This is a genomic window from Ectopseudomonas chengduensis (genome assembly GCF_900102635.1).
Lineage (GTDB): Bacteria > Pseudomonadota > Gammaproteobacteria > Pseudomonadales > Pseudomonadaceae > Aquipseudomonas > Aquipseudomonas chengduensis.
Genome location: NZ_FMZQ01000003.1, coordinates 1 through 115,343, shown reverse-complemented (window position 1 = coordinate 115,343; position 115,343 = coordinate 1). Strand labels below are relative to the sequence as shown.

At 63.1% G+C, this 115,343-nt stretch carries 101 protein-coding genes, 6 tRNA genes, 2 other RNA genes and 2 pseudogenes (1 of these 111 running past the window's edge); 46 read left to right on the top strand and 65 right to left on the bottom strand.

Going from position 1 to position 115,343, the window contains the following annotated elements; genetic code table 11:
- The 3 genes from recR to dnaX all read right to left on the bottom strand — a co-directional run.
- On the bottom strand, positions 1-261 hold the beginning of the coding sequence (gene recR / locus BLS08_RS07200) for a recombination mediator RecR (RefSeq protein ID WP_055985088.1). The gene continues 339 nt to the left of window position 1, outside the view; only the first 261 of its 600 coding nucleotides appear in the window; the start codon lies at positions 259-261; its stop codon lies off the left edge, out of view.
- A gap of 211 nt (positions 262-472) precedes the next feature.
- Positions 473-799, bottom strand: a complete 327-nt coding sequence (locus BLS08_RS07195) for a YbaB/EbfC family nucleoid-associated protein (protein WP_003460931.1) — start codon at positions 797-799, stop codon at positions 473-475.
- 48 nt (positions 800-847) lie between these two features.
- Positions 848-2,923: a DNA polymerase III subunit gamma/tau gene (dnaX, locus tag BLS08_RS07190; protein ID WP_055985092.1), complete on the bottom strand. Its 2,076-nt coding sequence runs from the start codon at positions 2,921-2,923 to the stop codon at positions 848-850.
- Positions 2,924-3,387: 464 nt separating this feature from the next.
- On the opposite strand from dnaX, the gene BLS08_RS07185 reads away from it, so the two are divergent.
- Both BLS08_RS07185 and BLS08_RS07180 read left to right on the top strand, forming a co-directional pair.
- Positions 3,388-3,609: a hypothetical protein gene (locus BLS08_RS07185; RefSeq protein ID WP_055985095.1), complete on the top strand. Its 222-nt coding sequence runs from the start codon at positions 3,388-3,390 to the stop codon at positions 3,607-3,609.
- Between the two features lie 53 nt (positions 3,610-3,662).
- Positions 3,663-3,950, top strand: coding sequence for a DUF3509 domain-containing protein (locus BLS08_RS07180; RefSeq protein ID WP_021489876.1), 288 nt, complete (start codon positions 3,663-3,665; stop codon positions 3,948-3,950).
- A gap of 126 nt (positions 3,951-4,076) precedes the next feature.
- Here BLS08_RS07180 and ffs (BLS08_RS07175) read toward each other — a convergent pair.
- Positions 4,077-4,173: signal recognition particle sRNA small type (gene ffs, locus BLS08_RS07175), an RNA gene on the bottom strand.
- Positions 4,174-4,415: 242 nt separating this feature from the next.
- Here ffs (BLS08_RS07175) and BLS08_RS07170 point away from each other — a divergent pair.
- Positions 4,416-4,865, top strand: coding sequence for a GNAT family N-acetyltransferase (locus BLS08_RS07170; RefSeq protein WP_055985099.1), 450 nt, complete (start codon positions 4,416-4,418; stop codon positions 4,863-4,865).
- Between the two features lie 104 nt (positions 4,866-4,969).
- Here BLS08_RS07170 and BLS08_RS07165 read toward each other — a convergent pair whose 3' ends face one another.
- On the bottom strand, positions 4,970-5,803 hold the full coding sequence (locus tag BLS08_RS07165) for a DUF5677 domain-containing protein (protein ID WP_055985102.1): 834 nt from the start codon (positions 5,801-5,803) through the stop codon (positions 4,970-4,972).
- 337 nt (positions 5,804-6,140) lie between these two features.
- Between BLS08_RS07165 and BLS08_RS07160 the strand changes: the two genes are divergently transcribed.
- The 5 genes from BLS08_RS07160 to BLS08_RS07140 all read left to right on the top strand — a co-directional run bounded on the left by BLS08_RS07160 (position 6,141) and on the right by BLS08_RS07140 (position 9,848).
- Positions 6,141-6,719 (top strand): recombinase family protein, encoded by a 579-nt coding sequence (locus BLS08_RS07160; protein WP_055985180.1) that lies wholly within the window; start codon positions 6,141-6,143, stop codon positions 6,717-6,719.
- Between the two features lie 380 nt (positions 6,720-7,099).
- Positions 7,100-7,384, top strand: a complete 285-nt coding sequence (locus BLS08_RS07155) for a hypothetical protein (RefSeq protein WP_055985105.1) — start codon at positions 7,100-7,102, stop codon at positions 7,382-7,384.
- Positions 7,381-8,100 (top strand): hypothetical protein, encoded by a 720-nt coding sequence (locus tag BLS08_RS07150; RefSeq protein ID WP_055985108.1) that lies wholly within the window; start codon positions 7,381-7,383, stop codon positions 8,098-8,100. The genes BLS08_RS07155 and BLS08_RS07150 overlap by 4 nt, the downstream gene beginning before the upstream one ends.
- Before the next feature lie 392 nt (positions 8,101-8,492).
- Positions 8,493-8,996, top strand: coding sequence for a ribonuclease H family protein (locus tag BLS08_RS07145; RefSeq protein ID WP_055985112.1), 504 nt, complete (start codon positions 8,493-8,495; stop codon positions 8,994-8,996).
- 132 nt (positions 8,997-9,128) lie between these two features.
- Entirely contained in the window at positions 9,129-9,848 is a 720-nt protein-coding gene (locus BLS08_RS07140; RefSeq protein ID WP_055985115.1) for a hypothetical protein, read from the top strand.
- Here BLS08_RS07140 and BLS08_RS07135 read toward each other — a convergent pair.
- The 3 genes from BLS08_RS07135 to BLS08_RS07125 all read right to left on the bottom strand — a co-directional run bounded on the left by BLS08_RS07135 (position 9,825) and on the right by BLS08_RS07125 (position 13,130).
- Positions 9,825-11,153: a tyrosine-type recombinase/integrase gene (locus BLS08_RS07135; protein ID WP_394327940.1), complete on the bottom strand. Its 1,329-nt coding sequence runs from the start codon at positions 11,151-11,153 to the stop codon at positions 9,825-9,827. The two genes, BLS08_RS07140 and BLS08_RS07135, sit on opposite strands and share 24 nt — an antisense overlap.
- A 141-nt stretch (positions 11,154-11,294) precedes the next feature.
- Positions 11,295-11,391, bottom strand: an RNA gene (gene ffs, locus BLS08_RS07130) — signal recognition particle sRNA small type.
- Between the two features lie 104 nt (positions 11,392-11,495).
- On the bottom strand, positions 11,496-13,130 hold the full coding sequence (locus BLS08_RS07125) for a methyl-accepting chemotaxis protein (protein WP_021489887.1): 1,635 nt from the start codon (positions 13,128-13,130) through the stop codon (positions 11,496-11,498).
- Positions 13,131-13,326: 196 nt separating this feature from the next.
- On the opposite strand from BLS08_RS07125, the gene BLS08_RS07120 reads away from it, so the two are divergent.
- Both BLS08_RS07120 and BLS08_RS07115 read left to right on the top strand, forming a co-directional pair.
- Complete coding sequence (locus BLS08_RS07120; RefSeq protein WP_055985122.1) at positions 13,327-14,919, top strand: esterase/lipase family protein; 1,593 nt, start codon at positions 13,327-13,329, stop codon at positions 14,917-14,919.
- A 137-nt stretch (positions 14,920-15,056) separates the two neighbouring features.
- Positions 15,057-15,335: an HU family DNA-binding protein gene (locus BLS08_RS07115; protein ID WP_017677253.1), complete on the top strand. Its 279-nt coding sequence runs from the start codon at positions 15,057-15,059 to the stop codon at positions 15,333-15,335.
- A gap of 43 nt (positions 15,336-15,378) precedes the next feature.
- Here the strand turns inward: BLS08_RS07115 and BLS08_RS07110 are convergent, their stop codons facing one another.
- The 7 genes from BLS08_RS07110 to arcD form a co-directional block, all read right to left on the bottom strand.
- On the bottom strand, positions 15,379-15,672 hold the full coding sequence (locus BLS08_RS07110; RefSeq protein WP_055985125.1) for a copper-binding protein: 294 nt from the start codon (positions 15,670-15,672) through the stop codon (positions 15,379-15,381).
- Positions 15,673-15,691: 19 nt separating this feature from the next.
- The gene (locus BLS08_RS07105) at positions 15,692-16,186 is read right to left on the bottom strand and encodes a cupredoxin domain-containing protein (RefSeq protein WP_055985128.1); all 495 of its coding nucleotides are present in this window, start codon (positions 16,184-16,186) and stop codon (positions 15,692-15,694) included.
- Between the two features lie 51 nt (positions 16,187-16,237).
- The gene (locus BLS08_RS07100; RefSeq protein ID WP_055985131.1) at positions 16,238-17,650 is read right to left on the bottom strand and encodes a multicopper oxidase family protein; all 1,413 of its coding nucleotides are present in this window, start codon (positions 17,648-17,650) and stop codon (positions 16,238-16,240) included.
- 16 nt (positions 17,651-17,666) lie between these two features.
- On the bottom strand, positions 17,667-19,067 hold the full coding sequence (locus tag BLS08_RS07095) for a TolC family protein (RefSeq protein ID WP_055985134.1): 1,401 nt from the start codon (positions 19,065-19,067) through the stop codon (positions 17,667-17,669).
- Positions 19,054-19,353, bottom strand: coding sequence for a hypothetical protein (locus tag BLS08_RS07090; RefSeq protein WP_017677258.1), 300 nt, complete (start codon positions 19,351-19,353; stop codon positions 19,054-19,056). Before BLS08_RS07090 ends, BLS08_RS07095 begins: the two co-directional genes overlap by 14 nt.
- 74 nt (positions 19,354-19,427) lie before the next feature.
- The gene (locus tag BLS08_RS07085) at positions 19,428-19,832 is read right to left on the bottom strand and encodes a hypothetical protein (protein WP_017677259.1); all 405 of its coding nucleotides are present in this window, start codon (positions 19,830-19,832) and stop codon (positions 19,428-19,430) included.
- Positions 19,833-19,901: 69 nt separating this feature from the next.
- Positions 19,902-21,329 (bottom strand): arginine-ornithine antiporter, encoded by a 1,428-nt coding sequence (gene arcD, locus BLS08_RS07080; RefSeq protein ID WP_017677260.1) that lies wholly within the window; start codon positions 21,327-21,329, stop codon positions 19,902-19,904.
- 163 nt (positions 21,330-21,492) lie between these two features.
- Here arcD and BLS08_RS07075 point away from each other — a divergent pair, with 163 nt between their 5' ends.
- The 9 genes from BLS08_RS07075 (at position 21,493) to BLS08_RS07035 (ending at position 32,675) form a co-directional block, all read left to right on the top strand.
- Positions 21,493-22,470: an alpha/beta hydrolase gene (locus BLS08_RS07075; RefSeq protein WP_055985137.1), complete on the top strand. Its 978-nt coding sequence runs from the start codon at positions 21,493-21,495 to the stop codon at positions 22,468-22,470.
- Between the two features lie 138 nt (positions 22,471-22,608).
- The gene (locus tag BLS08_RS07070) at positions 22,609-23,295 is read left to right on the top strand and encodes a hydrolase (RefSeq protein ID WP_021489897.1); all 687 of its coding nucleotides are present in this window, start codon (positions 22,609-22,611) and stop codon (positions 23,293-23,295) included.
- A 97-nt stretch (positions 23,296-23,392) separates the two neighbouring features.
- Positions 23,393-23,971: a putative antibiotic biosynthesis monooxygenase gene (locus BLS08_RS07065; RefSeq protein WP_021489898.1), complete on the top strand. Its 579-nt coding sequence runs from the start codon at positions 23,393-23,395 to the stop codon at positions 23,969-23,971.
- Entirely contained in the window at positions 23,968-25,950 is a 1,983-nt protein-coding gene (locus tag BLS08_RS07060; RefSeq protein ID WP_090336316.1) for an amidohydrolase, read from the top strand. Before BLS08_RS07065 ends, BLS08_RS07060 begins: the two co-directional genes overlap by 4 nt.
- 1 nt (position 25,951) lies before the next feature.
- Positions 25,952-27,556, top strand: coding sequence for an MFS transporter (locus BLS08_RS07055; RefSeq protein ID WP_055985143.1), 1,605 nt, complete (start codon positions 25,952-25,954; stop codon positions 27,554-27,556).
- Between the two features lie 44 nt (positions 27,557-27,600).
- Complete coding sequence (locus tag BLS08_RS07050) at positions 27,601-28,338, top strand: alpha/beta fold hydrolase (protein WP_055985145.1); 738 nt, start codon at positions 27,601-27,603, stop codon at positions 28,336-28,338.
- Between the two features lie 31 nt (positions 28,339-28,369).
- A complete protein-coding gene (locus BLS08_RS07045; protein ID WP_055985147.1) occupies positions 28,370-31,381 on the top strand; it encodes a sensor histidine kinase in 3,012 nt (1,003 codons plus the stop codon).
- Complete coding sequence (locus BLS08_RS07040; RefSeq protein ID WP_017677268.1) at positions 31,378-32,019, top strand: response regulator; 642 nt, start codon at positions 31,378-31,380, stop codon at positions 32,017-32,019. The genes BLS08_RS07045 and BLS08_RS07040 overlap by 4 nt, the downstream gene beginning before the upstream one ends.
- An 86-nt stretch (positions 32,020-32,105) precedes the next feature.
- Positions 32,106-32,675: an AraC family transcriptional regulator gene (locus tag BLS08_RS07035; RefSeq protein WP_017677269.1), complete on the top strand. Its 570-nt coding sequence runs from the start codon at positions 32,106-32,108 to the stop codon at positions 32,673-32,675.
- On the opposite strand, the gene BLS08_RS07030 is transcribed toward BLS08_RS07035, so the two are convergent.
- Entirely contained in the window at positions 32,676-33,278 is a 603-nt protein-coding gene (locus tag BLS08_RS07030; RefSeq protein ID WP_017677270.1) for a glutathione S-transferase family protein, read from the bottom strand.
- Positions 33,279-33,385: 107 nt separating this feature from the next.
- Positions 33,386-34,543, bottom strand: coding sequence for an aminotransferase-like domain-containing protein (locus BLS08_RS07025; protein ID WP_017677271.1), 1,158 nt, complete (start codon positions 34,541-34,543; stop codon positions 33,386-33,388).
- Between the two features lie 83 nt (positions 34,544-34,626).
- On the opposite strand from BLS08_RS07025, the gene BLS08_RS07020 reads away from it, so the two are divergent.
- From BLS08_RS07020 to BLS08_RS07005, 4 genes are all read left to right on the top strand, one after another.
- Positions 34,627-35,148: a MarR family winged helix-turn-helix transcriptional regulator gene (locus BLS08_RS07020; protein ID WP_017677272.1), complete on the top strand. Its 522-nt coding sequence runs from the start codon at positions 34,627-34,629 to the stop codon at positions 35,146-35,148.
- A gap of 211 nt (positions 35,149-35,359) precedes the next feature.
- Complete coding sequence (locus BLS08_RS07015; protein WP_017677273.1) at positions 35,360-35,884, top strand: RNA polymerase sigma factor; 525 nt, start codon at positions 35,360-35,362, stop codon at positions 35,882-35,884.
- Entirely contained in the window at positions 35,881-36,840 is a 960-nt protein-coding gene (locus BLS08_RS07010) for a FecR domain-containing protein (protein WP_017677274.1), read from the top strand. Before BLS08_RS07015 ends, BLS08_RS07010 begins: the two co-directional genes overlap by 4 nt.
- Positions 36,841-36,920: 80 nt before the next feature.
- On the top strand, positions 36,921-39,329 hold the full coding sequence (locus BLS08_RS07005) for a TonB-dependent siderophore receptor (RefSeq protein ID WP_017677275.1): 2,409 nt from the start codon (positions 36,921-36,923) through the stop codon (positions 39,327-39,329).
- Positions 39,330-39,533: 204 nt separating this feature from the next.
- Here BLS08_RS07005 and BLS08_RS07000 read toward each other — a convergent pair whose 3' ends face one another.
- Positions 39,534-40,181: a hypothetical protein gene (locus BLS08_RS07000; protein WP_017677276.1), complete on the bottom strand. Its 648-nt coding sequence runs from the start codon at positions 40,179-40,181 to the stop codon at positions 39,534-39,536.
- Positions 40,182-40,324: 143 nt separating this feature from the next.
- Here BLS08_RS07000 and BLS08_RS06995 point away from each other — a divergent pair, with 143 nt between their 5' ends.
- Together BLS08_RS06995 and BLS08_RS06990 are read left to right on the top strand one after the other, a co-directional pair.
- Entirely contained in the window at positions 40,325-40,936 is a 612-nt protein-coding gene (locus tag BLS08_RS06995; protein WP_017677277.1) for a LysE family translocator, read from the top strand.
- Positions 40,936-42,126, top strand: a complete 1,191-nt coding sequence (locus tag BLS08_RS06990) for a benzoate/H(+) symporter BenE family transporter (protein ID WP_017677278.1) — start codon at positions 40,936-40,938, stop codon at positions 42,124-42,126. Before BLS08_RS06995 ends, BLS08_RS06990 begins: the two co-directional genes overlap by 1 nt.
- A gap of 87 nt (positions 42,127-42,213) precedes the next feature.
- On the opposite strand, the gene BLS08_RS06985 is transcribed toward BLS08_RS06990, so the two are convergent.
- The 5 genes from BLS08_RS06985 to BLS08_RS06965 form a co-directional block, all read right to left on the bottom strand.
- Positions 42,214-43,110 (bottom strand): bile acid:sodium symporter family protein, encoded by an 897-nt coding sequence (locus BLS08_RS06985; RefSeq protein WP_017677279.1) that lies wholly within the window; start codon positions 43,108-43,110, stop codon positions 42,214-42,216.
- Positions 43,111-43,222: 112 nt separating this feature from the next.
- Positions 43,223-43,984 (bottom strand): SDR family oxidoreductase, encoded by a 762-nt coding sequence (locus tag BLS08_RS06980; RefSeq protein WP_017677280.1) that lies wholly within the window; start codon positions 43,982-43,984, stop codon positions 43,223-43,225.
- Positions 43,985-44,202: 218 nt separating this feature from the next.
- A complete protein-coding gene (gene pyrF, locus BLS08_RS06975) occupies positions 44,203-44,904 on the bottom strand; it encodes an orotidine-5'-phosphate decarboxylase (RefSeq protein WP_017677281.1) in 702 nt (233 codons plus the stop codon).
- Positions 44,905-45,145: 241 nt separating this feature from the next.
- On the bottom strand, positions 45,146-46,063 hold the full coding sequence (locus BLS08_RS06970; protein WP_086005923.1) for a response regulator: 918 nt from the start codon (positions 46,061-46,063) through the stop codon (positions 45,146-45,148).
- Positions 46,060-47,334: a sensor histidine kinase gene (locus tag BLS08_RS06965; protein WP_169886830.1), complete on the bottom strand. Its 1,275-nt coding sequence runs from the start codon at positions 47,332-47,334 to the stop codon at positions 46,060-46,062. Before BLS08_RS06965 ends, BLS08_RS06970 begins: the two co-directional genes overlap by 4 nt.
- A gap of 261 nt (positions 47,335-47,595) precedes the next feature.
- Here BLS08_RS06965 and BLS08_RS06960 point away from each other — a divergent pair, with 261 nt between their 5' ends.
- The 4 genes from BLS08_RS06960 to BLS08_RS06945 all read left to right on the top strand — a co-directional run bounded on the left by BLS08_RS06960 (position 47,596) and on the right by BLS08_RS06945 (position 50,825).
- Positions 47,596-48,990: an ethanolamine ammonia-lyase subunit EutB gene (locus tag BLS08_RS06960; RefSeq protein ID WP_017677284.1), complete on the top strand. Its 1,395-nt coding sequence runs from the start codon at positions 47,596-47,598 to the stop codon at positions 48,988-48,990.
- Positions 48,990-49,754: an ethanolamine ammonia-lyase subunit EutC gene (gene eutC, locus BLS08_RS06955; RefSeq protein WP_017677285.1), complete on the top strand. Its 765-nt coding sequence runs from the start codon at positions 48,990-48,992 to the stop codon at positions 49,752-49,754. Before BLS08_RS06960 ends, eutC begins: the two co-directional genes overlap by 1 nt.
- A 56-nt stretch (positions 49,755-49,810) precedes the next feature.
- On the top strand, positions 49,811-49,984 hold the full coding sequence (locus BLS08_RS06950) for a DUF2897 family protein (protein WP_003461005.1): 174 nt from the start codon (positions 49,811-49,813) through the stop codon (positions 49,982-49,984).
- 82 nt (positions 49,985-50,066) lie between these two features.
- Positions 50,067-50,825, top strand: coding sequence for a CPBP family intramembrane glutamic endopeptidase (locus BLS08_RS06945; RefSeq protein ID WP_090336314.1), 759 nt, complete (start codon positions 50,067-50,069; stop codon positions 50,823-50,825).
- On the opposite strand, the gene BLS08_RS06940 is transcribed toward BLS08_RS06945, so the two are convergent.
- From BLS08_RS06940 to BLS08_RS06930, 3 genes are all read right to left on the bottom strand, one after another.
- A complete protein-coding gene (locus BLS08_RS06940) occupies positions 50,776-51,594 on the bottom strand; it encodes a substrate-binding periplasmic protein (RefSeq protein ID WP_169886829.1) in 819 nt (272 codons plus the stop codon). The two genes, BLS08_RS06945 and BLS08_RS06940, sit on opposite strands and share 50 nt — an antisense overlap.
- Before the next feature lie 76 nt (positions 51,595-51,670).
- Complete coding sequence (locus BLS08_RS06935) at positions 51,671-52,480, bottom strand: substrate-binding periplasmic protein (RefSeq protein WP_231976578.1); 810 nt, start codon at positions 52,478-52,480, stop codon at positions 51,671-51,673.
- Between the two features lie 71 nt (positions 52,481-52,551).
- Complete coding sequence (locus tag BLS08_RS06930) at positions 52,552-53,148, bottom strand: TetR/AcrR family transcriptional regulator (RefSeq protein WP_017677289.1); 597 nt, start codon at positions 53,146-53,148, stop codon at positions 52,552-52,554.
- A gap of 248 nt (positions 53,149-53,396) precedes the next feature.
- Here BLS08_RS06930 and BLS08_RS06925 point away from each other — a divergent pair, with 248 nt between their 5' ends.
- From BLS08_RS06925 to BLS08_RS06890, 8 genes are all read left to right on the top strand, one after another.
- On the top strand, positions 53,397-55,217 hold the full coding sequence (locus tag BLS08_RS06925) for an acyclic terpene utilization AtuA family protein (RefSeq protein ID WP_017677290.1): 1,821 nt from the start codon (positions 53,397-53,399) through the stop codon (positions 55,215-55,217).
- Positions 55,218-55,259: 42 nt separating this feature from the next.
- The gene (locus BLS08_RS06920) at positions 55,260-56,129 is read left to right on the top strand and encodes an SDR family oxidoreductase (protein WP_017677291.1); all 870 of its coding nucleotides are present in this window, start codon (positions 55,260-55,262) and stop codon (positions 56,127-56,129) included.
- 4 nt (positions 56,130-56,133) lie between these two features.
- Positions 56,134-57,750, top strand: coding sequence for a geranyl-CoA carboxylase subunit beta (gene atuC, locus BLS08_RS06915; RefSeq protein WP_017677292.1), 1,617 nt, complete (start codon positions 56,134-56,136; stop codon positions 57,748-57,750).
- Between the two features lie 81 nt (positions 57,751-57,831).
- The gene (gene atuD, locus BLS08_RS06910; protein ID WP_090336313.1) at positions 57,832-58,992 is read left to right on the top strand and encodes a citronellyl-CoA dehydrogenase; all 1,161 of its coding nucleotides are present in this window, start codon (positions 57,832-57,834) and stop codon (positions 58,990-58,992) included.
- Between the two features lie 72 nt (positions 58,993-59,064).
- The gene (gene atuE / locus BLS08_RS06905; RefSeq protein WP_090336311.1) at positions 59,065-59,862 is read left to right on the top strand and encodes an isohexenylglutaconyl-CoA hydratase; all 798 of its coding nucleotides are present in this window, start codon (positions 59,065-59,067) and stop codon (positions 59,860-59,862) included.
- An 85-nt stretch (positions 59,863-59,947) separates the two neighbouring features.
- Complete coding sequence (locus tag BLS08_RS06900) at positions 59,948-61,936, top strand: acetyl/propionyl/methylcrotonyl-CoA carboxylase subunit alpha (protein WP_090336309.1); 1,989 nt, start codon at positions 59,948-59,950, stop codon at positions 61,934-61,936.
- 91 nt (positions 61,937-62,027) lie between these two features.
- The gene (locus tag BLS08_RS06895) at positions 62,028-62,852 is read left to right on the top strand and encodes an SDR family oxidoreductase (protein WP_090336308.1); all 825 of its coding nucleotides are present in this window, start codon (positions 62,028-62,030) and stop codon (positions 62,850-62,852) included.
- Between the two features lie 244 nt (positions 62,853-63,096).
- Positions 63,097-64,923, top strand: coding sequence for a long-chain-acyl-CoA synthetase (locus BLS08_RS06890; RefSeq protein ID WP_090336306.1), 1,827 nt, complete (start codon positions 63,097-63,099; stop codon positions 64,921-64,923).
- Positions 64,924-64,965: 42 nt separating this feature from the next.
- Here the strand turns inward: BLS08_RS06890 and BLS08_RS06885 are convergent, their stop codons facing one another.
- From BLS08_RS06885 to BLS08_RS06850, 8 genes are all read right to left on the bottom strand, one after another.
- Entirely contained in the window at positions 64,966-65,460 is a 495-nt protein-coding gene (locus BLS08_RS06885; RefSeq protein WP_090336305.1) for a hypothetical protein, read from the bottom strand.
- 90 nt (positions 65,461-65,550) lie between these two features.
- Complete coding sequence (locus BLS08_RS06880; RefSeq protein ID WP_090336303.1) at positions 65,551-66,228, bottom strand: hypothetical protein; 678 nt, start codon at positions 66,226-66,228, stop codon at positions 65,551-65,553.
- Positions 66,225-66,797, bottom strand: a complete 573-nt coding sequence (locus BLS08_RS06875; RefSeq protein ID WP_090336302.1) for an RNA polymerase sigma factor — start codon at positions 66,795-66,797, stop codon at positions 66,225-66,227. Before BLS08_RS06875 ends, BLS08_RS06880 begins: the two co-directional genes overlap by 4 nt.
- On the bottom strand, positions 66,794-68,494 hold the full coding sequence (locus BLS08_RS06870) for a vWA domain-containing protein (protein ID WP_090336300.1): 1,701 nt from the start codon (positions 68,492-68,494) through the stop codon (positions 66,794-66,796). The genes BLS08_RS06875 and BLS08_RS06870 overlap by 4 nt, the downstream gene beginning before the upstream one ends.
- Before the next feature lie 86 nt (positions 68,495-68,580).
- Positions 68,581-70,026: an aminotransferase-like domain-containing protein gene (locus BLS08_RS06865; RefSeq protein ID WP_017677305.1), complete on the bottom strand. Its 1,446-nt coding sequence runs from the start codon at positions 70,024-70,026 to the stop codon at positions 68,581-68,583.
- Between the two features lie 177 nt (positions 70,027-70,203).
- Positions 70,204-71,016: an OmpA family protein gene (locus tag BLS08_RS06860; RefSeq protein WP_017677306.1), complete on the bottom strand. Its 813-nt coding sequence runs from the start codon at positions 71,014-71,016 to the stop codon at positions 70,204-70,206.
- Complete coding sequence (locus tag BLS08_RS06855; RefSeq protein ID WP_017677307.1) at positions 71,016-71,366, bottom strand: DUF4398 domain-containing protein; 351 nt, start codon at positions 71,364-71,366, stop codon at positions 71,016-71,018. Before BLS08_RS06855 ends, BLS08_RS06860 begins: the two co-directional genes overlap by 1 nt.
- A gap of 9 nt (positions 71,367-71,375) precedes the next feature.
- On the bottom strand, positions 71,376-72,209 hold the full coding sequence (locus BLS08_RS06850) for a substrate-binding periplasmic protein (protein WP_017677308.1): 834 nt from the start codon (positions 72,207-72,209) through the stop codon (positions 71,376-71,378).
- Between the two features lie 271 nt (positions 72,210-72,480).
- Here BLS08_RS06850 and BLS08_RS06845 point away from each other — a divergent pair, with 271 nt between their 5' ends.
- Complete coding sequence (locus BLS08_RS06845) at positions 72,481-73,407, top strand: alpha/beta fold hydrolase (protein ID WP_017677309.1); 927 nt, start codon at positions 72,481-72,483, stop codon at positions 73,405-73,407.
- 69 nt (positions 73,408-73,476) lie between these two features.
- On the opposite strand, the gene BLS08_RS06840 is transcribed toward BLS08_RS06845, so the two are convergent.
- The gene (locus BLS08_RS06840; RefSeq protein ID WP_017677310.1) at positions 73,477-74,406 is read right to left on the bottom strand and encodes an electron transfer flavoprotein subunit alpha/FixB family protein; all 930 of its coding nucleotides are present in this window, start codon (positions 74,404-74,406) and stop codon (positions 73,477-73,479) included.
- Positions 74,407-75,156 (bottom strand): electron transfer flavoprotein subunit beta/FixA family protein, encoded by a 750-nt coding sequence (locus BLS08_RS06835; protein WP_012018936.1) that lies wholly within the window; start codon positions 75,154-75,156, stop codon positions 74,407-74,409. It abuts the gene before it with no gap.
- Positions 75,157-75,480: 324 nt separating this feature from the next.
- Here BLS08_RS06835 and BLS08_RS06830 point away from each other — a divergent pair, with 324 nt between their 5' ends.
- A complete protein-coding gene (locus tag BLS08_RS06830; RefSeq protein ID WP_090336298.1) occupies positions 75,481-77,145 on the top strand; it encodes an electron transfer flavoprotein-ubiquinone oxidoreductase in 1,665 nt (554 codons plus the stop codon).
- A 126-nt stretch (positions 77,146-77,271) separates the two neighbouring features.
- Here the strand turns inward: BLS08_RS06830 and BLS08_RS06825 are convergent, their stop codons facing one another.
- From BLS08_RS06825 to leuC, 15 genes are all read right to left on the bottom strand, one after another.
- Positions 77,272-78,048: an SDR family oxidoreductase gene (locus BLS08_RS06825; protein ID WP_090336296.1), complete on the bottom strand. Its 777-nt coding sequence runs from the start codon at positions 78,046-78,048 to the stop codon at positions 77,272-77,274.
- Between the two features lie 2 nt (positions 78,049-78,050).
- Entirely contained in the window at positions 78,051-79,262 is a 1,212-nt protein-coding gene (locus BLS08_RS06820; RefSeq protein ID WP_003461127.1) for an O-succinylhomoserine sulfhydrylase, read from the bottom strand.
- Between the two features lie 141 nt (positions 79,263-79,403).
- The gene (purF, locus tag BLS08_RS06815) at positions 79,404-80,912 is read right to left on the bottom strand and encodes an amidophosphoribosyltransferase (protein WP_003461126.1); all 1,509 of its coding nucleotides are present in this window, start codon (positions 80,910-80,912) and stop codon (positions 79,404-79,406) included.
- A gap of 75 nt (positions 80,913-80,987) precedes the next feature.
- Complete coding sequence (locus BLS08_RS06810) at positions 80,988-81,509, bottom strand: CvpA family protein (protein ID WP_003461125.1); 522 nt, start codon at positions 81,507-81,509, stop codon at positions 80,988-80,990.
- Between the two features lie 86 nt (positions 81,510-81,595).
- Complete coding sequence (locus tag BLS08_RS06805) at positions 81,596-82,213, bottom strand: SPOR domain-containing protein (protein ID WP_021489933.1); 618 nt, start codon at positions 82,211-82,213, stop codon at positions 81,596-81,598.
- 14 nt (positions 82,214-82,227) lie between these two features.
- A complete protein-coding gene (gene folC / locus BLS08_RS06800; RefSeq protein ID WP_090336294.1) occupies positions 82,228-83,505 on the bottom strand; it encodes a bifunctional tetrahydrofolate synthase/dihydrofolate synthase in 1,278 nt (425 codons plus the stop codon).
- Positions 83,502-84,386 (bottom strand): acetyl-CoA carboxylase, carboxyltransferase subunit beta, encoded by an 885-nt coding sequence (gene accD, locus BLS08_RS06795; RefSeq protein ID WP_021489935.1) that lies wholly within the window; start codon positions 84,384-84,386, stop codon positions 83,502-83,504. Before accD ends, folC begins: the two co-directional genes overlap by 4 nt.
- A gap of 138 nt (positions 84,387-84,524) precedes the next feature.
- Positions 84,525-85,178, bottom strand: a complete 654-nt coding sequence (locus tag BLS08_RS06790) for a phosphoribosylanthranilate isomerase (RefSeq protein WP_090336293.1) — start codon at positions 85,176-85,178, stop codon at positions 84,525-84,527.
- A 24-nt stretch (positions 85,179-85,202) separates the two neighbouring features.
- Complete coding sequence (truA, locus tag BLS08_RS06785; protein ID WP_090336291.1) at positions 85,203-86,066, bottom strand: tRNA pseudouridine(38-40) synthase TruA; 864 nt, start codon at positions 86,064-86,066, stop codon at positions 85,203-85,205.
- A gap of 7 nt (positions 86,067-86,073) precedes the next feature.
- Entirely contained in the window at positions 86,074-88,896 is a 2,823-nt protein-coding gene (locus BLS08_RS06780) for a motility hub landmark protein FimV (RefSeq protein WP_090336290.1), read from the bottom strand.
- Positions 88,897-89,050: 154 nt separating this feature from the next.
- On the bottom strand, positions 89,051-90,061 hold the full coding sequence (locus BLS08_RS06775) for an aspartate-semialdehyde dehydrogenase (protein WP_090336289.1): 1,011 nt from the start codon (positions 90,059-90,061) through the stop codon (positions 89,051-89,053).
- A gap of 136 nt (positions 90,062-90,197) precedes the next feature.
- Positions 90,198-91,310, bottom strand: coding sequence for an aspartate-semialdehyde dehydrogenase (asd, locus tag BLS08_RS06770; RefSeq protein WP_003461106.1), 1,113 nt, complete (start codon positions 91,308-91,310; stop codon positions 90,198-90,200).
- Positions 91,311-91,366: 56 nt separating this feature from the next.
- On the bottom strand, positions 91,367-92,449 hold the full coding sequence (leuB, locus tag BLS08_RS06765) for a 3-isopropylmalate dehydrogenase (RefSeq protein WP_074914547.1): 1,083 nt from the start codon (positions 92,447-92,449) through the stop codon (positions 91,367-91,369).
- A 102-nt stretch (positions 92,450-92,551) separates the two neighbouring features.
- Positions 92,552-93,199, bottom strand: a complete 648-nt coding sequence (leuD, locus tag BLS08_RS06760) for a 3-isopropylmalate dehydratase small subunit (RefSeq protein ID WP_045733081.1) — start codon at positions 93,197-93,199, stop codon at positions 92,552-92,554.
- A gap of 11 nt (positions 93,200-93,210) precedes the next feature.
- Positions 93,211-94,638, bottom strand: a complete 1,428-nt coding sequence (gene leuC, locus BLS08_RS06755) for a 3-isopropylmalate dehydratase large subunit (RefSeq protein WP_090336287.1) — start codon at positions 94,636-94,638, stop codon at positions 93,211-93,213.
- Positions 94,639-94,861: 223 nt separating this feature from the next.
- Between leuC and BLS08_RS06750 the strand changes: the two genes are divergently transcribed.
- Positions 94,862-95,743, top strand: a complete 882-nt coding sequence (locus BLS08_RS06750) for a LysR family transcriptional regulator (RefSeq protein WP_003461102.1) — start codon at positions 94,862-94,864, stop codon at positions 95,741-95,743.
- Between the two features lie 102 nt (positions 95,744-95,845).
- Positions 95,846-99,133 carry a sensor domain-containing protein gene (locus BLS08_RS06745; protein ID WP_090336286.1) on the top strand — a complete coding sequence of 1,096 codons (3,288 nt, stop codon included), beginning with the start codon at positions 95,846-95,848 and terminating at the stop codon, positions 99,131-99,133.
- A 100-nt stretch (positions 99,134-99,233) separates the two neighbouring features.
- On the opposite strand, the gene BLS08_RS06740 is transcribed toward BLS08_RS06745, so the two are convergent.
- Positions 99,234-99,683, bottom strand: coding sequence for an Hsp20 family protein (locus BLS08_RS06740; RefSeq protein WP_021489943.1), 450 nt, complete (start codon positions 99,681-99,683; stop codon positions 99,234-99,236).
- Between the two features lie 245 nt (positions 99,684-99,928).
- On the bottom strand, positions 99,929-100,876 hold the full coding sequence (locus BLS08_RS06735) for a tRNA dihydrouridine synthase (RefSeq protein ID WP_090336284.1): 948 nt from the start codon (positions 100,874-100,876) through the stop codon (positions 99,929-99,931).
- A gap of 95 nt (positions 100,877-100,971) precedes the next feature.
- Between BLS08_RS06735 and BLS08_RS06730 the strand changes: the two genes are divergently transcribed.
- The gene (locus BLS08_RS06730) at positions 100,972-101,367 is read left to right on the top strand and encodes a hypothetical protein (RefSeq protein WP_090336282.1); all 396 of its coding nucleotides are present in this window, start codon (positions 100,972-100,974) and stop codon (positions 101,365-101,367) included.
- Between the two features lie 6 nt (positions 101,368-101,373).
- Here the strand turns inward: BLS08_RS06730 and BLS08_RS06725 are convergent, their stop codons facing one another.
- Positions 101,374-101,823, bottom strand: coding sequence for an acyl-CoA thioesterase (locus BLS08_RS06725; RefSeq protein ID WP_017677327.1), 450 nt, complete (start codon positions 101,821-101,823; stop codon positions 101,374-101,376).
- A 203-nt stretch (positions 101,824-102,026) separates the two neighbouring features.
- Between BLS08_RS06725 and BLS08_RS06720 the strand changes: the two genes are divergently transcribed.
- Positions 102,027-103,889, top strand: a complete 1,863-nt coding sequence (locus BLS08_RS06720) for a sensor domain-containing diguanylate cyclase (RefSeq protein WP_244155367.1) — start codon at positions 102,027-102,029, stop codon at positions 103,887-103,889.
- On the opposite strand, the gene BLS08_RS06715 is transcribed toward BLS08_RS06720, so the two are convergent.
- From BLS08_RS06715 to BLS08_RS06670, 10 genes and pseudogenes are all read right to left on the bottom strand, one after another.
- Positions 103,859-104,698, bottom strand: a complete 840-nt coding sequence (locus BLS08_RS06715; protein ID WP_090336278.1) for an alpha/beta hydrolase family protein — start codon at positions 104,696-104,698, stop codon at positions 103,859-103,861. The two genes, BLS08_RS06720 and BLS08_RS06715, sit on opposite strands and share 31 nt — an antisense overlap.
- A gap of 23 nt (positions 104,699-104,721) precedes the next feature.
- Positions 104,722-105,288 (bottom strand): TetR/AcrR family transcriptional regulator, encoded by a 567-nt coding sequence (locus tag BLS08_RS06710; RefSeq protein WP_090336276.1) that lies wholly within the window; start codon positions 105,286-105,288, stop codon positions 104,722-104,724.
- 186 nt (positions 105,289-105,474) lie between these two features.
- Positions 105,475-105,544 (bottom strand) — tRNA-Glu (locus BLS08_RS06705).
- A gap of 46 nt (positions 105,545-105,590) precedes the next feature.
- Positions 105,591-105,666, bottom strand: a tRNA-Ala gene (locus BLS08_RS06700).
- A 47-nt stretch (positions 105,667-105,713) separates the two neighbouring features.
- Positions 105,714-105,789 (bottom strand) — tRNA-Glu (locus BLS08_RS06695).
- Positions 105,790-105,837: 48 nt separating this feature from the next.
- Positions 105,838-105,913: transfer RNA gene (locus BLS08_RS06690), tRNA-Ala, on the bottom strand.
- Positions 105,914-105,962: 49 nt separating this feature from the next.
- Positions 105,963-106,038: transfer RNA gene (locus BLS08_RS06685), tRNA-Glu, on the bottom strand.
- A gap of 60 nt (positions 106,039-106,098) precedes the next feature.
- Positions 106,099-106,174: transfer RNA gene (locus BLS08_RS06680), tRNA-Ala, on the bottom strand.
- A 193-nt stretch (positions 106,175-106,367) separates the two neighbouring features.
- The gene (gene gltX, locus BLS08_RS06675; RefSeq protein ID WP_074859226.1) at positions 106,368-107,849 is read right to left on the bottom strand and encodes a glutamate--tRNA ligase; all 1,482 of its coding nucleotides are present in this window, start codon (positions 107,847-107,849) and stop codon (positions 106,368-106,370) included.
- A 33-nt stretch (positions 107,850-107,882) separates the two neighbouring features.
- A pseudogene (locus tag BLS08_RS06670) lies at positions 107,883-108,292 on the bottom strand (LysR substrate-binding domain-containing protein); the annotation flags it as partial.
- A gap of 2 nt (positions 108,293-108,294) precedes the next feature.
- Between BLS08_RS06670 and BLS08_RS06665 the strand changes: the two are divergent.
- Positions 108,295-109,206: pseudogene (locus BLS08_RS06665) on the top strand (HlyD family secretion protein); the annotation flags it as partial.
- Positions 109,196-110,749: an MDR family MFS transporter gene (locus BLS08_RS06660; RefSeq protein ID WP_090336274.1), complete on the top strand. Its 1,554-nt coding sequence runs from the start codon at positions 109,196-109,198 to the stop codon at positions 110,747-110,749. The pseudogene BLS08_RS06665 and the gene BLS08_RS06660, both read left to right, overlap by 11 nt.
- Before the next feature lie 745 nt (positions 110,750-111,494).
- On the opposite strand, the gene uvrB is transcribed toward BLS08_RS06660, so the two are convergent.
- Positions 111,495-113,510 (bottom strand): excinuclease ABC subunit UvrB, encoded by a 2,016-nt coding sequence (gene uvrB / locus BLS08_RS06655; RefSeq protein ID WP_090336273.1) that lies wholly within the window; start codon positions 113,508-113,510, stop codon positions 111,495-111,497.
- 244 nt (positions 113,511-113,754) lie between these two features.
- On the opposite strand from uvrB, the gene BLS08_RS06650 reads away from it, so the two are divergent.
- Positions 113,755-114,951 (top strand): amino acid aminotransferase, encoded by a 1,197-nt coding sequence (locus BLS08_RS06650; RefSeq protein ID WP_090336271.1) that lies wholly within the window; start codon positions 113,755-113,757, stop codon positions 114,949-114,951.
- Positions 114,952-115,343 lie beyond the last annotated feature (392 nt).

Here is a 115,343-nt window from a genome sequence, read left to right as displayed (position 1 = left end):
ACCTTCCACCACACACAGCAGGCTGTCGTCGCGGCGCTCGTCCAGACACAGCTGGCAGATTTCGTCCTCGCTCAGGCTGCGGCAGCGCTTGCAGTGCCCCACACCCTCCATCGCCGCATTCAACGCCTGAGCCAGACGCTGACCGCCACTGCGATCACGTTCGAGCAACTGCAAGGCCATGCGCTGCGCGGTCTTCTGGCCCACTCCGGGCAGGATGCGCAGGGAGTCGATCAACTGGCGAATCAGGGGGCTGAAGCTCATGGAAGTCCTGCAAAAGTTGGCGGGCAATGATCTGGTGGGCTAAAGCCCACCCTACGAACGGGTGCGTTTTTGCACAGCATTATCACGGGGCGACCGGACGGTATGCAGTACAAGGCGCGAAAGGCCCCGAGCACCGGAGTTTACGTCTGTAAATGAGGATGCTCGGGGCCTTTCGCAACGCAGTAATGCGTGCCGGCTGGGCGTCACATGCTCAGAAGGGCATTTTGAAGCCGGGGGGGAGCTGCATCCCTGCAGTCATGCCGGACATCTTCTCCTGGCTGTTCTGCTCGACCTTACGCACCGCGTCGTTGACGGCAGCGGCGATCAGGTCTTCCAGCACTTCCTTGTCTTCCTGCATCAGGCTGTCATCCAGGGTGATGCGCTTGACGTCGTGACGACCGGTCATCACCACGCTGACCAGGCCGGCGCCGGACTGGCCGGTGACTTCAGCGTTGGCCAGTTCTTCCTGCATCTTCTGCATTTTTTCCTGCATTTGCTGAGCCTGCTTCATCAGGCCTGCCATGCCACCTTTCATCATGTCGGTATCCTCGGTGTTCGGGGTTAAACAAGTCGTTGAAACGACCGGTTAGCTGGGAATATCGATAGGTTCGATGCTGTCGTCGCGCACCTTGGCCGCGAACTGCTGAATCATCTGCTGCACCAGCGGGTCGCCATGGATCGACGCCTCGGCGCTGCGCTGGCGGTCGGCACGGCGCCGGGCGGCGGCCTGCGCCGGGGTTTCCTGCTCAGGCTTGCACAGCTCGATACGCAGTTTGATGCTGCGCCCCTGTTGCTGGTTCAGCGCGTCATTGAGGCGACGCTGCTGAGTCGGATTGAACAGTGCACTGTGCGCCGGGTCCAGGTGCAGCAGCCAGTCATCGCCATTGGCTTCGATCAGGGTGCAGTTGGCGGCGATGCTGCCAGTCATGCCACCCAGGCCAAGCTGCGGGAACAGTGACAGCCACTCTGCCGCCAGACCGGTTGCGGGTTTAGCCGCAGGCAACGGCTCTTCAACCACGGGCGCCGCGGTTTCGGCTTGGCCGAAATCGTAGTCCAGGGTTTCGGCGTCCATTTCCACATAGTCGTAGTCGCCGAGCGGTGGCTCATCTTCACCACCATCTGCATCGGCTACCGGTGGCGCGACCTCACTCGGCGCGGGCACTTCGACCGATGCAACTTGCGCAACTACTGGCTCTGCGGTTTTCACCTCTGGCTCTGCTGGCGCAACAGGCTGAACGGGCTCAGCCACGGGCTCGGCAGCCTTGGCAGTTGCCCACGGCACATCAACCACAGGAGCAGCGGGCTCGGGATCGACGGGCAGATTAGCGGCCGGCGCTACAGGCACTTCAACAGGCTGAACCGGCTCACTCACGACAGGCGTGACACTCGGGGCCGGCACAACAGGGCTAGGCTCGACCACCGCCGTAACAACGGGAGTCTGTGCGACGGGAGCGATAACAGGAGCAGAAACCACAGGAGCCGGCATAGCGGTGCCGGCCACTGGGTTTTGTTGGGAATCAGCAGTGGCCTGGCTGATCCCCAAGGGCTTTAGCGTGACCTTGGGCGCGTCGTCGGCTCCCGCCGGGCGGAAGGCCAACATGCGCAGCAGCACCATCTCGAAGCCGCCGCGCGGTTCAGGTGCCAGGGGCAAGTCACGACGCCCGATCAAACCCATCTGATAGTAGAACTGCACGTCTTCGGCCGGCAGCGCCTGGGCCAGTTGCAGCACGCGTTCGCGGTCGCCCTGGCCATTGTCCACGGCCTCCGGCAGCGCCTGGGCTATCGCCACGCGGTGCAGGACGTTGAGCATTTCCGACAGCACGCCATTCCAGTCCGGCCCCTGCTCGGCCAGATGACGCACCGCTTCGATCAGTGCCCGCGCATCACCTTCGATCAGCGCATGCAGCACGCCATAGACCTGACCGTGATCGAGCGTGCCGAGCATGGCACGCACGTCAGCCGCCAGTACCTTGCCTTCGCCGAAAGCGATGGCCTGGTCGGTCAAGCTCATGGCGTCGCGCATCGAGCCATCGGCAGCGCGGCCAAGCAGCCACAGGGCATCGTCCTCGAACGGCACGTTCTCGGCGGTCAATACGTGGGTCAGGTGCTCGACCACTCGCTCCGGCGGCATGTTCTTCAGCGAGAACTGCAGGCAGCGCGACAGCACGGTAACCGGCAGCTTCTGTGGGTCGGTGGTGGCGAGGAGGAATTTGACGTGGGGCGGCGGCTCCTCCAGGGTCTTCAACAGGGCGTTGAAGGAGCTGGTGGAAAGCATGTGCACTTCGTCGATCAGGTAGACCTTGAAGCGACCCCGACTTGGCGAGTACTGCACGTTGTCGAGCAGCTCACGGGTGTCTTCGACCTTGGTGCGGCTGGCGGCGTCCACTTCGATCAGGTCGACGAAACGCCCCTCATCGATTTCCCGACAGACCGAACAGGTGCCGCAAGGGGTGGAACTGATGCCGGTTTCGCAGTTCAGGCACTTGGCGATGATCCGCGCAATAGTGGTCTTGCCCACACCACGGGTGCCGGTGAACAGGTAGGCATGGTGCAGGCGCTGACTGTCCAGGGCGTTGATCAGAGCCTTGAGCACATGCGTCTGGCCGACCATTTCGCGGAACGAGCGCGGACGCCATTTACGTGCAAGAACCTGATAACTCATGGAAAACCGTCATATGAGGAAAGCAAAAGTGGGCTAATCCTAGCGGAGCAACCGGCAAATTGCATCCGCCACCCGCTTGTGTGGAGCAGCATCGCCCTGACTTGAGAAATAACACTGGTCATTTCTTGCACAAAGCATTAGTATTCGCGCCGTTCGTACCACGCTGCAAGTCATTAAGGCCTTTGCGCCCCCTCGCTGGTTTCCCGGTTCAACGTCTAGCGCATCTCTGCGCTGCCGCCCTCCAAGATCCCATCTGCTGACTGATCAGGCCGACTCGCCGTTTATCGGCGCAGTTCCTCTGCCTGCCTCCGACGTACCGACCACGCCGAAGAACCGTAACAATGGAACTTTATCGTGCTAATCAAGCTCCGATCGGTTGACATGCTATGGCCGTTTTTCGGCCAACCACATGGAGCTACACCACGCGCAACGAAGCGCACATGCTTTAAGGAATACTTAGAAAAATGAATGCTCAATATCAAATTCAGAAAGCCATCAGCACCCTGACTCACGCCTTTGCACCGTTCGATTGCCGCATTCAGGCAACGCGCAAGGGCAGCTTCAGTTTTACCCTGGTCGACAAGACCGGTATCGCCCAGTACAGCCAGCGTCTCTACCCAGGCCAGTACAGCGACGAATCGCTGCAACAGGTGATCGAGCGTACCCGCCAGTCGCTCACTGCCTGAACTAAGTCGTCATCCTGAGGTCGAAGGTGACCAACCTCAGGATGGAGTAGGACATGGAACTCACCAACCAACAGCTCGTCGATCACCTGTTCAATCCGTTGCGTGCCAGCTTCAGCTCACCGCGCCCGGACGGCAGCATCATCCTCGCCCTGCTCGACGAGAGCGACATCACTGTCTACAGCCGCGTCCTGGCCAAGCCACAGATCAACGACCAGAATGCCTTCGCCCAAAGCCTGGAAGAAATCCGCCTGGAACTGGCCGTACGCGCCGGCAATATCCCAGCCGATCTGCGCAAGACGCTCAAGGAACAGGACAGCGTGTTGAATTACCGCATCGCCTGAGCCTGCAAACAGCCGAAAGCCCGCGCCCAAAGCGCGGGCTTTTTATTGCGCACAGCAAAAAACCGCCAGATAGACGCTGAAGATATTGAGATAGAAGGATGCAAGGGCTTGGAAACTGGAGGTGGACCCTACCAGCCACACCCCGGCACACAATGTTCCCGCTGTGGCTGCTCCCTTCCGGGCCTGACCAGGTTGACGGGTAATCGTTGCGAGGGGACCGGCAGGGCCACCATAACGCTGCCAAAAGCCCGTTCTAGAGCCTTCATGAGTCAGCGCCACCTCTGAAGCGGTCTTCACCAGACCACGCAGAAAAATGGAAATCGAGGCCATTGTAGGCGACTGCCTGGGTCAGCCTACAAGGCGCTTTGTATCACCTGTTTGCCCCCCTTTTGTACCACTTGCGGGACAGGATCGGGCTTCGCTTGATACAACAGCCATCACGCCAATCGATACCGGAACCGCCCCATGCCCAACGATGAAGAGATGCTGAAAGCCGCCAATGAGAGAACCCGTGCTTTCGCCGCGTTGTTGACGGAGTACCTACAGGTTCAGTTCGGGTACAAACGACCAGGAGTACGCCTTGGAATCTCCCGCTGCAGCGTGGATGCACGGACAGCCAAGTACGACCTCTACTTCCGGGTCACGCCCCCTTCCATGCACGGATGGAACAGCGACACGCTGGTGGTGTCGAGGATTGGCTTCACGAACCAGCGGCAAGGCCACGGCAGAGCACTAATGCAGTTTCTCGTCGAGGTTGCCGACGAAGTCCCCTACACCCACATCGGCGTAGAGCAGGCGAACCCTGACGCCACGGCCTTCGGGGCCCGGTTCGGCTTCGTGCGATACGGAGAAGGGAAAAATCTATTGGCGCCTGTCAGCACCGTCATGAGCAACCTGCGCCACGGCCGGCGGTGAACCGAACCGCCGAGACACCCGTGAAAACCTCAAGCCCCACGCCCTTTGGGCTCTAGCTGCGTGTGAGGGCGGGGATTGTACGACAGCTTCGTCCGAAGGGGAGTCTATTGAGGATCTACTCCTTCGATGGCCATTAGCTTGTTGAAGATGTCTTGCTCGGCCGCCACAGCGACTTCCATGCTTTGATAGGTGAAAAACGTGGAGAGGTAGCCCGCCGCCGCGTGTGCCACGGCAACGAGTATGTCCTCGACCTGGTGAACGGTAGCTTTTTGAAACTCTTCAACTGAAGCAGGTGCCCTGGCAGAGTAGAAGTAACTGACCCCGAACGGGGAGCCGTGGATGACTTCGGAGGATACGGAGTAGATCAATGCGTAAGCGGCAAGAAGCCGACTGCCGGCTTTTCTGCCCGCAGCTTGGCCCACGCGATTGATTCGGCTGGGAAGAGACAGTTTCGTCCAGGTATCTTGACCCTTCCCTGTGAACTCCTCGAACTCTGCTGGCGTGGAGCCCGCAGGCAAGCCACTGGAGGAAAGCTTCAGACTGAAGAGCCCTTCGCCAACGTTTCGGTTGTGCTGCTTCCAGTACCCGAACTTCACGTATCGAAGTGCCCGCTCAGACGTGGCGTTGTCCTGAGAGACCAGGAAGGCTGCGTTGATGAACGACTCCACTGCGCTTCTTGCAATCGGATACAGGTCTCTTACTGGAATGCCGCGCCAGTCAAGGCAACGCAGGATCGTACTCACCGACTGTCCCGCGCACATTGCTATCGGCTGCGACGCGCTGACGACGGAGGGTTCCAAAGAGCAATGCAACTGCGTTCCTGCCATTTCAGCAGGCCCCTGCGTAGCTACGAACAGGGCTACTCGTAGCAGTTCAAGTTGCTCTTGGAGTAATTCGACCAGTGCGGGGTTTGGGCATGTTGCGTTCTCCGTGTGCATCTGCACTCCGTGTGGCGGCAAGTTGAAAAGAAAAAATTTGTTCGGCCTTGAATATAAAGTGGTTTACAGACTTCCCCCCCTGGGGGCTGGTCTATCTATGCAATTGACGGTCAAAGCGTCGTTCAAGTCTACCTTCTAGAGTCGGCGTCAGGACGTTGCTGTCCGGCGCGAAGGCGGTATGAGGATGGCTCAGGAAGTACACCTTATGACCCAAGCCCGGCGACCTCACGACGACACGGCGGAATGAGCCCTGCAGATTGGCTCAATTGTGTTGACTTTCAATGAGCCACAAGGCAGATTGAGAGCCTACCTTATGAGCCAGTCGGAGCCCAGCACCATGACCACCATCCTCGCCTATACCCGCGTCAGTAGCGACGGCCAGTCAGTCGAGGCTCAGCGCCACGCCATCGGGCAACGCTACAAGGTCAGCGACGATGGATGGTTCACCGACGAGGCCACCAGCGGCACCACCAAGGCGCTGGAGCGGACAGGATTCAAGGCGTTGTTCACCTTCGCCAGGAAGGGCGACACCGTCATCGTCGCAGCCATCGACCGCCTGGGGCGCAACACCATCGACGTCCTGGAGACAGTCGAGGCACTGAAGGCCAAGGGCGTCACCGTCGTATCCATGCGTGAAGGCTTCGACCTATCAATGCCCACTGGCAAGCTCATGCTCACCCTACTGGCCGGGGTCGCCGAGCTGGAGCGGGAGAACATCAAGGCCAGGCAAATGGCGGGGATCGAGAAGGCCAGGCAGGACGGTCGCAAGCTGGGCGCCCCCAAGCAGCACGACGACGCGGCTATCGCCTCCTGGAGGAAGGAGAACGGCGCCAGCATACAGGCCACTGCCGACCACTGGGGCGTCTCTACGGCCACCGTGAAGCGGGCCTGTAGGGCACACCCGGTCGAGGCCTGAGCGCCACTCCAGCAGCAAGCCAGGCGGCTCTAGGAGCAGGCCACGACGAGCGCCTGGCCAATGACCACCGTCGACCTGGGCCACCCTCACGGTGCTCGTGCAGGCCTTTTACGGCCCCCCCATTGGACAACCAGCCACAGCCCCTGCAGCCCCTCCTGGCCATTTACGGCCACCCCAATGAACAACCAGCGCAAAGGCCTGCAGTAAGTCGATTTTGATTTACGGCCATACATAGTAAACCTGGGCGCATCGCTCCTCACTCCAACGGCTGGAGAGCGCCCTCCACTACACCTCCCATCAACGACGACCACAACACACCCTGCCCGGAGCCCTCCAGGCGGGGCGCTTGCGTTCGCTCTATCACTAAGGACTTCGATCCAATGAACACCACCCCCAAGCTGGTGCGGTTGAACCTGCACCTGCGCCCTGACCACATCGACCGACTGACCACCCTGGCCTGCGCCTTGGGCAAGAAGAAGTGCCGCGACACACGCCTGGCTGAAGCCATGGAGCTGGCCCTTACAGCGGGCTTGTCCTGGGAGGATGACGACCTCCTGGACTTGGCCCGGAGCGACCGTGAGGAGCCTCGCTGGCTCGCCCTCGGTCCCATCGTCAGACGGCCCAATGCCACGTCCATCCTGGAGACCGGGAGGCGAGCACAATGAGGCCGACCGATAGCCAGAAGCAGCAGGTCATCCAGCTACTGCAGACCAAAGCCTCCGAACGCGCCATTGAGGAGCAGACCAAACTCTCCCGACGCCAGATACGCAAGATCAAGCAAGAAGTGAAGGAGACCAAGGATGACAATCCACTGGTTCTTGAGCATCAGGTAACAATGACACGCGCCGCTGCCATTGCCGAGTTGGTGAAGTTGAGCACACGACCAGGCGGGGTACGTCGCTCTGAGATGTGGCCGGTCTTGCGTGAATTGTATGGTCTTCGCCTGGACCGCGATAGGCGGACGTGGATGCTCGACATGACGGACTCCCAGTATCAGTACCTGAAGAAGCAGGTCACGAAAGCAGCCTCTGCCAAAGGCAAAGAAGCGTTGTTCATTCCCGAGTGGCTTCCTCGACAGGCCCCCGTTGCTGCCAACGATACGCTGGTCAGCATGGCCGGATACCTCCACGACCGAGCCCAGGAGTATGTCTCCGAGTTCATGTCCCTCTTCCCGAGTGCATCCAGGAAACACGCTTTCACGGAGCTGGTCAGCCTTGCGTTCAAGCAAGCGTCCCCCGAACCTGTCGAGATCAAGTGCCAACGGCACGCTGAGACTGCTGAACTACTTCAAGGACGACTCGGCCATATGGCCCAACGACCAGCAGCAAACGATGCCCCAACCGTCAAGCCCGACGCCGAACTTGATCGGCTATGCCTCTGACCTCAGACAGTAGCCATACCCCAGAAAGATGCTTGCAGGGCAGTCGCGCATCAACTGTCTGAACAAGGAAAGCCTGACCATTAACAATGAAGTGAGGATGGACTAAGGACTACCCACCTCTGTCCGTCCTCCTTGGTCTTTTTCCTTGGTCGGCCTCTTCGGAAAGCCGACAGCAGCTGCGCTACTACCGCCCTCCACGACCACCCCTGACATAACGCTCCCAAGGCTGCATTGAAAGATGCATCCCAAATGGACCAGTGAACCACCTATATCTCTGTCGGGAATTGGTCCGCTCCAACCTGCTCGTCCTATCCCCCACCAGTCGCCAGGCGCCCTCCGCTGAGGATGCCGGGAAGGTTGCACCCAAAATTCACCATCGAGGAACACACCACATGACCGCACGTACCTACACCGCCTTCACCGACGGCTCCTGTATCAACAACGGCAGCCTCATCGCCAGGGCTGGCTGGGGAGTCCTTGTCCGCAACCCTGAAGGCGCCACCATGGAAGCCGCAGGCCCACTGGGCGACGGCCACCATCCGACCAACCAACGCGCTGAACTGACCGCTGCAATCGAGGCCCTGAAGATCATCAAGAAGCCTGCAGTGGTCGACCTCTACACCGACAGCAAGTACGTAGTCCTCGGCATCAACGAATGGCTGCCAGGCTGGAAATCCAGGGGCTGGAGGAAGTCTGATAAGAAGCCCGTCGAGAATACCGACCTATGGCAGGTCATCGATACCCTGCTCGGCCAGTGCAACGTCACCGCCCACTGGGTCAAGGGGCACAGCGGCCACGCCGAGAATGAACATGTCGACGCCCTGGCGGCCAAGGCTGCACAGTTCCAGAAGTCGCACCGGAAGCTGATTCCGGCTGAAGAAACATCCATGGTCTAACCCGCTATCACGCCCTGCAGAGCCATCCCCAGGAAGGTTCGCACGGGCGTGCCTTCCCCCCTGCTGTTTTCTGGTCGACCTGACCAAGCGCGGCCTAGAAGCCCTCGAACAAATCCATACCTGAGTACCTACATGTCCACCGACAAGAAGAAACGCACCATCCTGAAAGCCCGCACCCCGCGTGGCGTCTTCCGCTTCCCCGCCCTCGACAAGCCCGACTACGGCACCGAAGCCTTCCCGAACCCGGATGGCCAATACAAGGTCGGCGTCATCCTGAGCGAGGAGGCTGCACAGCCCCTACTGAAGACCCTGGCACCGCTCCTGGATCAAGCCATCGCTGAAGGTCAAGAAGGCTTCGCCGGCTTGAAGGTCGAGCAGCGCAAGAAGCTGAAAGAGCTGAAGGTCAATGACCTGTTCAGCGTCGAGTACGACAAGGAAACCGAGGAGCCGACCGGCAACCTGATCTTCAACTTCAAGATGAAGGCTAGTGGCACCTCCGTGGACAGCGGTATGACATATACGCGGAAGCGCCGACCGGCCCTCTTCGACGCGAAGGGCAAACTGCTGACAGGCAAGTTGCCGGAGATTTGTGACGGCACTGTAGGTATCGTTGCCTTTGAGGCTTTGCCGTACTTCATCTCTGCTATCGGTATGGCCGGCTTAATTCTCCACTTGGAGGCTGTCCAGATCATCGAACTGCAGAGCGACCATAGGCACACGGCAGCGGATTATGGCTTCGACGAAGAAGAAGGCTGGAGTGTCCCGGAACAGGCCCGACCACCGGCCGCCGTCATCAGTATCGCAATCAATTGCCGACAATGCCTGGCTTCACAAGGCAGTCAAGCCGACTAGCTCCACCACGGGCACCAGCACCTCCGGCCTGAAGTCTTTCCCGTAACGACCGAACGTTATCCCGCCTGTCTGATGCCCCAGTACACCGCCGACCAGCGCCTCAGAAACCCCCTTCTGCTTCAAGTGGTCTGCGAATGTATGGCGGAAGCTATGGAAGTCCTTCTTCCCCTCAAAGCCCAGCTGCGCCCTGACCCGAGCGAACCACTTGGAAGGGGCAGCACTGTAGCCATGCTTCTTGTGAAGGGTCAGCTCCGGGAATAGCCGCGCATGCCCATCTACACGCAGGCTGGCGACATACTCGATGAACCCAAGGGCCTTCAGGCGAGAGTGAATCGGGACCAAACGCTCAGAGCCATCGTTCTTGAGCTTCTGGTCCGGCCGACCCTTTCGTATGTGAATACAGTCCACACCATTAACGACCACGATATCGTCCAGGTACAGCTGACACAGTTCATTCAGCCGTGCGCCCGTATAGAGCCCCAACAGGGGTAGCCAATACTGATTCGGCTTAGGCCCATTTGCAGGCGCGTACCTGCTCCTGTCGAACAAGGCCTTCAGGTCGGCCTCAGTGAACGCCGAACGCTCCTGGTTCACCTTCCCCCTGCGCTTGATGCCAAGCCTGTAGAACGGGTTCTTATCGCAGTAACCCTCCCGGATGGCATAGGCGAAGAACGTCGTCAGGTTCTTCACGTAGTTGTTGAAAGTGGTCTGACTGATGGTGGTCTTGGCCTCGGTAATGGCCTGTTCCAGGGACGTGACGGACAGCTGGTGTATCCGTGGCGGCAGCTTCAACGCGGTCTCCCGGAACTGCTGTGTCTCCTTGCGGGTGATGAAGTTTATAGGGTGGTCTCCGATGACGCGGACAAACAGGGAAGCCATTGCCCGCTTGTCGTCCAGGGTCTTGGTAGAGACACCTTCCCGAGCTTGCTGACGTAGGTATTCGTCAACGACTTTGGAGAACAATGGGGCCAGCGGCGGCTCGTCACGAATGGGGACCGTATTGGCCTTCTGCGGCCCCCTGCTCGGCTGCGCCCTAGGATTAGCTATCACGGCCTCGAAGGTACTAACCAACTGCTGCTGGCGCAGCCAGGAGGCCCAGCTAGCGACGCGCTTCCCACCCGCCTCCCAGGCACCGATCAGGAGGTCCAACGATGGCCGACGCCCCTGGAATGCCTCAGTGAACAGTCGCTGGGCCTGCAGCAGAAGCTCACGCCCACGGATCAACGCCTCCCTACGGCAGCGCGTCTGGAGCGACCTGCGTATCTCCCGTTGAGGGAACAAAGGGCGAATGACTTCAGGCACCACGATACGGAAATAGAAGACCGAATGGCGCGACAGGAGGAGGTAAGACGGGACAGTAGACACGGATGTATCACTCCTTGTACCACTGCGTGGAATGGAGTGAAAAACCCTTCAGAATCAATGACTTATGTCACTGGAGGTGGACCCCACCAGCCACACCCCGGCACACAATGTTCCCGCTGTGGCTGCTCCCTTCCGGGCCTGACCAGGTTAACGGGTAATCGTTGCGAGGGGACCGGCAGGGCCACCATAACGCTGCTCGCCATTGCGACGAGCCGCGCCATTGTAACGGCTAAACGTAAACTTACAACTGCTTCAAACACTTAGATACGCGAGACACTGACGTCACACCCGGAAACGTCCCACCAACTGGGCCAGCCCGTGGGACAGCTCGGACAGGTGTTGGCTGGCACGCGTGCTCTGTTCGGAGGTCTGCGCCGCTTCGTTGGAGAGGTCGCGAATGTCGCTGATATTGCGCGCGATTTCCTCGGTAACGCTGCTCTGTTCCTCGCAGGCGGTGGCGATCTGCGCAGCCATGTCGTTGATGCGCTGCACCGAATCACCGGTCACGCTCAAAGCCTGGTCCACACCGGCAGCCTGCTCCACGCTCTGCCGCGCCCGTGCGCTGCCTGAATGCGTGGCCTTGACCGCATTCTGCACACCAGCCTGCAGACGCTCGATCATCTGCTGGATGTCCTTGGTCGACTCCTGGGTACGCGCTGCCAGCGCTCGCACCTCATCGGCGACCACGGCAAAACCGCGGCCCTGCTCCCCTGCCCGCGCCGCCTCGATGGCCGCGTTGAGCGCCAGCAGGTTGGTCTGTTCGGCGATGCCCTTGATCACCGCCAGTACCGCGCCGATGTTGGCGGTTTCCTGCTCCAGGGTCTGGATGGTGTCGGATGCGCTCTCCACTTCCTGGGCCAGTTGGCGGATCGAATGAATGGTCGCACCGACCACCTGGGCGCCTTCTCGCGACTGGACCTCGGCATGGCGCGCGGCATCGGCAGCATTCTGCGCATTGCGCGCCACCTCATGCACGGCCACGCTCATTTCTGTGGCCGCAGTGCTGACCTGATCGACCGCCGCGTGCTCGCTGCTTATCAATCGATCATTGGCGGCCGCCATGCCTGCGAGACTCTGTGCCGAGTCGGCCACCTCACCAGTGACCCTGCCGACTTCCTTGATCAACGGCTGCAGTTTGTCGAGAAAGCGGTTGAAGGCGTGGCTGAGCTTGCCCAGTTCGTCCCTGGAGAGCACGTCCAGGCGCACCCGCAGGTCGCCGTCACCGTCAGCGATCTGTTCGATGCGATAAAGCAGGTTATGCAGCGGACGGGTCACCAACAGCGGGAAGCCCACCACCAGGACCAGGCACACCAGCAGGCCGATGGCGATGATCAGTCCCTGCTGCCAGACCAGCGCTTCGCCGCGTGCAATGGCATCGGTGCCAACGGCATTGGCGGCGTTGTCTTCCAATTCACCGAGCTTGTCGATGGCAGTGCGCGCCTCTTCGAACTGCGCCTCGCTGTCGCCAAAGCTAAGCCGACTGGCGCCTTCCGGATCACTGGAGGCCAGCTCCAGCACTCGCTGCGAGGTGGCCTTCCAGCGCTCGAAGCCACGATCGAACTCGGCCACCAGCGCCAGCGCCTCGCTGCCGGGCTGCATGTCGGCGAACTTGTGCACACGGTCGTAGGCCTGCTGCAGGTTCTCGGCGTGAGTTTTCTTGAGCGCGGCGACGTGATCCTCGGCACCCTCATCAAGCAGGCTACGCTCAGCGACGAAGGCCTGATAAAGATCGCGGTCGGCGTTGAGCAGCAGGCTGATGGCCGGCAGATGGCGATTGGTCAGCGTGGTACTGGATTCGGCGACCTGAGTGATACCGCGCACACCCAAGGTTCCCATCGCTACCAGCAAGGCGGCCAGCAACAGAATGGGCAGGGCAATCTTCCAGCGGAACCCCAGATCGGCAAATGCGCGCAACATGATGGCACTCCAGCATTAGGCAAGTATCAGTAGCTTAGTCGAGCCTTGCCAAGTCGCCGTCTGGCGGTGCAAAAATCCGGAAAACCTCTGGCGCTGAACTAACCTTCTCCACTATTACCCGCGCCACTCGTCGCATCCCGCAGTTCGGCCATGATGAGCATTCCCGAGGCACGCGCACGCCACCTCAGGAGCAACCATGGCCAATTCGCATAGCCCCTTCCATCCGATCATCTACGTGCGTGGCTACGCCATGACCCCGGGGGAGATCGACCAGACCAGCGCCGACCCGTTCTGCGGTTTCAACCTCGGTTCTACCGTCTACCGCGCGGTAGCGGAAAAGACCCGCCAGCCACGCAAATTCGTCTTCGAGTCGCCAGTGATCCGCCTGGCCACGGAATTCGACTATCAGGACGTATACGAAGACGGCTACGACATTCTCGACCCGGAATGGGCCGCCAATACCGACAATCGCCTGGGCAGCCGTTCGATCATCATCTATCGCTACTACGACGAGGCCTCACGGCTGCTGGGCATCGGCAGCACACCGAGCCTGGAGGTATTCGCCAGCAAGCTTGGCGAGCTGATACTCAAGGTGCGCGAGCTGATCTGCGCCAACCCCAAGAACGGCATTAGCAAGACCGACTTTCGCTGCTATCTGGTGGCCCATTCGATGGGTGGCCTGGTCTGCCGTGGCCTGCTGCAAAATCCCAAGCTGGATCCGGACGGCGCGGCTCAGCTGGTGGACAAGGTGTTCACCTACGCTACCCCGCACAACGGCATCGACCTGCTCGGCATCAACCCGCCGAGCTGGCTGAACCTGAGCGATATCAGCAATTTCAACCGCCAGCGCCTGGCGACCTTTCTGGATCTGGAAGCTGCCTACAAGCTCACCGAGCGCGTCGACTGGCTACCCGAGGCACGCTTTGCATCCAAACGATTCTTCTGCATGGTTGGCACCAACCGCATGGACTACGAAGCTGGCCTGGGCCTGTCGCGTACCTTCGCCGGCCATGGCAGCGACGGCCTGGTGCGCATCGACAACGCGACCCTCTGCGGCCTGGACGCTAGCGGCAAACCGACAGCGCCCTGCGCCAAGGCCTTTACCTATCGAGCGCATTCCGGCTACTTCGGCATCGTCAACAGCGAGGAGGCTTACCAGAATCTCACGCGCTTTCTGTTCGGCGATGTACGTGTGGACATCTGGGCTGAAGTCGACGCCATCACCCTGCCCAAGGAGCTGCGCAAGTCTGAGAGCCAGGGGCAAACGGTCAATGCCCTGTACCAGTTCGAAGTGCTCGCCGCCCCCCGTGGCAAGCTCTGGTACCTGAGCCGGCGTACTGCCGAAGAGGATTCGGTGGCCTGTCTCGCCCACCAGCACTGGCTCAAGGCACCGCAGGAGAACGGCAAGCTATTCCTTGGCAGCCTGTTTCTGGCTGATCGGGCGCGCGTGAACAGTAGGCGCAAGGGGCTGGCCTATACCTTGACCTTTAACGTGCGAGTGCCGGACTACGAGGTGGAGCGCAAGCTATGGGTCAACCAGCATTTCGAGGGCAGCTACCTGTTCCGCAACAGCCTGGTGCTGGAAATAACCCCGCCTGGCGCCGACAGCGGCTGGCAGGTGAGCCACGCCTGGCAGAACCAGGGGGTGCACAGCGCCGACCATAAACTCGATGGCAACCTCCAGAACGATGGAAGCCTGGAGATCGAGGTGCCGTTCGACAGCGCCAGCGAACCCGGCATCAGCGGCAGGCTGCGTTTTTTGCTAGCACGCTGGAACCACCAGGACTGATGCGACACTAAGCCCTATCGGCAGTGCCCGTTGCGGCACTGCCGAATCATGTCTTTTATGTTAGCGTTCCCACGTTTTCGACTGCGCAGATCCATATCGGCAGCATCGAACCTCTCACCTGCAAACGGAGTTACATCATGGCAATCACCAAAGACCAACTGATCAGCGACCTGGCCGAGGCCGTATCCCTGCCCAAAGCCACTGTCCGTACCCTGATCGATCAGCTGGGCGAAATTGTCGGCGACGCACTGGAAAACGACGGTGAGATCACCCTGCCAGGCATCGGCAAGCTGAAAGTGAGCGAGCGCCCGGCACGCACCGGCCGTAACCCGCAGACCGGCAAAGCCATCGAAATCGCTGCCAAGAAAGTGGTCAAGCTGGTACCTGCCAAGGCCCTGACTGACGGCCTGAACTGAGTGTTCGCCAGCCCAGGCGCAATGCCTGGGCCGGCTCTCCTGGCTACTCCACTACCTGCAGTTCGGTAACGATGTAACGGCTACCCTGCTGCTGCACTTGAAACTTCACCTTCTCTCCTGCTGAAACCCCTTCCAGTAGTTCCGGCTTCTCGACCTCGAAGACCATGGTCATCGGCGGCATGCCGATACTGGCGATGGGGCCGTGGCGCAGGGTGATCTTCTGCGCAGCGGCGTCCACCTTGCGCACCTCGCCCTGGCTCAGCGGCGCGGGGTCGGCGGCCTGCAACGGCAGACTGAACAGGGCGGCCAGCGCCGCGATCATCAGTTGCTTCTTCATGCGTGTTTCCTCTCGTAGGTCAGTCGGCCAGCACCTGGATGGTACCGACCATGCCGGCCTGGTAGTGGCCGGCGATCAGGCAGGCGAAATCGAATTCGCCGGCGCGGTTGAAGGTCCAGATCATCTCGCCGCTCTGCCCCGGCGCAACGTGAGCCATATAGGGCTCGTCGTGCTGCATACCGGGAAAACGCAGCATTGCCTCGGCATGTTCATCCAGGGTTTCGCGGGTACCGATGACGAACTCGTGGAGGATCTTGCCGTCGTTGTAATGGACGAAACGAATGGTCTCGCCCTGCCGGACCTGCAGCCGATCCGGAGTGAAACGCATCTGATCAGTCATGCGGATCTCGATGGTGCGGTCGACTTCGCTGGCATCGCCGGCGATACCCCAAGGCTTTTGCTCCTTGATCGTTGCGGCGGCCTGATGCCCCTCGTGCATTTCGCTGTGGGCCAGCGCTGCCGGGCTGCCGAGCAGCCCGATCAGGGTCAGAACCAGTAACTGTGCTGTTTTCATCGGTGAATCCTCGCTTGCTGTGGGGACCGGGCCGCGTAGCGGCCCGCCCCGTTAATGCCCGGCATGACCGCCGGGCTTGCGTACCTGCACTTCCACCGGCGCCTCGAGCGGCTGCTTGAGTGGCATCGACTGGCCACCGCCATCGTGCGAGCGGCTCGGGCTGGCCAGTGCGCCTTTCCACTCATGGGCCACCGTGCCGGCTGGGTGCTTGAACCAGCCCGGGTCGCGGTAGTCGCCGGCGGCCTGCTCCTTGCGCACCTTGAGCATGGTGAACATGCCGCCCATCTCCACCGAGCCGAACGGGCCGTCGCCGGTCATCATCGGCACGGTGTTGTCCGGCAGCGGCATCTGCATCTCCGCCATGTCAGCCATGCCGCGCTCGCCCATCACCATGTAGTCCGGCACCAGTTTGGCGATCTTGCGGGTCATGTCGCGGTGATCGACGCCGACCAGGGTCGGCACGTCGTGGCCCATGGCGTTCATGGTGTGGTGGCTCTTGTGGCAGTGCAGCGCCCAATCGCCCTCCTCGTCGGCGATGAACTCGAGCTGGCGCATCTGCCCCACCGCCACATCGGCGGTCACCTCCGGCCAGCGCGAGCCGACCGGGGTCGGCCCGCCGTCGGTGCCGGTGACCTCGAACTCGTGACCGTGCAGGTGGATCGGGTGGTTGGTCATGGTCAGGTTGCCGACACGCAGGCGCACGCGCTCGCCCTGGCGCGCCACCAGCGGGTCGATGCCGGGGAACACGCGGCTGTTGAAGGTCCACAGGTTGAAATCGAGCATCTGCATGATCTTCGGCGTGTAGGCGCCCGGCTCGATGTCGTAGGCGCTGAGCAGGAAGCAGTAGTCGCGATCCACCTCGCTGATCAGCGGATGATGCTCCTTGGGGTGAGTGACCCAGAACCCCATCATGCCCATGGCCATCTGCACCATCTCGTCGGCGTGCGGGTGGTACATGAAGGTGCCGGGGCGGCGGGCGACGAACTCGTAGACGAAGGTCTTGCCCACCGGAATCGCCGGCTGGGTCAGGCCCGCGACGCCGTCCATGCCGTTGGGCAGACGCTGGCCGTGCCAGTGGATGCTGGTGTGCTCGGGCAGCTTGTTGGTGACGAAGATGCGCACCCGGTCGCCCTCCACCACCTCGATGGTCGGTCCCGGCGACTGGCCGTTGTAGCCCCACAGGTGGGCCTTATAGCCGGGCGCCAGCTCGCGTACCACCGGCTCGGCGACCAGGTGGAACTCCTTGACGCCGTTGTTCATGCGCCACGGCAGGGTCCAGCCGTTGAGGGTGACCACCGGGTTGTAGGGCCGCCCGCTGTTCGGCTGCAGCGGCGGTTGGGTGTCGGCGCTGGCCTGCAGCACCGGTTCGGGCAGGGCCGCCATGGCCACCCGGCTGACCGCCGAAGTGGCCACCGCAGCGCCGATGGCGCCGGCCCCGAGAAAGAAATCGCGTCGTGAAACCATCTGGGAAATTCCTTGTTCAGTGGCCGGCGGCGGCCGGCTCGGCAGCAGCGGCAGGCGCCACGCCGAGCGAGGGATTGGGGGCGCCCAACAGGGCCATGTCGAGGTCGGCGCGCGCCAGCCAGAAGGCGCGCTGCGCCTGCAGGTAGCCATCCACCGCCTGCACCTGGCGGCGCGCATCGGCGAGCAGGTCGAAGGTGCTGATGAACATGCCGTTGTAGCGCAGCAGGTTTTCCTCGGCGATGCGCTGACGTAGCGGCAGCACCTCGGTACGGTAGTGCTGCGCCAGCTCGAAGGCGTTGCGGTAGGCGTGATAGGCCTCGCGTACCTGCGAGCGTGCGTTGATCGCCGTCTCGGCGGCACGGTTGAGCGCCTGGCGATACTGTGCCTCGGCCCGCGCCACCTTGGCACCGCTCCAGTCGAACAGCGGCAGCTCGACGCTGATCTCGTAGCCGCGCTGGGTCGGTTCCTCGTTTGAGCGGTTGTTGACCACGCCCAGCTCCAGCACGTTGATGAAACGCGTGGTGCGGGTCAGGCCGAGGTTCTGCGCCAGGCGCTCGGCATCCAGGCGCACGGCCTGGATGTCCTGGCGCTGGTTCATGGCCAGGCGCTCCACGTCCGGCAACTCGTCCGCGGTTTTCGGCAACGCCGGCAGGCGTTCGGGCAGGCGGTAGTCGAGCTGCTCGCCCCACAGGCCGAGCAGACGGGTCAGCTGCTCGCGGCTACGTACTCGCGCCTGTTCGGCCTGCAACAGGCCGATGCCGGCTTCGGCGTAGAAGTTCTGCTGCTCGGCCTGCTGCAGCTTGCTGAAGTTGCCCACTGCGGCCATGCGCCGGGCCAGATCGGCGCCGGCTTCGGCGGCGTCCAGCACCTGCCGTGCGTAGACCAGGCTCTCCTCGGCGGCGACCGCCTGGTACCAGGCCTTGCGCGTCTCGCTGGCCAGGTCGAACACCGCCAGGCTGGTCTGCCGCTGCAGCTGCTCGAAGCGCCGACCTTCCAGGCGCGAGGTCAGCGGCAGGGCGATCAGCCGCGCCAGATTCAGGTGCAGGCCGCGCTCGTATTCGACCTCGCTGCCCTTTTCCAGACGACCGTAGGAGAAGCCGGGGTTGGGCAGGCGCCCGGCCTGCACGCGCTCGGCCTCGCCGATGCCCAGCTCGTCGAAGGACGCCTGCAGGCCGCGGTTGTTGAGCAGCGCCAGCTGCACCGCGGCATCCAGGCTCAGGGGTTCGGCCAGCAACTCGGCGACGCGTGCCTCGATCTGCCCGCGCCCGGCCTCGTCGCGCGCCCACAGCAGTTGCTTGTCCAGCTGGCGCTCGGCGCTTTGCTGCACCGGGTCGAAGCCACCGTCCTGGCTGAAGCCGGCGCAGCCGGTCAGCAGCAGCGCGGCGCAGAGCAGTACGGCGGGTTTAATGGTGGTCATGGCCACCTCCCTCGACGGGCTCGGCGCCCTGCTCGGCCGGCTGCTCCCAGCCTTCCATGCTGTAGGTGCGCCAGCCGCCGATACGGCCGACCAGGTCATTGGCCGCGCGCCAGTCCTGCAACGGCTCGTCGGCCTGGGCACGGTAGTCTTGCAGAGGGGAACGGTAATCCTGCGCCGGCACGGCGGCGTTGGCGTCCAGCGGGTCGGGCTGGGCCGCCATCAAGATGCCGGGCAGCGTCAGGGCAGCGATGCCCAGCAGCCTTCCGGCAAGGGAATGCAAAGTCATGATGTGTTCTCGCGTACGGCGGCCAGGCGGCCGCGTGAGCTACAGGCGCCGCAGGACGGCGCTACCTAAGGGGCTCAGGCGAGAGAAAGACGCGGGGGGCGTTCGGGCGTGTCGGCCACGCCGACGATAAGGCGGTCGGGCCAGGCTGTAGCCGGCTCGACGGTTTGCAGGGCAGAGTCGTTCAGAAACGGCTGGCTGGGCGCGGCGACACCGACGCAGAAGGCGCACAGGGTGCAGAGGCTGCCATCGCTGGGAGCATTGCTGCTGGCCACCGGGGCGGCGTCCTGATGCGCGCCATGTGCGCTGTCGGCCGCCATGTCGTGGTGCATGCCGTGCTCGACCTGCTGAGTCGAGCTCATCTGCAGAGCGCCGCTGCGATGCACCTGCTCGCACAACTGCATGCCGAGCGCCGCCATGGCCTGTGCCGGCAGGGCCAGCATCAGTATCCAGATCAGGGCGGTACGCAGGGATTTGCGCATAGGGGTCGCGAGGCCAGAGTCAGAGGGCGATGAGGCGGATTATCCGCGCGCTGACCGCTTTGTCCAGCGCTACAAGCTCAGATGCCCGGCATACAGGCCATAGCCGGCCAGCACGGCGGTCAGCAATACGGCGGCGAAGATCGGCCATTCGTAGCGGGTGAACAGCACCTGCCCCTGCTCGCGCTTGGCCTGGCGAAACAGCAGCGCCCCCGGCGCGTAGAGCAGCGCCGACAGCAGCAGGTACTTGACCCCGCCGGCATACAGCAGCCAGATCGCGTAGCCCACCGCCAGCAGGCCGATGGCCAGATCCTTGCGGCGCAGCCCGGCCTGGTCTTCATAGGTTTCGCCGCGCAGCGCCAGCAGCAGCGCATAGACCGCCGACCACAGGTAGGGCACCAGAATCATCGACGACGCGAGGTAGATGAGCGACAGGTAGGTGCCTTGGGAAAACAGGGTGATCAGCAGGAACAGCTGGATCATGCCGTTGGTCAGCCACAGCGCGTTGACCGGCACCTGATTGGCGTTCTCCCGGCGCAGGAAGGCCGGCATGGTGCCGTCCTTGGCGGAGACGAAGAGGATTTCGGCGCACAGCAGCGCCCACGACAGCAGCGCACCAAGCAGCGACACCGCCAGGCCGATGCTGATCAGCACCGCCCCCCAACGCCCCACCACATGCTCCAGCACTCCGGCCATGGACGGGTTCTGCAGCGCCGCCAGCTCGGGCTGGCTCATCACCCCCAGCGACAGCAGGTTGACCAGCATCAGCAGCACCAGCACGCCGAGAAAGCCGATCACCGTGGCCTTGCCCACATCGCGGCGGCGCTCGGCACGCGACGAGTACACGCTCGCCCCTTCGATACCGATGAACACGAACACGGTGACCAGCATCATGTTGCGCACCTGCTCCAGCACACCGCCGAACTGCGGGTTGCTGCGGCCCCAGATGTCACGGGTGAAGATGTCGCGGTCGAAGGCCAGGCCGACGATGGCGATGAACAGCAGGATCGGCACCAGCTTGGCCACGGTGGTGATCAGGTTGATCAGCGCCGCCTCCTTGATGCCGCGCAGCACCAGGGCGTGCACGCACCAGAGCAACCCCGAGGCGCAGGCGATGGCCAGCGGCGTATTGCCCTGGCCGAAGACCGGGAAGAAATAACCCAGGGTCGAGAACAGCAGGACGAAGTAGCCGACATTGCCCAGCCAGGCGCTGATCCAGTAACCCCAGGCCGAGGAAAAACCCATGTAGTCGCCGAGGCCCGCCTTGGCGTAGACGTACACCCCGCCATCGAGCTGCGGCTTGCGGTTGGCCAGGCCCTGGAACACGAAGGCCAGCGCCAGCATGCCCACCGCGGTAATGCCCCAGCCGATCAGTACCGCGCCGACATCGGCCCGCGCGGCGATGTTCTGCGGTAGCGAGAAGATCCCGCCACCGACCATCGAGCCCACCACCAGCGCGGTCAGCGACCCCAGGCCCAGCTTGCGACTTTCCCCTGTCATGCCCACCTCGTGCGGACGCCAGCGACTCCGCTCTCACTCTAGCAGCCCGGCAGCAGCCTGATGCCAAAACGGCAGGCCGGTACAAGCCGGATCGACCGCAAGGGCAGAAGATGCCCGACGCAGTAGCGCTACAGTTCCTTCAGCCATCATGAGGTGAATCGCCATGCAGCCTTCCCCCAACCTGGACGCCGGCAGTCCCGGCGTCGAACGCAACACGCAATCCTTTCTCGAAGCCTTGGCCGCCGGTGGCGGCACGCCCCTGGAACGGCTATCGCCTGCGGAAGCCCGCGCTGTGCTGGTGGGCGCGCAAGCCTCGGTCGAGGTCGATCTATCGGCCGTGGAAACCCGCGAACACAGCATCGAGGCCGCCGGCCAGATGCTGAAGCTGGTGGTGGTGCGTCCGGCAGGCAGCCAGGGCAACCTGCCGGGCTTCATGTTCTTCCACGGTGGCGGCTGGGTGCTGGGCGACTATCCGACCCACGCACGGCTGATCCGCGACCTGGTGGTGCATTCCGGCGCCGCGGCGGTCTACGTCGACTACACCCCCTCGCCCGAAGCGAAATACCCGACTGCGATTAACCAGGCCTATGCCGCCACGAAGTGGGTGGCTGACAACGGTAGCCAGATCGGTGTCGACGGCTCGCGCCTAGCCGTGGCCGGCAACAGTGTCGGCGGCAATATGGCCGCCGTGGTCGCCATCAAGGCGAAAGAGGCTGGTACGCCGAAGCTGCGTTTTCAGTTGCTGCTGTGGCCGGTGACCGACGCCAGCTTCAACAACGCCTCCTACAACCAGTTCGCCGAGGGACATTTTCTCACCCGCGGCATGATGGAGTGGTTCTGGGACAACTACACCACCGACCCCAAGCAGCGTAACGAGATCCACGCCTCGCCGCTGCGCGCCAGCCTGGAACAGCTGCAAGGCCTGCCACCGGCCATGGTGCAGAGCGCCGAGATGGACGTGCTGCGCGACGAAGGCGAAGCCTACGCCCGCCGCCTGGGCGCCGCCGGCGTCGTGGTCAGCGCGGTGCGCTACAACGGCATGATCCACGACTACGGCCTGCTCAACGTGATCGCCGAGGTGCCTGCGGTACGCACTGCCATGCAGCAGGCTGGCGCGGCGTTGCGCGAACACCTGGCCTGAGCGCCACAGCCCGATACCAGAATCGCAGTTACATCCAATCCAGGTGGCGGCCGCTCTGCAATAGTCCTTTCGCCTACCCGACGGCAACGACCGACGGGATGCGTGCATCGTCCACCGCCCCACCAACAGGTAACCGCTATGAGCAATCCAAAAACCGAAGTCCTGACCCCGCACAACAGCCAGTTGATCTTCATCGACCAACAGCCGCAAATGGCCTTCGGCGTGCAGAGCATCGATCGGCAAACCCTGAAGAACAACACCGTGGGCCTGGCCAAGGCGGCCAAGATCTTCAACGTGCCGACCATCATCACCACGGTCGAGACCGAGAGCTTCTCCGGCCACACCTACCCCGAACTGCTCGCCGTATTCCCCGACGCGCCGCTGCTCGAGCGCACCTCGATGAACTCCTGGGACGACCAGAAAGTCCGTGACGCGCTGAAGAAGAACGGCCGCAACAAGGTCATCGTTTCCGGCCTGTGGACCGAGGTGTGCAATACCACCTTCGCCCTTTCCGCCATGCACGACGCCGGCTACGAGATCTACATGGTCGCCGACGCCTCCGGCGGCACCTCGCAGGCCGCCCACGACTACTCCATGCAGCGCATGATCCAGGCCGGTGTGGTGCCGGTGACCTGGCAACAGGTGCTGCTGGAGTGGCAACGCGACTGGAAGAATCGCGACACCTACGACGCCGTCATGGCCTTGGTCAAGGAGCACTCCGGCGCCTACGGCATGGGCGTGGACTACGCCTACACCATGGTCCACAAGGCGCCTGAGCGTGTCGAGCACGGCCCGACCCTGGCCCCTGTAGCGGCGCCCATCTGATCTCATGACGGCGGAAACGCCCTCGACTCGACCAGCAGCGCGCATCGGTGCGCGCCGCTGGATCGACAAGACCAAGGCCTCGAGCAGAGTCTCCAGCATGAGCGAGACGCAAGCGGAAACCGTCACCCTGGTGGTGCGCCATCAGGTTCGCCCCAGCCACGTGCCACATTACGAGGCCTGGTTACGGCGCATCATCGCCACCGCCAGCCAATGCCCCGGCCACCTCGGCGTGGACGTGGTACGCAGCCGCCAGCCCTGCGTGGCGCAATTCACCTGCGTGCTGCGTTTCGCCAGCCTGCAGCAGCTGCAGGGCTGGATCGAGTCGGAGCAAAGGCGCCAGCTGATCGCTGAGGTCGAACCGCTGCTGCGCGCAGGTGACCAGTTGGAGATCGCCCAGGGCAAGGAATTCTGGTTCATGCCGGAAAGCGCGCAGGCGCCGCCGCCCCGCTGGAAACAGGCCTGCGTCACCTTTCTGGTGATCCTGCCGCTGAGCCTGCTGGTGCCGCTGCTCTGGCAACCGCTGTTCCACCATATTCCCTGGCTCGGCGCTTACCTGCCGAGCAACGTCGTGATCACCCTGAGCATCGTCCTGCTCGTGGTGTACCTGTTCATGCCCATGGCCACGCGGCTGTTCGACGCCTGGCTGAACCCAACCGTAGATGAGGATCGATCATGAGCCAGGACCCCTCCGACCCGAAACGCCGCCACTTTCTCGCCACCAGCAGCGTCCTTGGCGCGGCCGGGGCATTGTGGTCAGCCCTGCCCTTTGCGGCCATGGCCAGCGACTCATCCACCAGTTCATCGGGAGGCAACATGAGTGCCGATCTCATTCTCTACAACGGCCGCCTGCACACGGTCGACCGCGAAAAACCCCAGGCCAGCGCCGTGGCCATCAAGGACGGGCGCTTCGTCGCCGTCGGCAGTGACGCTGAGGCCATGGCCCTGCGCGGCGATGCCACGCGCGTGATCGACCTGCAAAAGCGCACGGTGATTCCCGGCCTCAACGACTCGCACCTGCACCTGATTCGTGGCGGCCTCAACTACAACCTGGAGCTGCGCTGGGAAGGCGTGCCGTCGCTGGCCGATGCCCTGCGCATGCTCAAGGACCAGGCTGACCGCACGCCGACGCCGCAATGGGTGCGCGTGGTCGGCGGCTGGACCGAATTCCAGTTCGCCGAGAAACGCCTGCCGACCCTGGATGAACTGAACAAGGCGGCGCCGGACACCCCGGTGTTCGTCCTGCACCTCTATGACCGCGCCCTGCTCAACCGCGCGGCATTGCGCGCCGTGGGCTACGACAAGAACACACCGAACCCGCCCGGCGGCGAGATCCAGCGCGATGCCAGCGGCGAGCCCACCGGCATGCTGATCGCACGGCCCAATGCGCTGATTCTCTACGCCACCCTGGCCAAGGGTCCGAAGCTGCCGCTGGAGTATCAGGTCAACTCCACCCGCCAGTTCATGCGTGAGCTCAATCGCCTAGGCGTGACCAGCGCCATCGACGCCGGCGGCGGTTACCAGAACTACCCCGACGACTACCAGGTGATCCAGGAGCTGGCCGACAAGGATCAGCTCACCGTGCGCATCGCCTACAACCTGTTCACCCAGAAGCCCAAGGAAGAGCTGACCGATTTCAAGAACTGGACCAGCAGCGTGAAGCTGCACCAGGGCGATGATTTCCTCCGCCACAACGGCGCCGGTGAAATGCTGGTGTTCTCCGCTGCCGACTTCGAGGATTTTGTCGAGCCGCGCCCGGATCTGGCGCCGAGCATGGAAGCCGATCTGGAGCCGGTGGTGCGTCATCTGGTCGAGCAACGCTGGCCGTTCCGCCTGCACGCCACCTACGACGAATCCATCTCGCGCATGCTCGACGTGTTCGAGAAGGTCGACCGCGACATGCCGTTCAACGGCCTGCCCTGGCTGTTCGACCATGCCGAGACCATCAGCCCGCGCAATATCGAGCGGGTACGCGCACTCGGTGGCGGCATCGCCATCCAGCACCGCATGGCCTTCCAGGGCGAATACTTCATCGACCGCTACGGCGCCAAAGCCGCAGAAGCTACTCCACCGATTCAGCGCATGCTGGCCGAAGGCGTGCCAGTCGGCGGCGGCACCGACGCCACTCGCGTGGCCAGCTACAACCCCTGGACCGCGCTGTACTGGCTGGTCAGCGGCAAGACGGTCGGTGGCACCACACTCAACCCACAGGGCTTGTCACGCGCCACCGCGCTGCAACTGTTCACCCACGGCAGCGCCTGGTTCTCCAGCGAACAGGGCAAGAAGGGCCAGATCAAGGTGGGGCAGCTGGCCGATCTGGTGGCCTTGAGCGCGGACTTCTTCAGCATCGAGGAAGAGCAGATCAAGTGGCTGGAGTCGGTGCTGACCATCGTCGGCGGCAAGGTGGTGCATGGCACCGGCGAGTTCGACAAGCTCGCCCCGCCGACGCTGCCGGTACTGCCGGACTGGTCGCCGGTGGCCCTGGTGCCTGGGCACTGGAAGCCGTCAGCGGCGCCCATGGCCGCCAGCATCCACCAGTGCATCGGCGCCTGCTCGGTGCATGCCCACCAGCATGACCGCGCACGCCGCAGCAGCATCCCGGTGAGCGATCATCAGGGCTTCTGGGGCGCCTTCGGCTGCTCGTGCTTTGCCTTCTGACATGGCCAGCGATAAACCTTCGCCCTGGGGCGCACTCAAGCACAGCACCTTCCGCTGGCTGTGGCTGGCCAGCATCGCCTCGAACATCGGCACCTGGATGCACGAGGTGGGTGCCGGCTGGCTGATGACCAGCCTGTCGACCAATCCCATGCACGTGGCGCTGGTACAGGTCGCCGGCTCCGCGCCGATGTTCCTTTTGGCGCTGCCGGCCGGGGCCATGGCCGACATCATCGACAAGCGTCGCTACCTGCTTGGCGTGCAGTTGTGGATGGCGGCAGTGGCGACGCTGCTGGCCACCCTGACACTGCTCGGGCTGACCACGGTCTGGCTGCTGCTGGGCATGACCCTGGCCATGGGCGTCGGTACCGCCTTGATGATGCCGGCCTGGTCGGCGCTGACGCCAGAGCTGGTAAGCAAGCGCGACCTGCCCTCGGCCATAGCCCTGTCCAGCCTCGGCATCAATGTCGCCCGCGCACTCGGCCCGGCAATCGCCGGGGTACTGGTCAGCTTGAGCGGTCCCTGGGCGACCTTCGCCCTCAATGCCCTGTCGTTCTTCGCGGTGATGGCGGTGCTGCTGACCTGGAAGCGCGAGCGCCAGGTCGCCAGCTTCCCGGCCGAGCGCCTGCTGGGCGCCATGCGCGCCGGCTGGCGCTATAGCCGCGCATCGAAACCACTGCAGGCGGTACTGGTACGCGCCGCGGCGTTCTTCGTCGGCGCCAGCGCCGGCATGTCGCTGCTGCCGTTGATCGTGCGCGGCGAGCTACAGGGCAGCGCTAGCGACTTTGGCCTGCTGCTGGGTAGCGTTGGTATCGGCGCAGTACTTGGCGCCATGCTGCTGCCCAAACTGCGTGAGCGCACAAGCGCCAACAAACTGGTGGCCATTGCCAGCGTGCTCTACGCACTGGTGCTGCTGGCCCTGGCCTGGGTGCGTGACTTCGCCGTGCTGCTACCGGTGATGCTGCTCAGCGGCGCGGCTTGGATCGCCGTACTGTCGAGCCTGCAGGTCAGCGCGCAGACCTCGGTGCCGGATTGGGTGAGAGCCCGCGCGCTGTCGGTGTATATCCTGGTGTTCTTCGGCAGCATGGCCGCTGGCGGTGCGCTCTGGGGTTATGTCGCCAGCCAGGCATCGATTTCGGTCGCACTGTTGGCCGCGGCTGGTTGCCTGGCGCTGGGCTTGCTGCTGACGCTGCATTTCCCACTGCCGGTAACCGAAAGCGAAGATCTCGCCCCGTCGCTGCACTGGCCTGCGCCGATCCTGGCTGACGAAGCCGATCTGGAACGCGGCCCGGTGATGGTCACGCTGCAGTACGACATCGCGCCGGAGCATGCACCTGACTTCCGCCAGGCGATGGCCGAGGTCGCCCGCATGCGCAGACGCAACGGCGCGTTCTCCTGGGGGCTGGTACAGAACAGCGAGAATCCACGGCACTGGCAGGAGTTCTTCTTTGATGAGTCCTGGCTCGAACACCTGCGTCACCACGGTCGGGTAACGCGCGCCGAGCAACGCATCGAGGCTGCTGCCAGGCATTTCCAGAACCCGGACGTGCCCGTGCATATCGAACATTTTCTAATGCCAGCCAAGGATGTGCTCCATGCCACCCCCTGAGGACGGCAACTGCCCGAACCAGGGCGTGACAGGTTGAGTGCAACATGCCTCGTCACGCCCTGTTCATTCACGGCACCTGGCTCACACCAGCGATCTGGGAGCCATTTCAGAGACGCTTCAGCGCCTGCGGTTATCGCTGCACGGCGCCACCTTGGCCGGTTGCCAAAGGTGGTCGACAACCCGGCATCAGCGCCCTCCTCACCCACTACGAAACACTGGTACGCAACCTGGAGCAGCCGCCGTTACTGATTGGCCATGACCTCGGTGGTCTGCTGGTGCAATTGCTGCTCGACCGCGGCCTGGGCCAGGCCGGCATCGCCATCGACCCACTGCCACCGCGCGCCGGTTTGCTGGGCTTGTATAGCACCTGGCCATGGCTGTTGCCCTGGGTGGGTTGGCGTAACCTTCTTTACATGACACCGCAGTATTTCGCGCGCAATATGGCGCAAACGCTGACACCTGCAGAGCAAAGCGCCGCCTATGCGCGCCACATCGTTCCGGCGCCTGGCCGGGTGTTCGTCGAGGCTGCGCTGGGCATCGGTAGCACCGTCGATTTCACCAACGGCGAACGTGCACCTCTGCTGCTGCTGGCTGCAGGCAATTCCCACACCGTTCGCGCCAACGTAGTGACCGCCCTCTATCGTCGCCACCGAGGCTCTTCAGCCATCACCAGCTTCAAGCAGTTCCCCGGCTACAGCCACTGGCTGATCGCCGAACCCGGTTGGGAAAGAATTGCCGACTACAGCATCGAATGGGTTCAGAACCAAGTTGGACGTTTTTAAATCACACACCCCACAAGCTCGCCTCGGCGTCATGGCAAGCCTGTTTTGCCTGGTGCTTTTCAGCGCTGCCGCGCTGGCCGACAGAAGCGCCCTGGAGCAGCAACTGGAACATCGGCGCTGGACGCTCAACGACGACAGCCCTAGCCAGATCGGCGCTTTGGCCGAAACCCGGGACGGCTACCTGTGGCTGGGCACTCACGACTCTCTGTATCGCTTCGATGGTTTCGACTTCACCCGATATCGCACACCCGCTGGTCATGAACTTGGCATCGTCTCCAGCCTGCTGGCCAGCGACGCCGGGCTTTGGGTCGGCCTGCGCAACGGCGGTGTTCACCTGATCGCATCGGTGGAAGAACAACCCAGCAGCTTCGATCTGGCCCGCGGCGTAATCTACGCCCTGGCACAGACAGCAGACGGCAGCGTCTGGGCTGCAGCCAACGACGGCCTGATGCGTTTCGACGGCAAGCGCTGGCAGCAACTGGGCATCGCGGACGGTTTTGTCGGCGAGAATGCCTACAGTGTCTTCGTCGACAGCAGTGACCGTCTCTGGGTGGCCGATGAACAACGCCTTTATGTGCTGCCGCCTGGCGCCCAGACGCTGCACGACACCGGCATTCGCAGCCAACGTACTCGCCAGATCGCGCAAGCCGCTGACGGTGCACTGTGGTTGATCGAGCGCGACCGCGAGAGCCTGCTGCGGGTAAAGATCGATCAGCCGCAACTGCAGGCGACCCACATAGCCCTTGGCGAAAGAGCCAACGCCATGCTGTTCGACCAACATGGCTGCCTCTGGCTGAGCACCGCTGGCGGCGGTTTGCTGCATGTGGCCAATCCCAACGAGCATGGCAGCGGCAGCTTCGATGATATCGAGCGACTTTCTTCACGTGATGGTCTGAGCTCCAACTTCGCCTGGCCGCTGCTGGAAGACAGCGAGGACAGCCTGTGGATCGGCACGCAGAACGGGCTTGATCGGCTGCGCGAACGCCCTCTACGTCCTTCAGGCCTTCCGCCCGAGGCGCACAACCTGGCGATTGCAGCCGATGACACCGGCAATCTCTGGGCCGCCAGCAGCAACCTGCCGCTCATGCGCCTGGATGCACAGGGTTTGCACGAGCTGCCGTTGCGTACACCGATCAGCGCGATCAGCAAAGATCCTGGAGGCTCTGTCTGGCTGGCCGGCTCCGAGGGTATCTGGCGCATCACTGGCGAGCAGTTGGAAAAAGTCTCCGCCCTGCCGGTCGAGCGTGATCTGGATTCCTCGGTGCGCACCCTGCTGATCGATGATCAGGGCGCGCTCTGGCTCTCGCTCAACCGTCAGGGCCTCTACGTGCTGCGCGATGGCAACTGGCAACTGCTTCCTGCCCCCAGCGCGGACCCGGCACAACTGATGCCGGTGAGCTCTGCCCTCACCCCTGATGGCAGACGCTGGTTCGGCTATCGCAACAACCTGATCGTCAGCCATGACGATCAGGGTGAGCGCCACTGGGGCAGCGCCGATGGGCTGGATATTGGCCATGTTACGGCGATGGCCCATTCGCAGGACCACAGCTGGTTCGGTGGCCAACGCGGCCTGGCGCGCTTCGATGGCAAGCGTTTCCAGCATCTGCCGCTGAGCGAGAGTGGGCTGTTCGACAATCTCTACGCGATCATCCCGGTTACCGGCCCTCGGGGCGAAGATCTCTGGCTGCAAGGCAAAGGTGGCGTCTTTCAGTTACCGGCCGAAGAGATCGCAAAGGCGCTGAACAATCCCAAGCACCATATCCATTACCGTACCTACGACCTGCAAGGCGGGCTCGCCAACGACCCGCACCAGGTGCTCGCTCTGCCAACAGCCGTGCGCAGCAGCGATGGTCGCCTGTGGTTCGTCACCCGCAACGGCGTGGCCGGCTTGAGTCCGGATCGGGAGATTCATAGCTACAAGCCGCCCAAGGTGCGTATCGACTCGTTACTGGCTGACGGTGCGACCATCTCCTTGCGAACGCCACCAACCCTGCCCGCAGACAGCAAACGCCTGGTCATCCAATACGGTGCCCTGAGCCTGTCCGCACCAGAGGGCCTGCATTTTCTCTACCGTCTCGATGGATTCGACAGCGAATGGCATTCCGCCGGACGTCAGCGCGAGGCGACCTATACCGGCCTGCACGCCGGCGACTATCGCTTTCGCGTACGCGCACTCAATCAGAATGGCGTGGCCAGCGAGGAGGATGCCGAACTCAGCTTCAGCATCGACCAGGTGTTCTACCGCCATCCGCTGTTCATCCTGAGCATGGCACTGGTCGTGCTGCTGACCCTGCACCTGCTCTATCGCAATAACATGCAGCGCGCAGCCGAACGCCTGCGCACACGTCTGGAAGAACGCCACAACGAGCGTGAGCGCATCGCCCGCGAGTTACACGACACCTTGCTGCAGGGCGTGCAGGGGCTGATGCTCCACGTGCAGGCCGCGGCAGACAGTCTGCCAGCCGACCAGCCGGCGCGAGGCAAGCTGGAGAATGCCCTGGATCGTGCCGATCAGGTGATCGCCGAAGGTCGTGAGCGGGTACGCAACCTGCGCCACGCACAGGAGGCGTTGAACGACTTGCCAAAGACGCTGCACGAACTCGATCAATTGCACGAACATACCGATACCGAGTATCGGGTCGAGATTGCAGGCACACCCTGCGCCCTCCATCCGGTGGTACATGACGAGATCAGCCAACTCGCCCGCGAGGCGGTCAGCAATGCCTTCCGTCATGCCAGGGCTCGTCATGTTCGCGTGCAGCTGGATTACCATCCCCGGCAGTTTTCACTGCACGTTAGCGACGATGGCCGCGGCCTGCTGGCCGAATACCTGCTGGGCGCAGAGCCGGTCGATCACTGGGGCCTGAAAGGCATGTACGAACGCGCCGCCAAGATTGGCGGCACGCTTAATATCGACAGCGCCCCCGGCCACGGCTGCCATGTCAGGCTGACCCTGGCCGGACCATTGGCCTATCGCCAGTCGCCCCCTCGTGCGCGGCGCTGGCTAAACTGGAAACGATTGATCAGGAGCTCGCAGTCATGACCGCTGCCAACCCCATCCGTGTGCTGGTCGCCGACGACCACCCTCTGCTGCGCGAGGGCATCGCTGCAGTGCTCGCCGGGCAGGCGGATATCGATCTGGTCGGCGAAGCCAGCGATGGTCGTGAAGCACTGGAATGTTTTCGTCAGCTACGCCCCGACGTCACCCTGATGGACCTGCAGATGCCCCATATGAACGGCATCGACAGCATCCTGGCGATTCGCGGCGAATGCCCGGATGCACGCATCGCCATCCTTACTACCTATCGCGGTGACGTGCGTGCGCTGCATGCGATCCAGGCTGGCGCGCAGGCCTATCTGCTGAAAAGCACGCTGCGCAAGGAGCTGGTGGAGACCATTCGCAGTCTGGCCGCCGGCAAACGCCATATTCCGCCCGAGATCGCCGCCGACCTGGCCCAGCACATCGGCCAGCAGTGCCTCAGTCCACGCGAAGTGGAGGTTCTGCAGGCAGCAGCTCTGGGTTATTCAAATCGCGATATTGCGCTGCAACTGCGTATCACCGAAGACACGGTCAAAGGCCATATGCGCCTGATCATGGACAAGCTCGGCGCCAACAATCGCACCCACGCCGTGGCCATCGCCGTGCAACGCGGCGTGCTGGAGATCGGCACCCCACTTTAGTGTTGTCACCCTTCCCCTCCTTGTGAGCTGTGCGCCGCCGACTGCGCCGCGCATGCTTTACAACCAATAAGACAAGGAGGCTGGCAATGGGCTCGTTCGGCGAACTTCAGGCAATTACGCCCTGCTTGCACCAGGCCAGGCCAGACCCGCAGCTACTGGACCGTATCGCTGCCTTGCTCGCGGAGGCGGAAACGCAGTTGCTGGTGGACACGCAAAACGCCTACCTGCAGGTCGAGCAGGCCATGACGCTGCTACGCCAGGTCAACGCCAACAAGCAGTGCGGCATTGGTCATTGCGCGAACGGTCTGACACGCTGGCAGACGCGACGCCTGGATCAGTACATCAGCGACAACCTGGCCGCTGCCATTCGTACCTGCGATCTGGCCGCCCAACTCAAACTGAGCAGCAGCCATTTTTCCCATGTGTTCAAACAGACCTTCGGCATCACACCACTGGCCTACGTGGCACGCAAACGCATCGAAGCAGCCAGGGAGATGATGCTGGCCACCGACCAGCCATTGACGCAGATCGCCCACGCCCACGGCTTCTGCGATCAGTCGCATTTCACCCGCACCTTTCGCCGCGAGACCGGATTGAGCCCCTTGGTATGGCGGCAGCGCTGCGCCTCACGGACGCAGGCCATCTCCGAACCGTGATCAGCCGAGCATAGTCACGTGGCGTGGGTGACTGGCGACGCGATCGAGCCAGGCGCGAACCGCCGGGAAGGCTTCGAGGCTGAAGCCGCCCTCGTGAGCCACGTGCGTGTAGGCATACAGGGCAATATCGGCGATGGAGTAATGCTCGCCGACCAGATAGGGCGTACGTTCGAGCTGCTTCTCCATGACCTTCAGGGCCTTGTAGCCGAGCTTCAGGCAGCGCGCGTGCTCCTCGCGGCGTTCCTCGGGCATGCCCTGATAGAGCTGGATGAAACGCGCCACCGCAACGTAGGGCTCGTGGCTGTACTGCTCGAAGAACTGCCACTGCAGCACCTGGGTACGCAAGCGCGGCTCGGTCGGTAGGAACTCGCTGCCATCGGCGAGGAAATTGAGGATGGCGTTGGACTCCCACAGACAGGTGCCGTCTTCCAGCTCCAGCACCGGGATCTTGCCGTTGGGGTTCTTGGCCAGGAAGGCTTCGCTCTGTGTCTCGCCCTTGAGGATATCGATGGGAATCCACTGGTACTCCTTGCCCAGCAGATGCAGCATCAGCTTGACCTTGTAGCAGTTGCCCGAGCGGTAGTCGCCGTAGACCTTAAACATCGCGTTGCCCTCCCCGTGTTTCCTTCTTTTACCTGTAGGAGCCGGCTTGCCGGCGATCCGTCTTAGCAAGTGCATCGCCAGCAAGCTGGCTCCTACACTACAAGTCTCTACTTCGCCTGTGCCTCTTGAATTACCGTCGCCAACCGGCGCAGCCCCTCGCTCAGGCGCTCTGGCGCCACGTGGCTGAAGTTCAGTCGCAGGCGGCCTGGGTTGGCGTCCGGATCGATGAAGAACGGCTCGCCCGGCATGAAGGCGACGTTCTGCGCCAGCGCCGCGTCGAGCAGCGTGCGGGTGTCGAGCGGCTGCTTCAGGGTCAGCCAGAAGAACAGGCCACCCTGAGGGATCTGCCAGTCAGCCAGATCGCCGAAGTGCTCCAGCAGCGCAGTCTGCATGGCGTCGCGACGAATGCGGTAGAAGTCGCGCAGCTCGGCCAGGTGGCCGCGGTACTGCTCGCTGCCCAACCACTGCAGCGCCTGCCACTGACCGATGCGGTTGGTGTGCAGGTCAGCCGACTGCTTCAGGCGCAGCAGGTGCGGATACAGGTCCTTGGTGGCGATCAGGTAGCCCACACGCAGGCCCGGCAGTAGCGTCTTGGACACGGTGCCGGTGTAGATCCAGCTGGCCTTCTTGAGGCGGCTGACGATGGGGGTGGCGCTACCGGCATCGAACACCAGCTCGCGGTAAGGCTCGTCCTCGATCAGGGTCACGCCGAACTCGTCGAGCAGGGCCGCCACGGCTTCACGTTTGGCTTCGCTGTAACGGGTGCCAGACGGATTCTGGAAGGTCGGGATCAGGTAGGCGAAAGCCGGCTTGTGGTTTTCCAGACGCTGACGCAGAGCCGCCAGCTCGGGGCCGTCGGCCTCCTGCGGTACGCTGATGCAGTCGGCGCCGAACAGTTGAAAGGCCTGCAGGGCAGCCAGGTAAGTCGGCGCTTCGAGCAGCACTTCGGTGCCCGGATCGATGAACAGCTTGGACGCCAGGTCCAAGGTCTGCTGCGAGCCGCTAACGATCAGCACCTGGCTGGCATCGCAGGGTACGCCCAGGGCACGCGCCTCGGCAGCGATGGCCTCGCGCAGCGCCGGCTCACCTTCGCTCATGCCGTACTGGCCCATGCTCGCCGGCATCTCGGCCCAGTCCACCTTCGGCAGCATCGGCTCGGCCGGCAGGCCACCGGCAAAGGACATCACTTCTGGACGCTGCGCCGCGGCAAGAATTTCACGGATCAGGGAGCTTTTCAGGCGGGCGATGCGTTCGGAGAAGGCCATGGGATGTCCTGGGGTGCAAAAGTCGTTGGAATTAAGTCAAACTGCTTGACCGAAACTACGCCGCCGACCAGAGATACGTCAATATGACTGACCTAAAAAATTTCTCCGAGAAGTTTTTGACGTCACCCGCCGAGGGCACGCAGGCCGGCCGTCATGGGGCGCAGGTCATCAAGAATTCCGCCGCTCAGCAGGCCGCCATGGAAGCCTTCTTCTTCGGCTACCAGGCCTTCACTGCCAAGCCCGACGAGATGCTCGCCAAGCGCGGCCTGTCACGCGTGCATCACCGCATTCTGTTTTTCATCGCCAAGTACCCGGGCCTGAACATGACTGAGCTGCTGGGTTACCTGGGCGTGAGCAAGCAGGCGCTGAACATGCCGTTGCGCCAGCTGATCGAGATGAATCTGGTGCAGAGCGAGGCTGCCGCGGACGACAAACGCAAGCGTGTGCTCGGCTTCACCGCCGAAGGCGCCAAACTGGAACAGGCCCTGCGCCGCGAACAAGCACGCCTGCTACAGCGCGTGTTCGGCGAGATGAGCGAAGAGACCGTGCAGGGTTGGCTGGAAGTCAATCACGCCCTGGCCCGCAGCCGCCAGGAACGCACCTAAGCATCATCGTCACACTCCCCCGTAGGAGCGAGCTCTGCTCGCGAACCCGCGCCCTTTACGAGCCGCACTCGCTCCTGCATCCGCAATTTTCTTGCCGTCCTGCCCCTGCCCTTCGCGCCACCGGTCATGCCACGCCAACGCGTGATTGCACCCTGACACGACCTCTGCAATCATATGCGAATCATTATCACCTTAACTTAGATCTCGCGAGGTGCGCGTGTCGGTTCAGGATTCCAGCAATCAGCAGCTGGTCGGTCTGCTTTATCGCGATCACCGTGACTGGCTGTTCGGCTGGCTGCGCAAAAGCCTGAACTGCGCGCAGCGCGCCGAAGACCTGAGCCAGGACACCTTCGTCCGCCTGCTCGGTCGCGCCGACCTGCACAGCCCGCGCGAGCCCAGAGCCCTGCTTACCACCATCGCCAAGGGGCTGCTGGTCGACCAGTTTCGCCGCCATGCGCTGGAACGTACCTATCTGGAAGAACTCGCGCTGGCTCCGCAAGCCGTGCAACCCAGCCCGGAAGAACAGACCCTGGCCCTGGAGCAACTGGCCGAGATCGATCACCTGCTCGGTCAGCTGTCGAGCAAGGCACGCGCAGCGTTCCTCTATAACCGTCTGGATGGCCTCGGTCATGCCGAGATCGCCGAGCGCCTTGGCGTGTCCCCGTCGCGCGTGCGTCAATACCTCGCCCAGGGCCTGCGCCAGTGCTACATCGCGCTGTACGGAGCGCCGCAATGAGCCAGGTCTCGGCTCGCGTGCTCGACGAGGCCATCGCCTGGCAGCTGTGCCTGGACTCGGGCGAAGCCAGCGAGCAGCAACGCCACGACTTCACCGACTGGCTGGCCGCGCACCCGGAGCATGGCCTGGTCTGGCGACGCCTCGGCGGCATCGACCAGCAGCTTTCTGCCGCCAGCACGCCGATGGCACGACGCGCCCTGTTGCAGAGCAGCGTCAGCCGTCGCCGCAGCCTGCGCCGCCTTGGCGGTAGCGCCCTGGGTCTGCTGCTGGCCGCGGGCATAACGCTGGTGCTGCTGGCTCAGCAGCGCCCGCTTGGCGATTACCTAGCCGACTACCATACCGCCAGCGGAGAACAACGCGACCTGTTACTCGCCGACCGCAGCCAGGTGCGCCTCAACAGCCGCAGTGCGCTGGATATCGCATTCGACGACAACGAACGACGCCTGCACCTGCGCAGTGGCGAAATCCTGGTTCAGACCGCCAAGGGCGATACCCGCCCCTTCATCGTCGAAACGGAGCAGGGACGACTGCGTGCGTTGGGGACGCGATTCCTGGTCCGACGCGAAGGTACTGCGACCGAACTGATCGTGCTGCAGTCAGCGGTCGCTGCCAGGCCGCTGGCCGGCTCGCAGGAACGCATCATCCACAGCGGCGAACAGGTGCGCATGGACAGCCAGCACCTCAGCGACAGCCACCCAGCGCCCATCGGCGCCGACGCCTGGAGTCGCGGCATGCTGGTGGCGGACAACCTGCCCCTGCAACGCCTGATCGATCAGCTCGGCGAATACCGCAGTGGCTATCTGAGCCTCGACCCGAGCCTGGCCGGGCTGCGTATCAGCGGCAGCTTCCCACTGCACGACAGCGACAAGGCGCTGGCCGCTTTGGCGCTGAGCCTGCCCGTGCGCACCGAGCAATTGGGCCCCTGGTGGACTCGTGTGGTGCCGGCAGAAAAATAATTTTCTCCGCCCCTGTCATTTTTCTTTCCTGCTTCGGCAAAAGGACATTGAGATACATTAACTCTTAGGAGACGTTCGCAATGTCCTTCCGCCCTGCCCCTTTCCGCCACACGCTGTTGGCCCTGACCATCGCCTTTGCCGGCCATGCCGGGCTGGCCCATGCCGAGGTCTACCAACTGCCTTCCGGTCCTCTGGCAGCCACGCTCAACCAGATCGCCAGCCAGGCCGGCGTGACCCTGAGCATCGATCCAGCCCTGACCGAGGGCAAGAACTCGGCACCGGTCAGCGGCGACTACGAAGCCATCGAAGCCCTCAATCAGGCGCTGCGTGGCACCGGCCTGCAGCTGCAAGGCGGCAACGGCGGCGCCTACAGCCTGGCCCCTGCGGCAGAAGCAGCAATGGCACTGCCGGACGTGACCGTGACAGCCAGCGAACAGACCGCCGAGACCGCCTGGGGCCCAACCCGTGGTTATCTGGCCAACCGCACCGCGACCGGCACCAAGACCGACACGCCGCTGCTGGAAACCCCACGCTCGATCTCCGTCGCCACCCGCGAGCAGATGCAGGACCGCAAGGTGCAGAACCTCGATGACGCCGTGCGCTATATGCCGGGTGTCATCGCCAGCAGCTACGGCAGCGACAGCCGCGCCGACTGGATGAAAATCCGCGGTTTCGAACCGATCCAGATGCTCGACGGCCTGCCACTGCCCAAGGGCAGCTACGCCATGCCCAAACTGGAAACCTGGAACCTGGAACGCGTCGCCGTGCTGCGCGGCCCGGCCTCGGCAGTGTATGGCCAGACCCCGCCCGGCGGCCTGGTGGATGCCGTCAGCCGCCGCCCGCAGGCCGAAAGCAGCCATGAAGTGCAGGTGCAGGTTGGTAACTACAACCACAAGCAGATCAGCTTCGACAGCACCGGCAAGATCGACGATGAAGGTCGCTTTCTCTACCGTTTCAGCGGTACCGGCCGTGACAGTGGCACCGTTATCGAGCATATGGACGACCAGCGTTTCAACCTGGCGCCCAGCCTGACCTGGAACATTGCCGACGACAGCAAACTGACCTTCCTCAGCCAGTTCAACCGTGACGATACCGGCGGCACCAGCCAGTTCCTGCCGCTGCAAGGCACCAAGTTGAGCACCCCGGCCGGCAAGGTCGACTACCACAAGAACCTTGGCGACCCTGACTGGGAGTTCTACGACAAGACCTTCTATGCACTGGGCTATGCCTTCGAGCACCGCATCAACGATATCTGGCAGTTCAATCAGAACCTGCGCTACAGCAAGCTTGAGCTGGATAACCAGATCATCACGGCCGGTGGCTGGGCCACCGCCGTCGCTGACGACGGTACGGTTGCGCGTGGTGCCAACGTGTATGACGAAAACATCAGCCACTTCGCCGTGGACAACAACTTCCAGGCCGATTTCAACACCGGTGCAATCGGGCACACCCTGCTGCTGGGCCTCGACTACCTGCGCGTCGAGACCGATTACCGCTGGCTGTACGGTACTGCGCCGAGTAGCAACATCATCCGCCCGATTTATGGCCAGGACTTCAGTGGTATCAGCTACACGGCCTTCCAGGACTACAACCAGAAACGCAGAAACACGGGCCTCTATCTGCAGGACCAGATGGCACTCGACGCCTGGCGCCTGACCCTAGGCGGCCGCTGGGATCGCTTGGACACCGACTCGGTGTTCCACAACGCCAACGATGCCAGGGACAGCCGCCGCGACAGCCAATTCAGCGGCAATGCGGCGCTGAGCTACGTGTTCGATTCCGGTTTCACGCCTTATGTGTCCTATGCCGAATCCTTCCAGGCCGAAGCAGGCGGCAACGGCGGCGCGGCGTTCAAACCCAGCACCGGCAAGCAGTACGAGCTGGGCATCAAGTATCAACCGCCGGGCAGCGACATGCTGTTCACCGCTGCCGTCTATGACCTGACGCGGCAAAACATCGTGACCACCAACATCGCCGGGGCCACCGAGCCGGTGAGCGAGGTAGAGGTACGTGGCCTGGAGCTGGAGGCTACCGGTAACATCACCGAGAACCTCAGCCTGACCGCCTCCTACAGCTACACCAACAGCAAGATGACCGAGGTCGGTGACCCGCGCGACAAGAACCGCGCCCTGCCGCTGATCCCCGAGCATCAGGCATCGATCTGGGCCGACTATGACTGGAACCAGGGTGTGCTGGCGGGTTTCGGCATCGGTTTTGGCGCCCGCTTCGTCGGCTCCACCGACAACATAGCCGTCGGCAGCATGGGCTTCGTCCGTGATCCTTCCGACGGCCACAGCAGCGCCTATACCGTCTACGACGCCGCGGTGCGTTACGACCTCGGCCAGCTCGACGCCAACCTGCGTGGCGCCAGCGTATCGCTCAACGCCAACAACCTGTTCGACAAGGAATACCTGGCCACCTGCGATGGTTTCTACTGCTATGCCGGCGACCCACGCCGGGTCACAGCCAGTCTCGACTACAAATGGTGACCACCCGAAGGGCTAATGCCTGTCAGTCAAACGTAGAAAAATGACTGTGTAGGAGCCAGCTTGCTGGCGATCAAGCGTCTCGGCGAGCACCAGGCTCATAGAGGCAAAGCATCGCCGGCAAGCCGGCTCCTACAGGTCTGTAGCGCTGCCCCCGCGGTGATTTGGCCTTGTGCCCATCAGGCGGCTCTTGCCGTTTGGACGCAGTCAGTCCGCAACCCCCTGCAACTCGGCAGCGCCCTTGAAGAACACCAGCATCAGCGCCACGCCGGCCCCAAGCAACGGCAGCAACGCCACCAGCATCAACAGCACGCTGGCCAGCATCAGCCCACCAACGATATCGAGCCAGGCCATCACTTTCAGCGCCGGATAGGGACTTTGCAGCTTGAGCAACCGTATCCCCAGCCAGGTGGTGCATATGCCCATAAGACCCAACAGCGCCATATAGCCGATGGTCTGCCAGTCCAATCCGGCGAACAATTGGTCACCGAAAAGCATGTCCACTGCCTCCAACAGCAGCGTCACCGCAAGCAGCAACCAGATCGGTACACTGAGGTTGCGCGCGAAAAAGCGGGCTTCGGCAAAGGCTTTGAAGCGCAGCAGCAGGTAGCAGCCGAGTAACGCCAGCGCCAGGCTAAGCCAGCCGGTGTAGGTAAACAGCAGTTCAGCTTCATCCGCCTCCAGCAGGGCTCCGGCAAATGTAAGCCCGACCACCAGCGCGTTGGCTACCACCGAGACCAGCGCCAGCCAGCCCAGCACCTGCAGTTGCCTGGCGCTCCAACCTGGCAACGACTGTACGCCCGCGCTGTCGAGCAACTCCACCTGCGGCGCACTGTAGGGATTGTCTGGTTGCATCGCCTTTATCCTTGCTCGGCAAAAAGCCGAGGCTAACCATCCAGGCAGCGCTTGACCAGACTGTACGGTTCAACCCACCGGTGGCTGTACCGCGACGGCGTGGCGGCCGCGCAATAGGCTTTGCCAGTCACCGGAGAACGACCATGTCCACCGAACTGCTGCTCGCCTTCATCGCCTTCGCCTTCGTCACCTCGGTGACGCCCGGCCCCAACAACATGATGCTACTCGCCTCCGGGGTGAACTTCGGCGTGCGCCGCAGCATTCCACACATGCTCGGCATCAGCCTGGGCTTCATGCTGCTGGTGGCTGCCGTGGGCCTGGGCCTCGGCCAGGTGTTCCAACGCCTGCCGGTGCTGCACGATGTACTGCGCTATGTCGGCGCCGCGTACCTGCTTTATCTGGCCTGGAAGATCGCCCAGTCCGGCGCACCGCAGAGCCGCGAGAATCCAGAGGCCAAGCCGTTCACCTTCATCCAGGCGGCGGCCTTTCAGTGGGTCAACCCCAAGGCATGGATCATGGCCATCGGCGCCATCACCACCTACACGCCGCAGGATGGCTTCTTCAGCAACGTACTGTTGATCGCCGCCCTGTTTGCCCTGGTCAACTGCCCCAGCGTGGGGTTGTGGACCGTCGCCGGCAGTATGCTGCGCAAGTGGCTGGACAACCCGCGCGCGCTACGCGCCTTCAACATCGGCATGGCGCTGCTGCTGGTCGCCTCGCTCTACCCCATCATCGTCGACACTGGAATGTTCTGATGCAAGACGCCGCCCCTACTCGTCTGCGCCCACTGGCGGACACCTCCACCTCGGCCGTGGTCGCTGGCTTCATCGCCATGCTCACCGGCTACACCAGTTCCCTGGTGCTGATGTTCCAGGCTGGCCAGGCTGCCGGCCTCACTGCAGGGCAGATTTCCTCGTGGATCTGGGCGCTGTCGATCGGCATGGCGCTGTGCTGCATTGTGCTCTCGCTGCGTTATCGCGCGCCGGTGATGATCGCCTGGTCCACCCCTGGCGCTGCGCTGCTGATCACCAGCCTGCCGCAGGTCTCCTACGGTGAGGCCATTGGTGCCTACATCCTGGCCTCGGGGCTGATCGTACTGATCGGTCTGACCGGCACCTTCGACCGCCTGATGCGCCGTATACCAGGCTCCATCGCCGCCGCGCTGCTGGCCGGTGTGTTGTTCAAGATCGGCCTGGAAATCTGCGTGGCCGCCGAGCAACAGCCCTTTCTGGTGATCGCCATGCTGCTTGCCTACCTGCTCGGCAAGCGCCTGTGGCCGCGTTACTCGGTGCTCTCTGCGCTGATCGTCGGCAGCGTGCTGGCCGCGGTCTTCGGCCTCCTGGACTTCAGCGATTTCCAGTTGCAACTGGCCACGCCTGAATGGACCACGCCGAGCTTCTCGCTGGCCGCCGCCATCAGCATCGGTATTCCGCTGTTCATCGTCGCCATGGCCTCGCAGAACCTGCCGGGCATGGCCGTTCTACGCGCCAATGGCTATGACGTGCCGGCCTCACCGCTGCTGACCAGCACTGGCCTGGTATCGATCCTGATGGCGCCGTTCGGCAGCCATGGCATTCATATGGCCGCCATCAGCGCCGCCATCTGTGCCGGCCCTGAAGCTCATGAAGACCCGCGCAAGCGCTACACCGCAGCGGTCTGGTGCGGGGTGTTCTACGCCATCGCCGGCATCTTCGGCGCCACCCTGGCTTCGCTGTTCGCGGCGCTGCCGGCGGCGTTGATCCTGTCAATCGCCGCGCTGGCACTGTTCGCCTCGATCATCGGCGGCCTGACCCAAGCCATGAGCGAGCCCAACGAGCGCGAAGCGGCGCTGATCACCTTCCTGGTCACCGCCTCCGGCATGACCCTGGCGGGCGTCGGCTCGGCATTCTGGGGCATAGTCGCTGGCCTACTGACCCTGGCCGTGCTGAACTGGGGCAAGCGCTAACTCCGATGCAATCTGGGCTACGAGCGGTAGGGTGCGCCGTGCGCACCACTGGATAACAGCGTGTTCAAGCGGTGCGCACGGCGCACCCTACTGTTCAGCCACCGTTTCGTGAGCAAGCTCTGCGCCATGCACACGGTTGACCCACAGGCCGAACAACGCCGCCGTGATGAACATGATCAGGCTGTAGATGGCCGCGGGAATGGCCATGGTCGGGTTGTTCAGCAGCGCCGGGCTCAGCGCCAGGGCGATGGCCAGGGTGCCGTTGTGGATGCCGATCTCCATGGCGATGGCGATGGCCTGACGCAGATTGAGCTTGAGCAGCCTGGGCACGCAGTAGCCCACCGCCATGCTCAGCAGGTTGAAGGCCAGCGCCGCGCCGCCCACCGCAGGCGCGTAATCGACGAAGGTGCGCCAGTCCTTGGCCACCGCCAACAGGATGATCAGCAGCAGGAACAACGCCGAGATGATCTTCACCGGCTTCTGCATGCGCTCGGCAAAGCCCGGAAAACGACTGCGCAGCCACATGCCGATGGCCACCGGCCCGAGGACGATTGCGAATACCTGCACCACCTTGGCGAACTGCAGAGGGATGGCCTGATCGGCCGACATGAAGTAGGCCAGCGACAGATTGACGATCAGCGGCATGGTCAGAATCGCGATCACCGAGTTGACCGCGGTGAGGGTGATATTCAACGCCACGTCGCCGTGAGCCAGATGACTGTAGAGATTGGCGGTGGTGCCACCCGGCGAGGCAGCCAACAGCATCAGGCCGACGGCCAGGGCCGGCGCCAGACCGAACAATTTGGCCAGGAAGAAGCACGCCAGCGGCAACAGCAGCAGCTGGCAAGCCAGGCCGATCAACACCGGTTTGGGGAATTTGGCTACGCGGGCGAAATCGGCCAGGCTCAGTGACAGACCAAGCCCGAGCATGATGATGCCCAGCGCAGCGGGAAGGAAAAACGTCAGCAAGGGATCGGCGGTCATTATTGTTATCGCTCCAGTTGAACCTGGCAGGATTGTGCTGAGTCAGGACCACTGCTGACAGTGGCCCTGCGAGCCAACCTTAGCCTGCTTGCAGACTACCGGGCTAGAGCCTTTATATTGCTGTGGCCCCGCCATCCACGGCCAATGCCTGACCAGTGGTGAATGCTGCGTGGTCGCTGCACAGATAGAGCACGGCAGCCGCGATCTCCTCGACCTTGCCGATGCGCCCGACCGGGTGCATGGCGGCGGCGAACTCCGCCTTCTTCGGATCCGCCTCATAGGCGCGGCGGAACATGTCGGTGTCGATCACCGCCGGGCAGACCGCGTTTACCCGCACCTTCTTCTTGGCGTACTCGATCGCCGCCGATTTGGTCAGGCCGATCACCGCATGCTTGGAGGCGGCGTAGATGCTCATCTTCGGCGCGGCACCCAGGCCGGCCACCGAAGCGGTGTTGACGATGGCACCACCGCCCTGGGCCAGCAGCAAGGGGATCTGGTGCTTCATGCACAGCCACACACCCTTGACGTTGACGCCCATGATGGCGTCGAACTCGGCTTCGTTACCGTCGGCCAGCTTGCCCTTCTCGATTTCGATACCGGCGTTGTTGAAGGCATAGTCCAGGCGGCCGTACTGCGCCACGGTCGCATCCATCAGCGCCTTGACTTCGGCATCGCGGGTCACGTCGCAACGCACGAAGCAGGCCTCGCCGCCGGCCGCGCGAATCAGCTCGACGGTGCCCTCGCCACCGGCCACGTCGACATCGGAAACCACCACCTTGAGCCCTTCGGCAGCGAAGGCCTGGGCGGTGGCACGGCCAATACCGGCTGCTGCACCGGTGACCAGGGCGACCTGGCCGGAAAACGTCATGCTCATGTCTGCTTCCTCGCAGCGATTCTTGTTGAATTGGCGAGGAGTCTAGCCAGCAAGCCAGACGGTGAGCAGCACTATCAGGCTCTGGAGTGAAGGGTCATGCAGGGCGCTGATGGCGACTCCACCAGCGCGGCGTCGCGATCAGCGGGTAGCCCGGATGAAATCCGGGACAGATCGGACGGCATACCAGCCCCCCCCGGATTTCATCCGGGCTACAGGGCTCAGGCGCGCAGTTCGGCAACCACCACTGCCAGCGCCTGCGCCGGATCGGCAGCCTGGCTGATCGGGCGGCCGATAACCAGATAATCGGAGCCGGCCTCCAGCGCCTGGCGAGGGGTGAGGATGCGCTTCTGGTCGTCGGCGTTGCTGCCGGCGGGACGAATGCCCGGCGTGACCAGTTGCAGACGCGGCTGCGCGACCTTCAGAGCCTGCGCCTCCTGCGCCGAGCAGACCAGGCCGTCAAGCCCGGCATCGGCAGCCAGGCCGGCCAGGCGCAGTACCTGCTCCTGCGGCGGCACGTCCAGGCCGATGCCGGCCAGGTCCTGCTGTTCCATGCTGGTCAGCACTGTCACGCCGATCAGCAGTGGCTTGGCGCCAGCCAGCTTGTCCAGCTCGTTACGACAGGCCGCCATCATGCGCAGGCCGCCGGAGCAGTGCACGTTGACCATCCACACGCCCAGCTCCGCCGCGGCCTTGACCGCCATCGCCGTGGTGTTGGGGATGTCGTGGAATTTCAGATCGAGAAACAGCTCGAAGCCCTTGGCCTGCAACGCCTCGACCACTTGTGGGCCGCTACGGGTGAACAGCTCCTTGCCGACCTTGACCCGACACAGCGCCGGATCGAGCTGATCGGCCAGCGCCAGAGCAGCATCACGGCTGGGAAAGTCGAGGGCGACGATGATCGGGGTTTGGCAGACAGGCATGGGGTGGGTCTCGAACAGGATGAAAAACGCCGCGCATTGTAGCGCAAAGCATCCGATCACTGGTCGCGGCCGAAGTCCCTGTCCAGGGCAATCGCGCTATGCGTTCGAGGACCCGAGGATGCTGCATCGGTAGGGCGGGTGAAACCCGCCAATAGCCTCTGGCGGGTTTCACCCGCCCTACGAATCTGGCATTGCCCCGTAGGAGCGGCTTCAGCCGCGAAAGCTCAGGGTGGCCAAACGATCAGGCTATCAGCCGCTCACGCAGGCGCCCGAGCATGCCCATCAGGCTGCCCACTTTCTCCTGCTCACGCTCGTCACGCGGCACCTCGGCCAGGCGAGTGACCACCTGCTGTGGTTGAGCACGCCAGATCAGCGCCTGCTCGGCAGCGGCCTTCAAGCCCTTCTCGAACAGACCACGACGAATCGGCTTGGGCAGGTAGCGGAAGATCTGCGCCTCATTGACCAGACGCAGCAGCGCCTGGGTGTCCTGAAAGGGTGTGACCACCAGGCTGAGCAGACGCGGGTGGGCTTGCGCCAGGGTCTTGAGCAACGGCGCGGTGTCTTCGCCGGCCAGCTTGAGGTCACTGACCAGAATGTCCACGTTCTCGTTGTTGAGCATCAACATCGCCTCGGCCAGGTTGCGGGCACGTAGCAGGTTGTGGCCGCCCGCAACGCAGAACTCGCCGACGACACTGAGCGTGTCCGGCTCATCGTCGAGCGACAGCAGCGTCAGCGGCGCGCTCAGCTTCTCACTGGCAACAGCCTGCAAAGGCTGCGCCTGGCGCACCGCAAGCTCTGCCGCCTGACGCAGGGTGAAGGCCATTTCCTGCTGGTCCCAGGGTTTGGTCAAGTAGCGGAAGATGCCGCCGTTGTTCAACGCCTCCACCGCGGCATCCAGATCGGAATAGCCAGTCAGCAGGATGCGCAGGGTATTCGGCGCGATCTCGCGAGCTTCGGCCAGCAGCTGCGCGCCGCTCATCTGCGGCATGCGCTGGTCACTGACCAGCACGTGAATGTGCTCCTCACGCAGGCGCCGCAGGGCGCGCAACGGGTCGCTCTCGGTCAGCACCTCGTAGTGGCGGCGAAACTGCAGGGCGAGACTGCGCAGAATGCGCTCCTCGTCATCGACGAAGAGAATGCGAACGGGTGCGGACATCAGGCGCTCCTTTTAATGGCGACAGTAGCGGGCAGCGGCAGGCTGATCAGAAAACGCGTGCCACGCCCTGGCTCGGAGGCGACGCGAATGCGGCCGCCGTGGTCCTGGACGATCTTGTAGCTGATGGACAACCCGAGGCCGGTGCCTTGGCCGACCGGCTTGGTGGTGAAGAAAGGATCGAAGATCTTCGCCATGACTTCCGGCGGCATGCCACGGCCATTGTCCTGCAGCGAGACATGGATGCCCTCGGCATCGGCCCAGCTGCGAATCTGGATACGCCCGCTGCCATCGATGGCCTGGGCAGCGTTGGTCAACAGGTTGAGCAGCACCTGGTTGATCTGCGAGGGCGCGCAGGCGATACGCGGCAGCTCGCCGAGCTGCTGCACCACTTCGGCCTTGTCCTTGATGTGGTTGCGCGCGATCAGCAGCGCGCTGCGGATGCAGTCATTGAGGTCGACCTCCTCGCTCATGGCACGGTCGAGACGGGCGAAATCCTTCAGGCCCACCACCAACTCGCCAATCTGCTCCAGGCCATACAGGGTGTCGCCATACAGCTGCTGCAGATCCTCGGCCAGCAGCTCCGGCGCTGCCTGCTGGCGAGCCTGTTCGGCGGCCTGCAGGGCCTGGCTCAGGCTCGCCTCGTCACAGTCGGGGTCGTTCAGGCACTGGCCCAGGCGTGCCTGTGCGGCGGCGAGTTCGAACAGTGGCTCACTCAATTCACGCAGCAGTTGCACGTTGTTCTTCACGTAGCCCAGCGGCGTGTTCAACTCGTGGGCGACGCCGGCGACCATCTGCCCGAGCGACGCCATCTTCTCCGACTGCAGCAACTGCGCCTGAGACTCCTTGAGATCCACCAGCGCCTGACGCAGTACGCGGTTGCGCTGGGCGACGCGCGCTTCCATAGCCTTGAGCAGATCCAGCACCGTACCCAGACCGCAGTATTCGCCCTTGGCATCGATCAGGACGAAGTCCTCGGTGATCGGGTATTGCAGCTGGGCGGTGACCTGCTTGGAAGCCTCTTCCAGACTGGCTTCCAGGCTGACGATCAGCGGCGCGTCGTTCATCACCTCGCCAACCGGATGACGACCGCGCAGGTCGCGCCCGAAGCGCTGCATGAAGATGTCCTGCAGGGTGGCGCGACTGACCAGGCCGAGTGGCCGGTTGTTCTCGTCCACCACCGGCAGGGAGAGAAAGGCGCGGTGTTCAGCCGCCAGAAACAGATCGGCGACCTCGTTGATGCTCATCGACGCAGCGAGCGGCTTCACGGCTCGCATCAGCGATTGCAGCGCTCTGGCTTGGGTCACGAACGGCCTCCCCTGCTATCGGAAAGCCGTCATTCAAACAGCGCCAAGTTGCCATCATGTGACAGACATCACGCTGCCGGCGCGCCACCCTGGTGCGCCAGACCCGCCTCCGCACCATTTTCCAGCTCCTGAGATAGCCAGCCTGCTTCTACGGAGCGCCAATCTCGGGCGGCCGGCCCTCTGGCATGAGCACTGCACGGCAAGCACATCCTTTTGCAGCAGGTTGCAGCCATGCCCTATCAAACCACCATCGGCAGCCTGGTCTACCGCTTCGCCGACCTCAAGACGCTGTTGGCCAAGGCCAGCCCGGCGCGCTCCGGCGATTATCTGGCAGGGCTGGCCGCTGCTACCTACGAAGAGCGCATGGCGGCCAAGCTGGCCCTGGCCGAGGTGCCGCTCAAGCGCTTTCTCGACGAGGCACTGATTGCCTACGAGCAGGACGAAGTCACGCGCCTGATCATCGACCGACATGACACCGCCGCCTTCGCCCCGATCAGCCACCTCACGGTCGGCGACCTGCGCGACTGGCTGCTGCTGGAGAAGACCGACAGCGCGCGCCTGGCTGCCGTGGCCGCCGGGCTGACGCCGGAGATGGTTGCAGCCGTGAGCAAGCTAATGCGCAATCAGGACCTGATTCTGGTGGCGCGCAAATGCCAGGTGATCAGCCGCTTTCGCAACACCCTGGGCCTGCCCGGCCACCTTGCTGTGCGCCTGCAGCCCAATCACCCCACCGACGACGTGCGCGGCATCGCCGCCAGCATGCTCGACGGCCTGCTGTATGGCTCCGGCGACGCCACGGTCGGTATCAACCCGGCCAGCGATTCGCTGCCGACGCTGATGCGCCTCTGGCAGATGATGGACGAGGTGCGCCAGCACTTCGAAATCCCCATGCAGAGCTGCGTGCTCACCCACGTCACCACGCAAATCCAGGCCATCGAGGCCGGCGCGCCGATCGACCTGGTGTTCCAGTCCATCGCCGGCACCGAAGCCACCAACGCCGGCTTCGGCGTATCCCTGGCAATCCTGCGTGAAGCCCATGAAGCCGCGCTTTCACTCGGTCGCGGCACCTTAGGGGATAACGTGATGTACTTCGAGACCGGCCAGGGCAGCGCGCTGTCGGCCGGCGGTCATCATGGTGTCGACCAGCAGACCTGCGAGGCTCGCGCCTATGCCGTGGCCCGCGAGTTCCGCCCGCTGCTGGTCAATACCGTGGTCGGTTTCATCGGCCCGGAATACCTCTACGACGGCAAGCAGATCATCCGCGCCGGCCTGGAAGACCACTTCTGCGCCAAGCTGCTCGGTCTGCCGATGGGCTGTGACGTCTGCTACACCAACCACGCCGAAGCCGATCAGGACGACATGGACAGCCTGCTCACCCTGCTCGGCGCAGCCGGCATCAACTTCATCATGGGTATCCCGGGTGCCGACGACATCATGCTCAACTACCAGAGCACTTCGTTCCACGATGCACTGTACCTGCGCAACGTCCTGGGCCTGAAACGCGCACCGGAATTCGATGCCTGGCTGGCGCGCATGGCCATTACCGAGCCTAGCGGCCGCCTGCGCGAAATCGGCCGTGGCCACCACCTGCTCAAGCAACTGCCGCACATATCGGGAGCCGCGTGATGACCAATGATCTGATTCAGCAAAATCCCTGGGACGAACTGCGCGCGCATACCTCGGCACGCATAGCGCTCGGCCGCGTCGGCTGCAGCCTGCCCACCCGCGAGGTGCTCAAATTCGGCCTGGCCCATGCCCAGGCGCGCGATGCGGTGCATCGTCCGCTGGACTTCGGCGAACTCAAGCATCAGTTGCATACGGCAGGCTTTCGTACCCTGAAAGTACGCAGCAACGCCGAGGACCGGCAAACCTACCTGCTGCGTCCAGATCACGGCCGCCACCTGCACGGCGACTGCCGCGTGCAGTTGCAACACGAACTGCCCGCACCGGAAATCGCTATCGTGCTGGCCGATGGCTTGTCGGCCGTCGCCGTGCAGCGCCATGCCCTGCCGCTGTTGCAAGCTTTTCGCGAACGCTTTGACACCGACTGGGCCAACACCCCGGTGGTGCTTGCCGAACAGGGCCGCGTGGCGATTGGCGACGGCATCGGCGAAGCGCTACGTGCACGCCTGGTGATCGTGATGATCGGCGAGCGCCCTGGTCTGACCTCGCCGGACAGCCTCGGCCTGTATCTGACCTACGCGCCGCGGGTGGGCTGCCTGGACAGCGCGCGCAACTGCATCTCCAACGTACGTCCCGAGGGCCTGCCTTACCAGCTGGCGGCACACAAACTCGACTACCTGGCGCGCCAGGCGCTGCGCCTGCAACTGAGTGGCGTGCAGCTCAAGGACGACAGCAACCTGCAGCCGGTGGCGCTACAGGCCGACTGACAAGACCCGGCACGCGGGTTATGGTGATAACTTCATTGCCCCCATGAGGAGTCATCATGCCCTGGTACGTCTGGCTGCTGCTGGTTCTGGTGTTTGGCTCAGTGATCGGTAGCCTGCTGGTGCTGCGCAGCAGTGCCAAGAAAATGCCCCTGAGCGAAGACCAGCTCGAACGCATGCGTAAACGCGCCATCGAGCAGGAAGCCAAGGACGCGCGCGAGCGTCAGCGCTAAACGCCCTCGTCCCGCCAGGTAACGCCAAGACTGCCCGCAACGCAGCCTGCTAGACTGCGCGCCTTCTCAAGGAGGAGGTGCCATGCCCCTGCACTTGCGCTTGCTGCTCCCCGCTCTGACCCTGGCCCTGGGCACCGGCCTGGGTTTCATCCAACCCGTCGGCCTGCTGCTGGGCAGCGCATTCGTCATTGTCCTGCTGGCCGGACAATCGCATCTGCCAAACTGGCTATGGCTACCTCTGATTCTGCTTGGCGCAATCGCCCTGGCGGCGCACCTCATACCCGGTTTCAGCCCTTGGCAGTTGTGGCAGCCACGTCTCATCAGTGCTGATGCGGCGCCCTATGGCCTGCGCCTGTCCTGGGACAAACTGCTGCTGGGTAGCGCCCTGCTCGCCTGGTGGCTGGGGCAGCCACGCAGACCCGTGCTTTCGCTGAAAAATGCCTGGCTGACGTGCATCACCACCCTGCTGCTGGTGCCGCTGCTGGCCATGGCGCTGGGCCTGGTCACCTGGCAACCCAAATGGCCGCAGGGTCTGCTGTTGTGGCTGGCGGTCAATCTCTGCGTGGCGGTGCTGGCGGAGGAATTGCTCTTTCGCGGTCTGCTACAGACCGCTCTGATCAAGCGCCTGGGCATCTGGCCCGGCTTGCTGTTGACGGCCGGCTTGTTCGGCGCGGCCCATCTGCCTTTCAGCGCGCTATTTGCCGTGGTGGCGACCTGCGCTGGCCTCGGTTATGGCCTGGCCTTTCACTACAGCGGCCGCCTGAGCCTGGCCATCGCGCTGCACACAGCGGTCAATCTGCTGCATATTCTGTTGCTGAGCTATCCGTTACGTCTTGCGTGACGGCAATGCGGTAAGGCGAGAAGATGCGTTGCAGCTCGCCCTTCTCCCGCAACTGCTCGAGCAAGGCAGCGAAGCGTTCGGGAGTTATCGGCGCACCGGCGCGAATCATCGCATGATGTCGATAGACCTGATCGATACGCTCGGAGATCAGTAACTGGCGTGCATAATCGCGATTGCGCTCAAGGAAGTCATAGAGATTGGAGCGAGTGACCAATGCGACATCGGCGCGCCCGCGTATCACCATCAGCAGGTTGCTGTCGTGAGAGTGACCGAGGTTGGCGTTGAAGGTGGTGGTCAGGAACTCCGGATCGCTGTTGAACTGGGCAAATCCGTAGTGATAACCGCGATAGAGCGCCAGGCGCTTGCCTTCGAGCTGTTCGAAGTAACTCTGGTCGCGCAGCGCCTCGTTCCTGGCAACGAACAACTCAGCATCTTCCAGCCTCATATCGACAGCTTCAGCGTCGATGTCCTGCCATCCCCATTGCGGATTCTCGAAAATCGCCATGTCGATACGCCCGCGCTGCAGGTCACTGAAACGACGCACGATGGCGGTGGGCAACATGGTGAAGTGGTATTCGCTCTGCTCTCGGTTGAGCGCTTCGAGCAGTTGCGGTAGCAAGCCACTCGAGTCGTGCACGTTGGACTTGATCACATAGGGGGGAAAGTGCGCGCCACCGACCTTGACCACGTCGGCCGCATAGAGAGAATCCGCTAGCAAGAGACACAAGGCACCCAAACATCCATGAATCCAGCACCGCGCATGCCGCATCTCGAGTCCCCAAAAAATTCCTTCTCTTAGTGTGGTGCACACTACTCCAGTCTCTCCTGACCGACCAGATGGATTTTCACTGCACTGACACTTTGTAGCCCAATGTCAGACGATAGCGCCCAAGTAGCTTCGATAATTCTCCACTGGCCTGCAGCCGGTTCAACAACTCGGCAACTTCAGCCGGGCTCAGCGGCCCCTTGGGCCGCAGCAGCACCTGATGGTGATAGAACTGATCCAGCCGATCGGAAACCAGCAACTCGGGCAGCATTTCCGGATGCCGATCCAGAAACAGCTCTAGGTACGAGCGCGTCACCACGGCGATATCGACGCGCCGCGCCAGCAGCATGCGCAGGTTGCTATCGTGGGAATAGGTCAACAGCGCATTGAATGTGCGCGCGAGATAATCAGGGTCGGCATCGAAACTGGCAAAACCATAGTGATAGCCGTTGTAGAGCGCCATGCGCTTGTCGTTGAAATCCTCGAAATAGTCTTGTCCACGCCCCGGCTCCGCCGCGGCGACATAGACTTCCGCATCATCGATATCCAGTCCCAAGGCCAGGTATGAAGTGCCCTGCCACCCCCAGCGACTGGACTCGAAGAACATCAGATCGAAGCGGCCGCTCTCGAGGTCGCGGTAACGGCGGGTCGCCGAGGTCGGCACCAGGACGAAACGGTATTGCTGCTGCGCCGCATTGAGCGCGCGTAACAACTCGGGCACCAAGCCTTGCGGATAAGGTGATTCGGGTTTGTCCAGATATGGCGGGAAGTGATAACCACCGACACGCACCTCCTGCAGGGCAAGGGCAGCAGGCACATGCAACAGCGAAAGACTGCACAACAGGCAAAAGGCTAGTGCGCGCAAACTCGACCTCTCGTCACGGATCACAACGCGGGAACACCCCAGCGCCCGTGTTCGAGCCGAAAACCGGCAGTTGCTCCTATCCTAGCCGAATTCGCTCAGGCTTCCTTACACACCAATGACAACGCCTCTTCAGCCAGCTGATCCAGCGTCATTGGTCCCTGCGAACGGAACCAGGTATTGGTCCAGCTCAGCGCACCGGTGAGAAAACGCCGCTGAATGAACGGGTCGCCCTTGAAGTAACCGGCCTCGCGCGCCTCGCCCAGTACCGCCAGCCAGATCTGCTCGTAGGTATCACGCAAGGCCAGTACCTGCGCCTGGCCCTCCTCCGAAAGGGAACGCCACTCGTACACCAATACCGCCATGGCCTCGCCGGTACCGCCCATGATCGACTGCAACTCGCAGCGGATCAGCGCCAGCAGCCGCTCGCGGGTGTCCTGCGCCTCGGCCAGTGCAGCACGCATCAGGGCGGTGTTGTAGACGATGGTTTCCTCCATCACCGAACGCAGGATCTCTTCCTTGCTCTTGAAGTGGTGAAAGATGCTGCCGGACTGAATACCGATGGCGGCAGCCAGATCGCGCACCGTCGTGCGCTCGTAACCCTTGCTGCGAAACAGGTGCGCAGCCATCTGCAACAGCTTGCCACGGGCACTGTCCGGATCGGTTACCTGGCCGCTGGCGACCAGCTCCTGCATCACGGCCTGGGCTCTGTGTTCGTCCACGCTGACTTCTCCCCTGATTGCCTTGCACGGCGATTGTTCTGATGAATTCTCTATGCTGCCGGCAAGTGCTTGTCTTGCTTGATGAAATGTATGCGGCAGGCGCTGACCAAGCAAGCGCTTGGGCGCATTTTTGGCCGAATTGCCGTCTCTCGCCACTTTTCAACCAAGCGCTTGCTTGGTAATGTCAACTCACCTTCTCAATGTGTGACGGGCCAATTCCAATGAACAAAACCGTACGCATCGGCTGCGCCTCGGCCTTCTGGGGCGACACCTCCACCGCTGCCGCTCAACTGGTTCAGGGTGCCGAACTGGATTACCTGGTGTTCGACTACCTGGCCGAGATCACCATGTCGATCATGGCCGGCGCCCGTATGAAGAAGCCTGACGACGGCTATGCCCGCGATTTCGTCGAGGTGCTCGCGCCGCTGCTGGGCAACATCGCGACGAAGAAGATCCGCGTCATCAGCAACGCCGGCGGGGTCAACCCGATGGCCTGCGCCGCCGCCCTGAGCGCCGCCTGCGAACAGGCCGGCGTACAGCTGAAGATTGCCGTGCTGCATGGCGACAACCTGCAGCCCAAGCTCGGTGAGCTGGTCAAGGCCGGCACCCGCGAGATGTTCACGGGCGCGCCGCTGCCGCCCTTCTGCGTTTCGGTCAACGCCTACCTGGGCGCACCGGGCATCGTCGCCGCGCTGGAACAGGGCGCCGACATCGTCATCACCGGCCGCGTGGTCGACAGCGCCGTGGTCAGCGCCGCCCTGGTGCACGAGTTCGGCTGGTCCTGGAGCGACTACGACAAGCTGGCCCAGGCTGCGCTGGCCGGGCACATCATCGAGTGCGGCGCGCAGTGCACCGGTGGCAACTTCACCGACTGGCGCGACGTGCCGGACTACGAGCACATCGGTTTTCCCATCGTCGAAGTCGAGGACGATGGCCGCTTCGTCGTGACCAAGCCGGAGGGTTCCGGCGGCCTGGTCACGCCTTTTACCGTTGGCGAGCAGATGCTCTACGAGATCGGCGACCCGCGCGCCTATCTGCTGCCGGATGTAGTCTGCGATTTCACCCAGGTCGCGCTGAGCCAGGTCGGCGACCACCGCGTGCAGCTGCAGGGCGCGCGCGGCCTGCCGCCCACCGGGCAATACAAGGTCAGCGCCACCCACCCGGACGGTTTTCGCTGCACCGCCAGCTGCGTGCTCGCCGGTATCGATGCGGTGGCCAAGGCCGAGCGGGTCAGCCAGGCGATCATCAACAAGACCGAAGAGATGTTTGCTGAACGTGGCTGGGGCCGTTACCAGGAGGTCAGCGTCGAGCTGCTGGGTAGCGAGGCCACCTATGGTGCCCACGCTCGTCGCCAGGATAGTCGCGAGCTGGTGGTGAAGATCGCCGTGCGTCATGCCAAGAAGGAGGCGCTGATCCTCTTCTCCCGCGAGATCGCCCAGGCCGCCACTGGCATGGCACCGGGCCTGACCGGCATCGTCGGTGGTCGTCCCACCGTCTACCCGGTGATCCGCCTGCTCAGCTTCCTGGTGGACAAGAGCGCCTGCGCGCTGGAGGTGGAAATCGGCGGCGAGCGCCAGCCGGTCACCCTGCCCCAGGTCGATGCCTTCAACCCCGAGCGACTGCACGCGCCGGCCGCCCTGCCCGTACCGATGGGCGAAGCCGACGCCTCCGTGCCACTGATCCGCCTGGCCGTGGCCCGCTCCGGCGACAAGGGCAATCACAGCAACATCGGCGTGATGGCGAGACAGCCCGAATACCTGGCGTGGATAGCCGCTGCGTTGACACCCGAAGCCGTGGCCAAGTGGATGGCGCATACCCTGGACGCCGAGCAGGGTCGCGTCAGCCGCTGGTACCTGCCGGGCAGCCACAGCCTCAACTTCCTGCTGGAAAACGCGCTTGGCGGTGGTGGCGTCGCCAGCCTGCGCATCGACCCGCAGGGCAAGGCGTTCGCCCAGCAACTGCTGGAATTCCCGGTGCCGGTGCCCAGGGCACTGGCCGAGACCTTGACTGGTGCGCACGGCGCACCCTACACCCGCCCGTAGGGTGCGCTGCGCGCACCGGTATCACTCAGGACAACAAGAACAATGAGCTACGACTCCGTATTCAAACCCGGCCTGTTCGAAGGCCAGACCATCCTGGTCACCGGCGGTGGCAGTGGCATCGGCCGCTGCGTGGCCCACGAGCTGGCCCACCTGGGCGCTCATGTGGTGCTGGTCGGGCGCAAGCAGGAAAAGCTGGAGAAGACCTGCACCGAGATCACCGAGGACGGCGGCAGCGCCAGCTTCCAGGTCTGCGACATCCGTGACGAAGAAGCCGTGAAGGCCATGGTCGGTGCTGTGATTGCGCAGCGCGGACGCATCCATCACCTGGTCAACAACGCTGGCGGCCAGTTCCCCGCGCCGCTGATCGGCATCAACCAGAAAGGCTTCGAGACCGTGGTGCGTACCAACCTGGTCGGCGGCTTTCTGGTGGCCAAGGAAGTCTTCCTGCAGAGCATGAGCAAGCACGGCGGCAGCATCGTCAACATGCTCGCCGACATGTGGGGAGGCATGCCCGGCATGGGCCACTCCGGGGCCGCGCGCGCTGGTATGGAGAACTTCACCAAGACCGCCGCCTACGAGTGGGGCCACGCCGGCGTGCGGGTCAACGCCGTGGCGCCGGGCTGGATCGCCTCCAGCGGCATGGACACCTACCCCGAGTCGATGAAGAACATGATCCGCAATCTCAAGGATCACGTGCCGCTGCAACGCATCGGCAGCGAGTCCGAGGTGGCCGCGGCCATCGTCTTCCTGCTCAGCCCCGGCGCCAACTTCATCAGCGGCAACACCATCCGCATCGATGGCGCCGCCAGCCAGGGCACCCATGCCTGGACGCTGGGCAAGGCGAAAAACAGCGAGCCCTACAACGGTTTCCACCGGGCCTACCTGCCCGATGTACTGAAAGATCAGGAGTAAGGCGATGCCCGTGATCCAATCGGAAATCGATGTGCATGGCGAAGCCTTCGCGCAGAACCGCGAAGCCATGCTGGCAGCCATCGCAACCTTCCGCGACGTCGAGCAGAAGGTGCTCGACAAGGCGCAGGAAGCCAAGGCCAAGTTCGAGAAGCGTGGCCAATTGCTGCCGCGTGAACGCATCAACCTGCTGCTCGACGCCGGCGCACCGTTCCTCGAACTGTCCTCGCTGGCCGGCTACAAGCTGCACGACGACAAGGACGGCAGCCAGGCCGGCGGCGGCATCATCGCCGGCATCGGTTACATCGCTGGCGTGCGTTGCCTGGTGATCGCCAACAACAGCGCGATCAAGGGCGGCACCATCTCCCCCACTGGCCTGAAGAAGTCGCTGCGCCTGCAGCAGATCGCCTTCGAGAACAAGCTGCCGGTGGTGACCCTGGCCGAGAGCGGCGGCGCCAACCTCAACTATGCCGCCGACATCTTCGTCGAAGGTGCACGCGGCTTCGCCAACCAGGCGCGCATGTCCGCCATGGGCCTGCCGCAGATCACCGTGGTGCATGGTTCCAGCACCGCTGGCGGGGCTTACCAGCCCGGCCTGTCGGACTACGTGGTGGTGGTACGCGGCAAGGCCAAGATGTTCCTCGCCGGCCCGCCTCTGCTTAAGGCCGCCACCGGCGAGATCGCCACCGACGAGCAACTCGGCGGCGCCGAGATGCACGCCCAGGTCGCCGGCACCGCCGAGTACCTGGCCGAGAATGACGCCGACGGTGTACGCCTGGCGCGCGAGATCCTTGGCATGCTGCCGTGGAACCAGCAGTTGCCGGCACGCCCGGCGAAAAGCTGGCGCGAACCGCTGTACCCGGCAGAGGAACTGCTCGGCCTGGTGCCGGCCGACGCCAAGAAGCCCTACGACGTACGCGAGATCATCGCGCGCATTGCCGATGGCTCGGAGTTCCTCGACTTCAAGAACGAGTTCGACAGCCAGACCGTATGCGGCCACCTGCAGATCGAAGGCCAGGCCTGCGGTTTCATCGGCAACAACGGCCCGATCACCCCGCAGGGCGCGGCCAAGGCGGCGCAGTTCATCCAGCTGTGCGAGCAGAGCAACACGCCGATCCTGTTCTTCCACAACACCACCGGCTTCATGGTCGGCACGGAGTCCGAGCAGAACGGCGTGATCAAGCACGGCTCGAAGATGATCCAGGCCGTGGCCAACGCCACTGTGCCCAAGCTCACCATCGTCGTCGGCGGCTCCTACGGCGCTGGCAACTACGCCATGTGCGGCCGCGGCCTCGACCCACGCTTTATCTTCGCCTGGCCCAACAGCAAGACCGCCGTGATGGGCGGCGCTCAGGCCGGCAAGGTGCTGCGCATCGTCACCGAGGACAAGCACGCCAAGGAGGGCAAGGAAGCAGATCCAAAGATGCTCGACATGCTGGAAACCGTGACCGCACAGAAGCTCGACAGCCAGTCCACCGCGCTGTATGGCACCGCCAGCCTGTGGGATGACGGCCTGATCGACCCGCGCGACACGCGCAAGCTGCTGGGCTTTTTGCTGGATATCTGCGCCGAAGCCAACCTGCGGCCGTTGAAGAAAAGCAGCTTCGGCGTCGCGAGATTTTAAACGTAGGGCGGGTGAAACCCGCCAAGCATGTGGCGGTTTTCACCCGCCCTACAGACCCATTCGATACGGAGCACAACAACAATGATCTTCACTCAAGAGCACGAAGAACTCCGCCGTACCGTCCGCAACTTCGTCGACAAGGAAATCAATCCGCACGTCGACGCCTGGGAGAAGGAAGGCCGCTTCCCCATCCACGAGATCTTCAAGAAGGCCGGCGAGCTGGGCCTACTGGGCATCTCCAAACCGGAGAAGTTCGGCGGCATGGGCCTGGACTACAGCTACTCGATAGTCGCCGCCGAGGAGTTCGGCACCATCCACTGCGGCGGCATCCCCATGTCCATCGGCGTGCAGACCGACATGTGCACCCCGGCCCTGGCACGCTTCGGCTCCGATGAGCTGCGCGAAGAGTTCCTGCGCCCGGCCATCAGCGGCGAGATGGTCGGCTGCATCGGCGTCTCCGAGGTCGGTGCCGGCTCCGACGTGGCGGGCCTGAAGACCACCGCGCGCAAGGACGGCGACGACTATGTGATCAACGGCAGCAAGATGTGGATCACCAACTCTCCGAGTGCCGACTTTATCTGTCTGTTGGCCAACACCAGCGACGACAAGCCGCACGTCAACAAGTCGCTGATCATGGTGCCAATGAAGACCCTGGGCATCAGCGTCAGCCCGCACCTGGACAAGCTCGGCATGCGCAGCTCCGAGACCGCCCAGGTGTTCTTCGACAACGTGCGTGTACCGCAGCGCTATCGCATCGGCCACGAAGGCGCCGGTTTCATGATGCAGATGCTGCAGTTCCAGGAAGAGCGCCTGTTCGGCGCGGCCAACATGATCAAGGGACTGGAGCACTGCGTCGACACCACCATCGAGTACTGCAAGCAGCGCCACACCTTCGGCCAACCGCTGATCGACAACCAGGTTATCCACTTCCGCATGGCCGAGTTGCAGACCGAGATCGAGTGCCTGCGCGCGCTGGTCTATCAGGCCACCGAGCAGTACGTGAAAGGGCGCGACGTGACCAAGCTGGCGTCGATGGCCAAGCTCAAGGCCGGGCGCCTGGGCCGCGAAGTGTCCGACAGCTGCCTGCAGTACTGGGGCGGTATGGGCTTCATGTGGGACAACCCGGTGTCGCGCGCCTACCGCGACGTGCGCCTGGTCAGCATCGGCGGCGGCGCCGACGAGATCATGCTCGGCATCATCTGCAAGCTGATGGGCATCCTGCCGGGGAAGAAGAAAGGCTGACCCGTAGGGCGGGTGAAACCCGCCACTCACAGCGTTGCGGCGGGTTTCACCCGCCCTACACCGAGGTATGCAATGAACGATCTGCCCTCCTGCGAAACCCTGCTGCTGAACCTCGAAGGTGGCGTGCTGCATGTCACCCTCAACCGCCCGGACAGCCGCAACGCCATGAGCCTGGTCATGGTCGGCGAACTGCGCACCACCCTGGAGGCCGTGCGCCATGATCCGAACGTGCGTGCCCTCGTCCTGCGCGGCGCGGGCGGGCACTTCTGCGCCGGCGGCGACATCAAGGACATGGCCGGCGCCCGTGCCAAAGGTGGGGACGCCTACCGCGAGCTTAACCGCGCCTTCGGCGCACTGCTGGAGGAAGCCCAGGCCGCACCGCAGGTACTGGTGGCGGTGCTGGAAGGCGCCGTGCTCGGCGGCGGCTTCGGCCTTGCCTGTGTGTCCGATGTAGCCATCGCGGCCAGCAGCGCCAAGTTCGGCCTGCCGGAAACCACCCTCGGCATCCTCCCGGCGCAGATCGCCCCCTTCGTGGTGCGCCGCATCGGCCTGACCCAGGCGCGCCGCCTGGCCCTGACCGCCGCCCGCTTCGACGGTGCCGAGGCGCTGCGCCTGGGTCTGGTGCACTACTGCGAGCACGATGACGCCGCCCTGCAGCAACGCCTGGACGAGACCCTGGAGCAGATTCGCCAGTGTGCGCCACAGGCCAACGCCCAGACCAAAGCCCTGCTGCTGGCCAGCGAACGCGAAGCCCTCGGCACGCTGCTCGACCGCGCCGCCGAACAGTTCGCCGCGGCGGTCATCGGCGCCGAGGGCGTCGAAGGCACCACGGCCTTCGTGCAGAAGCGCAAGCCAAAGTGGGCCCAATGAAACCGTAGCCCGGATGCAATCCGGGAGCGCTCGCCAAAATGATTCCCCGGATTGCATCCGGGCTACGCACAGCAGGAGCACAAAGATGCCCGCATTCAACAAGATCCTGATCGCCAACCGTGGCGAGATCGCCTGCCGGGTGATGCGCACCGCCATCGAGCTCGGCTACCGCACCGTGGCGGTGTACTCCGAGGCCGATAGCGATGCCCGCCATGTACAGATCGCCGATGAAGCCGTGTGCATCGGCCCGGCACAGGTCAACCAGTCCTACCTGCGCATCGACGCCATCATCGAGGCCGCGCGCAAGACCGGCGCCGACGCCATCCACCCCGGCTATGGCTTCCTCTCCGAGAACGCCGATTTCGCCCGCGCCTGCGAAGCAGCCGGCATCGTCTTTATCGGCCCGACCGTGGAAGCCATCCACCTGATGGGCAGCAAGCGCCTGTCCAAGATCGCCATGCTCGAAGCCGGCGTGCCCTGCATCCCCGGCTACGAAGGCGCCGCCCAGGATGACGAAACCCTGGCCAGCGAAGCTGAGCGCATCGGCTACCCGCTGATGATCAAGGCCAGCGCCGGTGGCGGCGGCCGTGGCATGCGCCTGGTGCATGAATCATCCGAGCTGCTGGGGCAGATCCGCACCGCCCGTTCCGAGGCGCAGAACGCCTTCGGTTCCGGCGAGCTGATCCTCGAACGCGCGGTGATCCGCCCACGCCATGTGGAGATTCAGGTATTCGGCGACCAGCACGGCACTATCGTCTATCTCGGCGAGCGCGACTGCTCGGTGCAGCGTCGCCACCAGAAGGTGGTCGAGGAAGCGCCCTGCCCGGTCATGACGCCCGAGCTGCGCCGCGCCATGGGCGAGGCAGCGGTGAAGGCAGCGGCTTCGGTCAACTATGTCGGCGCCGGCACCGTGGAATTCCTCCTCGATACCTCCGGCGAATTCTTCTTCCTGGAAATGAACACCCGTCTGCAGGTCGAGCACCCGGTCACCGAGCTGATCACCGGGCAGGATCTGGTGGCCTGGCAGATTCGCGTTGCCGAGGGCCAGCCCCTGCCGCTGCAGCAGGACGAAATCCGCCTCACCGGCCACGCCATGGAAGTGCGCCTGTACGCCGAGGATTCAGCCGCCGGCTTCCTGCCGCAAACCGGCCAGGTGCTGCGCTGGGAGCCCGAGCTGCTGGCCGGCGTACGCATCGATCACGGCCTGGTCGAAGGCCAGGCTGTCCCCCCCTTCTACGACCCGATGCTGGCCAAGGTCATCGCCTACGGCGAAACCCGCGACGAAGCCCGGCGCAAGCTGGTGCGTGCGGTCGAGCAGTGCGTGCTGCTTGGCGTCAACGGCAACCAGCGCTTCCTCGCCAACCTGCTCAAGCATCCCGAGTTCGCCGCCGGCAACGCCACCACCGCCTTCATCGCCGAACACTTCGCGGATGACCCCAGCCTGCACCCGCACACCGCCAGCCTGGCAGAGCTGGCCATGGCCGCCGCCCTGCTCTACCAGGTCTCGGCCGATGCCCGTGCGCATCAACCCGGCCTTGCCGGCTGGCGCAGCGCCGGCAGTGCGCCCTGGCGTTTCGTCCTCAAACAGGGCGAACACAAGCATGCCGTGGAGTTGGACGTACTCGCCAGCGGCACGCAAGCGCACCTTTGCGTGCGTCGGGGTGAAGAACAACTGTCCCTGCGTTTGCTGGCCAGCGACGGTCGCTGGCTGACCCTGGAACTGGACGGCGTGCGCCGCCGCCAGGCCTACCACATCGAAGGCGAACGCCTGTGGCTGTATGGTGAGCATGGCAACCTGGAACTGCTGGATGTCACCCACGAGCCGGCCGGTGGCCAGAACGCCGCCAGCAGCGGCGCGGTGAAGGCACCGATGGATGGCGCCATCGTCGACGTACTGATCGCCGAGGGCGCCAGCGTAAGCAAGGGGCAACTGCTGGTGGTACTGGAAGCGATGAAGATGGAGCACCCGCTCAAGGCTGGCGTCGATGGCATCGTCCGCCGCGTCGGCGTGAGCCAGGGCGACCAGGTGAAGAACCGCCAGTTGCTGGTGGAAATCGAAGCTGCAGAGGCTTGATATATCGCTGTGGGGGGCTTTAGCCGCGAGCGTTGTTCATCGCGGCTAAAGCCCCTTCCACGCCCCCATAACAACAAGAAGGAGCACGCCCATGTCACTTTCCGCCAAGACCCTATTCATCACCGGCGCCAGTCGTGGCATCGGCCGCGAAATCGCCCTCAAGGCCGCCGCCGATGGCGCCAACATCGTCATCGCGGCCAAGAGCGCCGAGCCGCACCCGAAACTCGAAGGCACCATCTTCAGCGTCGCCGCCGAGGTCGAAGCCGCCGGCGGCAAGGCGCTGGCCCTGCAGCTGGACGTGCGCGACGAGCAGGCCGTGGCCGCCGCCATGGCCCAGGCCGCCGAGCATTTCGGCGGCATCGATGCCCTGGTCAACAACGCCGGCGCGATCAAGCTGGTAGGCGTGGAAAAACTCGAACCCAAGCGCTTCGACCTGATGTACCAGATCAACACCCGCGCGGTTATGGTGTGCAGCCAGGCGGCCCTGCCCTATCTGAAGAAGAGCGCCGGCGGACATATCCTCAACCTCTCCCCGCCGCTCAACCTCGACGCCAAGTGGTTTGCCCAGCACGGCCCCTACACCGTCACCAAGTACGGCATGAGCATGCTCACCCTGGGCATGAGCGAGGAGTTCAAGAAATACGGCATCAGCGTCAACTCGCTGTGGCCGAAAACCATGATCGCCACCGCCGCTATCGAGTTCGAACTGGGCAGCCGCGACGCCTTCAAGCGGGCACGCACTACGGCGATCATGGCCGACGCGGCGCATGCGATCCTGAGTAGCGAAGGCCGCAGCCTCACCGGGCGCCTGCTGATCGACGAGGACATCCTGCGCGAACGGGGCGTCAGCGACTTCGAGCAGTACCGCTTCGATCCCGCAGGCGGCAGCCTGGTGCCGGATCTGTTCGTCGATTGAAGCCTCGGATGCGTTGGTTTCGTAGCCCGGATGCAATCCGGGGATCCCGCGCGCGGATTTACCCGGATTGCATCCGGGCTACGCGCGAGCCTCGATCCGTAGGGTGCGCCGCGCGCCCCCTACGAGCGGCAAGGCTATTTGCCGATCTGCCCGCCGCTGAGTGCACCAGAGCCATGGCTGGTGGTCGCTAGGCTGACTAGAGTCAGAACTCGCCCCCAATCCATAACAGCCAAGTGCGAGCCCCATGAGCCAAGCCGATCTGATTTCGCCCTTCCGCTTCCTGGCCCACCTGCCGCAGCACCTGCCACGCGTGCCGCGCATGCTGCGCGGCCTGTACTACGCCGGCATCCGTAACCGCGAGAAGAACCTGTCACTGGCCTGGGCCCTACAGCGCGCTGCCGAGCGCCACCCCGAGCGCCCGGCGCTGATGGATGAAAACCGCCAGCTCAGCTATCGCGCCTTCAATGCCTGGGCCAACCGCCTGGCCTGGGCGCTCAAGGCCGAGGGCGTCGGCCATGGCGACGTGGTCGCGGTAATGCTGGAGAACCGCCTGGAATTGCTGGCGATCCTCGCGGCACTGAGCAAGCTCGGTGCGGTCGGCGCCCTGATCAACACCACCCAGCGCGGCAAGGTACTGGCGCATAGTTTCAACCTGGTAAAGTCCGGCTTCCTGGTCATCGGTGACGAACTGCGCGGCGCCTTCGACGAAATCACGTCGCAGCTGCACAACCAGCAGGCGTGTCGCTACTGGATCGCCGATCAGGATTGCCTGCGTGATCCCGGCCAGGCGCCGGACGGCTGGCTCAACCTCATGCAGATCGCCAGCGGCCAGGCCGAGGACAACCCGCCGGACAGCCAGCGCGTACGCATGACGGACGCCTGCTTCCTGATCTACACCTCCGGCACCACCGGCCTGCCCAAGGCCTCGATCATGAGCCACGGCAAGTGGATCAAGGCCTATGGCGGCTTCGGTCATTCCGGCCTGACGCTGAACGAACGCGACGTGCTCTACCTCACCCTGCCCTGCTACCACAACAACGCCGTCACCGTGTGCTGGAGCGCAGCCCTGGCCGGCGGCGCGGCCATCGCCCTACGCCGCAGGTTCTCCGCCAGTGCCTTCTGGAGCGACGTGCAACGCTACAACGCCACCTGCTTCGGCTACATCGGCGAACTGTGCCGCTATCTGCTCAACCAGCCCGTGCATCCGGCCGAACAGGGCAACAGTCTGCGCTGCATGATCGGCAATGGCCTGCGCCCCTCGATCTGGGCCGAGTTCAAGCAGCGCTTCGGCGTTGAGCAGATCACCGAGTTCTACGCCTCCAGCGAAGGCAATATCGGCTTCACCAACGTCTTCAATTTCGACAATACCGTCGGTTACACACCGGCTACCTACGCCATCGTCCGCTACGACCTGGAGAATGATCGGCCGATCCGCTGTAAGAAGGGCTTTCTGCAAAAGGCCGACAAGGGCGAGGCCGGTCTGCTGATCAGCGAGATCAGCGCCAAATGGCCGTTCGACGGCTACACCGATCCGGCCAAGAGCGAGGCGGCGATCCTGCGCGACGTGTTCAAGAAGGGCGACGCCTGGTTCAACACCGGCGACCTGATGCGCGATATCGGTTGCAAGCACGCGCAGTTCGTCGACCGCCTCGGCGATACCTTCCGCTGGAAAGGCGAGAACGTCTCCACTACCGAAGTGGAAAACGTGCTCGGGGCCTTCCCCGGTGTGGAGGATGCGGTGGTCTACGGCGTGGAGATTCCCGGCACCAATGGCCGCTGCGGCATGGCTGCACTGCGCCTGGCACAAGGCCTTGAGCTGGACGGCGCCGCGCTGGCCGCCCACCTCGACGCGGAGCTGCCGGCTTACGCCGCGCCGCTGTTCGTGCGCCTGCTAGACGAAGTCGAGACCACCGGTACATTCAAGTACAAGAAGACGGATCTGAAGCAGGCCGGCTATGACCCACGCCAGGTCGACGGTCCGCTCTACGTGCGCTTGCCTGGCTCGAACAGCTTTCAGTGGTTGGATGGCGAACTGCATGCAGCCATCGAACAGCGACACTACCGTTTCTGAGCAGAATGAAGCTCGGCCATGGGTAGGGTGCGCCGTCCCCTGCTACTGCTTGAACTCGAACTGCAGCTCAGCGCCTTCGATGGAGTCCCAGTAGTCGTCGACCCGTTCGTTGCTGATCAGCCGACCACTGATCTGGAACGGGCTCTGGACTTCGGGTTTCTCGCCAAACAGCGGCGGCAGCAAGGGAGAGAGACCCTCGCGGGTTTCGCTTTCCAGCGCCTGCTCGAACAGCTCCTGCGGCACGCTCAGATCCAATGCCAGTTTCGATTCAGGCTCCACCGGCTTGGGCGGTGGCGCTACAACAGGCTTGGGCTTGGCGACGACGGGCGGTTTGGCCGCGGGCACGGGCTTGCTTTCGACCACCTTGGCAGGCGGTGCTGGTTCGACAGGCTCTGGCTTGGCGACATCGGCAACGGGCGCAGTTGCAGTGACCACTGCCGGCGCTGGCGCGGGCTGCTGTGCAACGGGTTCCGGCTCACGCTCACAGGCGCTTAGCCAACCCAGGCACAGCAATAGAAGAATGGACTTACGCATCATGGGACAAGGGTAGCTCGATCAGTAACGCGCCCATGCTCCTCCGCCTGGGCGCGCCTGACAAGCCGACTTACACGACTTTTACCTCGTGCCTCATTCACTCGGCGACTCGGTGGCCAGATGAGCGAGCTCAGCCTCGATATCCAGGTGTGGATAGTCGGCCTTTAGCTGCTCCAGCAACCGCTGCGCCTCCTCCTGCTCACCCGCCTTGCGCAGCTCCAGCAGACGCAGCAGCGCCTCGCGTGGTTCGCTCCGGATCACCAGTTCGGCCATGGGCGCCAGCGCAGCGCTACTGGCCAGCGGTGCCTCAGCCATATCGGCAGACGGCGCCTGGCGTGCCATGGCCTGACTTCTCATGCGTTCCTGCGGGGCAGCCATAGGCGCAATCGCCTCCTGCCCTGGCGCACGCTTGGCCGCTATCGGCGCCGGTGCGGCGGGGCTCATGGCCACGCTGGGCGGCACGGCATCGAAAGCATCCGGCGTCTGCTCCAGCGTGCGCCAGGTCAGGCTGACGCCGATCCCGACACAAGCCAGCCCGGCCACCGCCACCGACCAGCGCTGGCGGCCACTGCCGAACAGCCATTGGTGCAGGCGCTGCACCCATCCGGCGTTGTCGCTGTCGATCTGGGCCTGCTGCGTTTCACGGGCAGCCGCACTTGCCGCCGTCAAGATGCGCGCATCCAGCTCGGCCGAGGGTTCGCCGCTGCCATGGGCACGGAAATGCGCCAGCAGCGCCTGCTCGTGATCCAGAGGTTCTCGTTCATCTTTCATGCGGACAACTCCTCGGTGGCCAGCAGCCGGCGCAGCTTCTGCAGGGCATAGCGCAGACGGCTCTTGACCGTCTCGGCCGGCGTGCGGGTCAACTCGGCAATCTCGTTCAGTTCCAGGTCGCCATGGGCGCGCAGCAGGAACACTTCGCGCTGATCTTCCGGCAAATCGGCCAGCGCTGCTTGCAGCCGCTCACTGTCGCGACTCAGGCCCCATTGCTGCTCCGGGCCGGGTTGCGGATCGGCCTGGGCATGCTGGCCTTCATCGTATTCGTCATGCCCGGCCTGATGGCGGCCCGTCTTGCGCCAGTGGTCGATCAGGCGGTTACGGGCGATCTGGTACAGCCAGGTCTTGAACAGCACCGCCTCGCGCTGTTCGCTCTGACTTCGCACCAGGCTCATCCAGGTTTCCTGGAACACTTCTTCGGCCAGGGAGTGATCGCCGCACAGGCCGAGCAGAAAGCGAAACAGGCCCAGCCGATGGCGCTGGTAGAGCGCATTAAAGGCCGCGGCATCGCCTCGGCGGTAACGCCGCAACAAAGCGGCGTCGTCATCCGTGAGAGGTGCGTTCACTGCTGAGCTCGTACAGGGGTGGAGCCGGAAGTGTGCAGGCTCTGGGCGATTTCGGCCAGTTGGATGAACTCGCCACGCAGACCGAAGCGATCCTCGCCCTTGCCCGAGCGCGCCAGCGCGATGCTCTGCGCCAGATCGAAGTCGCCGGTGTAGCGACCGTCCTTGAGCTGCTGAGCGAATGCGGCTACCGCAGCGGCGAAGCGCAGATCCTCGCTGGCGGCGTTCATCGGCTTGGCCTCGGCACGTGCGATAGGCCGCTCCAGCATCCGGCTGGCCGCCTCGCCTGGGGCCTTGTAGCGAATCCGCAACCAGGCCAGCTCGCCACTCTTACTCGCTGGCTGGGCAGTGGCCTGATAACGCAGTGGCTCCAGCCAGCCTTTACCGCCCGCCGGGACGATCTCGTAGAGCGCGGTGACGGTGTGCCCGGCGCCAATATCACCGGCATCGACCTTGTCATTGCTGAAATCCTCGCGCTTGAGCGCACGGTTTTCGTAGCCCAGCAGGCGGTACTCGCTGACCTCGCTCGGGTTGAATTCCAGTTGCAGTTTCACGTCGCTGGCCACGTTGGCCAGGGTCGACGCGAGCTGATCCACCAGCACCTTGCGCGCCTCGCGCAGGTTGTCTATGTAGGCGTAGTTGCCGTTACCGGCGTCGGCCAGTTGCTCCATCAGGCGCTCGTTGTAGTTGTCCACGCCAAAACCCAGGGTGGTCAGCGAGACGCCGCTCTTGCGCTTATCGGCAGCCAGTTGCTTGAGGCTGTCGAAGTCGCTGATGCCGACGTTGAAGTCACCATCGGTGGCCAGCAGGATGCGATTGATGCCGCCTTCGATCAGGTGCTTGCCCGCCTGCTGGTAGGCCAGCTGGATGCCCGACTCCCCTGCCGTCGAACCACCGGCGCTGAGTTGATCGATGGCCGCACGGATCTTCGCCTTGTCGCTGCCGGGCGTGGAATCGAGCACCACCTGGCTGTCACCGGCATAGGTGACCAGCGAGACGCGATCCTGCGGGCGCAACTGCTCGACCAGCAATTTCAGGGTGCCCTGCACCATCGGCAGGCCTTCACGGCGATGCATCGAGCCGGACACATCCACCAGGAATACCAGGTTGGCCGGCGGCAGCTCCTCAACGCTGCGATCCGACGCCTTGATGGCGATGCGCAGCAGGCGCGTTTGCGGATTCCACGGCGTCACCGCCAGTTCAGTGCTGACGCCGAAAGGCGCATCGCCCTGCGGCAACGGGTAGGCGTAGGGAAAGTAGTTGACCAGTTCCTCCAGACGCACGGCGTCCTTCGGTGGCAGTTGCCCGCCATTGAGGAAGCGCCGCACGTTGGCGTAGCTACCGGTATCAACATCGATGCTGAAGGTGGACACCGGCGTCTCGGCGACAGCGAAAACCGGGTTATCGGCGTAGGCCTGATACTGCTCGCGCGATTCGTCACGGTAGCCCGGCGGCAGGACATCGGCGATGGGAGACGGTGCGTGAGCCAGGGTCGCCAGACGCTTGTGGCTAGCCTCGGCACGCATCTCGGCCGCTGCGGGCGCAGCCAGGCGCTCGCGTACGAGCGGTGACGCCGGGGCCGGACTGGCCTGTACTTCCGGCTCCGGGCTGGAGGCGCTGCAAGCGGCGAGCAGCAGCAAGGCGCTGGCCGAAAAACCGACGGCGAACGGACGAACGAGCAACAAGGAACAAGCAGACATGGTGCACCTCCTGAGCAATGGCACGAGACCTTCGCTCAGGTAGACGCAGCCCCTCGATGAAACGGGTTAACCCAGGACGTGCTTTCTCAACCTTCCCAGGAACCGCCCGCCTCCTGGCACAACTGCGTGGCCAACATGCCCAGAGTCATCAGCGCCCTTTCGGCTTCGCGGTTCCAAGGAATGCCGCAGTTGAGCCGCACGCAATGATTGAACTGCTCGGTGTTGCTGAAGATCAGCCCCGGCGCGATCGAGATACCCTGCTGCAGCGCGCGCACGTGCAGATCCTTGGTATTGACCCGCGCCGGCAGGCTGACCCAGAGGATAAAGCCGCCCTTGGGCCGGGTCATCTGCGTGCCGACCGGAAAGTACTGCTGCACCGCCAGCTGGAAGGCATTGAGGTTCTTGCGGTACTCCTGGCGAATATGCCGCAGATGGCGGTCATAGCCACCGTTCTCCAGATAAGCCGCCACCGCCATCTGGGTGACGCTGCACGCCGAATGGGTGGAAAAGGTCTGCAGCCGCTGGATCTCGTCCTGATACTTGCCGGCGACGATCCAGCCGATACGCACACCCGGTGACAGGGTCTTGGAGAAACTCGAGCAATAGATCACCCGGCTGTCGCGATCATGCGACTTCAGTGCCTTGGGCGGCCCCTGCTCGAACATCAGCTCGCCGTAGATATCGTCTTCGACGATCTGGAAATCGTAATCACCGGCCAGGCGCAACAACTGACGCTGACGCTCCTCGGGGATGGTGCCGCCCAGCGGGTTGGACAGCCGCGCAGTCAGCACCAACGCCTTGATGGGCCACTGGTTGGCCGCCAGTTGCAGCGCTTCAAGGCTGATGCCGGTAGTCGGGTCGCAGGGAATCTCGATGACCTTGAGCCCCAGCAGATCGGCCAGTTGCAGCAGCCCGTAATAGGTTGGCGACTCTACCGCGATGAGATCGCCCGGCTTGGTCAGCACACGCAGGCTCATCTGCAGCGCATCGACGCAGCCATGGGTGATCACCACCTCGGACGGATCGACCACCACGCCGGCATCGCGCATGCGGATCGCCACCTGGCGGCGCAACGGCTCGAAGCCGGGGCTGAACATGTAGCTGAAGGCGCGCGGGCTGTGAAAACGGGTGACCTTGGCCAGTTGCTGGTGCAATGCGCGCACCGGCAGGTAATCGACATGCGGCACCGCGGCGCCCAGCGGAAATACGCCCTCGCGGCGCGACTCGGTAAGCACCTGGTTGATAATGCTGGCGCGGGTGACCAGACCTGGTCGCTCGACCTTGGCGATATCCGGCGTCGGCGCGGTCAGCGCTGGCGTCTGGTGCACGTAGAAGCCCGATTGCGGGCGTGCACGAATCAATCCCTGATCTTCGAGGTTGGCGTAGGCCTGCAACACCGTGGCGTGGCTGACATTGAGCTGAGCACTCATCTTGCGCACCGAAGGCACGCGCTCGCCAGGCTGGTAAACACCGCGACGAATATCCTCGGCCAACTGCTGGGCGATACGTTGATAGAGCAGCAGATTGGTCATGGCGATATCCTCCGTGGTCACTGGAGCATAACAGTAACCTATTGCTACACAATTGTACCGGCACAGATACGATCTGTTTTCCCTTACGCCATTGCTTGCCAATCGGGCACGGCATCGTCGCCATTTTCAGTGCATAAAAAACCCCGGACTCTGCCGGGGTTTTGTCAGGCATTTCGCTCAGCGCTCGGCACCAAGCTGGCCTCGCTCGTCGGAGAAGACGATTTCCACCCGCCGATTCTGCGCGCGGCCACGTGCCGACGCATTTTCCGCAACCGGGAAGTCGACACCGTAACCGGCGATCTGAATACGCTTGGCTTCCACGCCCAGATCCACCAGCAGATCGGCCACAGCCTGCGCGCGCGCGCGCGACAGTTCGAGATTCTCGGCGGCATCGCCCGTGTTGTCGGTATAGCCCTCGATCCGCACGCGGCGCTGCGGATTGATCTGCAGGAACTGCACGAGTTTGAGCACCGTACGGTTGGCTGCTGGTTGCAGATCGGCGCGACCGGCGTCGAACAACATATCGCCCAGGGTCATCACCAGGCCGCGCTCGGTCTCGTTGGTGGCGAGGCTGACCATCTGCTCTTCCAACCAGCCGTTGTGCTGCTGCACGCTCATCAGCTTGGCTTCGCGCAGGGTCAACTGCAGACGCTGGCGTTCCAGCTCGAGCTTGGCTGCGCGTTCCTGGTTGAGACTGATATCGCTGTGTTGCCGGGCGATCTCGGCATAGCGCTGGCTGAGGTAGGCGTAATGACGCACATCGTCGCCACTACCCCAGTAACTGGACAGGCGCTCGGCACGACCCAGCGATTCGCCTGCGCGAATCACGTCCTTGGGTGCGGCGCGCAGCACGCTGGGATCTTCCTTGACCGACTGAAAACTCAGACGCGCTTCTTCCAGAGCCTGCTCACTCGCCAGCTGACTGGACGCACAACCACTCAACAGCGTACCGACCAGCATCAGACCGCCCAGATGACCAAAAGCCTTCATCACATGGCTCCCAGTTGCTGGCGCAGACGGCCGATGCGTTGATTGAGTTCGGTCAGTTGCTCCCGACCTTTGGCATTGAGGTGCTCAGCTTCAGCCAGGCGCGCATCCAGCTCGGCCTGTTCGGCCAGTAGGCGCGCCTGCTTGTGTTCACCGTCCTGCATGGCCACCTGGGCCTGCGCGAACTTCTCTTCAGCCTGGTGAAGTGACGCGGACTGTTCGCTGACCACCCCCAGGGATTTGGTCTGCGCCAACGCCTGTTCGGTCAGCCGCATCTGCTCGATGGGAGCAGGATCGCTGGCACAGGCCGTCAGGCCCAGCGCCAGCAGCAAGGGAAGGGTTCGATTGATCACGAAAATTTCCTACTGAGTGACGTCGCCAACCGGATCAGGCTGCATCTGCTGTGCCTTCCATAGTTCCAGATTGCGTTGCAGGAACTGCTCAGGCAGCCCGGCGGCGACCATTTCTGCCATATTTCGCGCCAGCTGGCCGCGTAGCCAGGGCTCGTTGCACGCCGAATTATGCGACAGGGTAAGGTAGAGGCCTTCGCTGGAAATCGGCGGGTCCAGCACCTCCAGATCATCTTCCATGCCCAGCGTCTCGGCGAGCGCCAAGCCTGGGTAGCGCTCGTAGAGCACATAGTCGGTGCGGCCAAGCAGCAACTTCTGGAACGCCTGAGTCAAGCTGGAGACGCCCTCGAGCTTCAGGTTCTGCTTGGCGAAGGTATCGAACTGCTGACCAAAACTGTTGCCCACCAGGGTGTCGCCAGTATGCCCCTGCAAGTCGATCCAGCTGCCGTAGGGAAATGCTTCGCCCTTGCGCACCCAAACCACGCTGGGCGTATAGAAGAACGCAGGGTGCACGTAGTCCATGTGCTCCAACCGCGGCAGAGTGATGAAGGCCCCAGCGATCAGGTCGACACGCCCGGTACGCACCTCATCCTGCGCTCGCGACCAGGGCCCGGTGTAGATCACGTCAACCACCACACCGAGTTCTTTTGCCAGGTGTTTGAGCAGATCGGCATTGGCGCCGATCAGCTGCTGCGGATTCTGCGGATCACGCCAGAGATAGGGGGGATATTCCGGATTACCGGTCGCCACCAGGCGCTCGCATTTACCAACGGCCAGGGCTGCAGTCGGCATAACGACCAGGGCGCACCACAGCAACAGCGACTTAAACAGACAACGCTCAGGCATTGGCTACTCTCGGTTTATGCGTTGATTGGCAGGATAGATTTGGGCTCTGTACAAAAAATGCCTGCGCTCGGTGATGCTTCGTTAAAAACAGGTTCGGAATGCTCATTTACAGCTCGTAAACTCGAATGCGAGCCCAGTCCGTTCCTCACCTATTTTTGCCTCACCTGACCTTCGCTCGGCGACTTTTCGTACAGACCCTAGCACCCCGGCATCCTCTGTGTTCATGCTAGCTTAGTGGCGCCGCCGGAATAATTCGCGATAAGGACGCGCCATGAAAAAACTGCTGCTCGCTTTGCTGCTACTGCTTCTCGCTGCCTCAGCAACGCTGTATTTCTTCCCGGCCACTCAGTTGACCAGCCTGCGCCTGATAGAGCAACAGCGCGCCGGGCTCAGTCACGAGCGGCTATCTGTCCGCGATCTTAACATCCATTACTACCAGGGAGGACCGGCGAGTGGCGAAACCCTGGTGTTGCTCCACGGTTTCGCTGCAGACAAGGATAACTGGTTGCGTTTTTCTCGCCACCTGACCAAGGACTATCGCGTCATCGCATTGGACCTGCCCGGCTTCGGTGACAGCGACCTGCCACCTGGCAGCTACGATGTCGGCACCCAGGCCGAACGGCTGGCGGATATTCTCGATGCCATGGGCGTCCAGCAGGCTCATCTGCTGGGCAATTCGATGGGGGGACACATCGCCGCACTCTTCGCGGCACGCTACCCGGATCGTGTTCGTTCGCTGGCGCTATTGGCCAACGCCGGAATCGACAGCCCGCACAAGAGCGAACTGTATCGATTGCTGACCGGTGGTGCGCCCAATCCACTGGTGGTCAAGCAACCGCAGGATTTCGACAATCTGCTGCAATTCATCTTCGTCGAACCTCCCTATCTGCCCGAGTCGCTCAAGCGATATCTGGGCGAGCGCTCCATGGCCAAGGCTGCGCACTATGAACGGGTATTCAAGCAACTGGTGGAGCGCGCCATCCCATTGGAGCCCGAACTGGCGAAAATCCAGGCCCCCACCTTGCTGCTTTGGGGCAAACAGGACCGGGTGCTGGACGTATCCAGCATCGAGGTCATGCAGCCGCTGCTAGGCAAACCCAGCGTGGTGATCATGGACAACGTCGGCCACGCCCCCATGCTCGAGCGCCCCGAAGAAAGCGCCCTGCTCTACCGGCAGTTTCTAGAAGGCCTGAAGTGACACTGCGCACACGCAGGCAATAAAAAACCCGCTCTGGTGAGCGGGTTTTTTCGTTGCGGGAAAAGCGGCTTAGACCGACTTTTCCAGCTCCGGTACGGCTTCGAATAGATCAGCAACCAGACCGTAGTCGGCCACCTGGAAGATCGGCGCCTCTTCGTCCTTGTTGATCGCGACGATCACCTTGGAGTCCTTCATGCCGGCCAGGTGCTGGATCGCGCCGGAGATACCGACGGCGATGTACAGCTGCGGCGCAACGATCTTGCCGGTCTGACCGACCTGCATGTCGTTCGGCACGAAGCCGGCGTCGACGGCAGCGCGGGAAGCACCGACGGCAGCGCCCAGCTTGTCGGCCAGGGCGTACAGGTGCTTGAAGTTGTCGCCATTGCCCATGCCACGGCCGCCGGAAACGACGATCTTGGCAGCGGTCAGTTCCGGACGGTCGGACTTGGCCAGTTCCTCGCCAACGAAGGCGGACTTGCCGGCGTCAGCCGGGCCGGAAACGGCTTCAACGGCAGCGCTGCCGCCTTCGGCAGCAGCGGCGTCGAAACCGGTGCTACGCACGGTGATCACCTTGATGGCAGCCGAGGACTGCACAGTGGCGATGGCGTTACCGGCATAGATCGGACGCTTGAAGGTGTCGGCGCTTTCAACGGCGATGATCTCGGAGATCTGATCGACGTCCAGGGCAGCAGCGACGCGCGGCAGGATGTTCTTGCCGTTGCTGGTGGCGGCAGCCAGGATGTGGCTGTAGCCCTTGCCGAGTTCGGCTACCAGCGGAGCGACGTTCTCCGGCAGCTGGTTGGCATAGGCAGCGTTGTCGGCAACCAGAACCTTGGCCACGCCAGCGATCTTGGCCGCGGCTTCGGCAGCAGCGCCAGCGTTGGCACCGGCTACCAGAACGTGAATGTCGCCACCGATTTTCTGCGCAGCAGCAACGGTGTTCAGGGTCGCGGCAGCCAGAGCGGCATTGGTGTGTTCAGCGATAACCAGGATAGTCATTTAGATTACCTTCGCCTCGTTCTTCAGTTTCTCGACCAGTTCAGCCACGGACTTGACCTTGATGCCAGCGCTGCGAGCAGCCGGCGCTTCGACTTTCAGGGTCTTGACGGTGGAGGCGGTGGAAACGCCCAGAGCGTCCGGGGTAACGGTTTCCAGCGGCTTCTTCTTGGCCTTCATGATGTTCGGCAGCGACGCGTAGCGCGGCTCGTTCAGACGCAGGTCGGTGGTGACGATCGCCGGCAGGTTCAGCGCAACGGTCTGCAGACCGCCATCGATCTCACGGGTGACGTTGACCTTGTCGCCAGCCACTTCGACCTTGGAGGCGAAGGTGCCTTGGCCGAAGCCAGTCAGGGCGCCCAGCATCTGGCCGGTCTGGTTGTTGTCGCTGTCGATGGCCTGCTTGCCCATGATCACCAGCTGCGGCTGCTCCTTGTCGACCACTGCCTTGAGCAGCTTGGCCACGGCCAGGGAGTTCAGCTCGTCATTGGATTCGACCAGGATGGCGCGGTCGGCACCCAGAGCCAGCGCGGTGCGCAGTTGCTCCTGGGCGGTAGCCGGGCCGATGGAGACGACGACGATTTCGCTCGCCACGCCTTTCTCCTTCAGGCGTACGGCTTCTTCCACGGCGATTTCGCAGAAGGGGTTCATGGACATCTTGACGTTGGCGAGGTCGACGCCGCTGTTGTCCGCCTTGACGCGAACCTTGACGTTGTAGTCAACCACTCGTTTGACAGCTACAAGAACCTTCATGGATTCCTCGTTACTCTCCGGTGAATAAGAATGTCGCCAAGGCGAGCCTGGCCGGTGATGCAAAATCGGCCGCAACCAACCTTTCAGCTCAGACGGCGAGCGCAAAACCGCCCGTATCTTGACCCCGCGGCCTGGCCCGGTCAATACAGCGAACTGGCCGGTCATCCGCGATGTAGTAGGATTCTAACAGGCCTACAGAAAATTCAAACAAACGTTTGTATTGGCCCGCTGAGAGGGTGTAGATATAATGCCCACGCCGTGCTTAGGGAGCGAGCCGCGCCCTCCAACATAAAATATCGAAGAGCCTTGAGTAGGAGATAGCCTGTGGAACGCGAATTTATGGAGTTCGACGTCGTCATCGTCGGCGCCGGCCCGTCCGGACTGTCCGCCGCCTGCCGACTGAAGCAGAAAGCCGCTGAAGCGGGTCAGGAGATCAGCGTCTGCGTGGTCGAGAAAGGCTCCGAAGTTGGTGCTCACATCCTCTCTGGTGCGGTGTTCGAACCGCGCGCCCTGAACGAACTCTTCCCCGACTGGAAAGAACTCGGCGCCCCGCTGAACACCCCGGTCAAGCGCGATGACATCTATCTGCTGCGCGACGCTGACAAGGCTACCCGAATTCCTGACTTCTTTGTGCCGAAAACCATGCACAACGAAGGCAATTACATCATTTCCCTGGGCAACCTGTGCCGCTGGCTGGCCCAGCAGGCCGAGAACCTGGGCGTCGAGATCTACCCGGGCTTCGCCGCTCAGGAAGCGCTGATCGACGAGAATGGCGTGGTACGCGGCATCGTCACCGGTGACTTGGGTGTCGACCGTGAAGGCAACCCCAAGGAAGGCTACTACACCCCCGGCATGGAACTACGTGCCAAGTACACCCTGTTCGCCGAAGGCTGCCGTGGTCACATCGGCAAGCAACTGATCAAGAAATACAAGCTCGACAGCGAAGCCGACGCCCAGCACTACGGCATCGGCATCAAGGAAATCTGGGACATCGACCCGGCCAAGCATGAACAAGGCCTGGTGGTGCACACCGCCGGTTGGCCGATGGACATCATGGGCACCGACAATACCGGTGGCTCCTTCCTCTACCACCTGGAGAACAACCAGGTCGTGGTCGGCCTGATCATCGATCTGTCCTACGCCAACCCGCACCTGTCGCCGTTCGACGAATTCCAGCGTTACAAGCACCACCCGGTAATTGCCCAGTACCTGGAAGGTGGCAAGCGCGTTGCCTACGGCGCACGCGCCATCAGCAAGGGCGGCCTGAATTCGCTGCCGAAGATGGTCTTCCCGGGCGGCGCCCTGATCGGCTGTGACCTCGGCACCCTGAACTTCGCCAAGATCAAGGGCAGCCACACTGCGATGAAGTCCGGCATGCTGGCTGCCGACGCCATCACCGAAGCCCTGGCAGCCGGCCGCGAAGGCGGCGACGAGCTGAGCAACTATGTCGATGGCTTCAAGGCCAGCTGGCTGTACGACGAACTGTTCCGCAGCCGCAACTTCGGTGCGGCCATCCACAAGTACGGCGCCATCGTCGGCGGCGGCATCAACTGGCTGGACCAGAACATCTTCGGCGGCAAGGCGCCCTTCACCCTGCACGACAACAAGCCGGATTACGCCTGCCTGAAGCCTGCAGCCGAGTGCGCGAAGATCGCCTACCCGAAACCGGACGGCAAACTGAGCTTCGACAAACTGAGCTCGGTGTTCCTCTCCAACACCAACCACGAAGAAGAGCAGCCCTGCCACCTGAAGCTCACCGACCCGAGCATTCCGCTGGCGAAGAACCTGCCGCTGTACGACGAACCGGCGCAGCGCTACTGCCCGGCCGGCGTGTACGAGGTGGTGACGCAGGAAGACGGCGAGAAGAAGTTCCAGATCAACGCGCAGAACTGCGTGCACTGCAAGACCTGCGACATCAAGGACCCGGCCCAGAACATCACCTGGGTTGCGCCGGAAGGCACCGGTGGCCCGAATTACCCCAACATGTAATTCGGCCAGATATGAAAAAGGCTCCTTCGGGAGCCTTTTTCGTTTCTGTCGCATCGGTAGGAGCGAGTTCTGCTCGCGAAGGTTTCAAGACCACGTTCCGCGAGCAGAGCTCGCTCCCACAGGCATTCAATCCTGATAGATCATCTTGCGACTCATGCCGCCGTCGATGATGAACTCCTGTCCGGTGACGAAACCGGCCGCATCGGAGAGCAGCCAGGCGACCTGCGCCGCTACATCCTCCACGGTACCCACACGGCCGACCGGATGTTGCGCATGATCGAACACCGACAGCGGCTCCAGGCGCTGCTGCGACGGGTCGCGAGAGTCGATCCAGCCTGGGCTGACGCAGTTGACGCGCACCTCCGGGCCCAGGCTGATCGACAGCGCGTGAGTGAGCGCAACCAACCCGCCCTTGCTCGCAGCGTACGCCTCGCAATCGGCCTCGGACTGGCTGGCGCGGGTGGAGGCGATATTGACGATGGCGCCGCGATGCCCACGCAAATATGGCGCACAGTGCTTGGCCAGCAGCATGGCGCCGGTCAGGTTGACCGCCAGCAGACGATTCCAGCGCTTGAGGTCGAGCGACTCCAGCGGCGGCGTGTGCGGATCGGAGATAGCCGCATTGCACACCAGCGCATCGAGACGCCCGAACTGACCCAGCACCTCAGCGACGCCGACGCTTACCTGATCTTCCTTGGCCACATCCATGGCCACGAACCAGGCGTTATCACCCAAAGCACGTGCCACTCTGGAGCCACGCTCGCGGTCGACGTCGGCCAACACCACCTGCCAACCCTCGGTGATCAGCCAGGCACTGATACCCAGGCCGATGCCACGCGCGGCTCCGGTGACCAACGCGACACGCCCGTTGTTGGGCGTGTCATTCGTCCCCCACTCCAGCATGCTCAGAGCGCAGCCAGGCCGCGCGCCAGATCCGCCTTGAGGTCTTCCAGCTCTTCCAGGCCCACAGCGACGCGGATCAAGTTGTCGCGAATACCGGCGTTGGCACGCTCCTGCGGAGTCAGGCGGCCATGGGAGGTGGTAGCCGGATGGGCGACAGTGGTCTTGGTGTCGCCGAGGTTGGTGGTGATGGAGATGACGCGTGTGGCATCGATCACCTTCCAGGCGGCATCACGGCCACCCTTGACCTCGAAACTGACCACCGCACCGAAGGCGCTCTGCTGCTTTTTCGCCAGCTCGTGCTGCGGATGGCTGGGCAGCCCCGCGTAATGCACGCGCTCGACCTGCGGCTGCTGCTCCAGCCACAGCGCCAGCTGCAGGGCACTCTCACTCTGCGCACGCATACGGATGCGCAGGGTTTCCAGGCCCTTGACGAACATCCAGGCGTTGAACGGGCTCAGGGTGGGACCGGCGGTACGCAGGAAACCGACCACTTCCTTCATCTGCTCGCTACGCCCCGCCACCACACCGCCCAGGCCACGGCCCTGGCCATCGATATACTTGGTCGCCGAATGCATGACGATATCGGCGCCGAGCTTAAGCGGCTGCTGCAGGGCCGGCGTGCAGAAGCAGTTGTCCACTGCCAGCAGCGCGCCGCGGGCATGGGCGATCTCCGCCAGTGCAGCGATATCCACCAGTTCAGCCAGCGGGTTGGACGGCGACTCGACGAACAGCAGCTTGGTATTGGGCTTGAACGCGCCCTGCCAGGCATCGAGATCGGCCAGTGGCACGTAATCCACCTCGATGCCGAAGCGCTTGAGGTACTTCTCGAACAGGCTGATGGTGGAGCCGAACACGCTGCGCGACACCAGTACGTGGTCGCCGCCGCTGCACAGGCTCATGACGATGGCGAGGATCGCCGACATGCCGGAAGCGGTCGCCACCGCCTGCTCGGCGCCTTCCAGTGCGGCAATGCGCTCCTCGAAGGTGCGTACGGTGGGGTTGGTGTAGCGCGAATAGACGTTGCCCGGCACTTCGCCAGCAAAGCGCGCAGCGGCATCGGCAGCGGTGCGGAACACGTAACTGGACGTCAGGTACAACGCTTCGCCATGCTCGCCCTCAGGCGAACGGTGCTGGCCAGCACGCACCGCCAGGGTGTCGAAGCCTACGCCATCCAGGTCACTATCAAGCCTGCCGGCTTCCCATTCCACAGCCATATCGCTACCTCACAAAAAGTAGCCCGGATGCAATCCGGGAAATTCAGGGTGACATTCCCCCGGATTGCATCCGGGCTACGGACCGGTGGTGCGCCGTGCGCATCACCGAAACGGGCAGGACCACTGCCCTGCCCGCTCGAATCAGTTGTTATACAGATCGATGATCGCGCTGACTGCCTGCGACTTGACCTTGCTGGCATCGTTGCGCGCCTGCTCGATCTTGTCCAGGTATGCCTCGTCGACGTCGCCGGTGACGTACTTGCCGTCGAACACCGCGCAGTCGAAGTTGTCGATCTTGATCTTCTTGCTGCCGCTGACCGCTTCGATCAGGTCCGGCAGGTCCTGATAAACCAGCCAGTCGGCACCGATCAGCTCGCAGACCTCCTCGGTGCTGCGGCCATGGGCGATCAGCTCATGGGCGCTGGGCATGTCGATGCCGTAGACGTTCGGGTAGCGCACCGCCGGGGCTGCCGAGCAGAAGTAGACATTCTTCGCGCCGGCCTCGCGGGCCATCTGAATGATCTGCTTGCAGGTGGTGCCACGGACGATGGAGTCGTCCACCAGCATCACGTTCTTGCCGCGGAACTCCAGCTCGATGGCGTTGAGCTTCTGCCGTACGGATTTCTTGCGCGCCGCCTGGCCGGGCATGATGAAGGTGCGGCCGATGTAGCGGTTCTTGACGAAACCTTCGCGGAATTTCACGCCCAGGTGATTGGCCAGCTCCAACGCCGCGGTACGGCTGGTGTCAGGAATCGGGATGACCACGTCGATGTCATGATCCGGACGCTCGCGCAGGATCTTGTCGGCCAGCTTCTCGCCCATGCGCAGACGCGCCTTGTACACCGAGATACCGTCCATGATCGAGTCCGGGCGCGCCAGGTAAACGTGCTCGAAGATGCAGGGCGCATACTGCGGGTTGGCCGCGCACTGACGGGTGAACAGCTTGCCCTCTTCGGTGATGTAGACCGCCTCGCCCGGCGCCAGGTCGCGGATCAGGGTGAAGCCGAGCACGTCCAGCGATACGCTCTCGGACGCGATCATGTACTCGACACCTTCATCGGTATGGCGCTGGCCGAAGACGATCGGACGAATGCCATTCGGGTCGCGGAAGCCGACGATGCCATAGCCGGTGATCATCGCGACGACGGCGTAACCGCCCAGGCAGCGCTCGTGCACGTGGGTAACGGCGGCGAACACATCTTCTTCGGTCGGCTGCAGCTTGCCGCGCTGGGCCAACTCATGGGCGAACACGTTGAGCAGCACTTCCGAATCGGAGTTGGTGTTCACGTGACGCAGATCGGACTCGTAGATTTCCTTGGCCAACTGCTCGACGTTGGTCAGGTTGCCGTTGTGCGCCAGGGTGATGCCGTACGGCGAGTTGACGTAGAACGGCTGAGCTTCGGCCGAGCTGGAGCTGCCAGCGGTCGGGTAGCGCACATGGCCGATGCCCATATGGCCAACCAAGCGCTGCATATGGCGCTGCTGGAACACGTCACGTACCAGGCCGTTGTCCTTGCGCAGGAACAGGCGACCATCATGGCTGGTGACAATACCGGCAGCATCCTGGCCGCGGTGCTGGAGGACGGTGAGCCCGTCATACAGCGCCTGATTGACGTTCGATTTACCGACGATACCGACGATGCCACACATGTGCCACGACCCCTGCTAGATAGTTCAGGCTAATTCAGCGACCGATGCAGCGGTTACTCCGCAGCGGTCACTCTTTTAAAGCAGATCAGCTGGGTGAGCCGATCCACCGGTAAACCACTGATCGGACCACCCCAGAATGAGGTTCTTCGACCAGTCGGCGACCATCAGAAAATGCGGCACCAGTTGCGACTGTTGCCACCACGTATCCTGCTCCACTGGCGCCAGGCTGATCAGCCCGACCAGCAGCACCACCAACAAACCACCACGTGCGGCGCCGAATACCATGCCGAGAAAACGGTCGGTACCGGACAGACCAGTCACGCGGATCAGCTCACCGATGAGGAAATTGACCAGAGCGCCCACCAGCAAGGTGGCGATGAAGAGAATGGCACAGGCTGCGATGACCCGCGCGGAAGGCGTTTCGATAAATTCGACGAGATGCTGGGCCAGTGCGCCACCGAACATCCAGGCGACCACACCTGCGATGATCCAGGTCAGCAGCGACAGGGCTTCCTTGACGAAGCCGCGCTTGAGACTGATCAAACTAGAAATGGCGATGACGGCGATGATCGCCCAATCGACCCAGGTGAATACCACGGTGCGGCCTACCAGCGGAAAAGGCGGAGCATTTTAGCAGAGCCCGGCGCATCGGGTAACCAGGCGCTGCAAAGTCCCTTGCGTGCTTAGCCTGCTTCCGGCTGGAAGCGCACGACAAAACCGCTGAGTTTGTGCTGGCGGTTGAGCTGGTCACGCAGACGCTCGGCCTCGGCGCGCTCGATCAACGGCCCAACGAACACCCGATTCATGCCATCGAAAGTACGGATATAGGCGTTGTAGCCCTGACTGCGCAGCGTTTTCTGCAGATTTTCTGCTCCAGCGCGACTGGACAGACTGGCCAACTGCACTGACCAGCTGATCGGCAGACTGTTGGCGTCCAGGCGCCCTTCCGGCTTGGCAGGAGCAGCGCTCGCCGCCTGTTCGGTCTTGACCGGATCGGGCTTGCTCTGCTGCGCGACAGGCGGCGGGGTCGGCTTGGGCTGCTCAGGCACCTCGACGATCTGAGGCTCCACCTCTTCGACGGGAACCGGCTCCTGCGGCAACTCCTCGGGCTCGACGACCTCGGCAGGCTGCACGATGATCTCGGCAGCAGCCGGCGCTTGCGGCATGGCCGGCGCATCCACTACCACGCGGCGCATCTCATCCTCGCGCGACAGCAGCATCGGCAGGAAAATCACCGCTAGCGCCACCAGCACCAGAGCACCGACCATGCGCTGCTTGAGCCCACTGTCCAGCATTGCCATCCCCAATCCCCTTATCAAGCCGGGCGGGCCAGCCAATCCAGGGCCTCGGCCACGCAGAAAAACGATCCGAACAACAGTATCTCGTCACCCTCTGCCGCCTGCTCGCACTGCGCATCGAGCGCGGTACGCACATCCGGGTACTGCGCCACCGCCGCGCCCTGCCCCCGCAGGTGCTCGGCCAGGTCATCGGCAGAGCGTGAACGCGGCGTATCCAGCGGCGCCACGGCCCAACCAGCAACCAGACTCAGAAGCGGTGACACCACGCCGGGCAGATCCTTGTCGGCCAACAAACCGAACACCGCCCAGCGCTGCCCGGCCAGCGGGCGACTCTCCAGGCGCTGCGCCAGATAATCGACGGCATGAGGATTATGCCCAACATCGAGCAACAGTGTGAGTGACTTGCCTCGCCAATCGAGCGCACGACGATCCAGACGCCCGGTTACCCGCGTGGCGAGCAGGGCCTGGACGATCTGCTGGTGATTCCACGGCAGCGGCAGAAGCGCATAGGCCTGCAACGCCAGCGCCGCGTTTTCCATCGGCAGATCAAGAAGCGGCAGCTGCTCGAGTCGCAGTACCTGACCTTGCGCATCGAGGCCATACCAGGACCAGTCCTGCGCCTGCACATTCAGATCATAGTCACGACCACGCAGGAACAACGGCGTGTCCAACGTGACGGCCTGCTCCAGCAAGGGCTGCGGTGGATCGAGATCACCGCACAACGCAGGCATGCCGGCGCGCATGATCCCGGCCTTTTCGAAGGCGACCGATTCACGGGTATCGCCCAGCCAGTCAGCGTGATCCAGACCAATGCTGGTGATCAGGGCCAGATCGGCATCGACCAGGTTCACCGCATCCAGGCGTCCACCGAGGCCGACTTCGAGCACCACGGCATCCAGCTGAGCACGCTCGAACAGCCAGAAGGCCGCCAGCGTACCCATCTCGAAATAGGTCAGGGAAATTTCACCACGCGCGGCCTCGACCGCTGCGAAGGCCTGACACAGCTCTTCATCGCTCGCCTCGCGCCCATCCAGCAACACACGCTCGTTGTAACGCAGCAGGTGCGGCGAACTGTAGACACCGACGCGCTGCCCCTGGGCTGCGATCAGGCTGGCGAGAAAGGCGCAGGTAGAGCCCTTGCCATTGGTACCGGTGACGGTAACCACCAATGGCGCAGGTTTGCCCAGGCCGAGCCGCTGCGCCACCTCACGCGAGCGCTCCAACCCCATGTCGATGGCCGACGGATGCAACCGCTCGAGGTAGGCGAGCCACTCGCCCAGGCTACGTTCGGTCATGCAGTGGCCGGCAGGGAAACCGGAGACGGACGATTCATCATTTGCGCAAGCAGACGCGCCAGGCGTGGACGCAGTTCATTGCGCGAAATGATCATGTCGATGGCGCCATGTTCCAGCAGGAACTCGCTACGCTGGAAGCCTTCCGGCAGTTTCTCGCGCACGGTCTGCTCGATCACGCGCGGGCCGGCAAAACCGATCAGCGCCTTCGGCTCGGCCACGATCACGTCGCCAAGCATCGCCAGGCTGGCGGAAACACCGCCATAGACCGGATCAGTCAGCACGGAGATGAACGGCAGGCCTTCTTCACGCAGGCGCGCCAGGGCGGCGGAAGTCTTGGCCATCTGCATCAGCGAGATCAGCGCTTCCTGCATGCGCGCGCCGCCGGAAGCGGAGAAGCACACCAGCGGGCAGCGTTTTTCCAGCGCGACATTGGCCGCCCGAACGAAACGCTCGCCAACGATGGCGCCCATGGAGCCACCCATGAAGGAGAACTCGAACGCGCAAACGGCGATCGGCATACCTTCGAGGGTGCCGCTCATGGAGATCAGCGCGTCTTTCTCGCCAGTCTGCTTCTGCGCACCAGCCAGACGATCCTTGTATTTCTTGCTGTCGCGGAATTTCAGGCGGTCGACCGGCTCGAGATCGGCACCGATCTCCTCGCGCCCCTCGGCATCGAGGAAGAGGTCGATACGCGCACGAGCACCGATACGCATGTGGTGATTGCACTTGGGGCAGACATCGAGTGTCTTTTCCAGCTCAGGACGGTAGAGCACGGCATCACAGGACGGACATTTGTGCCACAGGCCCTCGGGCACAGAGCTCTTCTTCACCTCGGAACGCATGATCGAGGGAATGAGTTTGTCTACCAACCAGTTGCTCATGCTGTCATTTCTCCATAACCGTTGGTTCGGATGAACGCCTCATCGTGAAACGCCCATCTCCAGCAATTCTTTTCTGCCGCACCCAGCGCCCGTCGAAACGAGCCAAGGCGGCGTGACAGGCTAATTGACGGCCCTGCTTCAATCGCCGTCACATCGAGCATCACGCACTGCCCGCACGAATGCACGAATCTTGCCTGCATCCTTTATGCCTTTACTGGCCTCTACCCCGCCGCTGACATCCACGGCATAGGGCCGCACCTGGCGAATAGCCGTCGCGACATTGCCTGCATCCAGGCCGCCAGCCAGGATGATTGGCTTGGCGGCATTTTCCGGCACCAGCGACCAATCGAACGAAGCGCCCGTACCACCCGGCACGCCCTCGACGAAGGTATCCAGCAGAATACCCCGCGCACCAGCGTAGGGCGCCATGGCGGCCGCCACATCCTCACCAGGGCGAACCCGCAGCGCCTTGATATAGGGGCGGCCATGGCCTTCACAGTCGGCCGGCGACTCATCACCGTGAAACTGCAGCAGATCCAGCGGCAGGCGCTGCAACAACTGTTGCAGCTGGTCGCGCGGCATGTCGACAAACAGCCCGACACTGGTCACGAACGGCGGTAACGCCTGCAGGATAGCTGCGGCCTGCTCGATGCTGACTGCTCGCGGGCTTTTCCCGTAGAACACCAGACCAATGGCGTCGGCTCCCGCCTCCACCGCTGCCAGAGCATCCTCGATGCGGGTGATCCCACAAATCTTGCTACGTACGACCGTCACGTTCATACCTCTCGCCATCCGGGCTCGGATGGTAACAAAGGGTTATGGCTGTCGCACGTCCGGCAGACCGGAGAGAAAATGCGGCCCGAGATAGCGCTGCGGCAATTCGAACTCCTCCGGGTAATCGACCTGTATCAGATAGAGACCGTAGGGGTGCGCCGTCACTCCCCCGCTATGTCGATCGCCGCGCTCGAGCACCTCGCGCGCCCATTCCAGCGGCCGCTCACCCGCACCAATGGTCATCAACACACCGGCGATGTTACGCACCATATGATGCAGAAAAGCATTGGCGCGGATATCCAGCACGATGAAGCGGCCATGCTCGATCAGTTGCAAGTGGTGCACGGTCTTGATCGGTGACTTGGCCTGGCAGCGCGTTGCCCGGAAGGCGCTGAAATCATGGGTGCCGACCAGCGCCAGGGCCGCTTCACGCATGCGCGCCACATTCAGCGGCCGATGATTCCAGGTGACTTCCTCGGCCATGTGCGCCGGGCGAATCGGATCGTTGTAGATCACGTAGCGGTAGCGTCGCGCCATGGCCGAGAAGCGTGCATGAAAGTGCGCCGGCATCACCTTCGCCCAGGTCACGCTGATGTCACCGGGCAAATTCATGTTGGCGCCCATGATCCACGCGTGCAGCGAACGCTCGACAGTGGTATCGAAATGCACCACCTGACCACTGGAATGCACAGAAGCATCGGTACGCCCTGCGCACAGAATGCTGACCGGGGCACCACCGGCGACCTTGGACAAGGCATTTTCCAGGTGACCCTGGATCGACGGAACATTCGCGCCCTGGCGCTGGAACCCGCGATAACGTGCGCCCTTGTATTCGAGGCCCAGGGCGATTCTGAAAAAGCCAGCGGCCGCCATTTCGGCGGCCGCTACAGGTACTGCGTCAGACATCTATCAATCAAACCATCTTGGTAATCATCTCGCGAGCTTCCTGCTGCTGGGCATCACTGCCTTCGGCAATCACTTCATCAAGAATGTCGCGCGCACCTTCGGTGTCGCCCATGTCTATGTAAGCCCGAGCCAGATCCAGCTTGGTCGCGGTTTCATCGGTGCCGGACAGGAAGTCGAAGTCATCATCGCCATCCAGATCACTGGACAGGCTGTTGGCCGGCGCCAGCGGAGCTGCTTGCGGCTCTTCGAAGTCAGCCGACAGCTGATCCAGCTCGGCGGTCACTTCATCCAGCTGCGCAGCGAAGCTGTCGGATGCAACAGCCGGCTGAACCGGAGTTTCGTCTTCGAGCGAGAGATCGAAGTCAGCCGGCAGATCGAGATTGGCAGATGGCGCTTCTTCAGCCAGATCGAGGCTCAGATCGGAAAGATCGTCGGCCGGCTGGTTCAGCGGTGCATCGTCATCGAGGCTCAGCAGGAAATCATCAGCTTCATCGCTGACTGCCGGAGCCGCCTCATCGAGATCCAGGCTGAAGGCGGACAGATCGTCGGTCGGCTGGGACAGCTCAACCTTGTCATCATCCAGGGCGAGATCGAAGCCCAGATCGTCGTCGGCAGAAGCTGCCGGCGCGGCGGGTTCATCGACCAGACCGAAGTCCAGATCATCGTCCAGCGACAACGGCGCTTGCTCAGCCCTGGCCGACTGAACATCGCTCTCCAGATCGGCCTCCAAGTCGTCGAGGCTCAGATCGAAGGCATCATCCAGATCACCGCCGGTGGAAGCAGGCGCTTCTGCGGTCGGCTCATCCAGGCTGAGGTCGTCCAGACTGAAGTCGCCCATGTCGTCATCGACGGAGGCAGCGGCAGCTGCGGCACCCACACCTGCGAAGGCTGCGATCGCTGGATACTTGGACTTCAGCTGCTCGGCTTCGGCATTCACCCCGCCGATCTCGCGCAGCTCGTTATCCTGACGGGCAAAGCCTTCGCGGTCACCCAGCTCGGCGTAGACTTCCATCAGCTTCAGACGCAGATCGGCACGGTGTGGCTCGTCATTGATCGCGTTCTGCAGCAGTTCGGCCGCCTGATTGAAGCGCCCGTAAGCAATGTAGATATCAGCCTCGCCCAACGCGTCGCCAGTCTGCGCCGTGACACGTTCCTCGCCAGCAGCCTGGGTGGTCTGGACAGGCTCGTCGTCGAGGCCAGCGAAACTGTCTTCAGGCATATCCAGGTCGGAGGCAAACGCCTGCTCCTGAGACAGGTCGTCGGCCAGTTCATCTTGCAGCTCGGACTCTTTCTGGGCGTTGCGGCGCGACAGCGCCATCAGACCGACCAACAGAAGCAGAAGCGCCCCACCACCGGCCAGACCCAGCGTCATCGGGTTAGCCAGCAGGTCATCAATGAAGCTCTGTGGGGCCGGTGCAGGCGCAGGAGCAGGTGTAGCAGGTTTGGCTGCTTCGGCCGGCTTGACCGGGGCGACTGGTTCAACGGCAGCAGCCGGCTCACTGGCCGGCTGTTGGGTTGCGGCGGCGCTGTCCTCGACAGGCGCAGCCGGCTCCTCGGAATAGTTGTAGTCAGGCGCTGCCTCCTCAGGCGGCGTAGTCGGCGGCGTGGCCGCCTCCACAGCGGGCGGTGCGGCCTCAGGCGCTGCTGCCGGAGTTTCCGCAGGCGGTTCTTCCGTTGTAGCAGGAGCTGCGGGCGCTGCAGACAGGTCGGCCTGCAACTTGGCCAACTGGCTGTCCTTCAGCTCCACCAGACGCTGCAGCTTGTCCAGCTGGCTTTGCAGGTCACCTACACGGCTCTGCAATTCGGCGTTCTCGCGACGAGTCGAATCCAGGCTTTCCTGAGTCACTGCCAGCTTGTCGGCCAGCGCCTTGCTGCCAGCCGCACCGGTATCGCTACCGCGAGTGGACTGACCTGCTTCAGCAGCGACCAGCTTCAGGCTATCACCCGCCTCTGCAGTCGCCGGCGCAGCGCCCGCTGTGGTGCGGCGAGTGGCATCCAGCTGACGCGAAGCGACAGCACGGCCTTCACGCCAGGCGGCATTCTGCTCGGCAACCTGAGCGATCGCCTCGGCATTGCTGCGGCTGCGAATCTGCTGTTCGTCCGGCAGGCGAAGCACCTGACCGCTCTTCATACGGTTGATATTGCCACCGATGAAGGCATCCGGATTCAGATCCTGAATGGCCAGCATGGCCTGATTGACCGAGCCACCGCCGACACGCTGGGCGATTTCCCAGAGCGTATCGTTGGCAGTGGTTCTGTATTCGTTACCGGCAATGGCGCGCGACGCCGGTGCCGGTGCGGCAGGACGCGGGGCCGGAGCGGGTGCTGCACTGCGCGGCGCAGAAGCGGAAGCAGGCGCCGCAGACGGACGCGGTGCAGGCGCGGCGATAGGCAGTTGCGGCGCAGCGGCTACGGTAGTTTGCGGAGAGTAAAGCGGCGGATCGAGCAGCAGGGTGTATTCACGCAGCAAGCGCCCGTTCGGCCAGAGCACTTCAACTAGGAAGTTGAGGTAAGGCTCACGCACGGTCTTGCTCGAGGTGATGCGGATAACGCTCTTGCCGTTGGGCTTCAATACCGGGGTGAACTTGAGATCGGTCAAAAAGTACTGACGATCGACGCCAGCTTTGATGAACTCCTCAGGGGACGCGAGGCTGGGAATCACCTCATTGGAAGCAAGGTCGCGCACCTCCAGCAATTCGATTTCCGCTACCAACGGCTGATTCAGCGACGACTGCAGGGTAACCTCACCCAGCCCCAGCGCATGCGCCATACCGGAAGACAGCGCGGAAGCGGCTGCGATTGCCAGCACCAGTTTGCGAACCCGAACCATAGCGTTATCCCTTGTTTTATCTTTTTCTCGGCATGCGAGAGGGTCTTGAGAATTGCTGCCTGCCTCCGCTCCACGAGCGGCTCCCCATTCAGCAATCAACTCAGCCAGTATTGCCAAGCTAGAAAGATTCTTCAAATTTCTAGGTAAGTATCTTTTACAGATAGTGTTTTATCAATAACTCAGCTATCTGCACAGCATTCAGGGCGGCGCCTTTTCTTACATTATCAGACGCAATCCACAAATTGAGTTGCCTTGGATCGCTCACGCCGCGCCGGACACGCCCCACATAGACCTGATCCTGTCCCACCGCATCGCCCACTGCAGTCGGGTAATCGCCGGCCTCTACCAACTCGATGCCCGGCGCGACCTCGAGCAACTGCAGCACTGCACTGATATCGATAGCCGAATCAGCATACACGCCCAGTGCGAGACTATCGCCAAAGAACACCGGCACCAAGGCGCAGGTGGCTGCTACCGGAAGCCCAGGCAGACTCAATAACTGTTGAATCTCGGCCGCCAGACGCTTCTCCAACTGAGCATGCCCGTGGTCATCCACCTCGCCGACCTGCGCCAGCAGATTGAACGCGATCTGTCGATCTACCGTCTTCGATTCCAGCGGGCGCCCGTTGAGCAGCTCGGCGGTCTGCCGCGCCAACTCCTGCACACCGCTACGCCCCAGAGTGGAGATCGACAGCATGGCAGTCACCTGCAGCTGTTGGGGCCGCAGTACAGGCCTCAGCGTCGCCAGCACCAGCGCACAAGCAACCGCCGAAGGCGTCGGCGCACTGACGCACCACGGCTTGGTCAATGCCGGCAAACCCGCGGCGCCAAGCTCGGGTAATACGCATGGCGCTTGTTCCAGCGAAAAAGCAGCGCTCAGATCGATAACGGAACAACCGGCTGCGACCACGCGCTCATGATGGCTACGCGTCACTTCAGAGCCCGCGGCAAAGAACGCCAGTTGCACCTGAGTGAAATCGAAGGCATCGAGCGACCTGACCCGCACCTGCCGACCACGGAAAGAGAGACTCTGTCCAGCCGACTCGCTGCTGGCCAGCAGATGCAGATCCTTCACCGGAAACTCACGCTCTTCGAGCAATTCGACCAGCGCTTCGCCGACGTTGCTGGTGGCGCCGATCACGGCGATATTGATGGACTGACTCATGAGCTGACCTACGACACAGAGGGAGCGGCACTGTAACTGCGGCCCATCGCCCAGGCAATCGGCTCCCCCCAGAAAACACAAAGCCCCTCTGCCGAGACAGAAGGGCTTTGTTTGATACTGGATGCCGGCTTCGCGCTTAGCGCTCGAGCAGGATCCGCAGCATGCGACGCAGCGGTTCGGCAGCGCCCCACAGCAGTTGGTCACCGACGGTGAACGCACCCAGGTACTGCGAACCCATGTTGAGCTTGCGCAGACGGCCGACCGGCACGCTCAGGGTGCCGGTCACGGCAGTCGGGCCGAGGTCGCGAATGGAGTCTTCACGATGATTCGGCACCAGCTTGACCCAAGGGTTGTGCTGACTGATCAGGCCTTCGATGTCGGCCATCGGCACATCCTTGTTCAGCTTGATGGTCAGCGCCTGGCTGTGGCAGCGCATGGCACCGATGCGCACGCAAATGCCATCGACCGGGATCGGGTTCTTGAAACGACCGAGAATCTTGTTGGTTTCGGCCTGAGCCTTCCACTCTTCACGGCTCTGCCCGTTCGGCAGTTCCTTGTCGATGTAGGGGATCAGGCTGCCAGCCAGCGGCACACCGAAGTTGTCGACCGGGAAGCCTTCGCCACGCATGGCCTCGGCCACCTTGCGGTCGATGTCGAGGATGGCGCTGGCCGGGTCGGCCAGTTCATCGGCGACAGCGCCATTGATCGCGCCCATCTGCTTGATCAGCTCACGCATGTTCTGCGCGCCAGCACCGGAAGCAGCCTGGTAGGTCATGGCACTCATCCACTCCACCAGACCAGCCTCATACAGACCGCCGAGCGCCATCAGCATCAGGCTGACGGTGCAGTTGCCGCCGATGTAGTTCTTGGTGCCGGCGTCCAGCGCCTGGTCGATCACCTTGCGGTTGACCGGGTCGAGCACGATCACCGAGTCGTCGTCCATGCGCAGGCTGGAGGCCGCGTCGATCCAGTAGCCCTGCCAGCCGGCTTCACGCAGCTTGGGGAAGACTTCATTGGTGTAGTCGCCGCCCTGGCAGGTCAGGATCACGTCCAGGCCCTTGAGGTCGTCAATGCTGTAGGCATCTTTCAGCGCAGCGATGTCCTTGCCAATGGCAGGGCCTTGGCCACCGACATTGGAAGTGGTGAAGAACACCGGCTCGATCAGGTCGAAGTCCCGCTCTTCCAGCATGCGCTGCATGAGCACGGAACCGACCATGCCACGCCAACCGATCAGACCTACACGTTTCATAACGACTACACCTATATAAACAGCCCGCCGGAACCACCCCGGCGGGGCTGGGAAGATTACAGACTACGCAGCGCTTCGACTACTGCATCACCCATGGCAGCGGTACCGACCTTGGTCTTGCCCTCGGACCAGATGTCACCGGTACGCAGGCCCTGATCCAGCACCAGGCTCACCGCTTTCTCGATGGCATCGGCGGCAGCAACCTGGCCGAAGCTGTAACGCAGCATCATCGAGACCGAGAGAATGGTGGCCAGCGGGTTGGCGATGCCCTTGCCGGCGATGTCCGGCGCGGAGCCATGGCACGGCTCGTACATGCCCTTGTTGTTGGCGTCCAAGGATGCCGACGGCAGCATGCCGATGGAACCGGTCAGCATCGAAGCTTCGTCAGACAAAATGTCACCAAACATGTTGTCGGTGACCATCACGTCGAATTGCTTGGGTGCACGCACCAGTTGCATGGCGGCGTTGTCGACGTACATGTGGCTCAGCTCGACGTCCGGGTAGTCCTTGGCCACTTCCTCGACCACGGCGCGCCACAGCTGGCTGGACGCCAGGACGTTGGCCTTGTCCACCGAACACAGCTTCTTGCCGCGCACGCGCGCCATGTCGAAGCCGACCTTGGCGATGCGGCGGATTTCGCTCTCGCTGTACGGCAGGGTGTCATAGGCCATGCGCTCGCCGTTTTCCAGCACCTTGCTCTCGCGCGGCTGGCCGAAGTAGATGCCACCGGTCAGTTCACGCACGATGAGAATATCCAGGCCAGCCACCACTTCCGGCTTGAGGCTGGAAGCCTCGGCCAGTTGCGGGTAGAGGATGGCCGGGCGCAGGTTGCCGAACAGGCCCAGTTGCGAACGGATCTTCAGCAGGCCGCGCTCCGGACGGATGGCCGGATCGATGGTATCCCACTTCGGCCCGCCTACGGCGCCGAGCAGCACGGCATCGGCGGCTCGGGCGCGCGCCAGAGTCTCGTCGGCCAGCGGCACGCCGTAGCGGTCGATGGCGGCGCCGCCCAGGTCATCGAAGCTCAGTTCGAAACCCAGGGCGTACTTGTCGTTGGCCAGGTTCAGTACCTTGACCGCCTCGGCCATGATTTCCGGGCCGATACCGTCGCCAGGGAGAACCAGAATCTGCTTGCTCATCACATCCTCATCCGAACCGTAGGGTGCGCCCTGCGCACCGCTTGAATAATGATTGATCCGGTGCGCACAGCCTAAGCGGCCCAACACACCCTATCGAATGCGTTACTTGATTGCGCCGAACAGCCAGGGGCTGCTCTGCTGATAACCGACCTCGAACGCCTTGATCGCGTCCTGATCCTGCAGGGTCAGACCGATGTCGTCCAGGCCGTTGAGCAGGCAGTGCTTGCGGAAGGCATCGACCTCGAAGCTGTACTGCACGCCATCAGGGCGAGTCACGGTCTGCGCCTCGAGGTCGACGGTCAGCTGATAACCCTCGGTGGCCTCGGCCTGCTCGAACAGCGCATCGACCTCTTCGACCTTGAGGACGATCGGCAGCAGGCCGTTCTTGAAGCTGTTGTTGAAGAAGATGTCGGCGAAGCTCGGCGCGATCACCGTGCGGAAACCGTACTCGTCCAGCGCCCACGGCGCGTGCTCGCGCGAAGAGCCGCAGCCGAAGTTCTCGCGGGCCAGCAGTACGCTGGCGCCCTGGTAGCGCGGGAAGTTGAGCACGAAGTCCTTGTTGATCGGGCGCTTAGAGTTGTCCTGGTTCGGCTGGCCAACATCCAGGTAGCGCCACTCGTCAAACAGGTTGGGGCCGAAGCCGGTGCGTTTGATCGACTTCAGAAACTGCTTGGGAATGATCTGGTCGGTGTCGACGTTGGCACGGTCGAGCGGGCAGACCAGGCCGGTGTGTTGGGTAAAGGCTTTCATCATCTAGCTCCTCAGGCCTGGATCAATTCGCGAACGTCGATGAAACGACCGGTCACTGCCGCAGCGGCAGCCATGGCCGGGCTCACCAGGTGGGTACGGCCACCGGCGCCCTGACGGCCTTCGAAGTTGCGGTTGGAGGTGGACGCGCAATGCTCGCCACTGCCCAGCTTGTCCGGGTTCATCGCCAGGCACATGGAGCAGCCCGGCTCACGCCATTCGAAACCAGCCTCGATGAAGATCTTGTCCAGCCCCTCGGCCTCGGCCTGCTGTTTCACCAAGCCAGAACCCGGCACCACCATGGCTTGCTTGATGGTACTGGCGACCTTGCGCCCCTTGGCCACCTCGGCGGCAGCGCGCAGGTCCTCGATACGCGAATTGGTGCAGGAGCCGATGAACACGCGATCGAGCTGAATATCGGTGATCGGCTGGTTGGCGCTCAGGCCCATGTACTTGAGTGCGCGGGTGATCGAATCCTTCTTCACCGGGTCGACCTCGGCAGCCGGGTCCGGCACATTCTGGTCGACGGCCAGGACCATCTCCGGCGAAGTGCCCCAGCTGACCTGCGGCTTGATGTCTTCGGCGCGCAGCTCGACCACTGTGTCGAACACCGCATCAGCGTCGGACACCAGGTTCTGCCACTGCGCCACGGCCTTGTCCCAGTCGCTGCCCTTGGGCGCGAATGGACGATCCTTGACGTAGGCGATGGTTTTCTCGTCCACCGCTACCAGGCCCACACGGGCGCCAGCCTCGATGGACATGTTGCAGATGGTCATGCGCCCTTCCAGCGACAGATCGCGGATCGCGCTGCCGGCGAACTCCAGGGCATGGCCGTTACCACCGGCGGTACCGATCTTGCCGATCACGGCCAGCACGATGTCCTTGGCGGTGACGCCGAATGGCAGTTTGCCTTCGACGCGCACCTGCATGTTCTTCATCTTCTTGGCCACCAGGCACTGGGTGGCGAGCACGTGCTCGACCTCGGAGGTGCCGATGCCATGGGCCAGCGCACCGAAGGCGCCATGGGTGGAGGTGTGCGAGTCGCCGCAGACCACAGTCATACCCGGCAAGGTAGCGCCCTGCTCCGGCCCGACCACGTGGACGATGCCCTGGCGCACGTCGTTCATCTTGAACTCGAGGATGCCGAAGTCATCGCAGTTCTCGTCCAGGGTCTGCACCTGGATACGCGAGACTTCGTCGGCGATGGCTTCGAGGCCCCCCTGACGCTCGGCCTTGGTGGTCGGCACGTTGTGATCCGGCGTAGCGATGTTGGCGTCGATGCGCCACGGCTTGCGCCCGGCCAGACGCAGGCCTTCGAAGGCCTGCGGCGAGGTCACCTCATGGAGGATGTGACGATCGATGTAGATCAGCGAGGAACCGTCGTCGCGACGTTTCACTTCGTGCATTTCCCAGAGCTTGTCGTAGAGCGTCTTGCCAGTCATCAGCCTTACCTCATCAGCGCCTTTTGAGCACATCCGGAAACTGCCTGCGTTATCACCGCCCGGCGTCAGAAGTGCACCTTTCTATGCCTGGGCGAAAATGGCCCTTCGGCTTATGGGGAGAATGCTATTGCCAGGCACGAAATAACTCAAATTCATATTTTTTATTCAAAGGATTCCGAAGAGGAATGTATGCTCAGCGCATCATTACTTACCGGAGCGTTCCATGGATCTGGCCAACCTCAACGCCTTCATCGCCATTGCCGAAACCGGCAGCTTTTCCGAAGCCGGCGAGCGCCTGCACCTGACCCAGCCTGCAGTGAGCAAGCGCATCGCCGGCCTGGAACAGCAACTGGGCGTGCGCCTGTTCGACCGCCTCGGCCGCGAGATTGGCCTGACCCAGGCCGGCCGTGCCCTGTTGCCGCGCGCCTACCAGATCCTCAACGTGCTGGACGATACCCGTCGCGCGCTGACCAACCTGTCCGGCGAAGTCAGCGGCCGCCTGACCCTGGCTACCAGCCACCACATCGGCCTGCACCGCCTGCCCGCCCTGCTGCGCGCCTTTACCCGCGCGCATCCTCAGGTGGCACTGGATATCCAGTTCCTCGACTCGGAGGTCGCGTACGAAGAAGTGCTGCATGGTCGCGCCGAGCTGGCGGTGATTACCCTTGCCCCGGAAACTCGTGAGCCGATCCGTGCCGTCGCCGTGTGGGACGACCCGCTGGATTTCGTAGCCGCACCGGAACACCCGCTGGCGCGCAGCCAGGTGATCAGCCTGGCCGACGTGGCGCAGCATCCTGCGGTCTTCCCCGGCGGCAACACTTTCACCCATCACATCGTGCAGCGCCTGTTCGAGGCCCAGGGCCTGACGCCCAACATCGCCATGAGCACCAACTACCTGGAAACCATCAAGATGATGGTGTCCATAGGCCTGGCCTGGAGCGTGCTGCCGCGCACCATGCTCGACGATCAGGTCGCTCGCCTGCCGATACCGGGCATCCAGCTGACCCGCCAGTTGGGCTACATCCTGCATACCGAGCGCACCCTGTCGAATGCCGCACGGGCATTCATGGATCTGCTCGACAGCCAGCGCGATGATCTTGCATAGGTATCCGAACTGAGACTAACGTGGCGACATAACGACAAAAACATATCTACATGCCTCTAACGCCCGCCCCGCGCATCGCGCACTCCGGAGGAAGGTACGGCCATGGCCAGATCGACTGACCAGACCCCGCCCCTGCCACATATACCGGCGATGGATCCCGCCGAATTCGAGCAAACCTGGCAAGACGCGCCGCGTTTGCTGGCCGCGCTGAACGGCGCCCATCTCGGTACCTGGTATTGGGACATTCGCAGTGGTCAGGTGAACTGGTCGCGCGGCGCCCAGGCCCTGTTCGGCCTCGACCCCAATCGCCCGGTCACGCGAGAACTGCACTACATCGAGCTGATTCCCGAAGAGGAACGTGCCGAGGTCCTGGCTAAATTCGACGCCATCCTCAAGGGCGAACAGATTGACAACGCCCTGCGCCACCGTATCCGCTGGCCGGACGGCAGCCTGCACTGGCTGGAGATCACCGGCAGCCTGCAACGCGAGGCCGATGGTCGGCCGCGCATGTTCGGCGTGATCCGCGACATCAGTGCCCAGCAGGAGCGTGCCGAGGCTCTGCGCGCCTCCGAGGAACGCTTCGCCAGCCTGTTCCGCCTGAGCCCCGACATCATGATGTTGGTGCGCTACGACAACAGCGAGATTGTCGAGGTGAACCAGCACTTCACCCACGCCTTCGACTGGAACGCCAGCGACATTCTTGGCCGCCCCACCCATGAGCTGAATCTCTGGGTTCACGCCAGCCAGCGCGATCAGTTGCGCCAGCAAGCGCCACTGAGCCGCGAGCCGGTGATTCAGGAAGTACAACTGCGCACCCGTGGTGGCGATATTCTCGATGGCGTACTGTCGAGCCAGTACATCGAGCTGCAGGGCGAGCGCCTGATGCTCTGCACCTTCCTCGATACCAGCGAACGCAAGCGCGCAGAAAATGCCCTGCGCGCCAGTGAGGAAAAGTTCGCCAAGGCCTTCATGCATACGCCCGACGCAGTGGCCATCACTGACCGGGCGACAGGCCGCTTCATCGAGGTCAACCCGAGTTTCGAGCAGCAATTTGGCTGGAGCAGCGCCGAAGCCGTGGGCCGCACCTCACTGGAGCTGGGCATCTGGGCTGACCCCAGCGACCGCCAGCGTATGCTCGACGCCGCGCAGACCGGGCGCCTGAACAACCTCGAGGTACGACTGTTCAGCCGCGACGGCAGTGTCACCAGCAACTTGCTGTTCGGTGGCGAAATCGAGTTGAACGGCACCTCCTGCCTAGTTCTCACCGTGCGCAACATCACCGAGCAGCGCGTGCAGGAGCAGGCACTCAACGAAAGCAGGCAGCGCCTGCGCCTGGCCCTGGAGTCGGCCGATCTGGGCACCTGGGACTGGCACATTCCCAGTAGTCGGCTGTTTGCCAGCGCCCGGGCCTCCCAGTTGCAAGGCCTGGAGCCGTTACCGTTCGAAGGCGCCTTCCTCGACTTCTTCCGTCAGGTACCGATGGAGGATCGACACAGTCTGCGCCAGAGCTACCAGAGTCTGGTCGCAGAACACCGCAGCCACTATCAGGTCACCTATCGTGTACAGCTGGAAAATGGCGGCCTGCGCTTTCTCGAAAGCACCGCCAAACTGCAGCTCGACGATACCGGCCAACCGCAGCGCATGGTCGGCACGCTGGTCGATATCAGCGAGCGGCTGCTGCGCGAGCAGCGCCTGCAAGCCTCGGAAGAGAAGTTCGCCAAGGCCTTCCACTCCAGCCCGGACGCCATCACCATCACCGAACGTGACAGCGGGCGCTATATCGAGGTCAACGAAGGCTTCACCCGCATCACCGGCTATCTGCCGGACGAAGTAGTCGGTCGCACGGCCTTCGAGCTGGACATCTGGGCCTACCCCGAAGAGCGCGTGCGCATGATCGAGCACCTGACCCAGCAGGGCCAGGTGCTGCACATGGAAATGCATGGCCGGCATCGTGACGGCGAGGTGCGTCTGGTCGACGTTTCCGTGCAACCCATCGAACTCAATGGCGTACCCTGCCTGCTGCTCACCGCGCGCGATATCAGCGAACTGAAGCAGGCGCAGGCGCAGGTACAGCACCTGGCCTACCACGATGCGCTGACCAACCTGCCCAACCGCGCCCTGCTGATGGACCGCCTGACCCAGCAGATCGCCCTGCTCAAGCGCCATGATCTGCGCGGCGCCCTGCTGTTCCTCGACCTCGACCACTTCAAGCACATCAACGACTCGCTCGGCCATCCTGTCGGCGACTCCGTGTTGCGACTGGTCACTGCGCGCCTGGAAGCCAGCGTGCGTCTGGAGGACACCGTGGCCCGCCTCGGCGGCGACGAATTCGTGGTGCTGCTCTCCGGCCTGGAGGGCAAGCGCTCGGAGGTCACCCGCCACGTTCGCCAGGTCGCCGACAAGCTGCGCCAGCTACTGGCCGAACCGATGCTGCTGGACGGCCACCGCCTGCAGGTGACCCCGAGCATCGGCGTTGCGCTGATTCCCGATCACGGCAATACCCCGGCGGATCTGCTCAAGCGCGCCGATATCGCCCTATACCGCGCCAAGGACTCCGGGCGCAATGCCATCCAGCTGTTTCGCACCACCATGCAGGACGCCGCCAGCGCCCGTCTGCGCCTGGAGAACGATCTGCGCCTGGCCCTGGCGCGCGGCGAGTTCGAACTGCACTTCCAGCCCCAGGTCGATGCCCGTGATGGCAAGGTGGTCGGCGCCGAGGCACTGCTGCGCTGGCAGCATCCGCAGTTGGGCCCACAGTCGCCCGCGCAGTTCATTCAGGTGCTGGAAGAGAGCGGGCTGATCGTCGAAGTCGGTGGCTGGGTGTTGGCCGAGGCCTGCCATTTCTGCGCCCAACTGCTGGCTGACAGCCTGGTCGACAGCGAGCGTTTCAGCCTGTGCGTCAACATCAGCCCGCGGCAGTTCCGCCAGCACGACTTCGTCGAACGAGTCGCCAGTAGCCTGCGTGACAGCCAGTTGCCCAACACCATGCTCAAGCTGGAGATCACCGAAGGCATCGTCATTCAGAATATCGATGATACCGTCGGCAAGATGTTGCGCCTGAAAAAGCACGGCGTCAGCTTCGCCATGGACGACTTCGGAACAGGTTACAGCTCGCTGACCTATCTCAAGCGCCTGCCGGTGGACATGCTGAAGATCGATCAGTCCTTCGTGCGTGACGCCACCCACGATCCCAACGATGCCGAGATCATCCGTGCCATCGTCGCCATGGCGCGCAGCCTGGGCCTGGCGCTGATCGCCGAGGGGGTCGAGCAGCAGGACCAACTGGACTTTCTGCAGTCACAGGACTGCCATCTCTACCAGGGCTATCTGTTCAGTAAACCGCTGCCGCAGGATGCCTTTCGTCAACTACTGGAAAGGCAGCGAGCGTAATCTGTCAGCGCCCTTACCGAGGAAGCAGCCGCAGGCAGACTGTCGCTTGAAACGAAGAAGGCGCCCCGTGGGGCGCCTTCTTGGTTCATGCATCAGCGGCTCAGTTTTCCAGCGCAGGACGCTGGCTACCGATAGGAATGCGCTTGGCCTTGGCCTCTTCCGGCACAATGCGCTCCAGCTCGACATGCAGCAGACCATTGACCAGATTGGCACCCTTGACCTCGATATGGTCAGCCAGGCGGAAGGACAGCTTGAACGCGCGCTGGGCGATGCCCTGATGCAGGTAGCTGATGCTTTCGGCGCTGCGATCACGCTTGTTGCCGACCACGGTCAGCACGTCACGCTCGACCTGCAACTCCAGGTCGTCTTCCTCGAAGCCGGCAGCCGCGACCACGATGCGGTAGTGGTCCTCGCCGTGCTTCTCGACGTTGTAGGGCGGGTAGGAACTGCCAGCGTCATTGCTGCGCAGGGCAGATTCGAAAAGATCGTTAAAACGGTCGAAACCGACAGACTGGCGAAACAGTGGGGCCAGGGACAGTACGTTGCTCATGAGTATTCTCCTGAAAATTTCAGCAAGGTTCATATCGCGGAACCCGACTTCGGCATCCCGCAGTCACTTATCTGAGGTCAGGTGGAGAATTTTCAAGCATCTGAAAAACGCGTTTACACAACACGGCATTGCACATCCATTGCGCAATGCCTCCTGGTAGACGGCACCGTTCATGTAGGAGCCGCGCCCCGCGGCGAAGCGACAGAGCCCCTTCAAAGCAAGAGCTTCGCCCCGAGGCGGGGCTCCTACGGAGATGGCGCCAGCAGCTGATCGATACGCTCGCAATCCTGCTCGCGGCGCACCTCGGCAAACAGCGCAACGGCCTCCGGGTAGGTGCGCGTGAGCATCGCCAGCCACTGCTTCAGGCGCCCTGGCGCATAGCGCGGCGCCAGCTTGCGCCGCGCCTGCTGCCAGAAATCGAGCAACAGCGGCTGCAGCTCGACCCAGCTCATGTCCTCGGGCTCTTCGCCAGCTCTGACCGCCGCGATCTGCCGCGCCAACCCCGGACGGGACACCAGGCCACGGCCCAGCATGATGTCATCCACGCCGCTGATCTCACGGCAGCGACGCCAATCGTCCAGTGTCCACACCTCGCCATTGGCGAACACCGGTACGCCGACCACCTCCTGCACCCGCGCCACCCACTCCCAGTGCGCCGGCGGCTTGTAACCCTCGACCTTGGTCCGCGCATGCACGACGATCTGGCTCGCCCCGCCCTCGGCCAGTGCACGCGCACAATCCAACGCCCCCTCCTTGCCCTCGAAGCCCAGGCGCATCTTCGCCGTCACCGGAATCTCGGCCGGCACCGTGCGCCTTACCTCACGGACAATGGCGTGCAGCAGCTCCGGCTCCTTGAGCAGCACTGCGCCGCCGCGCGACTTGTTCACCGTCTTGGCCGGGCAACCGAAATTGAGATCGATCACCGGGGCGCCGAGCGTGCAGGCGAACGCAGCGTTATCCGCCAGGCACTGCGGATCGGAGCCGAGAAACTGTACGCGCATCGGCGTACCGGCCCGGGTGCGTGAGCCGTTGAACAACTCGGGAGCCAGCTTGTGATAGGTGGCCGCGGGCAACAGCCGCTCGCTGACACGAATGAACTCGGTGACACACCAGTCGATACCACCGATGCGAGTCAGTACGTCGCGCAGAATCTCGTCGACCAGCCCCTCCATGGGCGCCAGGGCGATTTGCATGAGGTTGTCCAGAAAATGGGGCGCATAGTTTAAGGGGTCGCACGCGCCGCGCAAGATGGGCGACACTGCCGCTGACGCCAAACGGAGGCTTTACCATGCGCCTGATCGCACCCGCCTTGCTCGGCCTGTTCTGCATGGCCGCCCAAGCCAGCGATACCCCGCCCACTGCTACCGAGCCGGCCCCCACGGCCCCTGTGGCTGATGCACCGGCCCGGCTCATTTTCAGTCGCGATAACAACGCGCCGAATGCCTGCGATGTGGAGCTCTACGTCAACCAGCAGGTAATGGCGAAACTCGGCCCCGGTGAGCAAACCAGCCTGGATCTGCCCAACGGCGAACTGAGCGTCGCCGTGGCCATGTCGCCGGACGGCTATTGCGGCGGCCGTGGACCGGATGTGGCGCAGTCCGTCATCCTGCGCCCCGGTGAAACCCGCCAGTTCGCCGTCATGGTTGAGCCGGAGCAGGTATTTCTCGCGCCGTTGATCGACTGAGCGGCCTTACAGCTCCAGCGGGTAGGGCTGCATCAGCGCCTTGCCATAGCCTTCGACGAATTCCGCCGGCATGCGCTTCGGGCGCCCGCTGGACAGTTCGATGCAGACAAAGGTGGTCTTGGCGCGCAACAAGGTGGCGCCATCTTCCGGGCGCACCAGCTGGAAGCGCCGATCCATCTTCAGACGCTGGTCGGACTCGACGATCCAGGTCGCCATCTGCAGATGCTGCCCTTCGTAGGCGCTGGCCAGATAGTCGATCTCGTGACGCACCACCGCCATGGCCCGATCCAGACGGCGATACTCGACCAGGTCCAGCCCCAGGAACTGCGAATGCCGCCAGGCGCAGCGCTCCAGCCAACTGACGTACACCGCGTTGTTGGCATGGCCGAGGCCGTCGATGTCCTCTGCGCTCACTTCGATATCGATGACGAAGGGGCTGGGCAACTCCCAGTTCATGACTGTACCTCCAGGTGTGCAGCCTGCATGCGGCAAGCTGGGTGATCCGATTCAAGAACATGGCCGCCTGCATCCTCGGCGACCGTTCGGCCAGGTGCCGCATGATACGCCGCACAGCCCTTCCATGCAGTGCCGAGCTTTCATCACGCCATCACCGCGCGCCATAATGCAGCGCACTCGCCTGAGAGCCCGAGAACGAGCAATTGACTGCCATCCTGCGCCTATTGATGCCTCTACTGCTGCCAGCGCTGAGCTGGGCAGAAAGCCTGCCGCTGCCGATCGGTCAGACGCAGACACTGCCCGGTCCCTATATGCACGTCTGGGAGGACCCGGATGGCCAGGCCGACTTCGTCGATGTCCGCGCATTACCCGACGCCGCCTGGCAGGCCGTCGCCCGGCGCGATGCCAGCTTCGGCTACAGCGGTAGCACCTACTGGCTGCGCCTGGATGTACACAATCCGCACAATCGCTCGCTTGGCTGGGTTCTACTGATCGGCAATCCCCTGCTGGATCAACTCGACGCCTACGGCCTGGACGGCAAACGCATCTACCGCTCCGGCGACCAGCGTCCCTTTGACTGGCGCTGGGTCGAGCACCGGCAACTGGTACTCCCCCTCGACCTGGAGTCCGGCGAGCAGCAGCGCATCTGGCTGCGCATGCAAACCGATGGCTCGGCGAACCTCAGCGCCAGCCTGATGACCCGCGATGCCTTCGACCACCAGGAACAGCGCAGCCTGTTGCTACAGGGCCTGTTCTTCGGCGCCCTGATCGCGATGCTGATCTACAACCTGAGCATTTTCTGCATCACTCGCGACCGCAACTATCTCTGGTACAGCCTGTTCGTCGCCAGCTTCAGCCTCTACCAGTTCATTCAGCTCGGCTTCGCCCTGCAATGGCTGTGGCCAAACGCCCTGACCTGGCAGCAACTGAGCTTCCCGCTCAGCTCGGCACTGGCGACGCTGTTCGGCATTCACTTCACCTACGGTGTGCTGGAACTGGACAAGGCCGCGAAGCCGTACCGCTGGGTCGCCAACACACTCAAGGTCTGCGCCTGGCTGGTGCTAGGGATGGCGTTGTTTGGCCCGTACGCACCGGCCCTGATCGGCAGCTTCGTGCTGGTGGTCGCCTGCGCCATAGCCGCCTTCATCATCACCTTGCTGCGCTGGCGGGGCGGCTATGCCGCAGCGCGCCTGTTCGCCCTGGGCTGGTTCGTGCTGATTGCTGCCAGCCTTGCCAGCATCCTCACTGGCACTGGTCTGCTGCCCTACTCGCTGCTGACTCTGCATGCCCAGCAGATCGGCGGCCTGATCGAGATGACGGTGTTCTCCATCGCCCTGGCCTCACGTATCCGTCACGTGCAGGAAGCCGAACGCCTGGCCCAGGCCAAACTGATCGATCAGGAGCGCCGCCTGCGTACCGAGCAGACCAAGCACCTGGAACTGCAGACGCAGATCAGTGAAAACCTGGAACACCGTGTACAGGAGCGTACCGCGACGCTGCAGGACACTCTTCAGCAACTGTCGAACGCCAACATGCGCCTGGCGGAATTGAATCGCCGTGACGGACTCACCGGCCTGTTCAATCGCCAGACACTCAGCGAAGAACTGGCTCGCGCCTGCGCCCGCGCCGAGCGCAGCCGGCAGTCGCTGGCGGTATTGATGCTGGATCTGGATCACTTCAAGCAGGTCAATGATCGCTACGGCCACCTGGCGGGCGATGCCTGCCTGCGTCATGCGGCCCAGCGCATTCAACAACGCCTGCGCAGCAGCGATCTGCTGGCACGCTTCGGCGGCGAAGAGTTCGCCGCCCTGCTCGACAACACGGATCTGACCGGCGCACTCGACCTGGCCGAGCAATTGCGCGAAGACCTCGCGCAGACCCCCTGCCTCTACCAACAGCAGTCGATAGCGCTGAGCCTGAGTATCGGCCTGCACGCCGGCGTACCGAGTGACCCCGGCTGCGGTGAGCAATGGCTGGAACTGGCAGACCGTGCCTTGTATCGCGCCAAGGCAAGCGGTCGTAACCTCGTGGTCAGTTACGAAGCCAACGCCTTCAACGACGCCTGAGGCACTTGCTCCAGTAGCTCGAGCACGGCCTGCAGAAGCACCGGATCACTCAACAGGCGCTGATGCCCACCCGCCGGTAGACGCAGCAGCTGACTGTCGAACCAGGCCTGGTGGATCAGGTCGGCTTCGCCCACCGGCACCACTGGATCATCCTCGGCATGCACGATCAGGCCCGGCAGCTCCAGTTGATAGCGCTGCACGTCGAGATGCGCGGCCGGGATGCCGGCGGTCTTTTCCACCTGATGCACGAAATGCGCACGCGCTTCGGCAGGCAACCCCATGAATCGAGCGAAGCCGCGCAACAGCCCCAAGATACGGCTCGGCGCGGCGATGGTCACCAGGGTCTCGCTGCGCAAGCCCATTTGCGTGGCCAGCAGCGCGCTAGCCCCTCCCATCGAGTGACCGATCACGGCGCGTAGCGGCGGCAACTCACTGGCCGCCTCGAGCAACGCACGTGCGAACAGCACCACATTGGCCTCACGCCCCGGCGATCGACCATGGGCAGGCGCATCCAGTGCGACAACACCATAACCCGCATCGACCAGACCGCGAATCAGCAGCGCGAACTGGGTCGGGCGCCCCTCCCAGCCATGCATCAGCAGCACTGTAGGGCCGCTGCCCCAACGCAGCGCAGAGAGACCGAAACGCAGGGTAATGCGCTCGGAACTTGCCAACAGCGGCAGCTCCCAATCCCGCGGCGACGAAGTGCGCGGCGTCATGAACCGTTCGCGCAAACGACTGGCGATCAGTTGCGGCGCCACTCTACCCAGCGTTGCATTGACACCACGGACCCAGGTCATCTGGTTCATCACCCTCTCCTTCACGCTTGATTTCACACAACTGCCGACTTGGCAGCACGCAACACCCGGTCGGACAGTTCGCCAGGTCCCAAGGCCCGCGCCAGTGTCAGACCACCAATCATCAGCGCCAGGTCAGCCAGCGCCACATCGCCCTCTTCCGGCGTCCCGCTCATTTGCGCCGTGATCAGCTCAATGTGCTCAGCCAAGGTCTGGCGAAAGCCATCCGGTAACCGCGCAATTTCCGCCAGCGAACTCGGCAGCGGGCAGCGCTCGTCAGCATCGTCAGCATCGTCAGCATCGTCAGCATCGTCACGATGCCTACGCGAAAGGTAGAAAGCGGCCAAGAGCACTCGCCGCTCTCTGCCTGTCAGGCTCTGATCGACCTGCGCAAGGCGATCACGCCGCACCCGGAGCAACTGACGAAATGCCTCGAGCATCAGCGCATCCTTGCTGGCGAAGTGCGCGTAGAAGCCGCCGACCGTCAGCCCCGCTTCAGCCATGACCTCAGCCACCGCCGGGTCACCTGGCCCGCGCTCTGCGAGCACACGCCCTGCCGCAGCGAGAATGCGCTTACGGGTTTCACTTTTGCGTCCGCTCATGACCGCGCCCTTAATATGATGAATGCAATATTACGATCATCATATTATTTTGCAAGTCACCAGATCGACCGCCGGTCAGCATGGCAAGACGGGCGAACCAGCATCAGAAAAAGAAAGGGGGCGAAAACAAAAAGGGGCCACTTCCGAAGAAGTGGCCCCTGGGTTCCGCAAATGCGGCAAGAAAAATGGCGTCCCCTAGGGGACTCGAACCCCTGTTACCGCCGTGAAAGGGCGGTGTCCTAGGCCACTAGACGAAGTTCTTCGAACGACAAGGCCAGCACTAGGCTGGCCTTGAGTGTGATTGGTGGAGCTAAACGGGATCGAACCGTTGACCTCTTGCATGCCATGCAAGCGCTCTCCCAGCTGAGCTATAGCCCCGAAACCTTGCGGTCGGTTCGCAACACTTGCGCGCTGCGACTGGAATATGGCGTCCCCTAGGGGACTCGAACCCCTGTTACCGCCGTGAAAGGGCGGTGTCCTAGGCCACTAGACGAAGGGGACAAAACCTTCGAAGAACAAGGCCAGCACTAAGCTGGCCTTGTCAGTGTTTGGTGGAGCTAAACGGGATCGAACCGTTGACCTCTTGCATGCCATGCAAGCGCTCTCCCAGCTGAGCTATAGCCCCGAAACCTTTCGGTCTGGCTGCAGCGCCTGAGCGCTACGGCTGGAATAAATGGCGTCCCCTAGGGGACTCGAACCCCTGTTACCGCCGTGAAAGGGCGGTGTCCTAGGCCACTAGACGAAGGGGACGCAAGACCCTGATCGTGAATCGACTCACATCGACTCTGGCACTCCCGAAGGAGCCGAGATTGGTGGAGCTAAACGGGATCGAACCGTTGACCTCTTGCATGCCATGCAAGCGCTCTCCCAGCTGAGCTATAGCCCCATCTCGAGGACGGGGCGCATGTTAAGAGCGCCCCGATTGGCTGTCAACAACATTTTTCCTGCCAGCCCAAAGTTTTTGCCACTAGAACAATTACTTAGAGCCAACCCGACAATCAAACGCCGGCCTAACCGTAGGGTGCGCCACGCGCACCGCCGCAACCGAGGATACCCCGGTGCGCGCGGCGCACCCTACATCAGGCGATGCTCGCCAGCAGCTTCTCCCACTCCTTGGCCTCTTTCTTCGAGGTGCCGCCGAGCAGCTCCAGCGCCTGGCGCAGGCGGAAGCGGGTCAGATCGGGGCCGAGGATTTCCATGGCATCGAGCACCGACACCGAGCTGGCTTGGCCGGTGATGGCGGCGAACATCAGCGGCATGGCGTCACGCAGCTTCAGCTCCAGGTGCTCGACCACCGCCTGGATGCAGCCGGTGATGCGATCCTTTTCCCACTGACGCAGCGACTCGAGCTTCCACAGGATCAGCTGCATCAGCTGACGCACCTGGTCGGGCGAGAGTTTCTTGTGCTCGAACAGCTTGGCGTCCAGGTTCAGGCCACCGGAGAAGAAGAAGCCGGCCAGCGGTGCGATCTGGCTGAAGGTCTCCACCCTGCCCTGCACGTGCGGCGCGATCTTCATCAGGTACTCGGGGTTGAGCGCCCACTTCTGCACTTCAGCGGCAAAGGTCTCCACCGGCAACTCACGCAACCATTGGCCGTTGAGCCAGGACAGCTTCTCCAGATCGAAGATCGGCCCGCCCAGCGACACGCGGTTGATGTCGAAGTGCTCGATCATCTCGGCCAGGGAGAACTTCTCGCGCTCGTCCGGCATCGACCAGCCCATGCGTCCCAGGTAGTTGAGCATGGCCTGCGGCAGATAGCCCATGCGCTCATAGAAGGTGATGCTGGTGGGGTTCTTGCGCTTGGACAGCTTGCTCTTGTCCGGGTTACGCAGTAGCGGCATGTAGCACAGCGCCGGCTGTTCCCAACCGAAGTATTCGTACAACTTGATCAGCTTGGGCGCCGACGGCAGCCATTCCTCGCCACGCAGTACATGGGTAATGCCCATCAGGTGGTCATCGACCACATTGGCCAGGAAGTAGGTCGGCAGGCCATCGGCCTTCATCAGCACCTGCATGTCCATGCGATCCCATGGGATCTCGACATTGCCACGCAGCATGTCCGGCACCACGCAAACGCCTTCGCTCGGCACCTTCATCCGTACAACGTGCGATTCGCCCGCGGCGATGCGACGCTGCGCCTCGGCCGGTTCCAGGTGCATGCAGTGGCCGTCGTAGCGCGGAGTTTCCTTGTTGGCCATCTGCTGCGCGCGCACTTCATCGAGGCGCTCGGCGGAGCAGAAGCATGGGAAGGCATGGCCTTTGCTGACCAGTTCGTCCGAATACTTCTTGTAGATCTCGCCACGCTCGCTCTGCCGGTACGGGCCATGCGGGCCGCCGACATCCGGGCCTTCGTCCCACTCGATGCCCAGCCAGCGCAGGGCATCGAAAATCTGCTGTTCGGACTCACGAGTCGAGCGAACCTGGTCGGTGTCTTCGATGCGCAGGATGAACTGGCCACCGTGCTGACGAGCGAAGCACAGGTTGAACAACGCGATATAGGCGGTGCCGACATGGGGATCGCCGGTTGGCGATGGCGCGATACGGGTACGGACGGTGGTCATGAATGCTCTCGGATGGAAGACACGAGGATTGAATCAAGCGGGCGATGTTAGCAGGCCGACGGCCCCTGGCTCCAGCAACCCGCCGCGGGTGATCGGCAAGCTGGCGATGAGAAAGTCGAGGAAGGTCTTGGCCTTCATCGCCTGGAAGCGCCGCGACGGGTAGATGGCTACACCTCCCCCACCGGCAGACGCGCCTCGGGCAGCAGCTCGACCAAACGCCCGCTGCGCACCGCCCCCTCGCTGATCATCACCGGCAACCCGCAAATCCCGGCACCTGCCAGCGTCGCCTCACGGGCGAAGGTGATGTTGTTGCAGGTCATCACCCGCTGGCACGGCAGATGTTCGCACAACAGCGGCCAGTAACGCGGGGCGTCATGCTGCAGCAGGATCGCCCGATACCCCTCCAGCCCGGCAACGCTGCGCGGCGTCCCGTGCGCCGTCAGGCACTCGCGTCTCCAGCCAGTTGAATGCACGCATCGAAAAGGTCCTGGTGCGCGACAACCAACATGTCGAAGCCGGCCAACTCCTGACCGTGCTGGAAGACGCCGATTTCCGCCTGGCTCGCCAGCGCGCCCTCGCCGCCCTGGAAACTCACCAGGCCGAACGCGCCCAGGCGCAGAGCAAACTCGACCAGCAGGCCAGCCTGATTGCCGCCAGCCAGGCCGACGTCGCCGCCAGCCAGGCGACCCTCGATCGCTCCAAGCTCGATCTCGGCCGCGCACAGACCCTGCGCAAGCCGGGGTACGTCTCCGAAGAACGCGTCACCACCCTGGCCGCCGACAACCGCGTGGCCCGCTCGCAAGTGGCCAAGGCCCAGGCCGATCTGCAGGCTCAGCGTCAGCAGGTCGCCAGCCTGGAAGCCGAGCTCAAACGCCTGGACGCGCTGATTCTCTCGGCGCAGGCCGACCTGGAACAGGCCGACCTCAACCTCTCGCGCACGCAGATCCATGCGCCGATCAGCGGCATGGTCGGCCAGCGCTCGGCCCGTGAAGGCCAGGTGGTGCAAAGCGGCGCCTACCTGCTGTCGCTGGTACCGGATCAGGACATCTGGATCCAGGCCAACTTCAAGGAAACCCAGATCGGCCACATGCACCCTGGGCAGAAAGCCGAACTGCTGTTCGACAGCTATCCCGACACCCCCATCGAAGGCCGCATCGACAGCCTGTTCGCCGCCTCCGGCGCGCAATTCAGCCTGCTGCCGCCAGACAACGCCACCGGCAACTTCACCAAGGTGGTGCAGCGCATCCCGGTCAAGCTGACCTTCGCCGCCGACAACCCGCTGCATGGACTGATCCGCCCCGGCATGTCGGTGGAGGTCACGGTCGATCTACGCAGCGACGAAAGCCATGGCGGGTGATGCGCTGATCCGCCCCACGGCGGAGCCCAGCCGCCGCGACTGGATTGCGGTGATGAGTGCCATGCTCGGCGCTTTCATGGCGGTGTTGGATATCCAGATCACCAACTCATCGCTGAAGGACATCCAGGGCGCACTGTCCGCAACGCTTGAGGAAGGTTCGTGGATTTCCACGTCCTATCTGGTGGCCGAGATCATCATGATCCCGCTGACCGCCTGGCTGGTGCAGTTGCTCTCGGCGCGCCGCCTGGCCGTGTGGGTGTCGGTAGGCTTTCTGATCGCCTCGCTGCTGTGCTCCCTTGCCTGGAGCCTGGAGAGCATGATCGTGTTCCGCGCCCTGCAGGGCTTCACCGGCGGCGCGCTGATTCCGCTGGCGTTCACCATGACGCTGATCAAGCTACCCGAGCACCACCGCGCCAAGGGCATGGCATTGTTCGCCATCACCGCCACCTTCGCCCCCTCCATAGGGCCGACGCTGGGCGGCTGGCTCACGGAGAACTGGGGCTGGGAATACATCTTCTACATCAACGTACCGCCCGGCCTGATCATGATCGCCGGGCTGCTCTATGGCCTGGAAAAAAAGGCGCCGCACTGGGAGCTGCTGAAGACCACCGACTACGCCGGCATCGTCACCCTTGGTCTGGGCCTGGGCTGCCTGCAGGTATTTCTCGAGGAAGGCCACCGCAAGGACTGGCTGGAATCGCAACTGATCGTCGGCCTGGGCAGCGTGGCGCTGGTCAGCCTGATCCTGTTCGTCATCCTGCAGATATCCCGCCCCAATCCACTGATCAACCTGGGCGTGCTGCGCGAACGCAACTTCGGCCTGGCCAGCATTTCCAGCCTGGGCCTCGGCGTCGGGCTATATGGATCGATCTATGTGTTGCCGCTGTATCTGGCGCAGATCCAGGGCTACAACGCCATGCAGATCGGCGAAGTGATCATGTGGATGGGTGTGCCGCAGCTGTTCCTGATTCCGCTGGTGCCCAAGCTGATGCAGATCATTTCGCCTAAATGGCTGTGCGCCCTGGGCTTTGCCCTGTTCGGCGCGGCGAGTTTCTTCTCCGGCGTACTCAACCTGGACTTCGCCGGCGAACAGTTCCAGCACATCCAGATCATCCGCGCCCTGGGCCAGCCGCTGGTGATGGTCACCGTGTCACTGATCGCCACCGCCTACATCCTGCCGCAGGACGCCGGCTCGGCCTCCAGCCTGTTCAACATCCTGCGCAACCTCGGCGGCGCCATCGGCACCGCCCTGCTCGCCACCTTGCTGGATGCCCGCGCCAAGGTCTATTTCGACTACTTGCGCGAATCCATCGTGCCGACTAACCCGCAGGTCGATGAACGCTTGCACCTTCTGACGCAAACCCTGGGTAGCGAACAGGCGGCACTGGCCAAGCTCAGCCAGATCGTCCATGAACAGGCGATCATCATGGCCTACAACGATGCCTTCCATTTCATCGGCATCGCCCTGGGTGTGAGCATGCTGGCGATCCTGTTGACACGGAAATTGCCGCAGAGCATGGCGGGTGGCGGCGCCGCGCATTAACGCCAACACCGCCCGATCTGTAGGAGCGGCGCCCCGCCGCGAATCGTTCGCCAAAGCACCGCAAAGCCAACAGCTTCGCCCCGGGGCGGAGCTCCTACACAAACGCCGCAGACGCCGCCCACCCTGTAGGAGCCGCGCCCCGCGGCGAATCGCAAGAACACCGCAAAACCAAAAGCTTCGCCCCGAGGCGGGGCTCCTACACAAACCCCGCAGGCGCCGCCCTACCCTGTAGGAGCCGCGCCCCGCGGCGAATCGAGAGAACGCTACAAAACCAAAAGCTTCGCCCCGAGGCGGGGCTCCTACACAAATGCCGCAGGCACCGCACCACCCTGTAGGAGCCGCGCCCCGCGGCGAATCGAGAGCACACCGCAAAACCAAAAGCTTCGCCCCGAGGCGGGGCTCCTACACAAACCCCGCAGGCGCCGCCCTACCCTGTAGGAGCCGCGCCCCGCGGCGAATCGAGAGAACGCTACAAAACCAAAAGCTTCGCCCCGAGGCGGGGCTCCTACACAAATGCCGCAGGCACCGCACCACCCTGTAGGAGCCGCGCCCCGCGGCGAATCGAGAGAACACCCGCAAAACCAAAAGCTTCGCCCCGGGGCGGGGCTCCTACACAAATCCCACAGGCACCGCACCACCCTGTAGGAGCCGCGTCTCGCGGCGAATCGCAAGCACACCGCAAAGCCAGCAGCTTCGCCCCGGGGCGGGGCTCCTACACAGGCGCCCCCCGCGCCACGCGGCAACATCACACCTGCAACAACCGATCACGCAGCTTCTGAATCTCGTCGCGCATCTGCGCTGCGGCCTCGAACTCCAGGTCGCGCGCCAGGGCGTACATCTTCTCTTCCAGCTGACGAATACGCTTGGTGATCTCGCTCGGCGAGCGCAATTCATTTTCATAACGAGCGCTCTCCTCCGCCGCCTTGGCCATGCCCTTGCGCTTGTTGCTACGCGCACCAGGCACCACGGCGCCTTCGAGGATGTCCTTGACGTCCTTCTGCACGCCTTTGGGCACGATGCCGTTGGCTTCGTTGAAAGCGATCTGCTTGGCACGACGCCGCTCGGTCTCGCCGATGGCACGCTGCATCGAGCCGGTCATGTTGTCGGCGTAGAGAATCGCCCGACCGTTGAGATTACGCGCCGCGCGACCAATGGTCTGGATCAGTGAACGCTCGCTACGCAGGAAACCTTCCTTGTCCGCATCGAGAATCGCCACCAGCGACACCTCGGGCATGTCCAACCCCTCACGCAGCAGGTTGATACCCACCAGTACGTCGAAAGTGCCCAGGCGCAGATCACGAATGATCTCCACCCGCTCCACGGTATCGATATCCGAGTGCAGATAGCGCACCTTCACGTCATGGTCGCCCAGGTAGTCAGTCAAGTCTTCAGCCATACGCTTGGTCAGGGTGGTGACCAGCACGCGATCCCCAGCCGCCACGCGCAGACGAATCTCCGAAAGCAGGTCATCGACCTGGGTACGCGCCGGACGCACCTCGATCTGCGGGTCGACCAACCCAGTGGGACGAACCACCTGCTCCACCACCCGTCCGGCATGCTCGCCCTCGTAAGGCCCAGGCGTAGCGGACACGAAGATGGTCTGCGGGCTGGCCGCCTCCCACTCTTCGAAACGCATCGGCCGGTTGTCCAGCGCCGAAGGCAGACGGAAACCGTATTCCACCAGCGTCTCCTTACGCGAACGGTCGCCCTTGTACATCGCACCGACCTGCGGCACCGAAACGTGGGACTCGTCGATCACCAGCAGCGCTTCGTCCGGCAGGTAGTCATAGAGAGTGGGTGGCGGCGCGCCGGACGGGCGGCCCGACAGGTAGCGCGAGTAGTTCTCGATGCCGTTGCAGTAGCCCAGCTCGAGGATCATCTCCAGATCGAAGCGCGTGCGCTGCTCCAGGCGCTGCGCCTCCACCAGCTTGTTCGCCCCACGCAGGTACTCCAGACGCTGCTGCAGCTCGACCTTGATCTGCTCAACTGCCTCCAGCAAGGTTTCACGCGGCGTGACGTAGTGGCTTTTGGGATAGAAGGTGAAGCGCGGCAGCTTCTGGATCACCTCCCCGGTCAGCGGGTCGAAGGCGCTGATGCTCTCCACTTCGTCATCGAACAGCTCGACGCGAATGGCTTCCAGATCCGATTCCGCCGGGAAGATATCGATCACATCGCCGCGCACGCGAAAAGTCGCACGGGCGAAATCCATGTCGTTGCGTGTGTACTGCAGCTCGGCCAGGCGGCGCAGCAGCGCGCGCTGATCCATCTTGTCGCCGCGATCGAGGTGCAGCACCATTTTCAGGTACTCCTCGGGGCTGCCCAGGCCGTAGATCGACGACACGGTGCAGACCACGATCACGTCCTTGCGCTCGATCAGCGCCTTGGTCGCCGACAGGCGCATCTGCTCGATGTGGTCGTTGATCGAGGCATCCTTCTCGATGAAGGTGTCCGACGACGGTACGTAGGCTTCGGGCTGGTAGTAGTCGTAGTAGGAGACGAAATACTCCACCGCGTTGTTCGGGAAGAATGACTTGAACTCGCCGTACAGCTGCGCCGCCAGGGTCTTGTTCGGTGCCAGGACCAGGGTCGGACGCTGTACCTGGGCGATCACGTTGGCGATGGAAAAGGTCTTGCCCGAGCCCGTCACACCCAGCAGGGTCTGGTGCGAAAGCCCCGCCTCCAGCCCCTCGACCATCTGCCGGATCGCCTCGGGCTGATCGCCGGCAGGTTTGAAGCGGGTCACCAACTGAAACTCGGACATGCAGTACCTCGACAAATGGCTGTGACGCGCCCTGCCGGGCGGCGTCAAAGCCATGAATTGCGGGGCGATTCAGCGATAGTTCCAGGTAGAGTCAAATTACCTGGCAAAAGGCCTTAATTCAGGGCTTTGCGCTGTCGCCCCCTGGATTCAGGGCCGTTATACTAACGCCCCGTTTACGCGCCCCCTAGCGCTTTTGTCGGGGACGCCTGGCCACCCACCCCTCACTCGAGTTGCCGCATCCATCATGAGTCTCTTCTCTGCCGTCGAAATGGCTCCGCGCGATCCCATCCTGGGCCTCAACGAAGCATTCAACGCCGACACCCGCGCGACCAAGGTCAACCTTGGCGTGGGCGTCTACTACAACGAGGAGGGACGGATTCCGCTGCTGCGCGCCGTCGCAGAAGCCGAAAAAGCGCGTATCGAGGCGCACGCGCCACGTGGCTACCTACCCATCGAAGGCATTGCCGCCTACGACAAGGCTGTGCAGGAACTGCTGTTCGGCAAAGGCGCAGCCCTGATCGAAGCTGGCCGCGTGATCACCACCCAGGCACTCGGCGGTACTGGCGCCCTGAAGATCGGCGCCGACTTCCTCAAGCGCCTGCTGCCGGACGCCACCGTGGCCATCAGCGACCCGAGCTGGGAGAACCACCGCGCCCTGTTCGAATCCGCCGGTTTCCCAGTGCAGAACTACCGCTACTACGATCCGTTCAGCAACGGCGTAAACCGTGGCGGCATGCTCGAAGACCTGCGCAACCTGCCGGCCCGCTCCATCGTCGTGCTGCACGCCTGCTGCCACAACCCAACCGGCGTCGACCTGCAGACCGAAGACTGGAAAGCCGTGCTGGACGTCCTGCGCGAACGCGAGCACGTGCCCTTCCTCGACATTGCCTACCAGGGCTTCGGTGACGGCATCGAGCAAGACGCCGAAGCCGTGCGCCTGTTCGCCGAGTCGGGCCTGGAGTTCTTCGTCTCCAGCTCCTTCTCCAAATCGTTCTCACTGTACGGCGAGCGCGTCGGCGCCCTGTCGCTGGTCACCAGCAGCCGTGAAGAATCGACCCGCGTGCTATCGCAGCTCAAGCGCGTGATCCGCACCAACTACTCCAACCCGCCGACCCACGGCGCCACCGTGGTCGCCAGCGTGCTCAACAGCCCCGAACTGCGCGCCATGTGGGAAGCCGAACTGGGCGAAATGCGCGACCGCATCCGCAGCATGCGCCTGGCCATGGTCGAGCAACTGACCGCACTGGGCGCCAAGCGTGACTTCGGCTTCGTCGCCGAGCAACGCGGCATGTTCTCCTACTCCGGCCTCACCGTGGAGCAAGTGGAACGCCTTAAGGAAGAATTCGGCATCTACGCCGTCGGCACCGGCCGCATCTGCGTCGCCGCGCTGAACAACGGCAACCTGGACAGCGTCACTCGCGCCATCCACGCTGTACTGTAAGCCTTGACGATAAACAAAAACGCCGGCCATGAGCCGGCGTTTTTGTATGCATCATATAACTGTAGGAGCGGCGCCCCGCCGCGAAGCATCCTCCGGAACACCGCAAACCAACAGCTTCGCCCCGGGGCGGGGCTCCCACAAAAAATCACAGCCCCCCGTAGGAGCGACGCCCCGCCGCGAAGCATCCTCCGGAACACCGCAAACCATAAGCTTCGCCCCGGGGCGGGGCTCCTACGCAAGCACCACAGGCACCACCTCCCCCTGTAGGAGCCGCGCCTCGCGGCGAATCGCAAGAACACCGCACAACCAAACGCTTCGCCCCGGGCCGGGGCTCCTACGCAAGCACCACAAGCACCGCCTCCCCCTGTAGGAGCCGCGCCTCGCGGCGAATC

Coding starts and splice junctions, on each gene's coding strand:
- BLS08_RS06925 (WP_017677290.1), top strand. CDS start 53,397: ATGAACAAAACCGTACGCATCGGCTGCGCCTCGGCCTTCTGGGGCGAC.
- BLS08_RS07160 (WP_055985180.1), top strand. CDS start 6,141: ATGACCACCATCCTCGCCTATACCCGCGTCAGTAGCGACGGCCAGTCA.
- pyrF (WP_017677281.1), bottom strand. CDS start 44,904: ATGCCTGTCTGCCAAACCCCGATCATCGTCGCCCTCGACTTTCCCAGC.
- BLS08_RS06835 (WP_012018936.1), bottom strand. CDS start 75,156: ATGAAGGTTCTTGTAGCTGTCAAACGAGTGGTTGACTACAACGTCAAG.
- BLS08_RS07170 (WP_055985099.1), top strand. CDS start 4,416: ATGCCCAACGATGAAGAGATGCTGAAAGCCGCCAATGAGAGAACCCGT.
- gltX (WP_074859226.1), bottom strand. CDS start 107,849: ATGACCACCGTCCGTACCCGTATCGCGCCATCGCCAACCGGCGATCCC.
- leuC (WP_090336287.1), bottom strand. CDS start 94,638: ATGACTGGCAAGACGCTCTACGACAAGCTCTGGGAAATGCACGAAGTG.
- BLS08_RS07010 (WP_017677274.1), top strand. CDS start 35,881: ATGAGCCAGGTCTCGGCTCGCGTGCTCGACGAGGCCATCGCCTGGCAG.
- BLS08_RS06730 (WP_090336282.1), top strand. CDS start 100,972: ATGCGCCTGATCGCACCCGCCTTGCTCGGCCTGTTCTGCATGGCCGCC.
- atuD (WP_090336313.1), top strand. CDS start 57,832: ATGATCTTCACTCAAGAGCACGAAGAACTCCGCCGTACCGTCCGCAAC.
- BLS08_RS06980 (WP_017677280.1), bottom strand. CDS start 43,984: ATGAGCATGACGTTTTCCGGCCAGGTCGCCCTGGTCACCGGTGCAGCA.
- BLS08_RS07020 (WP_017677272.1), top strand. CDS start 34,627: ATGACTGACCTAAAAAATTTCTCCGAGAAGTTTTTGACGTCACCCGCC.
- BLS08_RS07090 (WP_017677258.1), bottom strand. CDS start 19,353: ATGACTTTGCATTCCCTTGCCGGAAGGCTGCTGGGCATCGCTGCCCTG.
- BLS08_RS06650 (WP_090336271.1), top strand. CDS start 113,755: ATGAGTCTCTTCTCTGCCGTCGAAATGGCTCCGCGCGATCCCATCCTG.
- purF (WP_003461126.1), bottom strand. CDS start 80,912: ATGTGTGGCATCGTCGGTATCGTCGGTAAATCGAACGTCAATCAGGCG.
- BLS08_RS07050 (WP_055985145.1), top strand. CDS start 27,601: ATGCCTCGTCACGCCCTGTTCATTCACGGCACCTGGCTCACACCAGCG.
- BLS08_RS07140 (WP_055985115.1), top strand. CDS start 9,129: ATGTCCACCGACAAGAAGAAACGCACCATCCTGAAAGCCCGCACCCCG.
- BLS08_RS06850 (WP_017677308.1), bottom strand. CDS start 72,209: ATGCCTGAGCGTTGTCTGTTTAAGTCGCTGTTGCTGTGGTGCGCCCTG.
- leuB (WP_074914547.1), bottom strand. CDS start 92,449: ATGAGCAAGCAGATTCTGGTTCTCCCTGGCGACGGTATCGGCCCGGAA.
- BLS08_RS06950 (WP_003461005.1), top strand. CDS start 49,811: ATGCCCTGGTACGTCTGGCTGCTGCTGGTTCTGGTGTTTGGCTCAGTG.
- BLS08_RS07005 (WP_017677275.1), top strand. CDS start 36,921: ATGTCCTTCCGCCCTGCCCCTTTCCGCCACACGCTGTTGGCCCTGACC.
- BLS08_RS07065 (WP_021489898.1), top strand. CDS start 23,393: ATGAGCGAGACGCAAGCGGAAACCGTCACCCTGGTGGTGCGCCATCAG.
- BLS08_RS06870 (WP_090336300.1), bottom strand. CDS start 68,494: ATGTCTGCTTGTTCCTTGTTGCTCGTTCGTCCGTTCGCCGTCGGTTTT.
- asd (WP_003461106.1), bottom strand. CDS start 91,310: ATGAAACGTGTAGGTCTGATCGGTTGGCGTGGCATGGTCGGTTCCGTG.
- BLS08_RS07070 (WP_021489897.1), top strand. CDS start 22,609: ATGAGCAATCCAAAAACCGAAGTCCTGACCCCGCACAACAGCCAGTTG.
- arcD (WP_017677260.1), bottom strand. CDS start 21,329: ATGACAGGGGAAAGTCGCAAGCTGGGCCTGGGGTCGCTGACCGCGCTG.
- BLS08_RS06845 (WP_017677309.1), top strand. CDS start 72,481: ATGAAAAAACTGCTGCTCGCTTTGCTGCTACTGCTTCTCGCTGCCTCA.
- BLS08_RS07105 (WP_055985128.1), bottom strand. CDS start 16,186: ATGAAAACAGCACAGTTACTGGTTCTGACCCTGATCGGGCTGCTCGGC.
- BLS08_RS07095 (WP_055985134.1), bottom strand. CDS start 19,067: ATGACCACCATTAAACCCGCCGTACTGCTCTGCGCCGCGCTGCTGCTG.
- BLS08_RS06890 (WP_090336306.1), top strand. CDS start 63,097: ATGAGCCAAGCCGATCTGATTTCGCCCTTCCGCTTCCTGGCCCACCTG.
- BLS08_RS07100 (WP_055985131.1), bottom strand. CDS start 17,650: ATGGTTTCACGACGCGATTTCTTTCTCGGGGCCGGCGCCATCGGCGCT.
- atuE (WP_090336311.1), top strand. CDS start 59,065: ATGAACGATCTGCCCTCCTGCGAAACCCTGCTGCTGAACCTCGAAGGT.
- BLS08_RS06995 (WP_017677277.1), top strand. CDS start 40,325: ATGTCCACCGAACTGCTGCTCGCCTTCATCGCCTTCGCCTTCGTCACC.
- BLS08_RS07120 (WP_055985122.1), top strand. CDS start 13,327: ATGGCCAATTCGCATAGCCCCTTCCATCCGATCATCTACGTGCGTGGC.
- BLS08_RS06735 (WP_090336284.1), bottom strand. CDS start 100,876: ATGCAAATCGCCCTGGCGCCCATGGAGGGGCTGGTCGACGAGATTCTG.
- BLS08_RS07045 (WP_055985147.1), top strand. CDS start 28,370: ATGGCAAGCCTGTTTTGCCTGGTGCTTTTCAGCGCTGCCGCGCTGGCC.
- BLS08_RS06940 (WP_169886829.1), bottom strand. CDS start 51,594: ATGCGGCATGCGCGGTGCTGGATTCATGGATGTTTGGGTGCCTTGTGT.
- BLS08_RS07195 (WP_003460931.1), bottom strand. CDS start 799: ATGATGAAAGGTGGCATGGCAGGCCTGATGAAGCAGGCTCAGCAAATG.
- folC (WP_090336294.1), bottom strand. CDS start 83,505: ATGACCGAACGTAGCCTGGGCGAGTGGCTCGCCTACCTCGAGCGGTTG.
- BLS08_RS06920 (WP_017677291.1), top strand. CDS start 55,260: ATGAGCTACGACTCCGTATTCAAACCCGGCCTGTTCGAAGGCCAGACC.
- BLS08_RS06990 (WP_017677278.1), top strand. CDS start 40,936: ATGCAAGACGCCGCCCCTACTCGTCTGCGCCCACTGGCGGACACCTCC.
- BLS08_RS06960 (WP_017677284.1), top strand. CDS start 47,596: ATGCCCTATCAAACCACCATCGGCAGCCTGGTCTACCGCTTCGCCGAC.
- BLS08_RS06965 (WP_169886830.1), bottom strand. CDS start 47,334: ATGCGAGCCGTGAAGCCGCTCGCTGCGTCGATGAGCATCAACGAGGTC.
- BLS08_RS07030 (WP_017677270.1), bottom strand. CDS start 33,278: ATGTTTAAGGTCTACGGCGACTACCGCTCGGGCAACTGCTACAAGGTC.
- BLS08_RS07155 (WP_055985105.1), top strand. CDS start 7,100: ATGAACACCACCCCCAAGCTGGTGCGGTTGAACCTGCACCTGCGCCCT.
- BLS08_RS06900 (WP_090336309.1), top strand. CDS start 59,948: ATGCCCGCATTCAACAAGATCCTGATCGCCAACCGTGGCGAGATCGCC.
- BLS08_RS07035 (WP_017677269.1), top strand. CDS start 32,106: ATGGGCTCGTTCGGCGAACTTCAGGCAATTACGCCCTGCTTGCACCAG.
- BLS08_RS06820 (WP_003461127.1), bottom strand. CDS start 79,262: ATGGCTGTGGAATGGGAAGCCGGCAGGCTTGATAGTGACCTGGATGGC.
- eutC (WP_017677285.1), top strand. CDS start 48,990: ATGACCAATGATCTGATTCAGCAAAATCCCTGGGACGAACTGCGCGCG.
- atuC (WP_017677292.1), top strand. CDS start 56,134: ATGCCCGTGATCCAATCGGAAATCGATGTGCATGGCGAAGCCTTCGCG.
- BLS08_RS06945 (WP_090336314.1), top strand. CDS start 50,067: ATGCCCCTGCACTTGCGCTTGCTGCTCCCCGCTCTGACCCTGGCCCTG.
- BLS08_RS07075 (WP_055985137.1), top strand. CDS start 21,493: ATGCAGCCTTCCCCCAACCTGGACGCCGGCAGTCCCGGCGTCGAACGC.
- BLS08_RS07060 (WP_090336316.1), top strand. CDS start 23,968: ATGAGCCAGGACCCCTCCGACCCGAAACGCCGCCACTTTCTCGCCACC.
- BLS08_RS06740 (WP_021489943.1), bottom strand. CDS start 99,683: ATGAGCAACGTACTGTCCCTGGCCCCACTGTTTCGCCAGTCTGTCGGT.
- BLS08_RS06930 (WP_017677289.1), bottom strand. CDS start 53,148: ATGCAGGAGCTGGTCGCCAGCGGCCAGGTAACCGATCCGGACAGTGCC.
- BLS08_RS06715 (WP_090336278.1), bottom strand. CDS start 104,698: ATGAACCAGATGACCTGGGTCCGTGGTGTCAATGCAACGCTGGGTAGA.
- BLS08_RS06840 (WP_017677310.1), bottom strand. CDS start 74,406: ATGACTATCCTGGTTATCGCTGAACACACCAATGCCGCTCTGGCTGCC.
- BLS08_RS06985 (WP_017677279.1), bottom strand. CDS start 43,110: ATGACCGCCGATCCCTTGCTGACGTTTTTCCTTCCCGCTGCGCTGGGC.
- BLS08_RS06710 (WP_090336276.1), bottom strand. CDS start 105,288: ATGAGCGGACGCAAAAGTGAAACCCGTAAGCGCATTCTCGCTGCGGCA.
- BLS08_RS06660 (WP_090336274.1), top strand. CDS start 109,196: ATGGCGGGTGATGCGCTGATCCGCCCCACGGCGGAGCCCAGCCGCCGC.
- BLS08_RS06745 (WP_090336286.1), top strand. CDS start 95,846: ATGGCCAGATCGACTGACCAGACCCCGCCCCTGCCACATATACCGGCG.
- BLS08_RS06895 (WP_090336308.1), top strand. CDS start 62,028: ATGTCACTTTCCGCCAAGACCCTATTCATCACCGGCGCCAGTCGTGGC.
- BLS08_RS06750 (WP_003461102.1), top strand. CDS start 94,862: ATGGATCTGGCCAACCTCAACGCCTTCATCGCCATTGCCGAAACCGGC.
- BLS08_RS07180 (WP_021489876.1), top strand. CDS start 3,663: ATGGAACTCACCAACCAACAGCTCGTCGATCACCTGTTCAATCCGTTG.
- BLS08_RS06865 (WP_017677305.1), bottom strand. CDS start 70,026: ATGACCAATCTGCTGCTCTATCAACGTATCGCCCAGCAGTTGGCCGAG.
- BLS08_RS07125 (WP_021489887.1), bottom strand. CDS start 13,130: ATGTTGCGCGCATTTGCCGATCTGGGGTTCCGCTGGAAGATTGCCCTG.
- BLS08_RS06880 (WP_090336303.1), bottom strand. CDS start 66,228: ATGAAAGATGAACGAGAACCTCTGGATCACGAGCAGGCGCTGCTGGCG.
- BLS08_RS07110 (WP_055985125.1), bottom strand. CDS start 15,672: ATGAAGAAGCAACTGATGATCGCGGCGCTGGCCGCCCTGTTCAGTCTG.
- BLS08_RS07150 (WP_055985108.1), top strand. CDS start 7,381: ATGAGGCCGACCGATAGCCAGAAGCAGCAGGTCATCCAGCTACTGCAG.
- BLS08_RS06725 (WP_017677327.1), bottom strand. CDS start 101,823: ATGAACTGGGAGTTGCCCAGCCCCTTCGTCATCGATATCGAAGTGAGC.
- BLS08_RS06825 (WP_090336296.1), bottom strand. CDS start 78,048: ATGCTGGAGTGGGGGACGAATGACACGCCCAACAACGGGCGTGTCGCG.
- BLS08_RS06790 (WP_090336293.1), bottom strand. CDS start 85,178: ATGGCGAGAGGTATGAACGTGACGGTCGTACGTAGCAAGATTTGTGGG.
- BLS08_RS07115 (WP_017677253.1), top strand. CDS start 15,057: ATGGCAATCACCAAAGACCAACTGATCAGCGACCTGGCCGAGGCCGTA.
- BLS08_RS07055 (WP_055985143.1), top strand. CDS start 25,952: ATGGCCAGCGATAAACCTTCGCCCTGGGGCGCACTCAAGCACAGCACC.
- BLS08_RS06775 (WP_090336289.1), bottom strand. CDS start 90,061: ATGAGTCAGTCCATCAATATCGCCGTGATCGGCGCCACCAGCAACGTC.
- BLS08_RS07185 (WP_055985095.1), top strand. CDS start 3,388: ATGAATGCTCAATATCAAATTCAGAAAGCCATCAGCACCCTGACTCAC.
- truA (WP_090336291.1), bottom strand. CDS start 86,066: ATGTCTGACGCAGTACCTGTAGCGGCCGCCGAAATGGCGGCCGCTGGC.
- BLS08_RS07085 (WP_017677259.1), bottom strand. CDS start 19,832: ATGCGCAAATCCCTGCGTACCGCCCTGATCTGGATACTGATGCTGGCC.
- accD (WP_021489935.1), bottom strand. CDS start 84,386: ATGAGCAACTGGTTGGTAGACAAACTCATTCCCTCGATCATGCGTTCC.
- BLS08_RS06860 (WP_017677306.1), bottom strand. CDS start 71,016: ATGAAGGCTTTTGGTCATCTGGGCGGTCTGATGCTGGTCGGTACGCTG.
- BLS08_RS06780 (WP_090336290.1), bottom strand. CDS start 88,896: ATGGTTCGGGTTCGCAAACTGGTGCTGGCAATCGCAGCCGCTTCCGCG.
- BLS08_RS07165 (WP_055985102.1), bottom strand. CDS start 5,803: ATGCACACGGAGAACGCAACATGCCCAAACCCCGCACTGGTCGAATTA.
- BLS08_RS06885 (WP_090336305.1), bottom strand. CDS start 65,460: ATGATGCGTAAGTCCATTCTTCTATTGCTGTGCCTGGGTTGGCTAAGC.
- uvrB (WP_090336273.1), bottom strand. CDS start 113,510: ATGTCCGAGTTTCAGTTGGTGACCCGCTTCAAACCTGCCGGCGATCAG.
- BLS08_RS07145 (WP_055985112.1), top strand. CDS start 8,493: ATGACCGCACGTACCTACACCGCCTTCACCGACGGCTCCTGTATCAAC.
- BLS08_RS07040 (WP_017677268.1), top strand. CDS start 31,378: ATGACCGCTGCCAACCCCATCCGTGTGCTGGTCGCCGACGACCACCCT.
- BLS08_RS07025 (WP_017677271.1), bottom strand. CDS start 34,543: ATGGCCTTCTCCGAACGCATCGCCCGCCTGAAAAGCTCCCTGATCCGT.
- BLS08_RS06805 (WP_021489933.1), bottom strand. CDS start 82,213: ATGGCAATGCTGGACAGTGGGCTCAAGCAGCGCATGGTCGGTGCTCTG.
- dnaX (WP_055985092.1), bottom strand. CDS start 2,923: ATGAGTTATCAGGTTCTTGCACGTAAATGGCGTCCGCGCTCGTTCCGC.
- leuD (WP_045733081.1), bottom strand. CDS start 93,199: ATGAAAGCCTTTACCCAACACACCGGCCTGGTCTGCCCGCTCGACCGT.
- BLS08_RS07000 (WP_017677276.1), bottom strand. CDS start 40,181: ATGCAACCAGACAATCCCTACAGTGCGCCGCAGGTGGAGTTGCTCGAC.